At 64.0% G+C, this 110749-nt stretch carries 107 protein-coding genes, 5 tRNA genes and 1 pseudogene (2 of these 113 running past the window's edge); 50 read left to right on the forward strand and 63 right to left on the reverse strand.

The annotated features are described in order from the left end of the window. The 5 genes from ppdK to V6U71_RS07815 all read left to right on the forward strand — a co-directional run. Positions 1–1200: the 3' end of a pyruvate, phosphate dikinase gene (ppdK, locus tag V6U71_RS07795; RefSeq protein ID WP_411341716.1), read on the forward strand. 1461 nt of this gene lie to the left of the window's left edge; the window shows 1200 of its 2661 coding nt (coding positions 1462–2661); its start codon lies off the left edge, out of view; it ends in the stop codon at positions 1198–1200. Positions 1201–1216: 16 nt separating this feature from the next. Further along, positions 1217–1792 (forward strand): DUF1214 domain-containing protein, encoded by a 576-nt coding sequence (locus V6U71_RS07800; protein ID WP_411341717.1) that lies wholly within the window; start codon positions 1217–1219, stop codon positions 1790–1792. Position 1793: 1 nt separating this feature from the next. Further along, positions 1794–2321, forward strand: a complete 528-nt coding sequence (locus tag V6U71_RS07805) for a DUF1254 domain-containing protein (protein ID WP_411341718.1) — start codon at positions 1794–1796, stop codon at positions 2319–2321. Between the two features lie 44 nt (positions 2322–2365). Continuing rightward, positions 2366–2442: transfer RNA gene (locus tag V6U71_RS07810), tRNA-Arg, on the forward strand. Between the two features lie 88 nt (positions 2443–2530). Further along, positions 2531–3061, forward strand: a complete 531-nt coding sequence (locus tag V6U71_RS07815; protein ID WP_411341719.1) for a dihydrofolate reductase family protein — start codon at positions 2531–2533, stop codon at positions 3059–3061. 22 nt (positions 3062–3083) lie between these two features. Here the strand turns inward: V6U71_RS07815 and V6U71_RS07820 are convergent, their stop codons facing one another. Continuing rightward, on the reverse strand, positions 3084–3953 hold the full coding sequence (locus tag V6U71_RS07820; RefSeq protein ID WP_411341720.1) for an alpha/beta hydrolase: 870 nt from the start codon (positions 3951–3953) through the stop codon (positions 3084–3086). Between the two features lie 50 nt (positions 3954–4003). Further along, positions 4004–5197, reverse strand: coding sequence for a serine hydrolase domain-containing protein (locus V6U71_RS07825; protein WP_411341721.1), 1194 nt, complete (start codon positions 5195–5197; stop codon positions 4004–4006). A gap of 308 nt (positions 5198–5505) precedes the next feature. Here V6U71_RS07825 and V6U71_RS07830 point away from each other — a divergent pair, with 308 nt between their 5' ends. The 4 genes from V6U71_RS07830 to V6U71_RS07845 all read left to right on the forward strand — a co-directional run bounded on the left by V6U71_RS07830 (position 5506) and on the right by V6U71_RS07845 (position 11320). Continuing rightward, complete coding sequence (locus V6U71_RS07830; protein ID WP_411341722.1) at positions 5506–7734, forward strand: TonB-dependent receptor; 2229 nt, start codon at positions 5506–5508, stop codon at positions 7732–7734. 143 nt (positions 7735–7877) lie between these two features. Next, on the forward strand, positions 7878–8585 hold the full coding sequence (locus V6U71_RS07835) for a helix-turn-helix domain-containing protein (RefSeq protein WP_411341723.1): 708 nt from the start codon (positions 7878–7880) through the stop codon (positions 8583–8585). A gap of 49 nt (positions 8586–8634) precedes the next feature. After that, positions 8635–9810, forward strand: a complete 1176-nt coding sequence (locus V6U71_RS07840; protein ID WP_411341724.1) for an alpha-hydroxy acid oxidase — start codon at positions 8635–8637, stop codon at positions 9808–9810. A gap of 40 nt (positions 9811–9850) precedes the next feature. Next, positions 9851–11320 (forward strand): leucyl aminopeptidase family protein, encoded by a 1470-nt coding sequence (locus V6U71_RS07845; protein ID WP_411341725.1) that lies wholly within the window; start codon positions 9851–9853, stop codon positions 11318–11320. Here the strand turns inward: V6U71_RS07845 and V6U71_RS07850 are convergent. From V6U71_RS07850 to V6U71_RS07870, 5 genes are all read right to left on the reverse strand, one after another. Further along, positions 11317–12270 (reverse strand): cation transporter, encoded by a 954-nt coding sequence (locus tag V6U71_RS07850; protein WP_411341726.1) that lies wholly within the window; start codon positions 12268–12270, stop codon positions 11317–11319. The two genes, V6U71_RS07845 and V6U71_RS07850, sit on opposite strands and share 4 nt — an antisense overlap. Then, positions 12267–12716, reverse strand: coding sequence for a hypothetical protein (locus V6U71_RS07855; protein WP_411341727.1), 450 nt, complete (start codon positions 12714–12716; stop codon positions 12267–12269). Before V6U71_RS07855 ends, V6U71_RS07850 begins: the two co-directional genes overlap by 4 nt. A gap of 66 nt (positions 12717–12782) precedes the next feature. Further along, a complete protein-coding gene (locus V6U71_RS07860; RefSeq protein ID WP_411341728.1) occupies positions 12783–13577 on the reverse strand; it encodes an FkbM family methyltransferase in 795 nt (264 codons plus the stop codon). Between the two features lie 5 nt (positions 13578–13582). Continuing rightward, positions 13583–14743, reverse strand: coding sequence for a hypothetical protein (locus V6U71_RS07865; protein ID WP_411341729.1), 1161 nt, complete (start codon positions 14741–14743; stop codon positions 13583–13585). Positions 14744–14747: 4 nt separating this feature from the next. Next, positions 14748–15473 (reverse strand): HAD family hydrolase, encoded by a 726-nt coding sequence (locus V6U71_RS07870; protein WP_411341730.1) that lies wholly within the window; start codon positions 15471–15473, stop codon positions 14748–14750. A gap of 140 nt (positions 15474–15613) precedes the next feature. Here V6U71_RS07870 and V6U71_RS07875 point away from each other — a divergent pair, with 140 nt between their 5' ends. Then, the gene (locus V6U71_RS07875) at positions 15614–16291 is read left to right on the forward strand and encodes a response regulator transcription factor (RefSeq protein ID WP_411341731.1); all 678 of its coding nucleotides are present in this window, start codon (positions 15614–15616) and stop codon (positions 16289–16291) included. Then, positions 16288–17649 (forward strand): sensor histidine kinase, encoded by a 1362-nt coding sequence (locus tag V6U71_RS07880; RefSeq protein WP_411341732.1) that lies wholly within the window; start codon positions 16288–16290, stop codon positions 17647–17649. Before V6U71_RS07875 ends, V6U71_RS07880 begins: the two co-directional genes overlap by 4 nt. 40 nt (positions 17650–17689) lie before the next feature. On the opposite strand, the gene V6U71_RS07885 is transcribed toward V6U71_RS07880, so the two are convergent. The 4 genes from V6U71_RS07885 to V6U71_RS07900 all read right to left on the reverse strand — a co-directional run bounded on the left by V6U71_RS07885 (position 17690) and on the right by V6U71_RS07900 (position 22493). Then, complete coding sequence (locus tag V6U71_RS07885) at positions 17690–18223, reverse strand: hypothetical protein (protein WP_411341733.1); 534 nt, start codon at positions 18221–18223, stop codon at positions 17690–17692. Between the two features lie 70 nt (positions 18224–18293). Next, positions 18294–20444: a prolyl oligopeptidase family serine peptidase gene (locus tag V6U71_RS07890; protein ID WP_411341734.1), complete on the reverse strand. Its 2151-nt coding sequence runs from the start codon at positions 20442–20444 to the stop codon at positions 18294–18296. A gap of 90 nt (positions 20445–20534) precedes the next feature. After that, positions 20535–20957, reverse strand: a complete 423-nt coding sequence (locus V6U71_RS07895; protein WP_411341735.1) for a DUF4112 domain-containing protein — start codon at positions 20955–20957, stop codon at positions 20535–20537. 42 nt (positions 20958–20999) lie between these two features. Next, the gene (locus V6U71_RS07900) at positions 21000–22493 is read right to left on the reverse strand and encodes an ABC transporter substrate-binding protein (RefSeq protein WP_411341736.1); all 1494 of its coding nucleotides are present in this window, start codon (positions 22491–22493) and stop codon (positions 21000–21002) included. 160 nt (positions 22494–22653) lie between these two features. Between V6U71_RS07900 and V6U71_RS07905 the strand changes: the two genes are divergently transcribed. Further along, complete coding sequence (locus V6U71_RS07905; RefSeq protein ID WP_411341737.1) at positions 22654–23061, forward strand: GFA family protein; 408 nt, start codon at positions 22654–22656, stop codon at positions 23059–23061. A gap of 20 nt (positions 23062–23081) precedes the next feature. On the opposite strand, the gene V6U71_RS07910 is transcribed toward V6U71_RS07905, so the two are convergent. Next, positions 23082–24440 (reverse strand): alpha/beta hydrolase family protein, encoded by a 1359-nt coding sequence (locus V6U71_RS07910; protein WP_411341738.1) that lies wholly within the window; start codon positions 24438–24440, stop codon positions 23082–23084. A gap of 129 nt (positions 24441–24569) precedes the next feature. On the opposite strand from V6U71_RS07910, the gene alr reads away from it, so the two are divergent. The 3 genes from alr to V6U71_RS07925 all read left to right on the forward strand — a co-directional run bounded on the left by alr (position 24570) and on the right by V6U71_RS07925 (position 27775). Then, positions 24570–25691 carry an alanine racemase gene (gene alr, locus V6U71_RS07915; protein ID WP_411341739.1) on the forward strand — a complete coding sequence of 374 codons (1122 nt, stop codon included), beginning with the start codon at positions 24570–24572 and terminating at the stop codon, positions 25689–25691. A gap of 162 nt (positions 25692–25853) precedes the next feature. Further along, on the forward strand, positions 25854–26849 hold the full coding sequence (locus V6U71_RS07920; protein WP_411341740.1) for a sterol desaturase family protein: 996 nt from the start codon (positions 25854–25856) through the stop codon (positions 26847–26849). Then, complete coding sequence (locus V6U71_RS07925) at positions 26777–27775, forward strand: acyltransferase family protein (protein WP_411341741.1); 999 nt, start codon at positions 26777–26779, stop codon at positions 27773–27775. The genes V6U71_RS07920 and V6U71_RS07925 overlap by 73 nt, the downstream gene beginning before the upstream one ends. Positions 27776–27785: 10 nt before the next feature. On the opposite strand, the gene V6U71_RS07930 is transcribed toward V6U71_RS07925, so the two are convergent. After that, positions 27786–27871, reverse strand: a tRNA-Leu gene (locus V6U71_RS07930). A 91-nt stretch (positions 27872–27962) separates the two neighbouring features. On the opposite strand from V6U71_RS07930, the gene V6U71_RS07935 reads away from it, so the two are divergent. Together V6U71_RS07935 and V6U71_RS07940 are read left to right on the forward strand one after the other, a co-directional pair. Continuing rightward, positions 27963–28904: an ABC transporter ATP-binding protein gene (locus V6U71_RS07935; protein WP_054587429.1), complete on the forward strand. Its 942-nt coding sequence runs from the start codon at positions 27963–27965 to the stop codon at positions 28902–28904. Beyond that, positions 28901–29668 carry an ABC transporter permease gene (locus V6U71_RS07940; protein WP_054587430.1) on the forward strand — a complete coding sequence of 256 codons (768 nt, stop codon included), beginning with the start codon at positions 28901–28903 and terminating at the stop codon, positions 29666–29668. Before V6U71_RS07935 ends, V6U71_RS07940 begins: the two co-directional genes overlap by 4 nt. Positions 29669–29768: 100 nt before the next feature. On the opposite strand, the gene V6U71_RS07945 is transcribed toward V6U71_RS07940, so the two are convergent. From V6U71_RS07945 to aroA, 5 genes are all read right to left on the reverse strand, one after another. Continuing rightward, positions 29769–30047 (reverse strand): integration host factor subunit beta, encoded by a 279-nt coding sequence (locus tag V6U71_RS07945; protein ID WP_054587431.1) that lies wholly within the window; start codon positions 30045–30047, stop codon positions 29769–29771. Positions 30048–30243: 196 nt separating this feature from the next. Next, entirely contained in the window at positions 30244–31956 is a 1713-nt protein-coding gene (gene rpsA, locus V6U71_RS07950) for a 30S ribosomal protein S1 (RefSeq protein ID WP_054587432.1), read from the reverse strand. Between the two features lie 170 nt (positions 31957–32126). Continuing rightward, entirely contained in the window at positions 32127–32759 is a 633-nt protein-coding gene (locus V6U71_RS07955; RefSeq protein ID WP_411341742.1) for a (d)CMP kinase, read from the reverse strand. Further along, positions 32759–33286, reverse strand: a complete 528-nt coding sequence (locus tag V6U71_RS07960; RefSeq protein WP_411341743.1) for a hypothetical protein — start codon at positions 33284–33286, stop codon at positions 32759–32761. Before V6U71_RS07960 ends, V6U71_RS07955 begins: the two co-directional genes overlap by 1 nt. Positions 33287–33389: 103 nt before the next feature. After that, positions 33390–34733 (reverse strand): 3-phosphoshikimate 1-carboxyvinyltransferase, encoded by a 1344-nt coding sequence (gene aroA, locus V6U71_RS07965; RefSeq protein ID WP_411341744.1) that lies wholly within the window; start codon positions 34731–34733, stop codon positions 33390–33392. Between the two features lie 125 nt (positions 34734–34858). On the opposite strand from aroA, the gene V6U71_RS07970 reads away from it, so the two are divergent. The 3 genes from V6U71_RS07970 to V6U71_RS07980 all read left to right on the forward strand — a co-directional run bounded on the left by V6U71_RS07970 (position 34859) and on the right by V6U71_RS07980 (position 36061). Then, complete coding sequence (locus V6U71_RS07970; protein WP_054725994.1) at positions 34859–35182, forward strand: TIGR02300 family protein; 324 nt, start codon at positions 34859–34861, stop codon at positions 35180–35182. 119 nt (positions 35183–35301) lie between these two features. Further along, a tRNA-Ala gene (locus V6U71_RS07975) sits at positions 35302–35377 on the forward strand. A 444-nt stretch (positions 35378–35821) separates the two neighbouring features. Next, a complete protein-coding gene (locus tag V6U71_RS07980; protein WP_411341745.1) occupies positions 35822–36061 on the forward strand; it encodes a hypothetical protein in 240 nt (79 codons plus the stop codon). Positions 36062–36101: 40 nt separating this feature from the next. Here V6U71_RS07980 and V6U71_RS07985 read toward each other — a convergent pair whose 3' ends face one another. Continuing rightward, positions 36102–36548 carry an RrF2 family transcriptional regulator gene (locus V6U71_RS07985; protein ID WP_411341746.1) on the reverse strand — a complete coding sequence of 149 codons (447 nt, stop codon included), beginning with the start codon at positions 36546–36548 and terminating at the stop codon, positions 36102–36104. Positions 36549–36742: 194 nt separating this feature from the next. On the opposite strand from V6U71_RS07985, the gene V6U71_RS07990 reads away from it, so the two are divergent. The 3 genes from V6U71_RS07990 (at position 36743) to V6U71_RS08000 (ending at position 38626) form a co-directional block, all read left to right on the forward strand. Beyond that, positions 36743–37258: a hypothetical protein gene (locus V6U71_RS07990; RefSeq protein WP_411341747.1), complete on the forward strand. Its 516-nt coding sequence runs from the start codon at positions 36743–36745 to the stop codon at positions 37256–37258. Further along, the gene (locus tag V6U71_RS07995) at positions 37242–37952 is read left to right on the forward strand and encodes a hypothetical protein (RefSeq protein WP_411341748.1); all 711 of its coding nucleotides are present in this window, start codon (positions 37242–37244) and stop codon (positions 37950–37952) included. The genes V6U71_RS07990 and V6U71_RS07995 overlap by 17 nt, the downstream gene beginning before the upstream one ends. A 71-nt stretch (positions 37953–38023) precedes the next feature. Further along, on the forward strand, positions 38024–38626 hold the full coding sequence (locus V6U71_RS08000; RefSeq protein ID WP_411341749.1) for an HD domain-containing protein: 603 nt from the start codon (positions 38024–38026) through the stop codon (positions 38624–38626). A 119-nt stretch (positions 38627–38745) separates the two neighbouring features. Here V6U71_RS08000 and V6U71_RS08005 read toward each other — a convergent pair whose 3' ends face one another. From V6U71_RS08005 to V6U71_RS08015, 3 genes are all read right to left on the reverse strand, one after another. Further along, the gene (locus tag V6U71_RS08005) at positions 38746–39546 is read right to left on the reverse strand and encodes an enoyl-CoA hydratase-related protein (protein ID WP_411341750.1); all 801 of its coding nucleotides are present in this window, start codon (positions 39544–39546) and stop codon (positions 38746–38748) included. Positions 39547–39697: 151 nt separating this feature from the next. Continuing rightward, positions 39698–40402 (reverse strand): hypothetical protein, encoded by a 705-nt coding sequence (locus V6U71_RS08010; protein WP_411341751.1) that lies wholly within the window; start codon positions 40400–40402, stop codon positions 39698–39700. A 295-nt stretch (positions 40403–40697) separates the two neighbouring features. Continuing rightward, positions 40698–41351 (reverse strand): hypothetical protein, encoded by a 654-nt coding sequence (locus V6U71_RS08015; RefSeq protein ID WP_411341752.1) that lies wholly within the window; start codon positions 41349–41351, stop codon positions 40698–40700. 65 nt (positions 41352–41416) lie between these two features. Between V6U71_RS08015 and V6U71_RS08020 the strand changes: the two genes are divergently transcribed. Continuing rightward, a complete protein-coding gene (locus V6U71_RS08020; RefSeq protein ID WP_411341753.1) occupies positions 41417–43009 on the forward strand; it encodes a peptide chain release factor 3 in 1593 nt (530 codons plus the stop codon). 86 nt (positions 43010–43095) lie between these two features. Next, the gene (locus V6U71_RS08025; protein ID WP_411341754.1) at positions 43096–43527 is read left to right on the forward strand and encodes a hypothetical protein; all 432 of its coding nucleotides are present in this window, start codon (positions 43096–43098) and stop codon (positions 43525–43527) included. On the opposite strand, the gene dinB is transcribed toward V6U71_RS08025, so the two are convergent. Then, positions 43520–44581 carry a DNA polymerase IV gene (gene dinB / locus V6U71_RS08030; protein WP_411342324.1) on the reverse strand — a complete coding sequence of 354 codons (1062 nt, stop codon included), beginning with the start codon at positions 44579–44581 and terminating at the stop codon, positions 43520–43522. The genes V6U71_RS08025 and dinB overlap by 8 nt on opposite strands. A gap of 173 nt (positions 44582–44754) precedes the next feature. Between dinB and V6U71_RS08035 the strand changes: the two genes are divergently transcribed. The 7 genes and pseudogenes from V6U71_RS08035 to V6U71_RS08065 all read left to right on the forward strand — a co-directional run bounded on the left by V6U71_RS08035 (position 44755) and on the right by V6U71_RS08065 (position 54250). Next, positions 44755–44828, forward strand: a tRNA-Gly gene (locus V6U71_RS08035). A 196-nt stretch (positions 44829–45024) separates the two neighbouring features. Next, the gene (locus tag V6U71_RS08040; protein WP_411341755.1) at positions 45025–46257 is read left to right on the forward strand and encodes a tyrosine-type recombinase/integrase; all 1233 of its coding nucleotides are present in this window, start codon (positions 45025–45027) and stop codon (positions 46255–46257) included. A gap of 118 nt (positions 46258–46375) precedes the next feature. After that, complete coding sequence (locus V6U71_RS08045) at positions 46376–51283, forward strand: DEAD/DEAH box helicase (RefSeq protein ID WP_411341756.1); 4908 nt, start codon at positions 46376–46378, stop codon at positions 51281–51283. Next, complete coding sequence (locus V6U71_RS08050; RefSeq protein WP_411341757.1) at positions 51283–51747, forward strand: GIY-YIG nuclease family protein; 465 nt, start codon at positions 51283–51285, stop codon at positions 51745–51747. The genes V6U71_RS08045 and V6U71_RS08050 overlap by 1 nt, the downstream gene beginning before the upstream one ends. A gap of 397 nt (positions 51748–52144) precedes the next feature. Beyond that, positions 52145–52465: pseudogene (locus V6U71_RS08055) on the forward strand (ATP-binding protein); the annotation flags it as partial. 252 nt (positions 52466–52717) lie between these two features. After that, complete coding sequence (locus V6U71_RS08060) at positions 52718–53743, forward strand: IS110 family transposase (RefSeq protein ID WP_058537102.1); 1026 nt, start codon at positions 52718–52720, stop codon at positions 53741–53743. Between the two features lie 279 nt (positions 53744–54022). Continuing rightward, the gene (locus tag V6U71_RS08065; RefSeq protein WP_411342325.1) at positions 54023–54250 is read left to right on the forward strand and encodes an HGGxSTG domain-containing protein; all 228 of its coding nucleotides are present in this window, start codon (positions 54023–54025) and stop codon (positions 54248–54250) included. A 7-nt stretch (positions 54251–54257) separates the two neighbouring features. Here V6U71_RS08065 and V6U71_RS08070 read toward each other — a convergent pair whose 3' ends face one another. Further along, positions 54258–55223, reverse strand: coding sequence for an HIRAN domain-containing protein (locus V6U71_RS08070; protein ID WP_411341758.1), 966 nt, complete (start codon positions 55221–55223; stop codon positions 54258–54260). Positions 55224–55713: 490 nt separating this feature from the next. On the opposite strand from V6U71_RS08070, the gene V6U71_RS08075 reads away from it, so the two are divergent. From V6U71_RS08075 to V6U71_RS08095, 5 genes are all read left to right on the forward strand, one after another. Next, positions 55714–55887 carry a DUF1328 domain-containing protein gene (locus V6U71_RS08075; protein ID WP_411341759.1) on the forward strand — a complete coding sequence of 58 codons (174 nt, stop codon included), beginning with the start codon at positions 55714–55716 and terminating at the stop codon, positions 55885–55887. Positions 55888–56277: 390 nt separating this feature from the next. Further along, a complete protein-coding gene (locus V6U71_RS08080; RefSeq protein WP_411341760.1) occupies positions 56278–56907 on the forward strand; it encodes an EF-hand domain-containing protein in 630 nt (209 codons plus the stop codon). Between the two features lie 131 nt (positions 56908–57038). After that, positions 57039–57773 carry a response regulator gene (locus V6U71_RS08085; protein ID WP_411341761.1) on the forward strand — a complete coding sequence of 245 codons (735 nt, stop codon included), beginning with the start codon at positions 57039–57041 and terminating at the stop codon, positions 57771–57773. After that, positions 57770–59119, forward strand: a complete 1350-nt coding sequence (locus tag V6U71_RS08090; RefSeq protein ID WP_411341762.1) for a sensor histidine kinase — start codon at positions 57770–57772, stop codon at positions 59117–59119. Before V6U71_RS08085 ends, V6U71_RS08090 begins: the two co-directional genes overlap by 4 nt. Positions 59120–59402: 283 nt before the next feature. Beyond that, positions 59403–61202 (forward strand): CocE/NonD family hydrolase, encoded by a 1800-nt coding sequence (locus V6U71_RS08095; RefSeq protein WP_411341763.1) that lies wholly within the window; start codon positions 59403–59405, stop codon positions 61200–61202. Here V6U71_RS08095 and V6U71_RS08100 read toward each other — a convergent pair. From V6U71_RS08100 to V6U71_RS08140, 9 genes are all read right to left on the reverse strand, one after another. Beyond that, positions 61193–61993 (reverse strand): acyl-CoA thioesterase, encoded by an 801-nt coding sequence (locus V6U71_RS08100; RefSeq protein ID WP_411341764.1) that lies wholly within the window; start codon positions 61991–61993, stop codon positions 61193–61195. The two genes, V6U71_RS08095 and V6U71_RS08100, sit on opposite strands and share 10 nt — an antisense overlap. 7 nt (positions 61994–62000) lie before the next feature. Further along, the gene (locus V6U71_RS08105; protein ID WP_411341765.1) at positions 62001–63173 is read right to left on the reverse strand and encodes a saccharopine dehydrogenase family protein; all 1173 of its coding nucleotides are present in this window, start codon (positions 63171–63173) and stop codon (positions 62001–62003) included. 71 nt (positions 63174–63244) lie between these two features. Next, positions 63245–63757: a DoxX family protein gene (locus V6U71_RS08110; RefSeq protein WP_411341766.1), complete on the reverse strand. Its 513-nt coding sequence runs from the start codon at positions 63755–63757 to the stop codon at positions 63245–63247. Between the two features lie 67 nt (positions 63758–63824). Continuing rightward, complete coding sequence (locus V6U71_RS08115; RefSeq protein ID WP_411341767.1) at positions 63825–64343, reverse strand: hypothetical protein; 519 nt, start codon at positions 64341–64343, stop codon at positions 63825–63827. Further along, the gene (locus tag V6U71_RS08120; protein ID WP_411341768.1) at positions 64240–65544 is read right to left on the reverse strand and encodes a glycoside hydrolase family 5 protein; all 1305 of its coding nucleotides are present in this window, start codon (positions 65542–65544) and stop codon (positions 64240–64242) included. Before V6U71_RS08120 ends, V6U71_RS08115 begins: the two co-directional genes overlap by 104 nt. A gap of 78 nt (positions 65545–65622) precedes the next feature. Continuing rightward, positions 65623–66177 carry a dCTP deaminase gene (gene dcd / locus V6U71_RS08125; protein ID WP_411341769.1) on the reverse strand — a complete coding sequence of 185 codons (555 nt, stop codon included), beginning with the start codon at positions 66175–66177 and terminating at the stop codon, positions 65623–65625. Between the two features lie 39 nt (positions 66178–66216). Further along, positions 66217–66675, reverse strand: a complete 459-nt coding sequence (locus V6U71_RS08130; RefSeq protein WP_411341770.1) for a cytidine deaminase — start codon at positions 66673–66675, stop codon at positions 66217–66219. Then, positions 66672–67433, reverse strand: coding sequence for a glycoside hydrolase family 25 protein (locus tag V6U71_RS08135; protein WP_411341771.1), 762 nt, complete (start codon positions 67431–67433; stop codon positions 66672–66674). The genes V6U71_RS08130 and V6U71_RS08135 overlap by 4 nt, the downstream gene beginning before the upstream one ends. A 3-nt stretch (positions 67434–67436) precedes the next feature. Next, positions 67437–67934 carry a UPF0262 family protein gene (locus V6U71_RS08140; RefSeq protein ID WP_054587470.1) on the reverse strand — a complete coding sequence of 166 codons (498 nt, stop codon included), beginning with the start codon at positions 67932–67934 and terminating at the stop codon, positions 67437–67439. Between the two features lie 131 nt (positions 67935–68065). On the opposite strand from V6U71_RS08140, the gene V6U71_RS08145 reads away from it, so the two are divergent. Then, entirely contained in the window at positions 68066–69577 is a 1512-nt protein-coding gene (locus tag V6U71_RS08145; RefSeq protein WP_411341772.1) for a replicative DNA helicase, read from the forward strand. Positions 69578–69612: 35 nt separating this feature from the next. Here V6U71_RS08145 and V6U71_RS08150 read toward each other — a convergent pair whose 3' ends face one another. The 6 genes from V6U71_RS08150 to astD all read right to left on the reverse strand — a co-directional run bounded on the left by V6U71_RS08150 (position 69613) and on the right by astD (position 75042). After that, positions 69613–70398 (reverse strand): phosphoadenylyl-sulfate reductase, encoded by a 786-nt coding sequence (locus V6U71_RS08150; RefSeq protein ID WP_411341773.1) that lies wholly within the window; start codon positions 70396–70398, stop codon positions 69613–69615. Further along, entirely contained in the window at positions 70391–70804 is a 414-nt protein-coding gene (locus V6U71_RS08155) for a DUF934 domain-containing protein (protein WP_411341774.1), read from the reverse strand. The genes V6U71_RS08150 and V6U71_RS08155 overlap by 8 nt, the downstream gene beginning before the upstream one ends. Beyond that, positions 70797–72428, reverse strand: coding sequence for a nitrite/sulfite reductase (locus V6U71_RS08160; protein ID WP_411341775.1), 1632 nt, complete (start codon positions 72426–72428; stop codon positions 70797–70799). Before V6U71_RS08160 ends, V6U71_RS08155 begins: the two co-directional genes overlap by 8 nt. A gap of 1 nt (position 72429) precedes the next feature. Then, entirely contained in the window at positions 72430–72726 is a 297-nt protein-coding gene (locus tag V6U71_RS08165; protein ID WP_054587476.1) for a DUF2849 domain-containing protein, read from the reverse strand. Then, entirely contained in the window at positions 72723–73511 is a 789-nt protein-coding gene (gene cobA, locus V6U71_RS08170; protein ID WP_411341776.1) for a uroporphyrinogen-III C-methyltransferase, read from the reverse strand. Before cobA ends, V6U71_RS08165 begins: the two co-directional genes overlap by 4 nt. 79 nt (positions 73512–73590) lie before the next feature. Further along, positions 73591–75042, reverse strand: a complete 1452-nt coding sequence (astD, locus tag V6U71_RS08175) for a succinylglutamate-semialdehyde dehydrogenase (protein ID WP_411341777.1) — start codon at positions 75040–75042, stop codon at positions 73591–73593. Positions 75043–75165: 123 nt separating this feature from the next. Between astD and V6U71_RS08180 the strand changes: the two genes are divergently transcribed. The 3 genes from V6U71_RS08180 to V6U71_RS08190 all read left to right on the forward strand — a co-directional run bounded on the left by V6U71_RS08180 (position 75166) and on the right by V6U71_RS08190 (position 78704). Next, positions 75166–76059, forward strand: a complete 894-nt coding sequence (locus tag V6U71_RS08180; protein ID WP_411342326.1) for an alpha/beta fold hydrolase — start codon at positions 75166–75168, stop codon at positions 76057–76059. Then, a complete protein-coding gene (locus tag V6U71_RS08185; RefSeq protein WP_411341778.1) occupies positions 76056–77201 on the forward strand; it encodes a glycosyltransferase in 1146 nt (381 codons plus the stop codon). Before V6U71_RS08180 ends, V6U71_RS08185 begins: the two co-directional genes overlap by 4 nt. Positions 77202–77300: 99 nt before the next feature. Further along, the gene (locus tag V6U71_RS08190) at positions 77301–78704 is read left to right on the forward strand and encodes an NAD(P)H-dependent flavin oxidoreductase (protein ID WP_411341779.1); all 1404 of its coding nucleotides are present in this window, start codon (positions 77301–77303) and stop codon (positions 78702–78704) included. 4 nt (positions 78705–78708) lie between these two features. Here the strand turns inward: V6U71_RS08190 and V6U71_RS08195 are convergent, their stop codons facing one another. Then, complete coding sequence (locus tag V6U71_RS08195) at positions 78709–79707, reverse strand: 2-hydroxyacid dehydrogenase (protein ID WP_411341780.1); 999 nt, start codon at positions 79705–79707, stop codon at positions 78709–78711. 126 nt (positions 79708–79833) lie between these two features. Between V6U71_RS08195 and V6U71_RS08200 the strand changes: the two genes are divergently transcribed. Then, positions 79834–80292: an SH3 domain-containing protein gene (locus V6U71_RS08200; RefSeq protein WP_411341781.1), complete on the forward strand. Its 459-nt coding sequence runs from the start codon at positions 79834–79836 to the stop codon at positions 80290–80292. A gap of 22 nt (positions 80293–80314) precedes the next feature. Here V6U71_RS08200 and V6U71_RS08205 read toward each other — a convergent pair whose 3' ends face one another. From V6U71_RS08205 to V6U71_RS08215, 3 genes are all read right to left on the reverse strand, one after another. Then, positions 80315–80710 (reverse strand): hypothetical protein, encoded by a 396-nt coding sequence (locus V6U71_RS08205; RefSeq protein WP_411341782.1) that lies wholly within the window; start codon positions 80708–80710, stop codon positions 80315–80317. 129 nt (positions 80711–80839) lie between these two features. After that, positions 80840–81304 (reverse strand): hypothetical protein, encoded by a 465-nt coding sequence (locus V6U71_RS08210; protein WP_411341783.1) that lies wholly within the window; start codon positions 81302–81304, stop codon positions 80840–80842. Positions 81305–81475: 171 nt separating this feature from the next. Then, positions 81476–82663, reverse strand: coding sequence for an acetyl-CoA C-acyltransferase (locus tag V6U71_RS08215; RefSeq protein ID WP_411341784.1), 1188 nt, complete (start codon positions 82661–82663; stop codon positions 81476–81478). Positions 82664–82820: 157 nt separating this feature from the next. Here V6U71_RS08215 and V6U71_RS08220 point away from each other — a divergent pair, with 157 nt between their 5' ends. Next, entirely contained in the window at positions 82821–84275 is a 1455-nt protein-coding gene (locus V6U71_RS08220; RefSeq protein WP_411341785.1) for a coniferyl aldehyde dehydrogenase, read from the forward strand. A gap of 1 nt (position 84276) precedes the next feature. Here V6U71_RS08220 and V6U71_RS08225 read toward each other — a convergent pair whose 3' ends face one another. After that, complete coding sequence (locus tag V6U71_RS08225) at positions 84277–85374, reverse strand: AI-2E family transporter (protein WP_411341786.1); 1098 nt, start codon at positions 85372–85374, stop codon at positions 84277–84279. 115 nt (positions 85375–85489) lie between these two features. Between V6U71_RS08225 and V6U71_RS08230 the strand changes: the two genes are divergently transcribed. Beyond that, a tRNA-Leu gene (locus V6U71_RS08230) sits at positions 85490–85574 on the forward strand. Between the two features lie 25 nt (positions 85575–85599). Here the strand turns inward: V6U71_RS08230 and V6U71_RS08235 are convergent. Beyond that, positions 85600–86451, reverse strand: a complete 852-nt coding sequence (locus V6U71_RS08235) for a class I SAM-dependent methyltransferase (protein ID WP_411341787.1) — start codon at positions 86449–86451, stop codon at positions 85600–85602. A 144-nt stretch (positions 86452–86595) separates the two neighbouring features. On the opposite strand from V6U71_RS08235, the gene V6U71_RS08240 reads away from it, so the two are divergent. The 4 genes from V6U71_RS08240 (at position 86596) to V6U71_RS08255 (ending at position 90808) form a co-directional block, all read left to right on the forward strand. Continuing rightward, a complete protein-coding gene (locus V6U71_RS08240) occupies positions 86596–87567 on the forward strand; it encodes a glucokinase (RefSeq protein ID WP_411341788.1) in 972 nt (323 codons plus the stop codon). 65 nt (positions 87568–87632) lie between these two features. Beyond that, positions 87633–88373: a gamma-glutamyl-gamma-aminobutyrate hydrolase family protein gene (locus V6U71_RS08245; protein WP_054587523.1), complete on the forward strand. Its 741-nt coding sequence runs from the start codon at positions 87633–87635 to the stop codon at positions 88371–88373. 102 nt (positions 88374–88475) lie between these two features. Then, positions 88476–89849, forward strand: coding sequence for an aspartate aminotransferase family protein (locus tag V6U71_RS08250; protein ID WP_411341789.1), 1374 nt, complete (start codon positions 88476–88478; stop codon positions 89847–89849). Between the two features lie 20 nt (positions 89850–89869). Continuing rightward, on the forward strand, positions 89870–90808 hold the full coding sequence (locus V6U71_RS08255) for a DUF808 domain-containing protein (protein WP_411341790.1): 939 nt from the start codon (positions 89870–89872) through the stop codon (positions 90806–90808). Positions 90809–90902: 94 nt separating this feature from the next. Here the strand turns inward: V6U71_RS08255 and V6U71_RS08260 are convergent, their stop codons facing one another. The 12 genes from V6U71_RS08260 to V6U71_RS08315 all read right to left on the reverse strand — a co-directional run bounded on the left by V6U71_RS08260 (position 90903) and on the right by V6U71_RS08315 (position 103075). After that, positions 90903–92033, reverse strand: coding sequence for an ABC transporter ATP-binding protein (locus V6U71_RS08260; RefSeq protein WP_411341791.1), 1131 nt, complete (start codon positions 92031–92033; stop codon positions 90903–90905). 2 nt (positions 92034–92035) lie between these two features. Continuing rightward, complete coding sequence (locus V6U71_RS08265; protein WP_411341792.1) at positions 92036–92878, reverse strand: ABC transporter permease; 843 nt, start codon at positions 92876–92878, stop codon at positions 92036–92038. Then, a complete protein-coding gene (locus tag V6U71_RS08270) occupies positions 92878–93783 on the reverse strand; it encodes an ABC transporter permease (protein WP_054587528.1) in 906 nt (301 codons plus the stop codon). Before V6U71_RS08270 ends, V6U71_RS08265 begins: the two co-directional genes overlap by 1 nt. Before the next feature lie 23 nt (positions 93784–93806). After that, positions 93807–94913: an ABC transporter substrate-binding protein gene (locus V6U71_RS08275; protein ID WP_411341793.1), complete on the reverse strand. Its 1107-nt coding sequence runs from the start codon at positions 94911–94913 to the stop codon at positions 93807–93809. A 105-nt stretch (positions 94914–95018) separates the two neighbouring features. Next, positions 95019–96410, reverse strand: coding sequence for a glutamine synthetase family protein (locus V6U71_RS08280; protein ID WP_411341794.1), 1392 nt, complete (start codon positions 96408–96410; stop codon positions 95019–95021). A 7-nt stretch (positions 96411–96417) separates the two neighbouring features. Further along, positions 96418–97761, reverse strand: a complete 1344-nt coding sequence (locus V6U71_RS08285) for a transaminase (RefSeq protein ID WP_411341795.1) — start codon at positions 97759–97761, stop codon at positions 96418–96420. Continuing rightward, complete coding sequence (locus V6U71_RS08290; RefSeq protein WP_411341796.1) at positions 97758–99026, reverse strand: NAD(P)/FAD-dependent oxidoreductase; 1269 nt, start codon at positions 99024–99026, stop codon at positions 97758–97760. The genes V6U71_RS08285 and V6U71_RS08290 overlap by 4 nt, the downstream gene beginning before the upstream one ends. A gap of 115 nt (positions 99027–99141) precedes the next feature. After that, the gene (locus V6U71_RS08295; RefSeq protein WP_411341797.1) at positions 99142–100488 is read right to left on the reverse strand and encodes a glutamine synthetase family protein; all 1347 of its coding nucleotides are present in this window, start codon (positions 100486–100488) and stop codon (positions 99142–99144) included. A gap of 245 nt (positions 100489–100733) precedes the next feature. Further along, positions 100734–100946: a hypothetical protein gene (locus V6U71_RS08300; RefSeq protein ID WP_411341798.1), complete on the reverse strand. Its 213-nt coding sequence runs from the start codon at positions 100944–100946 to the stop codon at positions 100734–100736. 233 nt (positions 100947–101179) lie between these two features. Beyond that, positions 101180–101443, reverse strand: coding sequence for a translation initiation factor IF-1 (infA, locus tag V6U71_RS08305; RefSeq protein ID WP_054726426.1), 264 nt, complete (start codon positions 101441–101443; stop codon positions 101180–101182). Positions 101444–101446: 3 nt separating this feature from the next. Next, the gene (locus V6U71_RS08310) at positions 101447–101653 is read right to left on the reverse strand and encodes a cold-shock protein (RefSeq protein ID WP_054587536.1); all 207 of its coding nucleotides are present in this window, start codon (positions 101651–101653) and stop codon (positions 101447–101449) included. A 189-nt stretch (positions 101654–101842) separates the two neighbouring features. After that, positions 101843–103075, reverse strand: coding sequence for a sensor histidine kinase (locus tag V6U71_RS08315; RefSeq protein WP_411341799.1), 1233 nt, complete (start codon positions 103073–103075; stop codon positions 101843–101845). Positions 103076–103224: 149 nt separating this feature from the next. Here V6U71_RS08315 and V6U71_RS08320 point away from each other — a divergent pair, with 149 nt between their 5' ends. Together V6U71_RS08320 and V6U71_RS08325 are read left to right on the forward strand one after the other, a co-directional pair. Then, positions 103225–103641, forward strand: a complete 417-nt coding sequence (locus V6U71_RS08320; protein ID WP_054587538.1) for a hypothetical protein — start codon at positions 103225–103227, stop codon at positions 103639–103641. Between the two features lie 47 nt (positions 103642–103688). Next, positions 103689–104690 carry a fumarylacetoacetate hydrolase family protein gene (locus V6U71_RS08325; RefSeq protein ID WP_411341800.1) on the forward strand — a complete coding sequence of 334 codons (1002 nt, stop codon included), beginning with the start codon at positions 103689–103691 and terminating at the stop codon, positions 104688–104690. A gap of 51 nt (positions 104691–104741) precedes the next feature. Here V6U71_RS08325 and V6U71_RS08330 read toward each other — a convergent pair whose 3' ends face one another. The 6 genes from V6U71_RS08330 to cpaB form a co-directional block, all read right to left on the reverse strand. Further along, positions 104742–105788, reverse strand: coding sequence for a type II secretion system F family protein (locus V6U71_RS08330; RefSeq protein WP_411341801.1), 1047 nt, complete (start codon positions 105786–105788; stop codon positions 104742–104744). A gap of 13 nt (positions 105789–105801) precedes the next feature. After that, positions 105802–106773, reverse strand: coding sequence for a type II secretion system F family protein (locus V6U71_RS08335; RefSeq protein ID WP_411341802.1), 972 nt, complete (start codon positions 106771–106773; stop codon positions 105802–105804). 66 nt (positions 106774–106839) lie between these two features. Continuing rightward, the gene (locus V6U71_RS08340) at positions 106840–108114 is read right to left on the reverse strand and encodes a pilus assembly protein CpaE (protein WP_411341803.1); all 1275 of its coding nucleotides are present in this window, start codon (positions 108112–108114) and stop codon (positions 106840–106842) included. Further along, entirely contained in the window at positions 108111–108764 is a 654-nt protein-coding gene (locus V6U71_RS08345; protein WP_411341804.1) for a CpaD family pilus assembly protein, read from the reverse strand. The genes V6U71_RS08340 and V6U71_RS08345 overlap by 4 nt, the downstream gene beginning before the upstream one ends. 25 nt (positions 108765–108789) lie before the next feature. Then, positions 108790–110277 carry a type II and III secretion system protein family protein gene (locus V6U71_RS08350; RefSeq protein ID WP_411341805.1) on the reverse strand — a complete coding sequence of 496 codons (1488 nt, stop codon included), beginning with the start codon at positions 110275–110277 and terminating at the stop codon, positions 108790–108792. A gap of 1 nt (position 110278) precedes the next feature. After that, positions 110279–110749, reverse strand: the 3' portion of a protein-coding gene (cpaB, locus tag V6U71_RS08355) for a Flp pilus assembly protein CpaB (protein WP_054587545.1). It continues 570 nt past the right edge of the window; 471 of the gene's 1041 nt are visible here — the last part of the coding sequence; its start codon lies beyond the right edge, outside the window; the stop codon is at positions 110279–110281.

Consider the following 110749-nt stretch of genomic DNA (forward strand, 5'->3'; position numbering starts at 1 on the left):
ATCGACGGCAATGCCCGCGTTCTGCGGGTCGCCGGGCGCGAATTGCGCGAAGGCGATATCCTGACGCTCGACGGTTCGACCGGCGAAGTGATGGCTGGCGAGGTTCCGACCCTGCTCCCCGAACTCGTCGGCGATTTCGGCACGCTGATGGAATGGGCCGACAAGGTGCGGCGGATGAAGGTGCGTACCAACGCCGAAACCCCGGCCGATGCACAGGTCGCACGCGATTTCGGTGCCGAGGGCATCGGCCTCTGCCGCACCGAACATATGTTCTTCGACGCGGCGCGGATCACCGCGGTGCGCGAGATGATCCTCGCCGAAAGCGAGGACGGCCGCCGCGCCGCGCTCGCCAAGCTGCTCCCCGAACAGCGCGGCGACTTTGCCGCGATCTTCGGGGTGATGGCCGGCCTGCCGGTCACCATCCGTCTGCTCGACCCGCCGCTCCACGAATTCCTGCCGACGCGCGAGGAGGATTTCGCCGTCGTAGCCGAGGCCGCCGGCGTCGGGATCGAAGCGCTCAAGGCGCGCGCGAACGAGCTGCACGAGTTCAACCCGATGCTCGGCCATCGCGGGTGCCGTCTCGGCGTCACCTATCCCGAAATCTACGAAATGCAGGCGCGCGCGATCTTCGAGGCGGCGTGCGACGTCGCCGCCGAAACCGGCGCCGCGCCGATCCCCGAGGTGATGATTCCGCTCGTCGCAACGCGCCGCGAGTTCGACCTGATGAAGGCGGTCGTCGATGCGCAGGCCAAGGCGGTGTTCGCCGAGAAGGGCCGCGAGATCGCCTATCTGGTCGGCACGATGATCGAACTGCCGCGCGCCGCGCTGATGGCAGGCGAGATCGCCGAGACGGCGGAGTTCTTCAGCTTCGGCACCAACGACCTCACCCAGACGACGATCGGCATCAGCCGCGACGACGCGGGCCGCTTCCTGACGCAATATGTCGACAAGGGCATTTTCCTGACCGATCCGTTCGTCAGCCTCGACGTCGAGGGCGTGGGGCAACTCATCGAGATTGCCGCCGACCGCGGCCGTGCCACGCGGCCGGACGTCAAGCTCGGCATCTGCGGTGAGCATGGCGGCGACGCGCCGAGCATCCATTTCTGCGAAAAGACCGGCCTCGACTATGTCAGCGCCTCGCCCTACCGTGTGCCCATCGCACGTCTGGCGGCAGCCCAGGCGGCGCTGAAGGCGAAATAGCCGGGGAGGGCGCGTCATGAAGAGCTGGCACCGCTATGCGATCACCTTGGTGGGCGGATTGGCGGTGGGGCTCGGCGGCGCCTGGGGGCTGACCAATGGCGGGCTCGGCGACGGCGGAATCCGGAACGGGCCTTGGACGACCTCGCTCGGTTACGGGACCAAGGCGACCGATCCGCTGACGCGCGCGATGGTCGCGCGCTCGGGACTGCTCGCGCTACCCGCGAAGGAAACCGTCTACTGGATGGCAAAGGTCGATGCGGCGGGCGCGCCGCTCGACGGCAATTGCCGATACAGCCTATCGGGAACGCCGCTCGACGCGCGCTGGTGGAGCGTCACCGTCTATGACGACAAAGGCTATCTGGTGGATAATCCGGCGCGCACCTGGTCGGTCAACGGCGCGAATGTCGCGCTCGACGCGAAGGGCGAGTGGCGCGTCACGATTTCGCCCGACAAGCCAGCCGGCGCGGCCTGGTTGCCGGGGATCAAGGGACGGCCTTTTCAGCTAACCTTGCGCATGTACAATCCCGGCAAGACGTTCCGGGCCGATCCCGAAAAGGCGGTGCTGCCGCGCCTCGTGAAGGAGGGCTGCTGAGATGCGCGGCTGGTTCGGCCCGATCCTGTTCGGTCTGATCGTCGCCGCCGCGACAGCATGGGCCGCGATCCTCTATATCCCTTACGGGCTGATGAACGTCGCGATGGAGCGGCTGGGGCAGGAGGGCGTCAACACGATGTCCTATGGCAATCTCGCGACCCCCGAGCGCCAGCCGGTGGTGCGGCCGAGTCCCGATCTCGCCTATTCGAGCTGTCCCTATGACCTGTCGGCGGGGCCGGTGTCGATCGACGTGGCCCCGGTGGCGGGACGGTATAGTTCGCTCAGCGTCTTCGACGCGGCGACCGACGTGATCTTCGTCCGCAACGATGTCGAGGCGGGCGGCAAGCCCTATCGAATCATCGTTGCGCGGGCGGGGCAGGCGGTGCCCGCGGGGGCCGAGGTCGTGCGCACCGACCACGACCGCGGCATCGCGCTGATCCGCCTGCTGCTCAAGGATCCCGAGGAAATCGGCGGGCTCGACGCGGCGCGGCGCGAGTCGTCGTGCGCCACGGTCACAAATAAGAAATAGGGGGTTGCGCCCCCGCGCATCGGGTCTTAAAGGCGCCTCTCCACGCACCCGTAGCTCAGCTGGATAGAGCATCAGACTACGAATCTGAGGGTCGGACGTTCGAATCGTTCCGGGTGCGCCATTCCCTTCATATCGTCGTTATGCCGAAAGCCGATTGCGCTCCGCAGCCGGTTTCGCGAACATGGCCGTCCTGTCGAAAGGATGTGGATATGGCCAGGATCGTGTTCGGAATGAACCAGTCGCTCGACGGCTATGTCGACCATATGGAGTTCGCGCCGGACCGGGTGCTCTTCCGTCATTTCATCGCGGAAGCGGAAGGGCAGGCGGGCAGCATCTATGGCCGCACCATGTATGACATCATGCGCTATTGGGACGATGAGCATCCCGAATGGGGACCGGATGAACGCGCTTTCGCCGCGGCATGGCGCAAGCAGCACAAATGGGTCGCCTCGCGCACGCTGACGGAGGTCGGTCCCAACGCGACGCTGATCGGCAACGATCTGGAGGGGGCGATCCGGGCGCTCAAAGTCGATCGCGATGGGGAAATCGAAGTCGCCGGTCCGGGGATCGCGCAGAGCCTTACCGAACTCGGTCTCATCGACGAATACCGGATATATCTGCACCCGGTCGTGCTGGGGCGGGGCCGGCCCTATTTCGCGGGGCCCCGGCCGCCGCTCCGTCTCGTGACGCACGAGCGGATCGGCGGCGACGTGATCAGGCTGGCTTACGTCCCGGCCTGATCCACGCGGGATTTGTCGCTGCTCAGGCGGGATCGGGAACTGCGAAGCGCAGGCCGCGCATCATCGCGGCGGGAATGACGCTGCCATGGTCCTCGCCATCGAAAATATAGCTGTCCGCGTCGGCAAGGCCGGCCTCGCGCAGCGCCGCGACGAATTCGGGGACCGCATCGACCATCCGGCAGGCCGCGACCATCGCCTGCATCTGTTCGATCGTCATTTCCAGCCCGGCGGGAACCTTTGACGGCGCTTCCTGCTCCTGCCCGCCGACGCTGACCAGAACGCGCGGCTGGCGCTCGACCCCGGCCAGCCGTCCGGCGAAAGCAGGAAGGTGGCCCAGCACCGCGAAGCCGTCCCACCAGAGCGACGGACTGCCGGCAAGGAAGGTTGCGAATGCGTCGGGGCGGGTGAGCAGAGCATAGGCGGTGAACAGGCCGCCGAGCGAATGGCCGTAGAGGATGCGGTCGGTCGCCGACGCTTCGGGATAGCGACGCTCGATTTCGGGAGCGAGTGTGTCGACGAGGAAGGCCAGGAAGGCTTCGGCGCCGCCGTCCTTGTCACCGATCATGCCGGTCATGCCGCCCAGCGCGGCGCGGCCCGCCTCGCTCAGCGGCGGCGTCAGGTCGGCGGTGCGCAGCTTGGCGAATTCGGTATATTCGGCGCCATAGCCGACGCCGACGATCATCGCGGTCGGCAGCGTGCCGACGGTACCGCGAAGGCGGGCAACCTCGGCCGCGAGCGCGAAGCCGATGTCGGCGTCGAGGACGAACAATACCGGCACCTTGCCGTCCGCCGGCGGATTGGCGACGCGCGACACGCTGATCTTGAAGGTGCCGGTGCCGCCGGGGTGCGGCAGTTCGAACTGGTCGATCGGGGCCTGAATGGAGAAGCTCATCGCTGATTGCCTTTTTTTGCTGAGGTTGATGGTTTCGGGACGAAAGTCGGTCAGGCTTCGCGCAGCGCGCGATAGATGAGTTGCTGTGCGACCACTTCGGGCGGGCGCATGTCGGTCGCGATGCGCTGGCGATGCGTCATGCCGATGCACAGGATATCGTTCTCGGGATCGATCCAGAACCATGTGCCGAACGCGCCGCCCCACTCATAGGTGCCCTTGCCCACCGGCCGGCCGGCGCGGGCCGGATCGACGCAGACCATGCCGTTGAGGCCGTGGCCATTGCCCTGACCGATCACATAATGGAGGATCGGATAGCGATTTTCGAGCAGGTCTTCCGGCAGGTGGTTCGACAGCATCAGGTCGACGCTCTCGGGTTTCAGGATTTGTACCTCGCCCAGACTGCCGCGCTGGAGCAGCATGCGGGCGAAGCGGGCATAGTCGCCGGCGGTCGATTTGAACGACGTGCCACCCATCGGAAAGATCGATTCCATCCGCTCTTCGGAGGTGGCGGTGCGCAGCCGGCCGGTTTCGGGGTCGAAGACATGGCCGCACACCAGCCGGCGCGCCTGGTCGTAATCGAGCGTGAAGCCCGTATCGTACATGCCGAGCGGGTCGAAGACGCGCTTCTTGAGGAACAGGTCGTACCGCTCGCCGCTCAGCCGTTCGACGATCTCGGCCTGAAGGTCGGTGGCGACGCTATACTCCCACGCCGTGCCGGGCTCGTATCCGAGCGGCAAGGACGCATAGCGGCCGATTTGCTCGGTAAGCGAGCGGGCGTCATGCCATCTCAGCTTCGCCAGCTTTTCCTGCATCTCCTCGACGGTCTTGCCGAGGCTGAAACCGGCGCTGTGGGTGAACAGTTCGCGGATCGTCGGTGGACGGGTGGCGTTGCTGCCGGGAAGCGCTGCGATTTCGGCAAATTCGGGAAGATAATCGGCAACGCTGTCGTCGAACCGCCACTTGCCCTCCTCGTAAAGGAGCAGCATCGCGACGGCCGCCAGCGGCTTGCTCATCGAAAACAGCGTGAAGATCGAATCGGCGTGCAGCGGGCGACGGTCGCGGCAATCGGCGAAACCGGTGACATGGGCGTGAACGATCGTGTCGCCGCGGGCGAGCAGCATCACCTGTCCCGGCAATTCGCCGTTCGCGACCATCGTATCGAAATAGGTATCGAGTTCGGCGAGCACGCTCGCCGAAAAGCCTGCTTCGGCGGCGCTTGCCGTGCCGAAACGATATGCTGCCATCCTGTCTCTCCCGGTTTGCTCCGGCCTGTCCCCCGCCGCAATTGCGACTCGAAGATCCTTCGCCGGTTGCTTACGATATTTCCTATTAGGAAAGTATGGAAAGTCGTCTCGGTCAAGCGATTTGTCGAAGGGTGGCCAATAGTCGCGATAATTCAGCGAATTGAAGGGGCCTGAGGTTGATATGCCGATTGCCTTTCGTCGGTTTGAAGCGCGCTCTGGAAAAGATGGATTGACAGATTTGAGAAAATGAGTTTCCATTTAGGAAATTAGGAAAGCGCCGAGCGGCGGCGTCGGGATGGGGACGGATTATGAAAAATCGGATGATGGCGATGTTCCTCGTGGCGGCGGCGATGCCGACGAGCGTTTGGGCGCAGGAAGCGGCTCCTGCCGACAGCGCGAGCGATCAAAGCGGCGACATTATCGTCACCGCCAACAAGCGGCCCGAACGTCAGCTCGACGTGCCGAGCGCGATCACCGCTTTCCGCGGCAGCGACCTGCTCGACAGCGGCTACACCAGTCTCAAGGATTATCTGGCGCTGACCCCCGGCGTGCAGGTCAGCCAGACGGGTGGCGGCGGCGCGCCGGTCATCCGCGGCTTGACCACCGGCACCAATCTGGGCGCCATCGTCGGGATCGTCGTCGATGGTGCCCCGGTCGGCCCCAGCTCATCCTTCAATCTCGGCGGTGCCAATTCGACCGACCTCGATCCGATCGATCTCGAGCGCGTCGAAGTGCTGAAGGGCCCGCAGGGCACGCTTTACGGCGCGAACACCCTCGGCGGGCTTGTGTCCTATACCTTCGCCCGGCCGAACCTCGATCGGGTTACCGCGATTGCCCGCGGCGAACTCAGCGGTACCCAGCACGGCGGCACCAGCTATTCGTTCCGCGCCGCGGCGAGCGCACCGGTCGTCCAGGATATGCTCGGCCTGCGCGTATCGGGCTATATCGACCGCCCGTCGGGCTTCATCGACAACAGCGTCGCTGGGATCAACGACTTCAACCGCCAGCGCAACTGGGGGATCAACGGGTCGCTGCGCTTCGAGCCGACCCCCGAACTCAGCATCAACATCGTCGGCTTTCACCAGCAGGTGAACCAGCTCGGACAGGATTATGTCGTCTATGGTGCCGACCGGAAGCCGCTCACCGACCTTCACTATGACCAGCAACTTTACAGCAAATATCGCAAAAACTCCGACGTTCTCATCGGCACGATCGATTATGATCTGGGGTTCGCCAACCTGACATCGGTCAGCAGCTATCAGAAGATCGATACCTACATCGTCCTCAACGCGCTGACCTTCAACGCGCAGCTACCCGTTTTCACCGCGTTCGGAGGTGTTCCGGTTCCCGCGGGTACGGCCGCGGGCGCCGACGCCAAAGGACCGGTCAAGAAATTCTCGCAGGAATTGCGCCTTGCCTCGTCCGATGACGGTCCGCTGCAATATGTCCTCGGCGCTTTCTATACTTATGAAAAGGCACGGACCTCGACGAACGTCGTCGGTTTCGATCCGGATTTCCAGGAGGTGCCGACGCTGGCGCCGGCCATCGGTTTCGGCGTCAACGACACCTATAAGGAAATTGCCGGCTTCGGTAACCTGACCTACAAGTTCGGCGAAGCCTTCGACCTGACCGGTGGCCTCCGGATCGGCCGGATCAGCCAAGCCTATAACCAGACATTTTACGGCAGCGATGCAGCCGCGTTCAACAACTTCCTCGGCTTCCTGGGCCTCGATCCCGTTCCCGCCGATACCGGAACGACGCGCGGGTCGGAAACGGTCAAGACCTATCTGCTCACGGCGCGTTATCATTTCTCGCCCGACGGGATGCTCTATGCCCGCTATGCGACGGGTTTCCGCCCGGGTGGCCCGAATTTTGCGGTTCCCGGCCTGCCGCCGAGCTTCAAATCGGACTCGACCGAGAATTTCGAAGGCGGTCTGAAAACCAAATTCTGGGACGGCAAGGGCACGATCGACCTGTCGGCCTTCTACATGCGCTGGAAGGATATTCTCATCCAGGTCAGCAGCGGCGGCCTCAACGCCTATGCCAATGGCGGTAATGCGCGCGTCTACGGGGTCGAAGGATCGCTTTCGCTCCGCCCCGTCGATGGGCTGACGCTGGCGGGGACGATCGCTTACAACGACGGCAAGATCACCAGCGTCGATCCGCTTGCGGCGGCTTCGCTGGGGGTGGGCGATCCGTTGCCGAACAGCGCGAAATGGAGCGGCTCGCTGGCGCTCGATTATCGCACGCCGATCGGTGGCGACTGGCAGGCCGTAGTCGGCGGGACCGCGAAGTTCGTCGGCAAACGCTATACTTCCCTGCGGTCGAGCCTCATCAATCCCTTTTACCTGATGCCCGGTTATGCGCTGTTCGACGTCCGTGCCGGCGTCGAAAGCGAGCGTGTCGACATCAGCCTGTTCGTCCGTAACCTGACCGACAAGCGCGCTCAGCTCAGCGGTAGCGGCGCGAACGGGATCAACGAGATCATCGTCCAGCGCCCGCGGACAATGGGTGTCGCCGTCACGTTCAAATATTGATCGAAGGCGCGCGTCCGTGTCTTCGGGTATCGTCAGCGAGGTGGCAGACCGCCCTTTCTGCTTGCACAAAGAGGCCGTCCTTGGCCATGTCGGGTCGCCGCATCGCGGGACGATGCGCGCACGGAAAGGATTTTCGAGGGACGATGCGCGAGAAGACGGGACGCAAGGCGGAGTTGGCAAGCAGCCGGTTGCGGGTCGGGGCGGCGATCCGCGAACGGCGGCAGGCGGCCGGACTATCGCTGGCCGAACTCGCCGAACGGATCGGCGTTGCGCTTTCGACGATGTCGAAGATCGAGAATGGCAAGATTTCGACCAGTTTCGAACGGCTCGACAGCATCAGCCGCGCGTTGCAGGCGGATTTCGCCGAATTTCTCGGGACCGCGGCGCCGATGGCGATTTCTATGTCTCAGTCGCCGGCCTATGGCATGCGGCGCAGCATCACGCGGCCCGAGGACGGGACGATGGTCGACGCCGGGACCTATCTCGAATGGTTCCACGCCTCGGACATGCTGCAGAAGCGCTTCCAGCCGGTGGTCGCCGAACTGCTGATCGAGGATGTCGCCGACTATGGCCCCTTCACCCAGCACAGCGGCGAGGAATTCAATTACGTCCTCGAAGGCGAGATGGAGTTCCACACGGAGATATACGCACCGGTTCGCCTCACGGCAGGGTCGAGCATCTATTTCGATGCCGAGATGAAGCATGCGCATGTCCGGGTCGGCAGCGGCCCGTGCCGCCTGCTCGCCATCCTCTGCCCGCGCATGGAACCGCTCGCCGCCGGTACGGCGGACCGCCGGTCGATGCGGGTCGTCGATCCGCAGGGCAACGATATGGTCGCGGCCGCCAAATAGCCGGCGAACCGGCGCGTCGTTGCCGTTCGGGCGGGGAGCGCTGATCGCTATGGCGGGTCTTTCGAAAGCCTTTAACGTCGCCGATGTCCGGGCGCTGGCCGGCCGCGCCCTGCCGCGGCCGATCCGCGACTATCTGGAGGGCGGCGCCGACGACGAATGGACGCTGGCGCGCAATCGCGCGGCGTTCGGCGACTGGGTGCTGGCGCAGCGGACGCTCGTCGATGTCAGTGACATCGATCCGGGCACCGACATGCTCGGCTTCCGGGCCGCGATGCCGCTGATGCTGTCGCCGACCGGCATGTCGCAGCTCTTCCACGCGTCGGGCGAAACCGCGGTCGCGCGCGCGGCGGCTGCGGCGGGCGTGCCCTATGGCCTGTCGACGATGGCGACGACGTCGATCGAGACGATCGCGGCTACCGGCGCGAATCGCTATTTCCAGCTCTACCTGTTTCGCGACCGCGAGCTTACCCGCGCGCTCCTCGAACGCGCCGCGGCGCATGGCTATGGCGCGCTGTGCCTGACCGTCGACACGGCGATGGCGGGGAACCGCGAGCGCGACCTCAAGAGCGGGATGATCATGCCGCCGCGCTTCACGCTCGGCAGCCTGATGAGTTTCGCGGGGCATCCGCGCTGGTCGCTCGGCGCGCTCAAGAACCGGTCGTTCCAGCTCGCCAATGTCATCGACCATGTCGGCGATATCGGCAGCGCGGGCACCAGCGTCATCGATTATGTCAACGCGCAGTTCGACCGGACGGCGACGTGGAAAGATGTCGAATGGCTGCGCAGCCAATGGTCCGGCAAACTGGTGATCAAGGGCGCGATCATGCCCGGCGATTGTCTGGAAGCCGTCGACTGCGGCGTCGATGCGGTCATGGTGTCGAACCACGGCGGCCGTCAGCTCGACACCGCGGGCGCGCCGCTCGACTATCTGCCGGCGATCCGCGACCGGATCGGCGAAAGGGCCGAATTGATCGTCGATGGCGGGGTGCGCCGCGGCACCGATGTGCTGAAGGCGATTGCGCTCGGCGCCAACGGTTGTTCGATCGGGCGCCCCTATCTTTACGGGCTCGCGGCGGGCGGCGAGGCGGGGGTCGCGCGTATCCTGTCGATATTCCGCAGCGAGATCGAACGCGACCTGGGGTTGATGGGACGGACGCGGATCGCCGACATCACCGCCGCCGACGTCGATCATCTCTCGCAATTCCGGTCGAAGCCCGGCTGCTGAACGAATTTCCCTGATACTCAACCCGGAACAGGATTTTGCCATGACAAGCTGGACCAGCATCGAGATCAAATCCGGCGGCGACGATGCGCCGATGTTAGCCTTCGCGGCAGGAGAGGCACTATACGCGCCCGCCGCGGCGCAGGATCGCATCCGCGCGGTCGTCAAAGCGACCGGCTTCGATCCCAAGCCCGGCCGCTGGCTCGATATCGTCGGCGAGGGTGACGCGGGCAGCCGGATCGTCGTCATTGCGGCGGGCGCGAACGACAGCGAAGATCGCTGGCGCAATGCTGGCGGCCATGCCGTCGAGGCGATCCGCGCCTTGGCGCTCGTCGCGGCACGGCTGCCGTCGGCGGCGGAACTCGGGATCGGGGAAGCGTTTGCCGACCTCATCGAGGGCGTGCTGCTGCACGGCTTCCGCCTCGATCAGGGGCGCAGCAATCCGGTGCCCGGTCAATTCGCATCGACGCTGTCGATTGCGCAGGACGATGCCCCGCTCGCCGAGGAGGCGCGGCTGCGGGCCGACCCGGTCAACCGCGCCCGTGCGTGGGTCGAGCAGCCGGCGAACAGGCTGACGCCCGCAGTATTTGCCGACGAGGCCGAAGCCGCGCTTGTGCCGCTCGGTGTCCGGGTTCGCCAGCTCGATCTTGCCGAGCTCGAAGCGCTTGGCGCCGGTGGCATTCTTGCGGTCGCGGCGGGGAGCTCCAACGAGCCGCGCCTGACGATCGCCGAATGGCGTGGGGCGCCCGACCGCGAGGGCTGGGATGCGGCCTTCGTCGGCAAGGGGCTGACCTTCGACGCCGGCGGCCTCAATCTCAAGGCCCGGCCCGGCATCGCCAAGATGAAGTTCGACATGGCGGGCGGCGCGGCGGTGCTCGGCGCGATCGAGCGGCTGGCTTTGCGCAAGGCGCCGGTCAATATCGTCGCCGTGGTCCCGATGTGCGAGAATAATATCGACGGCAAATCCTATCGCCCCGGCGATGTCATCACCTCGCTGGCGGGCCTGACGATCGACGTCCAGGACACCGATGCCGAGGGGCGCATCGTGCTCGCCGACGGCGTGACCTATGCCATCCGCGAATATGACCCCGGGGTGATCGTCGACGTCGCGACGCTGACCGGCGCGATCATGGGCGTGCTGCACGAGGATTTTGCCGGGCTGTTCACCAGCGACGATGCGCTGGCCGCCAGCCTAACCGGGGCGGGTGCTGCGACGCACGAGTTGCTCTGGCGCCTGCCGCTGGTCGCGTCGATGGCCTATCTGGTCGAATCGCCGGTGGCCGACGTCTCGAACCTCGGTGCGCCGGGCTGGTTCGGTGTCGGCGGCGGATCGCCCGTCGCGGGCGCCAAGTTCATCGAGAAATTCGCCGACGGCCGCCGCTGGGCGCACCTCGACATCGCGGGCACCGGCTGGGCGACGCGGCGAAGCTCGCGGTGCGGCCCGGGCGCGACGGGCTTCGGCGTCGCGCTGCTCGACCGCTGGGCCGATCTCGCGGTAGCAGACAAGGGTTAAACGTCGCCGGCATCGGTTGCCGATGCCGGAACGAAGCTGATCTGCGCGAGGCGCCAGTTTCGTTCGGTCTTCCCCGGCCAATGACCGTTCACGTCGAAAGGTTCGTCGGGGAGGCAGCCGTGCACTTCGGCGCGGATCAGCCGTCCCGTCTCGCGCAGCCGGATCGTCGCATCGGGGTAGCGCTGTTTGAGCGCCGCTTCGAGCGCTTCGGCTTCCTTCGATATCTCGGCGCTCGCCAGCGCGCGCGGGGTGCCGTCGACCAGCTCGGCGGTCGACGAGCGGATCGCCTTCATCCCGTCGTGGAGGATGTCGAACGAGATGACCGCCGCCGCGACCGAGTCCGCCCACCACCAGCCGAGCCCGAGCCCGATGATCCCGGCGACGCCGGCAGCCCCGGTCATCCAGTTCGCCTTGTTCATCAGCGCGTCGGTGTGGAGCAATTTGTCCGCCAGTTCTTCCGCCAGCGGCAGTTCCTTGCGCCCGATGATCATCGGCGGGATCATCGCATAGACCTGCGCGCCGATCATCAACCAGCCGAGCCAGATGTCGCGGCCGAACAATTGCACCGATCCGACCGAGGCATGTTCGGCCTTGATCAGCGTCATCGTCGAATCCCACAGGAGCAGCGCTCCTGTCGCCGCGAGCGCGACCGCGGCGAGGAAAAAGCCGAGGCCGTTGACCCGTTCGAAGCCGAAGGGGAATTTGCGCGACCGCTTGCCCTTGCGCTCCATCCGCGCCGCGACGAGGAAGGCGATCGGCGGCACGAGGCCGAGCGTATCCTCGATCCACGCGGTCTTCATCGTCTGGCTCTGGCCGAGGACGAGCCCCATCACGATGACGATGGTGATCGTCCAGAAGATGTTCCAATATTCGAGCCGTTCGGCGCGCTTCAGCGTCTCGCGCAAATGCGGTGGCAGGTCGTCGGCGTGGGTGCCCGGATGGATGCTCATGGGGTCGCCTTGCCGCGCGCAACCTTTCGCGCGCTGGTCTCGACAAGCATGATCCAGCGGTTCTCGCCGCTGCGCATCGCGGCGCGCCATTCGACGGTCTGCTCGCCCTGTCGCTCGGTGCGGAAGGGCGGCGAAAGCGCGCTCATGGTCGCCCACGGCGTCTTCTTCGTGAACGGCGCGACGACGAGGTCGATTTCGCCGGTTTCAAGCTTGTCCAGCAATGGCTCGAGCGCGCCGCGCCGCAGTTCGGCCTTTGCCCCTGTCGCCGTTTCGACCTGTTCCACAAGCTTCCGCGCTTCGGGCGGCAAATCCTGTTCGGTGCCGACGCGGATGGTGCCGCTGGCGCGGATTTTATCGAGGCTGTTCGCGGGGTCGCGGGGGAAGCTGTCGCAGCCGCTGAGCAGCAGGGCGATTGCTATCGCAGCGGCCGCTTTACCACGGGACAAGGCCCTGTCTCCTCGCATGGGCCCCCACGCTGCCAATACGCCCCGGAAGAGAGGAGGGTTCCGTTCTCAGCGCCGGGCGAGGACGTCGTAATGGCGGCCGATGCCAAAGCGGTCGAAGCGGGTGAAGCCGATGCCTCGCAGCCGCGCCTCGATGGCGGCCGCATCGGTCCAGCGCTCGTCGATTTCATAGAAGACGGCGCTCAGGCGGTCGCGATGCGCCGACGCTGCCAGCGCCTCGACCACGGTTTCCTCATGCCCTTCGACGTCGATTTTGACGATCAGCGGCAGCTCGGTGGGAAGCAGCGTGTCGACCCCGGTAATACCGAGGATATGAATATCTTCGGTCCCGGGGCCGGTGCAGGCACCAGCATCGCGCAGGCTGGCGGTGCCGCTGTGCGTGCCGTTGGTGGCGATCGTCGCTATTCCCGAGTGGAGCGAGACTGCGGCGTGGACGGGCCTGATTCGTGCTTTCGCGTCGTTGAGGGCGATATTGTCCTGAAGCAGCGCGAAGGTTGCGGCGACCGGCTCGAACGCGATCGCGGTTGCGCAATGCGGGTTCTGCGCGGCCAGCAGGCTGTAGAGACCCTGATTGGCGCCGATGTCGGCGAAGGCAAAAGGCGCGTCCTGCGCGGCGAGATAGTCCGAAAGAACATGGCCATAGGTCCCATAACGGCAATATTGAAAGGTGCGATCCTGCCAGTTGGCGCGCATGCGGACGCCGTAGCGTGACGTCACGACGTCGTCGGGGCGTGGCAGCGGCAGCGCCGAAAGGCCTCGCGCGATCCATTTGTGGAGCGTCTTTTTCACGCCATAGTCGAGGAAGGCGCCGATGCGCGTGGGGGCCGACTGGCTGTACGGCATGGCGGTTACTGGCGCGCCATATAGGCAAGGATCGCCTCTGCCGCGCGTTCGGATGAGGGGCGGCCGTTGAGATCGAAGCTGTAGCGGAACATGTCCTCCTGTCGTTCGTGCATCGCTGCCGACAGGCGCGGCACCTCGGCCAGCGCGGCGGCGAGTTCGTCCATCGTTTCGACCACGGTACCCGCGCGCCAGTGCGCGAAATCGGGGTTTCCCTGCCACGCGATGCGGCGCGGATTGAGGAAGATGCAGGGTCGCGGCCGGCGGATGAATTCGTAAACCTGGCTGCTCGCGTCGCCGATGTAGACATCGGCGGCGTCGGTATAGGTCATGTCGAGGCTGGCGGCGCTGCCGGTGTCGATCAGCAGATGGTCATGTTCATAATGGTCGGGACGCGGGCCATAGTTCCAGCCCAGCGCAAAGGGCGACAGCGAGGCGGTCAGCCGTTTCTTGAACAGCATGATATGCGGCGCAAAAATAAGGTTATAGCGATCATCCTTGGCAAACCAGTCGAGGATTTGCGGGCCCATGGCATACCAGGATGAAAGCGCAGGCGAGGGGTGCGGATTATAGACCACCGTCGGCCGTTCCTTCGGGAACAGGCGTGGGCCGGCGGAGCGCGGCGGCAGGTCGAATTTCGGATAGCCGACGATCGCGTGGCCGTCCTCCTTGAGCAGTTCGGCCTGCGCGAGCCGGTCGCGGATCTTCTCGCCCGACAGCAGGACAAGATCGAACTTGCCGCTCGCCTTGTCGAAGCCGATCGCGCGGTCGCCTGCTCCGTGGCGCGTGTGGACGAGGCGCAGCGACTTGAGCCCAAACAGCGATTTGAGCAGCAGCGACGTCTTTTCTGGAACGACGAGCGCGTCGAGCGCACGAAAGCGGTCGAGATTGCGATGGAGGATCGAGACGATGTCGGCCGGAATCGCGCGCCCGGTCGCCCGGTTCGCCGCGCTGGCGAGCGCCGACGGTGGGCGGAGGCGGATGATGTCGGGAATGGCATTTCTGACCGCCTGCGCTGCGGCGAGGCGGCGGACTTCGACCTCGCAACCCTCGGACACGAGGATGCTGACCTCGGCCTCCGGATTCTGCCGCTGCAGCTCGAACGCGACGGGCAGGGCGTGCGCGACCTGATGGCCGCCATGGTGGTTGAAAAGGAAACCGATGCGCACCGGATCAGCCTTTCCGCCAGTCGAGGATCGGCCAGCCGCGTTCGGCGGCAACGGCGCGCAGCTTCGGCGACGGATTGACCGCGCACGGCTCGTCGCACAGTTCGAAAACCGGCAGGTCGGAGACGTGATCGGACCAGAAGCGGATATGTGCCGCGTCGCGAGCGATCCCGACGCTCGCCATAAAGGCCTCGAGCCGCTGGCGCTTCTCGGCGCCGTAGCAATTGGCGCCGTCGATCGCGGGGACGAGGCAGCCATCCTGCCAGCTCGACGCGCTCGCGATGACGTCGGCGATGCCGAGCCGGCGCGCGAGGGCAGCAGTGTAGAAATGCGGCGCCGCGGTCGCGAGGACGACGCGGCGTCCGGCCTGGCGCTCGGCCTCGATCAGCGCCAGCCCTTCGCCATAGAGACCGCGCTCGACCAGATGGCGGGCAAAGCGGTCGGCGATCCGCGCCGCGTCGCGCTCGGGCAGGGCGCTGCCGAGCGCGATCCAGTGCATCGCCTGCTTCATTGTCCGGCGCGGGACGAGCTTCAGCGCATAGAGGAGCGCGACGGGGAACAGCAACGGTACGAGTAGCAGGCGCCAGGGCGCGCGCGTCCGCGCGGCGAAGAAGAGGAACGGTGTATAGGTCGGCAGGATCGACAGCGTCCGGTCGAGGTCGAACACCGACAGCAACGCGCGTTGCGGCAGCGGCGCCTGCGCGACGACGCGCTTCCTTTGTACCTGTGCCACGACCCGCTCCTTTTCTGCGGCGGCGACAGTGGCAGCGGCACCTTCCGCGCCGATGGAAGAAAGATTTGATTTTCGACATGTTCGAACTGGCGCGCCGGAAGAGATGGCGGCGCCCGCGTTCCGGCGGTATCGGTCGGAAGATGCATATATTGGTGATCGAGGATGACGCGCGCGTCGCCGAGCATATCGGCAAGGGGCTGAAGGCGGCCGGGCATCTCGTCGACGTCGAGGGCGACGGGCGGGCGGGGCTGCTGCGCGCGGCGGCCGAGACCTATGACCTGATCGTTGTCGACCGCATGCTGCCGCATGTCGATGGACTGACGATCGTCCAGACGATCCGTGCCACGGGCGATACGACGCCGGTGCTGATCCTGAGCGCCCTCGCCGAAGTTGACGAGCGCGTCGCGGGCCTGCGCGCCGGCGGCGACGATTATCTGACCAAGCCCTTCGCCATGTCCGAACTGCTCGCGCGGATCGACGTGCTGAGCCGTCGCGGCCCTGCGATCGTAGCGGAAACAAAGCTGGTCATCGGCGACCTCGAGATCGACCTGCTCGGGCAAGCCGTGCGGCGCGGCGGCAAGCCGGTCGATTTGACCTCGCGCGAATTTCGCATCCTCGCCTATCTGGCGCGCAACGAGGGGCGCGTCGTCACCCGCTCGATGCTGCTCGAACATGTGTGGGATTATCATTTCGACCCGCAGACGAACATCATCGACCAGCACGTCAGCCGCTTGCGGCAAAAGGTCGACCGGGGCTTCGAGCGGCCGCTGATCTATACGGTGCGCGGCACCGGCTACATCATGCGGGCCGCGCCATGACCGCGCCGCGCCGCGGCCGTGTCTGGCGCAGCCTGACCTTGCGGCTGGGGCTGATCTACGTCGCGCTGTTCCTGACGTCGATTGCGGTGCTCTTTGGCGCTGTCTACTGGGTCGGAATATATCGCCCTTTTCTTCAGGAAGCGCGGAAAGTCCGGATCGAAGCTGGCGACTTCGCCGCAATTGATCGCGGGGGTGGCCGTGACGCGCTGGTTCGCGCACTTATCCTGCGTCGTGATACGGGTCCGCGACGGGCGCTCGACGCGTTGATTGACGCCGATGGCAAGACGGTGATGGCCAATCTGCCTAGCTGGCCCCGCGAAGAGATCGGTGATTGGGCTTTGCTCGACGCCGATCTTTCGGTTCATGGCCAAGAGGAGGATTATACCGCACTGGCCGTCGAGAAGCGGCTCGACGATGGCGCGCGGCTGATTATCGGGCGCGATGTCGAAGATATCGACGACCGTGACGAACTCTTCTCCTTAGGTTCGGCGTGGCTGATTGTTCTTGCCGCTCTGCTGGCGATAGGGGGCAGCCTCGCGATGAGCGCCGCGGTCGGGCGGCGCATCGACATGGTGACGCGTACCGCGCGGCGCGTAATGGCGGGCAGCCTGACCGAACGCATCCCGCTGCGCGGCACCGGCGACGATTTCGACGAATTGTCCGAAACGCTCAACCTGATGCTCGGGCGGATCGAGGAATCGGTGGAGTCGGTGCGCCGCGTGTCGGACAATGTCGCGCACGAATTGCGGACGCCGCTCGCGCGTCTCCATGCCGATCTCGATGAGCTGCGCATGGCGAATAGCGACGACGAAAGGCAGCGGCTGGCGGGGCAGGCGCTGACCGAAGCCGGGCGGCTGCAGGCGATTTTCGATGCCTTGCTGCGCATCGCGCGGATCGAGAGCGGGCGGCATCTCGCCGGGGTGAAACCCGTCGACCTGACGACGCTGCTGACCGACGCGGTCGAATTTCACTTGCCCGATGCAGAAGAGCGCGGCCAGCGGATCGAAAGCAATATCGCGCCCGGGCTGGCGATGGCGGCCGACCGCAACCTCCTGTTCCAGGCGGTGTCGAACCTGCTCGACAATGCGAGCAAATATGGCGCCGCCGGCGGGACGATCAGGGTACGAGCCGAGAAGCGCGACGGCATGGTGCGGATCGAGATCGGCGACACCGGCCCCGGCATCGCGCCCGAATATCGCGAGCGGGTGAAAGAGCGCTTTTTCCGGGTGCCCGACACGGCTGCGCAGCCAGGAACCGGTCTGGGCCTCGCCCTCGTCGCGGCGATCGTCGCGCTGCACAAGGGCAGGATGGAGATCGACGACGCGGGGCCGGGGACGAAGGTGGTTCTGACTTTCTGACTGCTTTGGGGTGGGAAGCGGACAAAGCGCCGGCTGCGGGTTAGCAGTTCACGTTAGTGGGGATGCGCATTTCATCGAGCATCTTCTTCACCGCCGGAAAATCAAAGCGCCACTCTTCGTCGGATTCAAGCGACTTCAGAGCAGGGGAAAACTCGATTCCCATGCAGCAGTAACAGACTGCCAGCTCACCAAGCTGCCGTCCTCGCGCATCATAGTAGCGGAAGAAATGGTGGGGGATAAAGCAACCCGCTACCGCGTTGTTCTCAAGCTCATTCGGCGTCATCCGATAAAGGTGCACGGACTTGTCCAAGATAGCGCGTTGTGTTGCACTCAGCAGGACGCCTTCTGGATTGGACATGTTTTTTCCGGTTCTCTCAAACTCGTCGTATGAGATATCCTTCACGAACACCCGGACGTGCGTGGCCTCAGGCCATGGTTTAACGTCAATCATTACGCCCTGAGACTCTTCGGGATGGCTTTGGAGAGCGGCCGTTCCAATCACGGCGGAAAGCGTGATGCCGATAGCTACCGTGAGAGCTGCAAAGACGGCATATAAGGGGTTGGCGCGTTTCACGTTTTCCTCCCGTCTCGTATCTCCCTAAGCAAATCCGGCAATGCCCGCAATCGGTCGCTACCCGACCTCCCTATTTCCCCTCCACCAGTTCCTTCAGCAAAAACCCGTGCAGCATCGCGGCACGCACCGCGTCCTCGGCATGGTCGGCGCCGACCGAATGGCCGCCTTCGGTATATTCGTGGTAATAGACGGGATTGCCATATTCCATCAGTTGCGCGGCGAACTTGCGGGCATGGCCGGGGTGGACGCGGTCGTCCTTGGTCGAGAGATAGAGGAAGATCGGCGGGTATTTCACGCCCTTGCGGATATTCTGGTACGGCGAATATTTGGAGATGAAGGCCCAGTCCGCGGCGTCGTCCGGGTCGCCATATTCGTCCATCCACGATGCGCCGGCGAGCAGCTTGTTGAAGCGGCGCATGTCCTTGAGGGGCGATCCCGATATGACAGCGCCATACAGGTCGGGACGCTGTTCCATGGCAGCGCCGACGAGGACGCCGCCGTTCGAGCGGCCCGAGATCGCGATCTTGCCCTTCGTGCTCACCCCGGTCGCGACGAGATCCTCGGCGACGGCGTGCAAGTCGTCGAAGCTGTTCTGGCGCTTCTCATACAACGCGGCCTGATGCCACAGCGGGCCATATTCGCCGCCGCCCCGGATATTGGCGAGGACATAGGCATTACCGTCCTCGACCCAGAACAGCCCGAGCGGGCCGGCGCGATAGGGCTGGCCGGTCAGGTAACCGGGGGTTTGTGCGGCCTTGAAACCGCCATAGGCATGGATCAGCGCCGGGACGGGCGCACCTTCGCTGCCCTTTTTGCGGACGAGGAAATAGGGGATTTTGGTGCCGTCCTTCGAGGTCGCAAAGCGCTTTTCGACCGTCATACCGGCAGCGTCGAACTGGGCGGGCAGGCTCTGGATCGTTTGCGGCGCGCCGGTTTCGCCGACGGCGTAGAGTGTCGGCGGCTGGAGCATCGTCTCGGCGGTGGCGAGGACGAGGTTGCGTTTGCCGACGGTGCCTGTGATCTGCACCGTCGCATTGGCGGCGAGCGGCACTTCCTTCTGGCTCCAGCGGCCATAGGGCTGGTCGCGGCGCAGCGCGAACAATTTGCCCTCGACGTCGTCGAGCGCTTTCACCCACAGCACGTCATCGCCCGCCGCGACATCCTCGATTGCCTGCGATGCGGTCGGCTGCATCACGGGGATGAAAGGCACCTGGTCGCCGCGCGACATCTCGTCGAGCGGCAGCGCGAGGAGCGAGCCCGCCGGATAGTCGAATTCCTTGTCGTTGAGGAAGATGATCGCCTGCCCGTCGATCACCGCGCGCAGCTCCGCGGTTTCGGGGATGATCGTGTCGATATATTCGCCGCCCTCATAGGGCTTGGGGATATAAAATTCGGTCGTGTAGAAGCTTTTCGCGCGGCTGATGATCGGCCAGCGCTTGTCGCCGTCCATCTCCGCGCCCACGGTCATCCCGACATCGGCGGCCTCGCCTTCGACCACCGTTTGCGCCGCGGAAACCGGCGTGCCGCGCTTCCAGCGCTTGACCATCCGCGGATAGCCCGAGGTGGTCATGCTGCCTTCGCCGAAATCGGTCGCGACGAGCAGGTTGTCGGCATCTTCCCAGGTGACGCTGCTCTTGGCGAGCGGCAGGCTGAAGCCGTCCTTGACGAACTTGCCCGTCGTGCGATCCCATTCGCGGACGATATCGGCGTCGGTGCCGCCGGGGCTCAGCGAGACGAGGCAGCGCGTGTAGGCGGGAGCGAGGCAGTCGGCGCCGTGCCAGACCCAGCTTTGTTTCTCGACCTTGCCGAGCGCATCGACATCGATCAGCGTCTGCCATACCGGCTTGCCGGCGAGATACGCGTCGAGCGGGCTTTGCCGCCACAGCCCGCGCGGGTTGGCGGCATCGCGCCAGAAATTGGTGATCATGTCGCCCATCATCTCGCCGGGCATCGCGATCTGGCGGTCGTCGTCGAGAATGGCGCGAGCGCGCTGACGGTCGGCCTCGAAGCCCGGGCGCGACCGGATCGCCTTGTCGGTCGCCTCATTCTGCTTGCGCACCCAGTCGAGCGGCTTCTTGCCCTCGATATCCTCAAGCCAGCGATAGGGATCGGCGGGCTCGGGCGCGGCGACCTTCGGCGCCTCTTCCTCGTCGTCCTGCGCTGCGGCGATTGCCGAAAACGAACAGCAAAGGGCCAGCCCGGCAAGCGCGGCGCGGATCATCGTCATCTCCCTGTTACCGGCATCCGCCGACCTGTCCCCGCGTGCTAGCACCGCGACGCGGGGGAAGGGAAGGGCTGCGCGATCCGGACCTTACTGGTCGATGATGATCGTGCCCGGATGGTGCTTGTCGAGGTGGCGCTTGATGATCTTGAGGTTGCGCGTGTTCGAACGGAACAGGAAGTCGAAGGCGTCGCCGACGAGCGGGATCGCGCCCAGCGCCGTATCGATGCCGAGATTGCCCGCCATGCGCCAGATCTGCCATTTGGACATGCCGAGGTTGCGCGCTTCCCAGATCAGATAGGCGCCCATGATCGCCGTGATCACATCGCCGACGACGGGGACAAGACCGACGATCGCGTCGAGCCCGACCGGGCGGTTGATGCCGGGGATGACGAAGCTGCGTTCGAGCAGCAGTTCCAGCGTCTCGACGCGCTTGCGGAGCGCCGCCGGATCGTTGCGGTTCTGGATCAGGGCATCGAAGATCGCGTCGGGATTGGGGGGCGAAGGGGCCATCCGGGTCCTTTCAGGAAGCGCACGAAACTGTGCGCCATGCATTTAGTTGGGTTTCGCGATCAGATGATTCAATGGGTGCTGTGCGCGGCCGTTGGCGCGGAGGCCCGTCAGCCGCTGCGACGCGACCGACCAGCGGAGCGGCGTCGCAAGCGGAATGAACGGCGTATAGCGGGCAAGGACGGCCTCGGCCTCGCCGACCTGCTGCGCGCGCTGGCCGAAATCGATGTTCGCGGTCGCCTGATCGATCAGGTCCTGCGCCTCGCGGTTGCACAGCGTGTCGCGGCGGCACGACAGGCGGCGGAGGCCCCACAGCGCATCGTCGTTGGGCATCACTTCGTCGATCAGCTTGAGATCGGCGGCGGCATCGAGACCGACGCGGCGGCTTTCGATCCCCAGCCGCGCAAAATCGGCGGCGATATAGGCAAAGAGGATTCGTCCGCCGGGCGAATCGGGAAGCGCGATGCGCAGCGGCGCAATTTCGCGTCCCGCACCGCGCCACGCATCGACGACCCGCTTCGCCTGAATGAGGCGCGAGGCGTCGTCATAGTCGTTCCAGCCGGGGACGAGCGGCGCCGGCCCGCCATCGCGGGCATAGAGCGCGGGGCGCAACGTCACCTGCGGTTGCCATTCGGCGAGGCCGAACGCTTCCACCAGCCGGTCGCGCCGGATCGCCCGCGACAGCGCTTCGCGGTTGACGTCGGTGGTCAGGAAGCCGTCCGCGTGGAGAAAGGTCAGGCCGAAAAGCCCGGGCACGGGGTCGACGACGAGGCGCGAGCGCCCGATGTTCGAGGCGACGAAATAGGGGAGGGTCGAAAAGCGGCCACCGACGACGCCGTCGGCATAGCCGTTTTTGAACCGCGCCAGCGCGCCCTCGGGCGAGGTGCCGACGAGTTCGATCGACGCGGCGGGATCGTTGGCGGCAGCTTCCGCTTCCTCCGGATCCTCGGCGAGCGGGTCGGGGACGGGCGAAAGCAGGACCGCGCGGCCGATCCGGTGCGGCCGCATCGGACCCCAGCCCTTGCCCTTGCTGACGATCGCCATCGACGGTTGGGCCAGCAGTTCGAGCATCGCCGGCTGGGGCACCTTCAGCCGGATTTCGATGACCGTGTCGGTCATCGCCCGGATCGTCTCGATCTCCGGGAAATCGTCCTTGAGCATGTGGCGGCTGCGCGCCGCGAGATAGGAACGCAGGATGGCCGCGACCTCTTCGGCGGCCACCTTGCGGCCGTCGGCCCATTTGGCTTCGCGGAGGCGGAAGATATAGCTGCGCCCGTCGCCGGTGACCGTCCAGCGATCGGCAAGACCGGTATCGATCTGCCCTTCGCCGTCATAGCTGACGAGGCCCTGCGATGTCGCATCGAGCAGCGCGGCATTGCCGGCGGACAATTCGCCGTTGACCGGATTGGCGGCCGCGCTCAGCGGCCCGATCGCGGCGATTTTCACCGGGCCGCGATCGCCGAAAAGGCCGCAACTGGTCAGCGTGAGAGCGAACAGGGTCGCGGCAGCGGTCAGGCGGCCGCGACGTCGTGCGATCATTGCTGCGGTGGGGTGACTGTCTCTTTCCGGCGGCATCGGCGCCATCATAATGATAAGCGGCAAAACCGGAAGGGACATCGCGGCCGCTCAAGGAATATCGTCCACCGCGACGTCTAACGGTCGAACCGTCGTTCGCTTTTTCGCCAGCAAAGGATCGCCGATGAAGACCTATCACGGAAGCTGCCACTGCGGCCGCGTCGCCTTCGAGGCCGACATGGATTTCGAAGGCAGCAGCAAATGCAATTGCACCTATTGCTGGAAACAGCGCAACTGGAACGTCGCGACGATGAAGCCGGACCAGTTTCGCCTGCTGAAGGGCGAGGAAGATCTGGGCGACTATGCGCGGAGCGGCGAAGGGTTCGAAACGCATCATCGCTTTTGCCGCCATTGCGGGACCGCAACGCACGGCCATGGCCGCATCGACGCGATGGGCGGCGATTATGTCGGGGTGCGCATTGCGGCGCTCGACGACCTGCCGGTCGAGGAGTTGCTCGCGGCGCCGGTGACCTATTGCGACGGGCTCCACGACAATTGGTGGAACCCGCCCGCCGAAATCCGGCATCTTTAATCCGGCACCTTTGATCCGCGCTATTGCGGGGCAAGCGGACGCGTGATTTCGGCATCGCCATAGGCCGCGGCGAGCTTGTCTCCCTTGGCATAGTCGATCAGCAGGCGGAAATAGCCCGGCGTATAGCGGGTCGACACGCGCGATCCGTCGTCTTTGGCCTCGAACTCGGTCATGCCATGTTCGGCCTTGGGAAAGACGGCGAGGGTGATCGGCTGGCCGTCGGCGATCAGCGTCTTGATGCGCCGGGCGGTTTCGCCGGCCGGGGCGTCGATGTCCATGCCGCCGATCGCCCAGAGCTGCGGTACGTTGACCGCGCGAAGCGTCGGCATCGGGTCGTAATGGAGCGGCGTTCCGAAGCGATAGGCTTGCCCCTTGGTCCGAATTTCCTCGGCGGTCATGCCGAGGATGATATGGGTGAAATTGCCGTAGACATCCTTGTACCACGGCTCGTTCCGGTAGCGGTCCCGGACGGCGTCGAGCTCCTCGATCCCCTCGCGCATGCCGCTGGCGAAAATGCGCGTCGTCGCGGCGCCGATTTCCTGCGCTTTCGCGATCACGTCGGGACCATAACCCTTCAGCCCCATCTGGAAGGCGATCGCCTCGCGATCCTCGTCGGCGACCGATACCGCCAGCCCGAAGCTGACGATCAGGAAATCGACATTCGTGCGCGTCGCCGCGAGCGGCGCGATCCAGCCGCCCTGGCTCGGGCCCTGAAAGCCGAAGCGTGTGCCGCGGGTGCCCGCCATGCGCCGCGCCTCGGCGAGCGCCGCGACGGCATCGTCGGCGAGCGTCGAAAAGACCTGCGTATATTTGTCGCCCGACGCTCCGGTGCCGCGCTTGTCGTAAACGAACGCGCCGACTCCGGCGGCGGGCAGCATCCGCTGCAGCGGATTCGTGTCGCGCGCGGAGGTGAATTCGGCGCCGTGAAGCAGGACGACGATCGGCACCGGGCCTTCGCCCGGCGGCAGGATAAGCCGCCCGACGAGGCGGGTATCGTGGCTGGTGAAGCTGGTTTCGCGCGTCTGGAGCGCAATGCGCTGCGCATCCTGTTCACCGAACGCCATGCGGTTCGCCGCGCAATCGAAGCGCACCTGGAACCCATCGGGCCGGCCGGTCCAGCCGGCGGTGCTCGTCCAGCGGTCGCCGTCGCGCTTCAACTCGCCGCTGCTGCCGTCGATGTTGCGCCAGCGCAGCGCATCTTCGTTCGCCGCTGCGATATCGACGATGCCGCCGTCCGCCAGCCGATACACGCCCGCGCCGCATTCGGCTTCGCCCGCTACAGCCGGGGTTGCGATCACCGAAGCCGGGAGCAGAAAGGCGCAAAGCCATTTGCCCGCAATCGTGCGGCGGGGACGTCCGGAACTTTCGAAAATCGGCATGGCGTTCCTTGCCTGAGAGATGCGGAGGGTAAGGCGAAGAAGATGTGATTCTGCATCCTAGCGACAAAGCTGGTACGGCCAAGGCCGAAGGCAATGCTTTTGTCCGCAACATTCTGGAAAGGCAGGACTATGACGGAATCCGTCCGCTCGGTGGCGATGGACGTCGACCTTTCGGCGCTCCGTCACAACCTCGCCGTTGTGCGCGAACTTTCGCAAGATCGCGAAGTGATCGCCTCGATCAAGGCCAATGCCTATGGCTTCGGCGCCGTGGGTGTGAGCCGGGCGCTGGTCGATGCCGGGGTGCGCAAGCTGTGGACCGGCAATGTCGACGAAGCGATTGCGCTGCGCGATGCCGGGATCGATGCGGAAATCCTGCTTTTCGGCGGCATCGAGCCGCAGCAGGTCGCCGACGTGCTGCGCCATGACTTCCAGCCGACGATCTTCGACGAGGTCGGGCTGGACATGCTGGCGGCGGCCGGAACAGCGGCGGGGCGCCGGGTACCGGTGTGGGTCAAGATCGACGCGGGGCTCGGACGCTTCGGGGTCGCGCTCGGCGAGGCCGCAGACTTCGTCGAGCAGGTCGCGCGGCGGGACGGCATCGACCTGCGCGGCGTCTATTCGCATCTTCCCTTCGGTTCGGCCGATGGCGCGAACTGGGCGAGCGAACGGAGCGCGCGGTTCAATGCCGTGATCGACGACCTCGGCGCGCGCGGCGTCGCGATTCCGATGACACAGCTCTGGGGCAGTTCGGGCGTCCTCGCGGGCCTTCCCGATGCATCGAGCGCCGTTTGCGTCGGCCATGCGCTCTTCGGGCTCAGCCCGCTGGAGGCAGGAGTAGGCGTGCATTCCGAACTCCGGCCGCTGATCCGGTCGCTGTCGGCGCCGATCCTGCAGGTCGGCGGCTCGGGGGCCGAAGGCGGCGGCTATGGCGCGGGCGGCAACGGCTTGGCCGCGACGCTCGGTATCGGGCTCGCCGACGGCATCGCGAAGGCGAAGCATGGCCAAGCCGAGGTGATCATCGGCGGACGCCGCGTTCCGGTCCGGGGCTTCACGCTGGAATATCTGATGGTCGACGCCAGCGATGTCGCGTCGGCCGAACCGTTCGATGCCGCGCTGATCATCGGCACGGCGGGTGACGCCAGTGTCACGCTCGACGACTGGGCCAAATGGACCGGCGTTTCGCCGCTCGAAGTGATGATGGCGCTCTCCGACCGAATGCCGGTTCGCTACGTCGACGCGCTGGAAGGCTAGGAGGCCGCGATTTCGCGCCTGACTGGTGCGGACGGCGGGACTGGAATCCGGGCCAAGGCAACCAGATTTTCATTTGTTGCTGCTTTAGCTGCGTCCGACTGGCTGGTGGTCGCGACTGCGAGCACCGCCATTCTCCGGATGGGGCAGGGAAGCAGAAATCACATGATTGCGAGGATCGAGGGGGTAGCGACAAAAATCGAGGCCTTCTTTTCGTCGAACGCCAATGTCTATTCGCCTGCCTATCTTGCGGGTGCCCTTGTGATTGCATCCTTGTTGTGGGTCGCAAGGCCGAAATCCGAGGGTTTGTTCACCTTCCTGTTCCCCGTGCACGCCTATCGTCACGCCTCGACCAAAGTCGATGCCAAGCTTCTGATCTTCAACATGTTGTTCCTCGGCCTGGGTTTCCTGCCGACGATCGCCTTGGCGCCCATCTTCGCTTATGGCCTGAGCGGGCTGTTTCCAGGTCCGGTTCACGAAACCGGGCTGCTATTGGGTGCGGTGGTCGCGGTGCTGCTGATCGCGGGCGAGGATTTTGGCCGCTACCTGTGTCACTATGCGCACCATAAGAGCGAGATCTTCTGGCCTTTTCACGCGGTCCATCATTCGGCGGAAACGCTGACTCCGCTGACCTATATGCGCGCGCATCCGGTTTATTATCTCGTGCAGCAGGTGCTCATGGCCGCACTCATCGGCGGCGTACAGGCGTTGGCGATTGTCGTCCTTGTCGGGAAGATTGAAGCGTGGGTGTATCTGGCCGGTTCATTGGTCTCGACCGCCTATTTTATCGCCGGCGCGCATCTTCGGCACAGCCACATCTGGCTCAGCTATGGGCCGCTGGTCGAACATGTCCTGATTTCGCCGGCGCAGCACCAGGTTCACCACTCCACCGCGCCGCAGCATCGTGACAGGAATTTTGGCGAGATTTTCGCGCTTTGGGATTGGGCATTCGGCACGCTGTACGTGACACGCGGGCGCGAGGAGTTGAATTTCGGCCTGTCGGATGAAGCCGGAACGCTGCTTGCGCAGCCCCATACGTCGTTACGCCTTGCGCTGCTGAAGCCATTTTGGGAATCGGGGAGTGTCCTATGTCGACGTCTGTCGCTGCTTCGCTTGCGATCGGCGAACGAACCTGTCCGGCCGATGATCGGGAACGACTGACCGAACTCGACGCGATGCGCGGTTGCGCGGCGCTGCTCGTTCTGGGTTATCATATCTGGACCGAGTTCGGCGTTATGCCGATTTTCGGGCGGGCGTATCTCGCGGTTGATTTCTTCTTCATGCTGTCGGGTTTCGTGATGGCGCGGACCTACGAGGCGCGGCTGCAGGACGGCCGGATCGGCGCACGGCTATTCCTTGCGGCGCGCTATCGACGGCTGTGGGCACCGATCGCCGCCGGTACGGTCGTCGGATGGCTGTTTCTCGTGCTCAGCGGCAATGCGCCGTCGATGCTCGCCGTTGTGGCGGGACTGACGATGATGCCCTTTCTCGGGCTTGAAAAACCCTATTTGCTGAACCGGCCGGCCTGGTCGATCTTTTTCGAACTCGCAGCGAACGCCGTCCATGCCGTGCTGCTGAGCAGGATCGGCGTTCGCGCCCTGCTCGCGATCGCGCTGATTTCCGCCATCGTGCTCGGTCTTTACTGCATGGATTTCGGCGCGATCACGGTCGGATTTCGATCAGTCGACTTCTGGGCCGGAATGCCGCGCGTTCTGATGGCCTATTGCCTGGGTGTCGCGCTGTGGCGCTTGCGGCTGTCTTCGCGGTTTCCTCCGGGGGCCGCGACCCTGCTTCTGGTCGCCGTGCTGTTATTCGTGCCGCGCGGATTGGGATGGGATATGGCCTTTGTGCTGCTGTTATGTCCGGTTCTGATCCTTGTCGGGGCGCAGCCCTTCGGGGGCCGCCCGGCGGCATTGCTCGGGGCGCTGTCCTTTCCGCTCTATGCTGTGCATTTTCCGGTGCTCCAGATGGCGATGCTCTATGGGTTCGGGCCCTTGGCAGCGGCGGGCGGGGCGATCGCGCTTGCACTGCTCGTCGGCGTCGTCGTCGACCGGCGGTTGATCCAGTCGGTGCAATCTGCACGATAAAGCCTTGATCTGGTGCGGACGGCGGGACTTGAACCCGCATGACACTAGGCCGGCAGATTTTAAGTCTGCTGCGTCTACCGATTTCGCCACGTCCGCATACCATCGCCCGTCAAGCGGATGGCCGTGAAGAGGTCAAGCGGTGTTTGGCGCTTCACCGCGCCGCTTCTGTCGGTTAGACACCGGCGCCATGGAAACAGTCCTCAGCATTTCCGGTCTCGGAAAGACATATAAGAGCGGCCATCAGGCGCTCGCGGGCGTCGATCTCGATATCGCGAAGGGAGAGATTTTCGCGCTGCTCGGCCCGAACGGGGCAGGCAAGACGACGCTGATCAGCATCGTTTGCGGGATCGTCACGCCCAGCGCCGGAACGGTGACCGTCGCCGGGCATGACCATGCCCGCGATTATCGCGCCGCGCGGACGATGATCGGGCTGGTGCCGCAGGAACTGCACACCGACGCGTTCGAGACGGTGATGGCGACGGTGACTTTCTCGCGCGGGCTGTTCGGCAAGCCGCGCGATCCCGCTTTCATCGAGCAGTTGCTGCGCGACCTGTCGCTGTGGGACAAGCGCGGGTCGAAGATCATGGAATTGTCGGGCGGGATGAAGCGCCGCGTGATGATTGCCAAGGCGCTCAGCCACGAGCCCGAAATCCTGTTCCTCGACGAGCCGACCGCCGGCGTCGACGTCGAACTGCGCCGCGACATGTGGAATATGGTCCGCGGGCTGCGCGAGCGCGGCGTCACGATCATCCTGACCACCCATTATATCGAGGAGGCCGAGGAAATGGCCGACCGCGTCGGGGTGATCAGCAAGGGGCGGCTGATCCTCGTCGAAGAGAAGAATGCGCTGATCAAGAAGCTTGGCCGCAAGACGCTGACGCTCAACCTCGCCGAGCCGCTGGATGCGGTTCCCGCCGACCTGGCGCAGTGGAACCTCGCGCTCGCGGGGGAGGGGCATGAGCTCGTCTATGAATTCGACAGCCAGGCCGAGGCGACGGGGGTTCCCTCGCTGCTGCGGCGGATGAGCGACCTTGGCATCCAGTTCAAGGACCTCAATACGAAGCAAAGCTCGCTCGAGGATATTTTCGTCGGGCTGGTGCACGAGACCAAAGCGGAGCAAGCGGCATGATTTCCAATTTTCGCGGCATCCGCGCGATCTATCAGTTCGAAATGGCGCGTTTCGGCCGGACCTTCTGGACCAGCCTGATGCTGCCGGTGATCACCACCGCGCTCTATTTCGTCGTCTTCGGCTCGGCGATCGGCAGCCGGATGACCGAGGTCAGCAATGTCCCCTATGGCGCGTTCATCGTGCCGGGCCTCATGATGCTCACGATGTTCACCGAAAGCATCAGCAACGCCAGCTTCGGGATCTATATGCCGAAATGGACCGGGACGATCTATGAGATGCTGTCGGCGCCGATGTCGCCGCTCGAATTGCTGGTCGCCTATGTCGGCGCCGCGGCGACGAAATCGGTGATCATCGGCGCGATCATCTTCGCGACCGCGCATCTCTTCGTCGATGTCCAGATCGCGCACCCGCTGCTGATGGCGGCGTTCATGGTCCTGATGGCGGTTACCTTCTGCCTGTTCGGCTTCATCATCGGCATCTGGGCGCAGAGCTTCGAGCAGCTTCAGGTGATCCCGATGCTCGTCATCTACCCGCTGACCTTTTTGGGCGGCGCTTTCTATTCGCTCGACATGCTGCCGGCGGCGTGGCGGACGATCACGCTGTTCAATCCGGTGGTCTATCTGATCAGCGGGTTTCGCTGGACCTTCTTCGGGCAGGGCGACGTCGGGATCGGCGTCAGCATGGGCGCGGTTTCGCTGTTCCTCGCGCTGTGCCTCGCGGTGATCTTCTGGATGTTCCGGACGGGATACCGGCTGAAGAACTGAGTTTTTCAATTGCCGTCATTGCGAGCGCAGCGAAGCAATCTCCAGTTCGACAGCTGGAGATTGCTTCGCTGCGCTCACAATGACGTTGGGGGCCGCGACCTCAGTCGTTCAGCCGCTCGCGCATTTCCTTGCCGGGCTTGAAATAGGGCACCGCCTTGGCCTTCACCGCGACGGGTGCGCCCGTGCGCGGGTTGCGGCCGGTGCGCGATTCGCGGCTGCGGGTCGAAAACGCCCCGAATCCGCGCAGTTCGACGCGACCGCCAGAGGCGAGTTGATCGACGATCGAGTCGAAAAAGGCATCGACGATGCGCTCGACCTCCTCAAGGCGCAGGTCGCTGTTTTCGCTTGCGATCTTTTGAACCAGTTCCGACCGGATCATGAGCTTCCCCTAATTATCACGCACCCCGCGGATGCAGGCTATCCGGTCGTTGCCGGCTTGCTTGCGTGAGACCCCTCCCAACGCGGTGCGGAGACTATCATGAATCATTATCCGGTCAAAATATATCGCGGCAGCAAAAAGGCCCGCAGAGGGACACTCTGCGGGCCTTTTGTTTCGCCTGACGGCGGCAGGAGGATCAGTCCTTCTTGCCGGCCTTCAGCGCCTCGCCGAGGATGTCGCCAAGCGACGCACCCGAGTCCGACGAACCGTACTGTGCAACGGCTTCCTTCTCTTCGGCGATCTGCATCGCCTTGACCGAGAAGTTCGGCTTTTTCGAGCGGTCGAAACCGATGACCATCGCATCGAACTTCTGGCCGACCTGATAGCGTTCGGCGCGCTGTTCGTCGCGGTCGCGGCCAAGGTCGGCGCGCTTGATGAAGCCGGTCGCACCGTCTTCGCCGGCCTGAACTTCGAGGCCGTTGTCGCGGACTTCGAGGACCGAGACGGTGACGATGTCGTTCTTCTTCAGCGAACCGGCTGCGGCAACGCCGCCGCCAACGGCCGGAGCACCCTTTTCAAGCTGCTTGATGCCGAGGCTGATGCGTTCCTTCTCGACGTCGACGTCGAGAATGACGACCTGCACATTCTCGCCCTTGCGGTGGAGGTGCAGCGCTTCTTCGCCCGAGATGCCCCACGCGATGTCCGACATGTGGACCATGCCGTCGACGTCGCCGGGCAGGCCGATGAACAGGCCGAATTCGGTCGCGTTCTTGACTTCGCCTTCGACGACCGAGCCAACCGGATGTTCTTCGGCGAACGCACCCCAGGGGTTCGACTGGGCCTGCTTGAGGCCGAGCGAGATGCGGCGCTTGTCGCTGTCGACTTCGAGGACGATGACGTCGACTTCCTGGCTGGTCGAAACGATCTTGCCGGGGTGGACGTTCTTCTTGACCCACGACATTTCGCTGACGTGGACCAGGCCTTCGATGCCGGGTTCGAGTTCGACGAACGCACCGTAATCGGTGATGTTCGTGACGGTGCCCGACAGCTTCGCACCGACGGGGTACTTGGCGGCGACGCCTTCCCACGGATCGCTTTCGAGCTGCTTCATGCCGAGGCTGATGCGCTGCGTGTCGCGGTTGATGCGGATGATCTGGACGCGGACGGTGTCACCGATGTTGATGACTTCGCTCGGGTGGTTGACGCGCTTGTAGCTCATGTCGGTGACATGGAGCAGGCCGTCGATGCCGCCGAGGTCGACGAACGCACCGTAATCGGTGATGTTCTTGACCGCGCCTTCGATGATCTGGCCTTCTTCGAGGTTCTGGATCAGGCCCGAACGCTGTTCGGCGCGCGTTTCCTCGAGGATGGCGCGGCGCGACACGACGATGTTGCCGCGGCGGCGATCCATCTTGAGGATCTGGAAGGGCTGCGGCAGGTCCATGAGCGGGCCGACGTCGCGCACGGGGCGGATATCGACTTGCGAACCCGGAAGGAACGCCACGGCGCCGCCGAGGTCGACGGTGAAGCCGCCCTTGACGCGGCCGAAGATGACGCCTTCGACGCGGGCTTCCTTGTTGAATTCTTCTTCCAGGCGGTCCCAGGCGGCTTCGCGGCGAGCACGGTCGCGCGACAGCATGGTTTCGCCATTGGCGTTTTCGACGCGGTCGACATAGACTTCGACTTCGTCGCCGACGTTGAGGTCGGCCTTCTGGCCCGGCATCGCGAATTCGCGAAGCGGCACGCGGCCTTCGCTCTTCAGGCCGATGTCGATCACTGCCAGGTCGTTTTCGATCGCGGTTACGGTGCCCTTGACGACGCGGCCTTCAAAGCCGCCGTCGGCACCACCAAGCGATTCATCGAGCATCGCGGCGAAATCGTCGCGCGTCGGGAAAGCCGTAGTGGCCATGGTTGTTCTTCCTTACTTCATTGTTCCGGCCAAGCGGTTGGGTCCGCTGGTCTTGTGGCCGATCCGTCCTGCCCGCCGGATGCGATGCAGAACATCCGCGAAGCGGCACGAAAGCGAAGCACGGGCAAAGCAAAATGGGCGCGACGGGTGAACCCCATCACGCCCGACGCTCAGGTGGAGCGGCGGCCTGTCCGTGCCTCAACCAGCGTTATCGCCCGTTGGACGGCGTCGCCTATAGTCAAATCGCCCGTATCGAGCAAGTCCGCATCGGCGGCACGCAGCAGCGGCGCATCGGCGCGCCCGGTATCGCGTGCGTCGCGCGCATGGATGTCGGCGAGCACGGCATCATAGGTTACGTTGACGCCGCGCTTCTGCATCTCGGCGAAGCGGCGCTGCGCGCGAACTTCGGGGCTTGCGGTAACGAACAGCTTGGCGTCGGCGTGCGGCGCGATGACGGTGCCGATATCGCGGCCGTCGAGCACGGCGCCGCCGGGCTGGTTCGCGAAATCGACCTGGCGCTGGAACAGCGCGGCGCGCACCGCCGGGTGCACCGATACCCGGCTGGCGAGGCCGCCGGTCGTTTCATAACGCAGCGCCGGATCGCCCAGCAGGCTGTCGGGAAAATCGCAGGCGGCGAGCGCGTCTGCGGCATCATCGGCGTCGCCATGATTGAGCTGCGTCTGATAGCCGACGGCCCGATAGAGCAATCCTGTGTCGAGCACGGGCACGCCGAAATGCTCGGCGAGCGCTTTGGTGATCGTGCCTTTTCCCGATGCGGTCGGGCCGTCGACGGCAATGATCATCAGTCGATCTGGAACGCGTCGATGCGCGCGCTCATCAGTCTGCTGTCCGGGCCGAACAGCAATTTGAACCAGCCGCCATTGGCGAACGAACCTTCGCATGAGGCGATGCCGTTGCCTTGCCCTGCCTTGCCGGGTTCGAGGCAGTCGACCGGAATCTCGGGCAGAAAGGCGCGCACCTTCGCCAGTACCGCGCTGCGGGTGCGGGCGGGGCCGATCCCGAGCGCCGGAATGTCGCGGGCGCCGAGCGCCTTCGCATCGACGATCTTGATCGCAAGGATGTCGCCGGCGAAGATATGGACGACGCCGTCGGGGTCTTCCCACTCGCAGGCGAGGCCGTCATCGTCGCAGGAATCGCCGTTGGTCAGCCGCCCGATCGCTTGCGGCGTGCTGGGCAGGTTGAGCGGATAGCGCGAGAAGCTCGCGTCGGCGCGATCGAACGGGTCGGCAAGGCGCTCGTCGGCATGCGCCGGGCTCGCAAAAGCGCTGGCGAACAGCGCGAGGGTGAGGGCGGCGGGCATGATCTTCATCGCATCGGGTTCCTTGGTCGTTGCATCCGGCCGCAGCTTGCCTCGTCATGGTGACGGTGTCGATGACATTGATCACACACGAGATTTTGTACGGAGCCGGCGCTCATGGTGCGCCGGCGGCCCCTTGCAATCCTGCGAGCAGCACCTCGAAATCGGGAAAGCTGGTTGCGACAGGGGCCATGTCGTCGACCGTTACCGGCGTGGTGCTGACCAGACCCGCGATGGCAAAGCTCATGCAAATGCGGTGATCGAGATGACCGGCGATGGTTGCGCCGCCGGGCAGCGGGTCGCCGCCGGTGCCGTCGATGATCAGCCCGTCCTCGCTTTCCTCGACGCGCGCGCCGATCGCCTTGAGACCCGTCGCCATTACCGCCAGCCGGTCGCTTTCCTTGACGCGCAATTCGTCGAGGCCGGTCGTGACGGTGCGTCCTTCGGCAAGAGCGGCGGCGACGAACAGGATCGGGAATTCGTCGATCATGCTGGGGGCTACGGCGGGATCGACGTCGATGCCCTTGAGTGCGCTGTGGCGGACGCGGAGATCGGCGACGGGTTCGCCGCCGACGTCGCGGGCATCGAGCAGTTCGATGTCCCCGCCCATCGCCTGCAGCACCTCGATCAGCCCGGCGCGCGTCGGGTTGAGGCCGACATTGGCGACGGTGATATCCGAACCGGGCACGATCAGCGCCGCGACGATGAAAAATGCCGCGGACGAGGGATCGCCGGGAACGACGATCGTCTGCGGTTTCAGTTCGGCCTCGCCAACGATGCGGATATGGCGCGTACCGTCGGCGTCGGTTTCGACTGCAAGGTCGGCGCCGAAGCCGCGCAGCATGCGCTCGCTATGGTCGCGCGTCGGCACCGGCTCGATCACCTCGGTGACGCCGGGGGTGTTGAGCCCGGCGAGCAGCACCGCGCTCTTCACCTGCGCCGACGCCATCGGCAGGCGGTAGGCGAGGGGAATGGCAGGCGCGAGGCCGCGCACCATCAGTGGCAGGCGGCCGCCCGGCGAGGCGTCGATGTCGGCGCCCATCTGCGAGAGCGGCTCGATGACGCGCCCCATCGGGCGCCCCGACAGGCTGGCGTCGCCGGTGAAGGTCGCGGTGATCGGGTGGCTGGCGACAAGCCCCATCAGCAGCCGCGTCGAGGTGCCGCTGTTCCCCATGTCGAGCGCCTCGCGCGGCTGGAGCAGCCCGCCGACGCCGACGCCATGGATACGCCATTCGCCATCGTCGCGGCGTTCGATGCCCGCTCCCATCGCGCGCATTGCGGCGGCGGTGGCGAGAACGTCATGCCCCTCCAGCAGACCGGTGACCCGGCTTTCGCCGATGGCCAGCGCCGACAACATCAGCGCGCGGTGCGAAATGCTCTTGTCGCCCGGAATCGCGATCCTGCCTTGGAGCGGAACGGAAGCGGAAAAGCTGCGCGGCGAGGCGTTTTGATCGGTCATGACGAGCGGCTTTTGACAGCGGCCTTGCAATCTGGCAAGGCGCACGCCGATTTGACGGATAGCTATTCAGCTAGCGTCGCTTTTCCGATATTTATATCCAGTTTCCAGAAGGTTATGAGGCGTTTATGGTGAAGGCTGAATGGGGCACGAAGCGTAGCTGCCCGAAATGCGCCACGCGATTCTATGATTTGACCAAGGATGATCCGGTAAGCTGCATCAACTGCGGCTATGCCTGGATCCCGGAATCGGTTCTGAAGTCGAAGCAGCCGATGCCGTTCGAAGAAGTCGAGAAGCCCGGCAAGGTCGTCAAGGAAGAAGGCGTCGACGAGGATCTGGATCTGGACGTCGATGTCGACGAGGACAGCGATTCGCCGGACAATGACGTCGACCTCGGCGGCGACGACGATCTGGGCGTCGCCACGGCTGACGACGACGACGACGAAAGCTGATTTTTTGGTGAGGGGCCAAAAAAGCATCGCAGGATGCATTTGGCCCCTTGCATAACGGACGTGCGCTGGTAAAGGCGGCGTCCCGGTCGCACCACCCAGGGCGACCCGCAAAATGGCACGGGGCCTTAGCTCAGCTGGGAGAGCGCTACAATGGCATTGTAGAGGTCAGCGGTTCGATCCCGCTAGGCTCCACCATTTTTAGATATCGGCGCCGGAGCGCCGTTTCTCCCATAATTATCCGGCCGTTGCCTCGCTGGTCTGCCGCCCGGCATTTCCCTCTTGCGCAACGCGCGCGCACTGCCCACATTCCTTCTATCGTCAACAAGCGAAAGGAGGTGGTCGAATGTCTCATTGTCCAGTGCCCGGTGCGGCAGGAATTACGAGCATGGCCTTCCTTGCGGGGGCCCGGCTGAGCTAAGCTGTCCGCGTCAGGCAAGACAATGGAAGGGTCGTCCGGGAGGGCGGCCCTTCATTGCATCGGGCGCAGGAAAGGGCGGTCGATCGCGGCGCACTGCTGTCATATTCCCCCAAGCCGTTCGAATTAGCCGCTGAACCGTTGCCCATCGGGTGGCCGGGCGGGATCGATCGGCGATGGCGTTCGTTGCTGTCCTTCACGGACCAGTTCCCCATGGAGGATATATGAACCTGCTCGGCAAGGCCGCGATTTCTGTCGCGGCAATTTCGATGATAGCGGCACCGGTGGCTGCGTCGGCCACAACCGCGATAGATGGCGCGCGCGCGACGTCGGCCGTGGACGGCCAGAACGAATTCGGCGGCAAGTCGAGCTGGCTGATCGGCCTCGCCGGTCTGATCGCCGGTATCATCGCGATCGGCTTCGTTGTCGACGACAACAAGAAAAACGATCCCGTCAGCCCCTGACAACGAAGATCGGGTAGCGATCCCGTAGAGGCGGCGTGGGTTACTGCGTCGCCTCTTCGGTTTCGAAAAGCGGCTCCAGCTTGATGGGATCCGCCAGCGAGATCCGGTCGAGGATCGACGCCGTATCGTCGCGTACTCTCAGCATCAGGCTGCGCAGGCGGCATTCCGCCTCGGGCAGGCAATTCTTGCAATGTTCGTGCGCATTGCGCGCGGCACAGGGAACAAGCGCGAGCGATCCGCGGGTGAGCCGCACAAGGTCGCCATAGCTGATATCGATCGGCGGCAAGGCGAGCTGATAGCCGCCGTCGCGGCCGCGCTGCGAAATCAGCAGCCCTTCGCGCGCCATTTCCGACAGGATCACCGTCAGGAATTTCGGCGGGATATTCTGCGCTTCCGCAATATCCGCAAGCTGGACCTGCCCCTTGCCCCAATGATCGGCAAGATGCTGAAAGGCACGGATCGTATAGCGGGTCTTCTGCGACAGCATGACCGTGGTACTGTGACATATTCAGCTTTAATTCAACCTGTCTGGATGAGATTTCGGCAAGAGTTGATGAAAATCACAGCGGGTGGCATCAGGGCGGAATAAGAGGGCCGCCTGTCGCCCGATCAGGGCAGCAATTTGGGGTGAAGCGGATGACACGCAAAATATTGGCAGTTCCGGCAGTTCTGGCAGCATGCATGCTCGCGGTCGCACCCGCGCAGGCACAGTTCGGCGGATTGCTCCGCAAGGTGACGACGCCGGCGCCGAAGCCGAGCGAAGACGATAATGGCGGTTGCCCCAAGGGCAAGAAGGGCAGCGGCATCGGCCGGAATATCCTCGGCAATGTCCTGAACGACGCCGTCGGCGACGTCGCGAGCAAAGCCGGTGTCTACAGCTATGTGCCGATCGCCGAGGTCAGCGGCACGCTGACCGATGCGATCGCCTGCCGGCTCGATCCGGGCGAACAGGTGCAAGCGGCCGCTGCGACCGAGGAGGTGACGCGCGGCGAAAAGGTTGGCGCAACCGCAAGCTGGACGAGCGAAACTCGCCCCGAAGTCAGCGGGTCATCGACGGTGGCGTCGATCAACACCGAGAAGGGCGGGCGCAAATGCATGAACGTCAATGATTTCGTCATCGTTGATGGCGAGGAGACGCAGGTCACCAAGCGCATGTGCAAGGGGCCGGACGATACGCGCTATGTCCTTGCGGCCTAAACTTTTCCGGCTGGCGCTGTCGGTCGTTGCGCTCGCGGGACTGACCGCCGCGACCGATATCGATCCCGCGAATCCGACCTGTCCGCTCAATCCGAACTGGTCGGCGAATCCGACCATGACGCTGAAGGTCGAGAAGCGCGGCCGCATGAAGGTGATGCTCGCCGAAGGCCGGATCGATTCCGGGCTGCCCGACCGGCTCTCCGCCGCGTTGAAGGCGAATCCCGACGTCGAGGAAATCTGGCTGCGTTCGCCGGGCGGCGATGCGCGCGCCGGAAATACGGCCGGCCGCATCATCCGCAGCAATCCGGGCATATTGACCCGGGTGCCGACCGGCTGGACCTGTTTCAGCGCGTGCAATTTCGTGTTCATGGGCGGCTTGCCGCGGGTCATCGATCCGGGCGGCGTTTTCATGGTCCATATGTTCACGCGCACCGGCGATCGGTCGACGATCGACATGAGCGTTGCGATGGGAACCGACGCGACGCGCGAACTGATCGGCGGCATCGAACAGGATTCGGCCCTGCTGGCGAGCGAGGACAATGATTTCCTGATCAAGATGGGGGTCTCGCGCAAATTGCTGACCGACGTCATGTATCAGCAGCAGGCGGTCGCGACCGCCGAAGACAAATCGACCCGCCGCTGTCTGACGCTCGACGAGGCCCTAAAATATGGCGTCACCTACGCACCCGAATGAGCAGGAATGCGGACAAGGTTGCATTCAGAAACGAATGACGTAGGCTGAGCCTCAAAATAGGAGAGGCTGCCATGAACGAGATGACGCACGACCACGCCAAATTCCGCTCGATGATCGACGGAACGCAGCAGGACTGGGACATCATCGCGCGCGAGCAAAAGGAATTCGCGCCGGGCAACGGCGCGCGCATCCTCGAGCATCTGAAGCTGCTCGGCGGCGATTATGGCGGCTTTCCGGTCGACCGGCTCGAGCATTGCCTGCAGACCGCGACGCGTGCCCACAGGGATGGCCGCGACGAGGAATATGTCGTGATGGCGCTGCTCCACGACATCGGCGACACGCTCGGCGCGTTCAACCACCCCGACGTCGCGGCGGCGATCCTCAAACCTTTCCTGTCAGAGGAAAATCTGTGGATCGTCCAGCACCATGGCATCTTCCAGGGCCATTATTTCTTCCACTATCTGGGGCTCGACCGCGACATGCGCGATCAGTTCCGCGATCATCCCTATTATGGCGCGTGCGCCGAATTCTGTGAAAAATATGACGCGCCGGCGTTCGATCCCGATTACGACAGCGAACCGCTGGAGTTTTTCGAACCGATGGTGAAGCGGCTCTGTTCCTATCCCAAGGCGAGCATCTACAAAAAGGTGATGGTCGAGGAAGCGGCGGAGTAAATCCCTCTGCACCTAACCAGATCGTCACCCCGGCGAAGGCCGGGGTCTCACCGTCGGCTTCATAAACCTGGGACGAGACCCCGGCCTTCGCCGGGGTGACGAGCATATCTAACCGAAGCTCACTTCCCCTTGAACGCGGTCTTGCGCTTTTCCTGGAAGGCCAGCACGCCTTCGACCGCGTCTTCGCTGTTGCCGGCGATAAACTGTCCCATCGCCTCGGCGTCGAGCGTTTCGGAGAAGCTCTGCGACAGCCCCGCGCGGAGGACTTTGCGCATCGTGCCGAGCGAGACCGTCGGTCCGGATGCGAGGCGCGCGGCAAGCGTCTTCGCTTCGGCGAGCAAGTCGGCGTCGTCGACGCATTTATAGACCATGCCCCAGTCGGCGGCCTGGTCGCCCGAAATCTTTTCGCCGAGCATCATCATCTGCAGCGCGCGCGGCACGCCGACGAGGCGCGGCAACAGCCACGACGAACCGCCGTCGGGGACGAGGCCGATGTTGACGAAGGCCTGGAGGAAATAGCCGCTCTTGCCGACGAGGGTGAAGTCGCCCGAGAGCGCAAAGCTGCAGCCGACGCCCGCCGCCGGACCGTTCACCGCGGTGACGACGGGAATGTCGAGATTGGCCAGCGCAAGCAGCATCGGGTTGTAATGGTTGCGGAGCGCCTTGCGGCTGTTCGCGCCGCCGCCGACCGCCGACGCCGTGCGGTCGCCGCCAAGGTCGGCGCCCGAGCAGAAGCCGCGCCCTTCACCGGTGATCAACAATGCGCGCGCGCCCAGCACCGGCAGATAATCGAGTGCTTCGCGGATTTCGTCTGCCATTGCGGGGGGCATCGAATTGAGGCGCTCGGGGCGGTTGAGCGTGAGCGTCGCGACATGGTCGGCGATATCGAGCTTGATCGTTTCGAAGGTCGGGGTGGTCATGGGGAAGAAATCCTCTCGGCTCTGCTTTGGTCTTTACCTTTACGTTCACGTAAAGTTGTGACCGATTTGCCGGACAAGCGCAAGAGGGATGGGGAGGGTATCGGCCGACGTTGACCGGTTGCGGACTCTTCCGTGGTGATCAATGCTAGGTCTATGGCAAGGAATTTGCCGAGACGCGGCGGCAGAATGTCTGATGCATGAACTGTGATTTGGAACTCCAACGGACGGGTAAGATTTCTTCGTTCCTAGATTTAGAGTCAATTTGAGGTCCTTGTCCCATCCCGTCAGCCCAATCACACCAAGACGGAATTGAGCGCTTGGCACAATAATATGCGCCGGGGTCGCCGGGCCGTTCTTTGGTGGGTCGTAGATGGGGTATTTTCACCCAGCGTTCGCACCAAGGGTGCTTTAGTTCTGCCAATCGGCGCCCGTTGAACGGGCGATCGGGTTGCCAATCGCAATATTCAAGACGCTCAGAATAAGATCCTGAAAATCCGTCAGGCACATTACAGAATCGCAAAAATGAAGCCTGCTCTAGCGCTGGGGCATCGCTGCGAGGTCCGCCAAGACCACCCTCATATTCCGCCGCACAAAACACCTTTGATGGGCGGATTTGGACCGCGGCTTTTTTGCAGTGCAGTTCACGATTTTTTCCAGTTCGCGAACAAACCTTTTGCCAGTTGGTCCAGATGGCGCACGAGGGATGCGATTGCGGGAATGAATCAAAATCCCGAACAGCTTCCGCTGAGCTATTGTAGAAAATCGAGGGAGTTCGGGTCGTTTCTGCCGACACGGTGAAGACCGTAAAGGTCATTGCAAGGATGGATACAAACGCTGTGCTGAATCGCCGCTGCATTTTATTTATCCCAACTGATGGGTTTCCCAATTCAGCCGCCTTATAGGATTTTAAATCTTAACGCCCCTTTCCACCCCAAAGCGGCTATCGGTGACTCGTCAAAAATCGTTGTCCTACAATGGTATGCCGTGCCAGCCTCGGGGCGGTTCTTTGATATCGCCGGCTGTCCGCGAACCGGGCTTGAAGCGACAAAGGAGACAGTTTCGACACGCCTGTGCGTATCCTTTGTCGCCTTAAAGCCGCAAAGGACACGGTTTCGATGCGTACGTGCGGGGCTTTTGAGGCTTCAAGCGCGCTATTCGGCCCCCAGCTTGCGAAAGCGCAGTTGGCCGTCGGTCCGGTGGAGGACCGTGCGGCCATCTTCGCCAGCTTTCAGGCACGCGCCGTCAAAGGCAACGACGCCCATATCATTGGGAATCAGGTTGACGTGCAGCTTGCCGCCGTCGGCATCGGTCAGCTCGTAGCGGGGGGCGGTAACGTCGTAGATCGGCTCGCGGACCTCGACCCAGCGCGGGATGCGCTTTTCGTCTTCGGGCAGCGTCCAGCCATAATCCTGCGTGTAATCCTCGACCGGATCGCCGCTGTCGAAGCCGATGGTGAAATCGACACCCGCGATGCCCCTGCCGTTCGGCCAACTGACGAACAGCGTCGGGATCGTACCGTCGACTTCGACCGGTTCGGCCTTTTCGAAAGCGGGCGGCACCGGCTTCGGCTCGGTAAACAGGCAGATGGCGTCGCCGCGCGCTTCCCACCGCCCCTCGGCGCGCTCGTCGAGCGCGCCCGCGGCGAGGATGTACTGGAAGCGGCCATCGTTCCGGATGAGCAGTCCACCGCCGACGTCGGGGCCTTCGGCGAGGCTGTATTCGCCGACGAAGGGCGAATCCTGCGCCGCGGCGGGCGCGGCGATCAGGGCGGCGGCGAGGAGCAGGGTGCGCATGGTGGCGATCATGCGGTCATTGGCGCAGGGACGCCAGCCCTTTCCACATCTCACGCCACCTGCTAACCGCCCGCGCCATGTCCAAGCACCCCGACCGCCGCACCTTTGCCATCATCTCGCACCCCGACGCGGGCAAGACGACGCTGACCGAGAAACTGCTCGTCGCGGGCGGCGCGATCCATATTGCGGGCGAGGTCAAGGCGCGTGGTGCGGCCCGCCGCGCGCGCTCCGACTGGATGAAGATCGAACAGCAGCGCGGGATTTCGGTCACCTCGTCGGTGATGACCTTCGAGCACGCTGGCCTCATCTTCAACCTGCTCGACACCCCGGGGCACGAGGATTTCAGCGAGGATACCTATCGTACGCTGACCGCGGTCGACAGCGCGGTGATGGTGATCGACGCCGCCAAGGGTATCGAGCCGCAGACGCTCAAGCTGTTCGAGGTGTGCCGTCTGCGCTCGGTGCCGATCATCACCTTCATCAACAAGGTCGACCGCGAGGGTCTGCCGCCGTTCGAGCTGCTCGACGAGGTCGCCGACCGGCTGGCGCTCGACGTTTGCCCGATGAACTGGCCTGCGGGCATGGGCGGACAGTTCGAAGGGATCTATGACCTCGCCGACCCGGCAATCATGCGACCGGGCGGCGACGCCTCGCGGATGTACGAGGGGCACCGCGCCAAAGTCTCGGGGCTTGATGACGCAGCGCTGGCGGCGGAGCTTTCGGAGCGCGCGCTCGCGCTGCTGAAGGAAGAAACCGAACTGGCGTCGGCCTGTTACGCGCCCTTCGATGCCGCCGCATACCGTAATGGCGACCTGACGCCCGTATATTTCGGGTCGGCGCTCAAGGAATTCGGCGTCGTCGACCTGCTTTCGGCGCTCGCCAACCACGCGCCGGGGCCGCAGCCGCAGCCCGCCGAACCTGAACCGGTGCGCCCGGACGACGACGCGGTGACCGGCTTCGTCTTCAAGGTTCAGGCGAACATGAACCCCGCGCACCGCGACCGCATCGCCTTCATGCGGCTCTGCTCGGGCAAGTTCGAGCGCGGCATGCGGCTGATGCAGGGCGGCACGGGCAAGGCGATCGCGATCAGCCGCCCGATGCTGTTCCTCGCGCAGGACCGCGAAATGGCCGAAGAGGCTTATCCCGGCGACATCATCGGAATCCCGAACCACGGCACGCTGCGCGTCGGCGATACGCTGTCCGAGCGCACCGACATCACGATCACCGGACTGCCGAACTTCGCGCCCGAAATCCTGCGCCGCGTCGCGCTCGTCGATCCGACGAAGACCAAGCAGCTCCGCAAGGCGCTCGACGACATGGCGGAGGAGGGGATCATCCAGGTCTTCTACCCCGAAATCGGCTCGAACATGATCGTCGGCGTCGTCGGCCAGTTGCAGCTCGAAGTGCTGATCAGCCGCCTCGACGCCGAATATAAGGTCGAGGCGAAGCTCGAGCAGTCGCCGTGGGACACCGCGCGCTGGATCGCTAGCGACGATGCCGCGGCGCTGAAGGCGTTTCAGGCCGACCATCGCGGCGCCAGCGCCACCGACCGCGATGGCGCGCCGGTGTTCATGGCGAAGGATGCGTGGGAGGTCGGCTATGTGACGCAGCGCCACCCTGCGATCCGCTTCACCGCGACAAAGGAACGCGTTTTCGCCGACGCGGGTTGATTGCCGCCCGCGTTTTCGCCACCATGACGCCGGTTTCGGCAAGGGTGGGGATATCGATGCGCGGATGGATTTTGGCGCTTGCCGCGATGGCAGGCACTATGCCGGGCGTGGCGGCGGCAGCGACGATCGAGTTGCCGATCGTCCCGGGCTTCTGGACCAACGACACCGAAAAATGCGCGAGCGTCCATCACGGCTATGTCTTCGACGGTTCGCGCTGGGGCGCGCTCTATTATTACGGGCCGGGCGGTACCATGGGCCCCGCGGCCGAGCTGGAGCCGATCACGCAGGCGCGCGCAGTGGCCGACGGGTTCACCCAGATGCAGTTCGGGGGCTATGACGGTGCCGGCTATTTCCGGATCAAGCCGGCCGGAATCGACCGGGCGCTTTATCGCGTCGGCGCGCCGTTCCGCGACGAAATCCAGGAGACCGACGAGACGCTGATGCGCTGCAGCCTGGCTTCGCTGTCGCCGAAGATGAAGGCCGCGATGCAGCGCTTCGCGCCCGCTGTCGTCAAATAAGGCTGAGCAGGTCGGCGGGCGCCGCGGCGGCGCCGTCCTCTTCGTCGTCGGTTTCACCCTCGAACTTGCTGAGCGTGACGCCGAGCAGGCGGATGCCCTGTTCGGTGGGCAGCATCGGCGCGAGGATCGCTTCGCCCGCAGCCAGCAGGCCCGCGCCGTCGAGGATGGGCGACGGGACCGATCTTGCCCGCGTGATCGTCCGGAAATCGGCGTAGCGCAGCTTCAGCGTCACCGTCCGCCCGCGCGCGCCCTTCTTCGCCGCGCGGTCCCAGACGACCGTGGAGACATGCGCGAGCGCCTCGCGAATTTCGGTGTCGGTGATCAGGTCGTTGAAGAAGGTGCGCTCGCCGCCCAGCGACTTCAAGGGCCGGTTCGACTTGACGCGGCGATGGTCGATCCCGCGCGCAAGACGATGGAGCCAGTCGGCGCTGTTGCCGAAATGCGCCGCGAGCCATTCCATATCCTTCGCCGCAAGGTCGGCGCCGGAGAAGACACCGAGCCCTTCCATCTTCGCTGCGGTCACCGGGCCGATGCCGTGGAAGCGGCGGATCGACAGAGTCTGGACGAAAGCGGCGCCCTTGCCGGGCGGGACAACTGTGAGGCCGTCCGGCTTGTTCTGGTCCGAGGCAAGTTTTGCGATGAACTTGTTGTACGAAACCCCGGCGGAGGCGGTAAGTCCGGTCTCCTCGCGAATCCGTCGGCGGATCAGCCGTGCGGCAGCGGTCGCGCTGCCAAGGCCTGCCTTGTCCCGACTGACGTCGAGATAGGCTTCGTCGAGCGAGAGCGGTTCGACCTCGTCGGCATAGTCGCGGAAGATAGCCCGGATCTGGTGCGAGATGTCGCGATAGACCTCGAAGCGCGGCGGCACGAAAATCAGGCCGGGGCACTGGCGCTTCGCGGTGATGCTGGGCATCGCCGACCGGACACCGAATTTGCGCGCCTCATAGCTCGCCGCCGCGACGACGCCGCGCCGCGAGGAGCCGCCGACAGCGACGGGCTTGCCGCGCAGCGCAGGATCGTCGCGCTGCTCGACCGATGCATAGAAGGCATCCATATCGACATGGATAATCTTGCGAACCGGAACGTCCGCACCGTCGTCCTCAGGCTGGTCTTCGCCATCTTTCACGAATGGAGTTTAGCATGTTGCCGAAATGTTCTCAAACGATATGCGATGCGCGCGCTTGACGGCGGGCGGGCAAAATGGCAATCGCCGCCGACCTTGGCGATGCGGGTATAGCATAGTGGTAATGCTCTAGCCTTCCAAGCTAGCTAGGCGGGTTCGATTCCCGCTACCCGCTCCAATTTCTCATGCATTGCTGTTCATTTGCGTCTGGAAATGTCGCGCAAGTTGGCGTATTTCTGCGCTTGTCCGACCGTTGCTGTTCGTTTCCGTCCAGTGTTAGCCGCCGATTGATGGGGGCCACATTGGGGGCCGGGGGCCACGGGATGAATGGGAGTGGCCCCATCTGGGGGCCACGGTGGGAAAGGCGCTGATTTATGGCCCTGACAGACGTGGCGATCCGTAATGCCAAGCCGAAGGCCAAGCCGTTCAAGCTGGGTGATTCGCTGGGCCTGTTCCTTTTGGTCCAGCCAAGCGGCGGGAAACTGTGGCGGCTCAAATATCGGATCGACGGGCGCGAAAAGAAGTTGGGGCTTGGCACCTATCCCGAGGTCAGCTTGAGCGAGGCGCGTCGCCGCCGGGACGATGCGCGCGAACTGATCGCGGCGGGCAAAGACCCTTCGCGCGAGAAACAGCGCGATATTCTCCAAGCGCGGGCGATGGCGGGCAACAGCTTTGCCGGAATTGCCGAAGAATATTGCGACAAGCGAAAGCGCGACGGCGACAATGGCTGGGCTCCCGCAACGGCGACGCGGAGTGAGTATCTGTTGAGCCAGTTGCGCGGATCAATTGGCCGGATGCCGATCAACGAGATTGAGCCCGCCGACGTGCTGGAGGCAGTCCGCAAGATCGAGCGGCGCGGCAATCTGGAAAGCGCGCGGCGGACATTGCAGCTTGCGAGCATGGTATTTCGATACGCTATCGCGACGGCACGGCTTCGGTCGGACCCGACGCGCGACCTTCGCGGTGCGCTGACTGCCCCGCGTGTCGTCCACTATGGCGCCATCACTGAGGCCAAGCGCGTCGGTGAACTGTTGCGCTCGATAGATGGCTATGAGGGTTATGGGCTGACCAAATTGGCAATGCAGCTGGCCCCTCACGTTTTCGTGCGGCCGGGGGAACTGCGACATGCCCTATGGGATGAAATTGACTTCGACGGGGCCCTGTGGACCATACCGGCCGCGAAAACGAAAATGCGGAAGGATCATCGCGTCCCTCTTTCCCGCCAAGCGGTCGCGTTGTTTCGCGAAATCCATAACATCACCGGGCCGGTCGGCTATGTGTTCCCGTCTATCCGAACGCGCCAGCGCCCAATGAGCGAAAACACGATCAATGCCGGATTGCGGCGGCTCGGATACTCTAGCGACGAAATGACCGCGCACGGATTCCGGGCAATGGCTTCAACATTGCTCAACGAGTCCGGAAAATGGCATCCGGATGCTATCGAGCGCGCACTTGCACACGGCGACAGCGACAAGGTGCGGGCAGCCTACCATCGGGGCGCGCACTGGCAGGAAAGAGTTGAAATGGCGCAATGGTGGAGCGACTATCTTGATCAAATGCGGAAGGGTGCGGATATCGTCCCGCTCCACGGTCGGGCAACCGTATAGCCCTGACTGGCCGCTATTTGATCCATCCCGGAAAACTGTTCCGAACTGGCGACGAAAATGTTGGCCAGAAAGCGGTTCCCGTTTAGGCACTGAGGCTTAGACGGGGAGCCTGCCACATATGACTACACCGCTTCGCCAGCTTTTGGCGCAATATCGTGCAGCCGCAAAGACCGAACGCGAGAAGGGCACCTATTTCGAGCGGCTCGCGCTGGCGTTCATCAAGCATGATCCGGGCATGGCCCAGGAATATGAGGACGTGTGGACCTTCACCGACTGGGCCAAGGCCCAGCGGCTCGACGGCAAGGATATCGGCATCGATCTGGTCGCCAAGATTCGCGGCGAGGACAGCTTCTGCGCGATCCAGTGCAAATTCTATGCGGAAGGCTATCGCATCCAGAAAGGCGATATCGACAGCTTCCTTGCCAGCGGCGCGACGCGGCATTTTTCGCGCGGGCTGGTGTTCGACACCACGGGGGCACCGTGGAGCAGCAATGCCGAGGCCTTGTTGGATGACCTGAACGTTACCCGCATCGGGCTGGACCGGCTGGAAGAAAGCCCGATTGATTGGGCGGCATGGTTCCAGCGCGAGGAAATCAAGGTCGCCGCGCCCAAGGCGCTCCGGCCGCACCAACAGGATGCGCTCGCTGCCGTGCAAGCCGGGCTGGCCGAGGCGGACCGGGGCAAGCTGATCATGGCGTGCGGCACCGGCAAGACCTTCACCGGGCTGAAAATTGCCGAAACGATGGCCGGGCCGGGGAAGACCGTGCTGGTGCTGGTGCCGTCGCTCGCCTTGATGAGCCAGACGATCCGCGAATGGACAATCGACAGCGCGACCCCGCTGCGGTCCTATGCGGTCTGTTCCGACGTGCAGGTGGGCAAGCGCCGCCGCGATGCCGACGATGTGGCCGAGGTCGAACTGCACGATCTGGATTATCCCGCGACGACCAATGCCGCGAAACTGGCCAGCCGCGCCCATGCGCTTGCCGCCGACCGGATGACCGTGGTGTTTTCCACCTATCAGTCGATTCAGGTTATCAGCGACGCGCAAAAGCGGCACGGCTTCCCCGAATTTGACCTGATCATCTGCGACGAGGCACACCGCACGACCGGCGCGACCTTGGCGGGCGAGGACGAAAGCAATTTCGTCAAAGTCCATAATCAGGATTTCATCGGCGGCCGGAAACGCCTCTATATGACCGCGACCCCGCGCGTGTTCGGCGAAGGGGTAAAGGCTAAGGCCAGCGAGGCATCGGCCGAACTGGCATCAATGGACGACCCGGCGCTTTACGGCGAAACGCTGTTCACGCGCGGCTTCGGATGGGCGGTCGAGAAAGGCCTGCTGACCGATTACAAAGTGCTGGTGCTAGCTGTGGACGAGGCCATGGTATCGGGCGGTGTGCAGCACCGGCTGGCCGACGGCGGCACCGAATTGAAGCTCGACGACGCGACCAAGATCATCGGCTGTTACAAGGCACTGACCAAGAACGGTCTGAAAGACGAGCTGCTGACCGACGCCCAGCCGATGCGCCGCGCGCTTGCCTTTTGTCGCGATATCGCCGCGTCCAAACTGGTTCGCAGCGAATTTGCGAAGGTTGTGGACGAGTATCTGGCGTCGGACGAGGGGCAGGACGCCATGGGCGACGCCGCCGTGCTGGAATGCCAGTTGCACCATGTAGACGGCACCATGGGCGCAAAAGAGCGCAATGTGCATCTGGACTGGCTGAAAGAGGATGCGGGCGAAGGCGTGGCGCGCATCCTGTCCAATGCCCGCTGCCTGTCCGAAGGCGTGGACGTGCCCGCGCTCGACGCCATCCTGTTTATGCACCCGCGCAAGAGCCAGATTGACGTGGTGCAGTCGGTCGGGCGCGTGATGCGCCGCGCGCCGGGTAAGCAGCTGGGCTATGTCATCCTGCCGATCGGTGTTCCCGCCGGTGTGACGCCCGAACAGGCGCTGGACGATAACGAGCGTTATCGCGTGGTGTGGCAAATCTTGAACGCGCTTCGCAGCCACGACGAGCGTTTCGACGCGCGGCTCAATCAGGCGGACCTTGGCGTCGATATCAGCGACCATATCGAGGTGGTCGCGGTCAGCAACAAGCTGCCTGCCGCAAAGGCGAAGCAAGGCGGCGGCGATCATATCGGCAGCGGGGGCTCGGGCGGCGATGATGGCGAACGCGGCGATGGCGACAGCGCCCCGCGCGGTGGCGGGGAAAGCCAGACCGAATTTGTGTTCGACGAATTTTCGCGCGCCATCATGGCGAAGATCGTCAAGAAATGCGGCCGCCGCGATTATTGGGAGGATTGGGCGGGCGATATCGCCAAGATTGCCCAGACGCATATCACGCGCATCACCTCACTGGTCGAAAAACCCGACACGCCCGAACGCGCCGCATTCGACGCTTTCCTTGCCGAGATTCAGGATGACCTGAATGACAGCATTACCACTGGCGAGGCCATAGAGATGCTGGCGCAGCATTTGATCACCCGGCCGGTATTCGACGCGCTGTTCGAGGGTTACAGCTTCGCCCGCAATAATCCTGTCTCTAAAGCGATGGAAGGGGTGCTGGAGGCGCTCGACGAGCATCGGCTGGATAAGGAGGTCGACAGTCTCCAGCGCTTCTATGACAGCGTGAAACGGCGCGCGGCGGGTATTGACGACGCCGGGGCCAAGCAAAAAATCGTTCTCGAACTATACGACAAATTCTTTGCGAAGGCTTTTCCGAAGCTCCGCGAAAAACTGGGCATCGTTTATACGCCCGTCGAGGTGGTGGATTTCATCATCCATTCGGTAAACGAGGTGCTGCAATCCGAATTTGGGCAGACCCTTGGCAGCAAGGGGGTGCATATCATGGACCCCTTCACCGGCACCGGCACCTTCATCACCCGCCTGTTGCAATCGGGATTGATCCGGCCGGACGAGTTGGCGCACAAATATGCCCATGAAATCCACGCCAACGAGATTGTGCTGTTGGCCTATTATATCGCGGCGATCAATATCGAGGCGGTCTATCACAGCTTGTCCGGCGGCGATTATCAGCCGTTCGGCGGCATCTGTCTGACCGATACATTCCAGCTTTACGAGCAGGAAAAGGACATGCTGGCCGAGCTGATGCCCGACAACAGCCATCGCCGTGCGCGGCAGAAGGAACTGGATATCCGGGTCATCATCGGCAACCCGCCCTATTCGGTGGGGCAAGGCAGCGCCAACGACAATGCGGCAAATGTCGAATATCCCCAGCTCGACGCTCGGATCGAAGAAACATACGCAAAGCGATCGACTGCGACTTTGGCTAAGGGGCTGTATGACAGCTATATCCGCGCGATCCGCTGGGCGAGTGACCGGATCGGCGATGCTGGCGTGGTGGCCTATGTTTCCAACGCCGGATGGCTTGACGCCAACACAGCTGACGGATTGCGCCAATGCCTGACCGATGAGTTTTCGAGCCTCTATGTGTTTCACTTGCGGGGGAATCAGCGCACCTCTGGCGAACTATCCCGCCGCGAGGGAGGTAAGATATTTGGGAGCGGTAGTCGCACGCCCGTTGCCATCGCCTTGCTAGTGAAGAATCCCGAAGCCGCCGACCACGGCCAAATCCGGTTCCACGACATCGGCGACTATCTGACGCGCGAGGACAAATTAGAGACCATAGCCCGGTTCGGCAGCATCGGCGGCATCACCGCCGCGAACGGCTGGCAGGCGATCACGCCGGACGAGCATGGCGACTGGCTGGGGCAGCGCGACAAGGCGTTTGATGCCTTCCTGTCATTAGGCGACAAGAAAGGTGACGGCGCAAAGCTGTTCGACAATTTCTCATTGGGCGTCAGCACAAACCGCGATGCGTGGTGCTTTAATTCCAGCCGCAACGCCGTGATGCAGAATATGAACGCGATGATTGATGTCTATAACGCGGAGCTCGCGAGGTTCGACGCCGCGCACCCCCAAGCCGACCGCAAGGCACGCGGCGCGGCAGTGGATGCCTTTATCGACACCGACCCGGAAAAAATCAGCTGGACTGTAAATCTGAAGGCTGATCTGGCGAAGGGTAAAGCATTTGCGTTGGACGCAAGCTGCATGACGCCCAGCCTTTATCGTCCTTTTACCCGCCAATGGCTCTACTACAGCCGCACCTTCAATGAGAGGGTGCTGCTAATGCCCCGCATCTTTCCAATGGGCGAGGCGGCGGCCAATCGAGTGATACAAGTCGCTGGAGTGGGTGCACGCGAGTTTTCGGTCCTTATGAACGCATCACTTCCTAGCCTCGACAATATCGAGAAGGGCCAATGCTTCCCTCGCTTTCTGTATGACGGTGAAGCTGAACCGGCGGACGATGCTCCACAAGGCGCGCTGTTCGCCGCCGCGCCAGTTGCATCGGGCGGGCGGCGAGACGCCATTACCGATGAAGGGCTGGCCCATTTCCAAACCGTCTACCCCGGCGAAGTCATCACCAAGGATGACCTGTTCCATTATGTGTATGGCCTGCTGCACAGCGAGGATTACCGCGCCCGCTTTGCCGACAATCTGTCCAAGCAATTGCCGCGCATCCCGGCCGTCAAAAAGGCAGCGGACTTTTGGTCTTTTGTCGAGGCCGGGCGGCGGCTAGGCGATCTGCATTGCGATTTCGACAGCGCCGAACCGTTCCCCGTCACCATCGCAGAGGGCGATCTGCGGCTGGCCAATATCCCCGACCCGGCGCAATTTTATCGCGTCGAGAAAATGAAATTCGGCGGCAAGCGCCCCAATCTCGACAAGACGGTGGTGCATTACAATCCGCGCATCACGATCACCGGCATTCCGGTGGAGGCCTATGACTATGTGGTCAACGGCAAGCCCGCGCTTGAATGGGTGATGGAACGCCAGTGCGTCAAGACGGACAAGGCAAGCGGTATTGTCAACGATGCGAACCGCTACGCCATCGAGACGGTGGGCGACCCTGCCTATCCGCTGTTGCTGTTCCAGCGGGTCATCACGGTTAGTCTGGAGACGATGAGGATCGTGCGCGGGCTGCCGAAGCTGGAGATCGATTGATGAGCGAGACGCGCTTCTATGAGGCCGTTGACCGGATGCCGCAGCTTTTCGGCCAGCTGATGCGCTGCGAGCCTTTGGAAATGAAGGCGAGAGCCGATTGGAAAGGGCTTCACGCGATCTACGTCTTTTACGACGCGGACGGAAACCCGTGCCATACCGGCCGGACGCGCAATCTACAGGGGCGCGTGAGGGCGCATACCGCCGACAGCCACCATTCCGCGTCTTTTGCCTTCAAGCGCGCTCGCCAGTCTCTAGAATTGAAAGCGACCTATCGCCCGGAAGGCTCCCGCGCGAACCTGATGCAAGATGCCGCGTTCAAAGCCGAGTTTGACCGCCAGCGGCACCAAATCGGGCAGATGCGCCTTCGCTATGTCGAAATCGAGTGCCCCTTAGAGCAGCACCTTTTCGAGCTTTATGCCGCGCTCCGATTGGGCACGTCACTTTCTGAATTTACGACGAGCTGACTTGGAGTCGATTGCGGCGCAGCATGACAGGCGAACAAAAGTGAACGGGCTTGACTGTTCACGAATTGTTCCTAAGGTGGCGGGATGCAAACACTCCCTTGCGTGCGGCCGGTTGGAGTCGAGCCGCATATCGAACCGGGGCGATGGATATCATCGCGAGAGGCGCTTCAGTTGGTCATGCAGGCCTATCTGAAACACGACCCGCTGGAATATTCCACCGAAGAAATCCAGCGATGTACAGCGAGGGATAACGCCAGTGAGGCAATACTGCGGCGGTTGGCGCGCGGTTCGCTTTTGGCCCAGCCTGCGGATTTCTCGTTCAGAACCAATCTGGAAGAATGGGACGACAAGACCTGGAGTCTGGATGAGCCGGCCGGGACCGTCCCAAAAGCCTTTTGTGGTGACACGCCTCGAAGAGGAGACCCGGATCGGCAAAGGCGGGACCCTGGCGGCGCAGCTGTCGCGGCTCGACCTGATCGTGCTCGACGAGCTCGGTTATCTGCCGTTCGCCCGCTCGGGAGGGCAGTTGCTGTTCCACCTCATCAGCAAGCTTTATGAGCGGACCAGCGTCATCATCACCACGAACCTCGCCTTCGGCGAATGGCCGACCGTGTTCGGCGATCCCAAGATGACCACGGCGCTGCTCGACCGCGTCACCCACCACTGCGATATCGTCGAGACGGGCAACGACAGCTGGCGCTTCAAAAACCGCAGCTGACAGCCACCTTCGGCGCCTTCAAAAATCTATCTTGCGCTGCGCGCGCCTCCGGTCGGGCTACGCCCGCCCTCCGCCGCACGCAGCGCAAGGCCATCTTCAACAAACCAGCATCATATTATCCGAAAAGGGGGTCCCTCTTCGACGCCGATCGGGGGTCCCTTTTGAACACGATGACGTAATTGCTGCCGTTGTTCCCATTGGGGCGCGACAGCTGCAGGGTACGAGAAATCATCGTAACGGAGGAGCATCGCCATGAAGCACTATGTCGGACTGGACGTGTCGCAAAAGGAAACGTCGATTTGCATCGTCGATGAGGCAGGACGGCCCATTCACCAGGGCCGGGTGAAATCCGATCCGGGCGTGCTGGCGGCGGTCATCTCCAGGAAAGCTCCCAATGCCGAACGCGTCGGTCTTGAAACTGGCGCCATGTCGAGCTGGCTCTGGCATGAACTCAAGCGCACCGGTTTGCCCGTGGTCTGCATCGATGCGCGTCACGCCCATGCGGCCCTGTCCGTTCGCATGAACAAGAGCGACGAGAATGATGCTCGAGGCCTGGCGGAACTCGTCCGAGTCGGCTGGTATCGAGAGGTTGCCGTCAAGAGCGAGGAAAGCCAGACTGCGCGATCCATCCTCGTGTGTCGATCCCGATTGGTGCGAGTCCGACGCGATCTGGAAAATCAGATGCGCTCTATGCTTAAGGAATGCGGCTTGCTCTTTCCACGCGCAGCCGGCGGGCAGTTCCAACGGCGGGTCAACGACCTCATCGCCGATGGCCATGCTCTCGGCTCCATTCTTCGCCCGCTGCTATCCGTGCACAAGCAAACCTGCGGCGAGCTGGAAAGGATCGATCGAACCATTCGCCAGCTTGCGCGTGAGGATGAAACGACGCGGCGGCTGATGACCGTGCCAGGCATTGGCGTCGTCACGGCCCTGACATATCGTCACACGATCGACGACCCGACGCGCTTCCAGAATGCGGCAAAGGTCGGCGCTTATCTCGGGCTCACGCCCCGCCGAAAGCAATCGGGTGAAATGGACGTAACGGGAAAAGTCTCGCGCTGGGGCGACCGGCTGTTGCGCACCTATTTGTTCGAGGCGGCCAGCGTGCTGCTTCATCGAACCAAGCGGTGGTGCTCGCTTAAGGCGTGGGGGCTGCGGCTTGCAAAGCGAAGTGGCATGAAGAAAGCGCAGGTCGCCGTTGCCCGAAAACTCGCTATCATCCTTCATTGCATCTGGGTGGATGGAACCGAGTTCGAATGGGGGAAACGGCCTGCCTGACCGTCATACCTACCCTGAAATTGCAGGACTGACGCCAGACCTGTGATGATCCACCGGGACGGTGGTTGCGGTGACCTCGTTCAAACGGCTGCGGACTTCCAGGACCGCGTTGCGCACGTTGAGGCACCCGACCCGGACATCATCATGAGGCCATGACCTCGAAAAGGACCATGACCCCGGTTCGGATCAATACACAGGCTTGACAGAAACCCGCAATTAAAGGGCCGTTTGACAATCATGGGGGGACCAAGGAAAATGGAAAATCAGGCAAACAATCCCATGCAACCGGAGCGGCTTGCCTACGCGCCGCGCTGCCTAGCCCAGACCCGTGCGGGAACGGCGTGCCAGTCTCCGGCGGTGAAGGGCAAGCGGCGCTGCCGAATGCACGGCGGGACAAACCCCGGCGCGCCCCAAGGAAATGAGAATGCGCGAAAGCATGGGGGCTATTCAGGCCGGACCAAGGCGGCAGCGCGGTATTTGCGCGAGCTAGCTAAGGTAATTCGATAGTATGCTGCTAAATCAGGAAAAGTCGCCTGCGAAGTCCGTACAGAATGTCATTCACTTTTTGCCTTTCAGCTTGGAGCATGGATATGTTTTCCAAGATTTCGGGGAGCTCATTTTGGGCAACCCGGGCTTTGTTCTTGATCTCGGAAGAGGCAAAAATGCCCCAAAAAACCGATGCCTCCTTTATCTGTCGCCGCGCAACATCTGCGCGATCACTAGCTTTAAGGATCGCTGCTAGAAGGCTCTCTGCCCTATCGTCTAGCGTCCTCAATTCCTGTTCATGATTGCGTCGTTCAATATCGAGCGACGATCTGGCATCGTGGTCCAGCACGATCTTAGGTTCTTCGACATTAATCGTCTTTTGTAGTCCGCCGAAGGCATCAATCCACGCGCGCTCACGTTCTACGAGCCAACGTGCAAGTTCAAGTCCATTAAGTCCACTAGGCGCCCTTTCCAGAACTTCGGCGAGAAAGTCTGCTGGGTTTCTGGAGCGCCATTCCCGGCGTAGCTCGGAGTTCAAATGAGTCCCGCGCCCGAGCTCGTCCCAATGCTGTCGGATACGGTTCCGAATATTTACCGACTGTCCGATGTAGCACCGGTCGGAATCCTTAATGAAAATCCTGTAAATACCGATCGCTTCGACTTCGCAAATCGTCGGAACTGTCGTGCTGCGGAGATGCCCGTCTATTCTCACTGTGACGGGTATCGATCCGCGAGACCTTTGTTTCAGCGTATCGATACTAACCTGCGAACTCGCACCGTCATCGATAAGAGGGGCAATGATCGCCGCTGACGCGCGGTCAATGTGGCCAAGAACTCTATCCTTATGGACCACCGCAATGGCATTCTTATCATGCATATTGTTTGGCTCGCGGCGCAGATTTGTTTGCCCCGTTAGGCAGCGTGCGGCTTCATCCAGCCCTACGCCATGATATTTCATTCCTACCAGCGATGCTTTGATCGTGGTGACGGGCAAGCTATATCTCAAACCGGTCTGTCATGGCCCGCTCGTATAAAAACGCATCATTGCGTGTGACGTCCGAGCCTCACGTATCAAGAAACACCTTCTTCCATGCAACCCCCGTCATTCATGTGGACGGCTATGGGGCGCCAATCCGCTACATACCTGCGGGAGGGGCCATCGGCGGACTTTGGGGGCCATTTTGGGGGCCATAATTGATTGATCGCGCTCTTGAGCGCACTTTTGCGGCATTTTTTTATACTTTGCGGTTCCCGCTACCGCTCCAGGTCCTCCTTTCGAACTTTCTCTTGCCGGGTCCATGTCACCCGGTGTTCGATCTGCGTGGCGCAGGAACTTTCGACGCCGCCCGACGTTACCCTAGCGCACTCAATATATGGGAAAACGAGGTCACCGGCCGCATTTCCTTCCGAAAGGGCGCAATCGCGCCGCTTCGGATGCCGGACTGTTGCGTCCCTCGCTCCCGCACGATGGAAGGATATCTGCAATGTTCAAATGGGCTTTGATCTTGGCCGTAATCGCACTGGTTGCTGCAGTGCTCGGCTTCGGCGGCGTTGCGGGCGCGGCGGCCGGGATTGCCAAGATCCTGTTCTTCGTCGGCCTTGCCCTTGTCGTGCTGTTCCTGATCCTCGGATCGGCAGCGGCGAAAAAAATCACATAAAGTTCGAGGCGCGATGGAACCAAACAGGCGTCCGCCGCGTTTCACATACCTATCCGATCGAAAGAGAAGGTAGAATTTGGTTCCTGTCTTCGGACGGAACCTAGGGAGCCCCGCCGCAGAAATGCGACGGGGCTTACTCGTTTTGGTCGCTTCGTCGTTTTTGCGCCTCTATGGTTCGGGGCATGTCGTGGGCGCTGCTGAACCTCGTCGTTTGGAAGCGATCAGGAAAGACTGACTCTCTCAGCGCGCTTGCGCCGACATGAACAGCAGAGCTTTTCTGCGACAATTTGCGACAATTTTTCGCTCATCCGGCAATGGACTGGGACAAATCGCCTCTAGAACCGTCTCATCGGGACGCCCGCCGTTCCTTCCGAATGAGGAGTTCGTTACGTGAAAAAGATCACTCTTTTTACCTTGGGTGCCGCGCTGATCGCCGTGCCCGCGCTCGCTGCCCCGGGCGGCAAGATGGGCGATGCCGATGGCAATGGCGTGCTGACCCGCGCCGAGGTGCAGGCCAATGCCGTGCAGCGGTTCGCCAACATGGATGCCAACAAGGACGGCAAGATCGACGCGACCGACCACGCCGCGCGGCGCGCCGAAATGCAGGCGAAGCGTTTTGCCGCGCTCGACGCCAATTCGGACGGCAGCGTCAGCAAGGCCGAATGGGACCAGCATGGTGCCGATCGCGCCGCGAAGCGCGCCGAGCGCAAGGAAAAGCGCGCGGCCGCCGGTGAAGCCGGCGAAGGCCAGCGCGACGGCATGCGCGGCCATCACGGCAAGCGCGGCGGTCACGGCATGCGTGGCGGTCGCGGCGGCTGGATGAAGGCCGATGCGAATGGCGACAAGGCGATCACGCAGGCCGAGTTCGAGACCGCGGCGCTCGCGCGCTTCGACCGCCTCGATGCGAACAAGGATGGTCAGGTGACCGCCGAGGAACGTCAGGCGCAGCGCGAAGCGTGGAAGGCCAAGGCTGCCGAATGGCGCGCGAAGCGCGGCGCGGCTGCCCCGACCAACGACTGAGCCATTTGGCAGGGGCGGGCGGTCGACGGACAGGCCATCCCCCTCCCGGCATTGCCTTTGCCGCCGGTCCCTGCCAGCTATCGCCCACCGGTCCCTGGCGACCGGTGGGCGAACTATTTTTTGGAAATGCGATGACCGACAGCGACACGCCGCGCATCCTGCTGATCGACGACGAACCGTCGATCCGCGAGCCGCTGGGCGAATATCTGGAAACGCAGGGCTTTGCGGTGACTGATGCGGCGAGCGCCGCCGAGGCGCGTTCGGTGCTCCGCGCGCAGTCGGTCGACCTTGTCGTCAGCGACATCATGATGCCGGGCGAGGACGGGCTGTCGCTGACCCGCCACCTTCGCGAGACGAGCAGCATTCCCGTCATCCTCCTGACCGCGCGCGCCGAGGATACCGAGCGCATCATCGGGCTGGAGATCGGCGCCGACGATTATGTGGTGAAACCCTTCAACCCGCGCGAGCTGGTTGCGCGCATCCGCACCGTGCTGCGCCGGACGCAGCAGGGCGGCCGCGCGCTCGACCCGGGCGGGACGAGCTTTGCCTTCGGGCCATGGGTGCTGCGCGAGGTCGAACGCGTGCTGATCGATAGCGACGGACAGGAGGTCGCGCTGTCGTCGGGCGAATATCATCTCCTCCACGCGCTGGTTCGCCATCCGCGACAGGTGATGAGCCGCGACCGGCTGCTCGACCTCGTGCGCGGGCGCGAAGCCGATATCTTCGACCGTGCCATCGACAATCTGATCAGCCGCCTGCGCAAGAAGATCGAGGAAAATCCCGCGCACCCGCAACTCGTCAAGACCGTCTGGGGCGGCGGCTACACGCTCGCCTGCGAGGTCAAGCGGCTGGGGCCGGCAGTATGAAACTCCGCCTGTGGCCGCGCAGCCTGATCGGGCAGCTCTTCGTCGCCGTCGCGCTGATGCTCTTCGTGGCGCAGGCGATCAACTTTACGCTGCTGGCGCGGGGACAGAAACAACAGGTTCTTGCGCACGGCGGCGGCATGGCGGTCGGACGGATACTCGATGCGATCGAGCGCGACCGGCGTGGCGATTTCGCGCCCGGTCGCAGCGGTAACGACGATAGGGAGCGGCGTGAACGCGTCCAGAAGCTGGTGATTTCGGACACGCTGCCGCCCGTGCCCATCGGCGCGCGTCGCATGCCGGCATTGGCCGACTATGTCACCGGTCTGCTGGACGAGGCCGACGTCAAGGCGGAGGCGGTCGACGCGTGGGTGCTGCCGCAGCGGCCGCGCGCGCAGCGGCCCGATTTCCCCGGCCGGACAGTCGTCGTCTCGGCCAAGGTCGGTGGCCGCTATTTCGCGGTGCGCAGCCGTATCCAGGCGGGCGGCGATCGCCTGCAAGGATTTCTGGTCTGGCAGACGCTGACGCTTTACCTGCTGCTGCTCGTCCCGATCATGCTGATCGCGTGGCGCGCTGCGCGGCCGCTGCGCGACCTGACGCGCGCGGCGCGCTCGAACCCGGCGCTCCGCGATACGACGCCGCTCGAGGAAGAGGGGCCGTCGGACGTGCGCGACCTGATCGGGGCGTTCAACGCCTATCGCGCGCGGATCGCGACGATGCTGTCCGACAAGGACCGGATGCTCGGCGCGGTCGGACATGACCTGCGCACTCCGCTCGCCAGCCTGCGCGTTCGCGTCGAACAGGTCGAGGACGAACGGCTGCGCGACAAGATGATCGCGTCGATCGAGGAAATGACCGCGATGCTCGCCGACATATTGGCGCTTGCGCGGTCGGGTGCGGGCACCGAGGTGCAGGAGCGCCTCGACGCGGCCGCCCTGGCCCGGGAACTCGCCGCCGACTATGGCGAACAGGGCAAGGATGTCGGCGTTGGCGAACTCGCGGAGGCCGCGGTCATGGCGCGTCCGATGCTGCTCCGGCGCGCGCTGCGCAACCTGATCGACAATGCGCTCGCCTATGGTGTGCGGGCGCGGCTGTCGGTCGCGGCGATCGACGGGCATGTGCGTCTGGTCGTATCGGACGATGGCCCCGGGTTGAGCGGGGAACAAATCCGGACGCTGGTCGAGCCATTCGCGCGCGGCGAGCAGTCGCGCAACCGCGCGACCGGCGGCGCGGGGCTGGGGCTGTCGATTGCCCGCGATATCGCCGAGGGCGAGGGCGGAACGCTGACGCTCGCCAATCGCGATGGCGGCGGGCTCGATGCGGTGATTGTGCTGCCGACAGCGGCCTAGCGGCTGGCTTCCGCGGCGCCTTCCAGCACCGGTTACGAATATCGACTTCGGGGCGGGCGGCGGACGTTGCTTACCCGCCTTCGTCATCCCGGACTTGATCCGGGATCCATAGCCGCGCCGTCGTCGTGGACCCCGGATCAAGTCCGGGGTGACGATGATTAGGTCCGCAACCGGTCGGGAGCAGCCCGAACCGTGTCACTTAGCGCGCGGATTTTGTGAACTCCCACTTTCCTTCCGACAAAAGCTCCTATAGGATATAGTATACGAAACTGAGAGGGCGGCCATGAATCGCAGGGAATATCTTCTATCCGCAACGTCGATCCTGACGCTGGCGGCCGCTCCCGGGGCAAAAGCGGCGCTGGCCGGCGGCGACGCGGCGGCGCAGCCGAGATTCTCGTCACAGATGAAATATGAAGTGCGCATTCCGATGCGTGACGGCGTTCATCTGGGCGCGACGCTCTATCTGCCGCGTGGCCTGAAGGCACCGCGTCCGACGATTTTTGCGCTCACGCCCTATACGGCCGACGGCTATCATGCCGAGGGCGTCGATTTCTCCCGGAACGGCTATCCGTTTCTGGCGGTCGACATGCGCGGGCGCGGCGATTCGGATGGCGAGTTTGCGCCCTTCGGCACCGAGCCGGAGGACGGCCACGACATCGTCGAATGGCTGATCCAGCAGCCCTTCTGCAACGGCAAGGTCGGCATGTGCGGCCTGTCGTGGGTCGGCTATACGCAATGGGCGACGGTGCGCGGCGATCCGAAGGGGCTCGCGACGATCATCCCGTCGGCCCCCGCCTTTGCCGGGTTCGATTTCCCGATCCGCTACAACATCTTCTTCAACTTCGCGGGCGGGCAGTGGATGACGTTCGTCAAGGGTAACACCCGGCGAAACAATGTCTTTGCCGATGAAGGCTGGGGCACCGAATATCTGCGCTTCCTCGAAGCGGGCCTGCCGTTCCGCAAGATGCCGGAGTTTTTCGGGTTTGAGTCCAAACCGTTCCAGCAGTGGGTGGATCATCCCCGGCAGGACGAATATTATGACCGGCTCAACCCGTCGCCCGAACAATTTGCCAAGCTGACGATGCCGGTGCTGTCGCTGTGCGGCATCTATGACGGCGATCAGCTCGGCACGCTCGAATTCCATCGCCAGCATCTTCGATATGCGGGGGCGAACGCCAATCATTATCTGGTGATCGGCCCGTGGGGGCACGACGAGGTGCGCAACCCGACCGCCGAATTCTATGGCATCAAGGTCGGCGAGGCGAGCGTGCTCGACATGAAGAAGCTGCATCGCGACTGGTACGCCTTTGCGATGGAAGACGGCCCGCGGCCGGAGTTTCTCAAGAAGAAATTCGCTTATTATGTGATGGTCGCGGACAAGTGGCGCTATGCCGACAGGATCGAGGACGCCACCGCGCGCTACGAAACGCTCCACCTGCATTCGTCGGGCAACCCCGATAATGTCTATGCTTCGGGGACGCTGAAGCCCACGCCCGCGACAAAGGCGCAGCCCGATCACTATATCTACGACCCGCGCGATCTCAGCAGCCTCCGGCTCGAGGCTTCGCTGACCGAATGGCACACAACCGGTCAGACGCTGGTCGCCGCCACCGCGGGCGGCAAGCTGATCTATCACAGCGAACCGTTCGAGAAGGATACGGAAGTAACCGGCTTCTTCAAGTTTAACGCCTCGATCGCGATCGATACGCCGGACACCGATTTCATGGTCTCGATCTATGAAATCGCGCCCGATGGATCGAGCCTGTTCCTGACCGAGCAGCACAAGCGCGCGCGCCATCGCGAAGGACTGCGCACCGAGAGGCTGATCGCAACGAAAGAGCCGCTACGCTACGACTTCGACGGCTTCTTCTTCATTTCGCGGTTGATCAAAAAGGGATGCCGCCTGCGGTTGGTCGTAAAGCCTAATCACGATCTGAAATGGCAAAAGAATTATAACAGCGGCAAGCCGGTGGCCGACGAAACGATGGCCGATGCGCGCACGGTCACCGTGCGCCTCTATCACGACGCCACGCGCCCGAGCACGCTCAGCATCCCGATCGGTCAACCCGAGGATCAGGCGTAGATCGCGATGCCCTGGCTGCCGCTCAGCACCGGTTCGCCGGCGCGGTTCCACAGCATCATGTCCTGCACCGAAAAGCCGCCGCGCGCATAACCGGTCTTCGCCGACAAGAGCCACCAGCCATCCTCGGTCTGCGGATTGCCGGTGAGCATGTTGACGGTCCAGTTCATCGAACTGATCGGCCCGAACTCGGTAAACAGCGCCATCGCCGCGGGGGGCAGGGCGTCGCCCATCGCGAGCAGTGCGACCGCAGGATGGCAGGCGGGTTCCTCGACGAAGCGCACCCAGGTCAGATATTCACCGACGTCCTGCTTCCAGTCGAAGCGCGGGCCGGTCGTCGGGCGCATGTCGAAATGGCGGGTGAAGCTGGGACGGACCTTGTGCTCGGGGACCGGCGCCAAGGTTTCGGGTGCGGGCACCTCGGGCATGGTCAGGCTATTGTGGTCGAGATGGCTGGCGCGATCGCCCGAAAAGGCGAAAACGGCGGCGGTGCCGAAGCCCGCGTCGCTCGACACTCCGGCGTCGACGAACAGGCTCGATTTCGATTGCCGCAGCACGCGCGTTGCGACGGTGCAGTCGCCGCCGACGGGCCCGACGAAGCTGATCTGCGCGTAACGTAGCGGCGTCTCGGTCGGATGGAGCGCCATCGCGCCCGCCAGCGCGACGGCAGAACTGATCCCGCCATAGGCGGTGCGGCCCTGCATCCATCCTTCGTCGATATGCGCCTTCGCCACGCCCTCTTCGGTACGCAGCGTCGAAAGCAGCGCGTCGAGCGCGCTGGGGGAGGTCGTCATTCTCGTCCTATTCCTCGATCTGGAAGGTCATTCCGGCATGCTCGGTCAGCCGTGCGATCAGTGCGTCGCCGAGCAGCGCGCCGGGGGTCCACACGCCGCCCTCGCCCTTGTTTGCGAGCAGCGCGATACCGGTTTCGGCCAGCATCTTCGACGTCGAGCCATAGCCGGGATCGCGGTCGCCCTGGACACTGGCACGGACCGCCCGGCCATCGGGATATTCGCCGATGAACAGCACGTCGTAGAACCCGTTCTCGCGCTCTTCCTTGCTCGGGCCTTCGCCCGGCTGGAGTTTCGATTCACCGAACGGGTTGGCCTTGGCGATCGCTTCGGCCATCGCCTTGCCGGCATCGCCGATCGTCGTCATCAGCATCTCGTCATAAACGAGGTCCGCGCCCCAGGGTTGGCCGAGCAGGAAATTGGTGCGGTGGACATTCTTCGTGTTGATCGGCGCCATCACGAAAGGTGCGGTCCATGTGCCCGTGGCGGCGTCATATTCGGGAATCAGCCCCGTCGGTTGCGACGGGCCCTCGAAGCCCGGGGTCAGCGCAAAGCTCGATTTGAGGAGCAGCGCGAGCGAGGGCTTTTTGGCGATCGCCTTCATCGTTTCGGTCAGGCTGGCGATCGTGCCGCCCGACGCACCGCCGGCCATCTTGCGGACGCGGCCCTTGACGCGCGGCGCCGGGCCGCCGTGGCGTTTGACTGCTTCGGCCTGCAGGAACAGCACGCCGAGGTCGAACGGGATACTGTCAAATCCACAACTGAAGGTGATGCGCGCACCCGACGCCTTGGCGGCATCCTGATACGCGTCGATCATCTCGCGCATCCAGCCGGGTTCGCCGCAGAGGTCGGCATAAGCGGTGCCCGCCTTGACGCACGCAGCGACGAGCGGCTCGCCATAGAGCTGATAGGGGCCGACGGTGGTCAGGACGACCTGCGTCCGCGCCGCCATGGCATCGAGGCTGGCAGGATCGCTCGCATCGGCGACGACGAGCGGAATATCCTTTGGCGCGCCGATCAGGTCGCGGACTTCGGCCAGCTTGTCGGCGCTGCGCCCCGCCATTGCCCATTTGGGGGCATCGGCGCGGCCCGCATAATGTTCGGAGAGATATTCGGCGACGAGGCGGCCGGTGAAACCGGTCGCGCCATAGACGATGATATCGAATTCACGCGAAGCGGCCATGGCACCCTCCCATTTACGTAAACGTCAAGCTGAGGCTAGCGCACGCAAGGGAGGATGCCAAGCGCGAAGCGTCAGCGCCGCCAGAAGGGACGCTTTTCGACCACGACCGGTGCATCGACCGCTTCGGCGCGGCCCTCGGCGCGGGCGGCACGGAGTTCTGCCTCGCGGGCGCGAAGTTCGGCGTCGTGCTGCGCAATCTCGCCGCGGCGCCGCGCGCGCAGCGCGTCGTAGCTCCAGCGCGTGTGGCCATAACCGAACAGGCAGAGCAGGCCGCCCGCGATCGCCAGATTCTTCATCGCCGCCATCGCCTGCATCGGATCGGTGAATTCGCGGTGGAAGAACAGGATGGTGAGCAGGACGAACCCGGCGAGCAGGATCGCCCACAGCCGCGTCGCGATGCCGAGAGCAAGGCAGACGCCGGCAATCAGCTCGAAGAGCCCAGTCGGGATGGCGAGCCCGGATGGCAGGCCGGCGGCAGAAATCATCGCATTGGTATCGGCGACGTGGATCAGCTTGTTGATCCCCGACACGATGAAAATCACGGCAATGAACAGGCGGCCGATGAAGACGGCGATCATGGACATGGGTCATCCTCCACTACTGCCCGCCCGCTTGTGCAGACAGGACGCGCGGAGAGGCGATGGGTTCCGGTCAGCGCGGGGTGAAGGTCAGTTCGGCGACCTCGCAATCGCTGCAATCGATCGCGCGCAGGGTCACCGCGCCGGGCCCCGCGGGCAGGTCGACGTCGGCAAGCTTGATCATCTGCCACGCGGTGCCGGCCGGAACGGCGACGCCGCGTTCGTCGATGCCGATGCGGCCGCCCTTTGCCGAGCGGACGCGCGCCGAGACGGTCCAGCGCCCGGCCTTCGCGACGTCGGCGCTGTAGCGCATGAACTCGCCGGTCACAAAGTCGCTGACATAGGGCGTGCCATCGGTTTCGCGTGCAATGTCGACGCCGTCGTTGCGATAGGTCGTCCCGTTGTTCCACGGCGTCCGCTCGCCGCCCGTGGCGACATGATAATTGGCGTCGACCGTGTCGTGGTAAGCGACGTCCGGCGGCCCGAGATCATAATCGACGGCAGCGATAGTCAGCGGCGCCCGGTCCAGCGTGTGGGCGACGAAGGGGTGATCGCCCGGATCGTGCGGCTGGCGCAGCATCGCGTCGATCACGTCGGGTTTGGGGATATTCCGGTCGAAGCGGCTGTTGTCGGCAAGTTGCATCATGGCAGCGAAGGCTGCGTCGGGCTCCGGCTTCGCGCCCTTGCCCGTCATCCATGCGACAATCGGCCCAGCCCGGACCCGGATCGATCTCCAGCGGCTGGTTGAAGCCGATCTTCTTGAGCGGCCAGAAATTCCAGCCGATGCCTTCGCCCTCGACGAGCGTGATCGCATCGCGGTACCAGCCGTTGCTGTTCTCGCCCGACTCGCCGAGCCAGATCGGGCGGCCATAGCTGCTGCGCAGCGCGGTGATGTCGGCGATGCTCGCTGCATCGTTGCGGTTCCAGTATTTGTGGAAGCTCAGCACCATATTGGCGTCCCATGCGGGCGGCAGGCCCTTGTAATTATTGCCCCAGCAATTGCCCTCGACGATCACGATATGCTTTTTGTCGACGGTGCGGATCGCGGCGGTAATCCGCTGTTGCAGGCTCCAGACCGTCTTGTTCTCGGTCTCGTCGCAGCCATTGCCCTTGCCGGGGGTGGCAAAGCTCCAGTTCGGCTCGTTGATCAGGTCGTAACCGCCGATCCACGGCTCGTTCGCATAGCGCGCGGCGAGTTTGGTCCACAGCGCGACGGTCTTGCGCTGGTTCTCCTCGCTTTGCCATAGCGACGGCTTGGCGGGATCGCGGTCGGAGATCGCGAGGTCGTTGCCTTGCCCCCCGGGCGCGGCATGGAGGTCGAGGATCAGGTAGATGCGGTGCGCCTTGCTCCACGCCAGCAGGCGGTCGATGCGCTCAAAACCTTCCGCGTGCCATGTGTCCTGCCCGGCCACGGGTTCCTTGTCGACGGGCAGGGTGAGCTGGTCGAAATGGATCGGCAGGCGCACCGAGTTGAAGCCCCATTTCGCCATCTGCGCGATATCGGCTTCGGTGGTGTGGTTATCGAGCCAGGCGCGGTAAAATGCGGCCGTCCGCTCCTCGCCGACAAGTTCGACCAGCCTGGCGCGGATCCTGTGCTGCTGCCCGATTTCGCCGAGTTTCAGCATATAACCTTCCTGCAACATCCAGCCGCCCAGTCCCATGCCGCGGAGGATGATGAGCTTGTTGCTGGCGTCGACGATCTGCGTCCCGCGGACCTTCAACATCCCTTCGGCGTGCGCGGCGGTCGGTAAAAGCAGCGCGGTGAGCATCAGCGCGACGATACGGAGTGTCATGACCTCATCCCCATTCGATTTATGGGAACGTTATCAAATTTCATCGCGACGGCAAGCGCCATGGCGGCGGCGGCGGCGTCAAAGCTTCGGCAGCGTCACGCCCTGTTGCCCCATATATTTGCCCGCACGGTCGGCGTAGCTCGTCTCGCACGGCTCGTTGCCCTGCAGGAACAGGAACTGGCAGGCGCCCTCATTGGCATAGATTTTGGCGGGCAGGGGGGTGGTGTTCGAGAATTCCAGCGTCACATGGCCTTCCCAGCCGGGTTCGAGCGGGGTGACGTTGACGATGATGCCGCAGCGGGCATAGGTCGACTTGCCGAGGCAGATCACCAGCACATCGCGCGGAATACGGAAATATTCGACGGTACGGGCGAGCGCGAAGCTGTTCGGCGGGATGATGCAGACGTCGGTTTCGCGGTCGACGAAATTTTTCGGGTCGAAATCCTTGGGGTCGACGATCGTGCTGTCGACGTTGGTGAAAATCTTGAACTCCGGCGCGACCCGCGCGTCATAACCATAGGAGGACAGGCCATAGCTGATGCACCCGTCGCGGCGCTGCGCCTCGACGAACGGTTCGATCATGCCCTGCGTCTGGGCGGCTTCGCGAATCCAGCGGTCGGAAAGAATGGCCATGCGTGTCTCTTGTAAGGGCGGCGCGCTTTGCGCAAGCGGTCAGTCGGGGATCAGCCCGAGGTCTTTTGGGCCGAAGGCGGCGGGAAGCAGTTCGCTGAGCCTGTAGCTCTGCACGACCTTGCCGTCGCCGGATGCGCAGTGGACGAGGATATCGGCCTTCGATTGCTCGGCTGCTTCGTTGAGAATCTGGCGACAGCGGCCACACGGATGGACGGCTTCGCTGCCCAGCAGCATATCTCCGTCGGGACGGCCGCCGATGAGCGCCATCTCCGTGAGTTCGCCAATCCAGCCTTCATTCGCGATCTTGGCGATCGCTGCGGTTTCGGCGCACAGCGTAAGGCCATAACTGGCATTTTCGACATTGGCGCCGGTGACGACGTCGCCATTTTTGAGCAGCAAGGCCGCGCCGACGTGAAATCCCGAATAGGGGGCATAAGCGCGGCTTGCCGCCTCGCGTGCCGCGGCAATCAGGGCGTCGCGGGTCGCATCTTCCGTCATGGCGCCTCTCCCTCGCTGCGCAGCACGTTCCAGCCGACGGTACCGTCGGCGCCCGACAGCCGCACATAGTTGTTGGCCTGCCACATCGCCCATGGATGCGCGCCATAATCGGGTTCGAAGAAATCACGGCGCAGCCAGGTTGTACGCGCGATGCCCTCGGTCACCTTGTAATCGGCTTCGAAAGCCGGGCCGGGGGCGATCAGGCTCCGCTTGCCCATATGCGCCTCGATCTGCGCGAGGAAGGTCGCGAGTTCGGAGAGCAGCAAGGCGCGCGTCGGCCGGTCGGGGCAGCGATCGTCATAGTCGAGCCACACCACCGCCGGCAGCGCGTCGGCGCGGCGAGGGACGTGGCGAATGAAATTCGCGGCCTGATCGGTGGCAAGCTGGCACAGGCTGTAGCGGTGGATCGCGCCGGTCTGGATCCCGGCCTCGCGCGCCGCGGTCATGTTGCGTGCGAACATAGGATCGAGGCCGGCGGTTCCGTCGGTCGCCATGACATAAGCGAAATCGGCGCCTGCGGCCTTGATCGAGCCCCAGTGGACCGCGCCGTTGGCGGCGTCGATCGTCACCCCCTGGATCGGATATTGTTCGCGCGGCGGCGTCCAGCGCGCCGCCCACCAGATCGCGAGCCCCACAGCGAGGATGAGCAGCAGCAGCACGCCGCCGATACGCCGCAACCAGCGCGCGAGCACGCCCCGCCAGTCCGCCGCAATCCGCGCCGGCTTTCTGTTCCTGCTGCTGGCTGCCCCCGTCGCCATTCGCTAACCCTTGATATGCAATACGCAAATCAGCGTGAAGAGGCGCCGCGCGGTGTCGAAATCGACCGCGATCTTGCCGTCGAGCCGGTCCATCAGCATCTCCGCTGCCTCGTTGTGCAGGCCGCGGCGCGCCATGTCGACGGTCTCGATCTGTTGCGCGGTCGCGGTCTTGATTGCCTGATAATAGCTGTCGCAGATCGCGAAATAATCGCGGATCGGACGGCGAAAGCGGCCGAGCCCGAGAATGATCGCCTCGAGCGGCGAACCGTCTTCGCGGCTGATTTCAAAGATCAGCCGGCCTTCCTCGACGCGCAGCATCAGGCGGTAGGGACCGGCGTAACCGTCGGCATGGCCGCGCTGCGGGACGAACTTGTTATCCTCGATCAAGTCGAAGATCGCGACGCGGCGTTCCTGCTCGACATCGGGGTTGCGCCAGACGATCGAGCCCTCGTCGAGCTCGACCGAGATGATGCGCTGTTTCGAGGGGTCTGCGTCGGCCATGCTGCAAGTGCTTCTACTTGGCCCGCCACGAAGGGCAAGGGGGCGACTTATGCCGGAACTATCCACAGGCACCGTGCGGGTGGGGCAATCGCTGTTGCAAGGCGTTTCGCACCGTAGCATGGTGCCGCATCATGGCTGAACTCGCTCTCTTTCCTGCCCCGGCGGCTGCCGGGGACGAACGCCAATTGCCGCGTAATATCGAGGCGGAAGCCGCGTTTCTGGGCGCGATCCTGATCGATAACCGAGTCGTCGAGGATCTTCCCGTCCATCTGACTCCCGATCATTTCTTCGAACCGCTGCACGGCCGCATCTTCCAGCAGGCGATGGCGCTGATCGAGCGCAACAGCATCGCGACCCCGGTGACGCTCAAACCCTATTTCGAAGCCGACGAGGCGATGAAGGCGGTCGGCGGCGTCGGTTATCTCGCGCAACTGACCGGCAGCGGCGCGGGTCTGATCGGCGCCCGCGACTTTGCGCGGCAGATATTCGACCTTGCGCTGCTGCGCGAGCTGGTCGGCGTCGGACGCACGCTCGTCGACAGCGCGCTCGACACCAGCGAAAGCGTCGATCCGCAATCGCAGATCGAAGAGGCCGAAACCGCGCTCTATCGCGTCGCGGGCGGCGAGGCCGAGATGGGGTCGGTCAAAAGCTTCAACGCCGCGAGCCTCGTCGCGCTACAAGCGGCGGAACGCGCCCTGAATTCGGGCGGCCATCTGTCGGGGATCACCACCGGGATCGCCAGCATGAATGCCAAGATCGGCGGCATGCACAATAGCGACCTGATGATCCTCGCGGGGCGTCCGGGCATGGGCAAGACCTCGCTCGCCACCAACATCGCCTACAACGCCGCCGAGCGTTTCCGCCGCGACGAAGAGGATGGCATCCCGCCCGAAAAGAACATGGGCGCGAAGGTTGCCTTCTTCAGCCTCGAAATGTCCGCCGACCAGCTCGCGACGCGCGTCCTCGCCGAACAGTCGGGGGTGTCGGGCGAAGCGCTGCGCATGGGCAAGATCAGCAAGGACCAGTTCCAGCAGCTTTCGCGCGCGGCGCAGGCGCTGCAGACGCTGCCGCTGTTCATCGACGATACGCCCGGCCTGACGATCGCCGGCCTGCGCACCCGCGCGCGGCGGCTGCAGCGCCGCCACGGTATCGGCTTCATCATCGTCGATTATCTCCAGCTCCTGCAGGGCTCGTCGAAGAGCGGCGACAACCGTGTGCAGGAAATTTCGGAGATTTCGCGCGGTCTCAAGACCCTGGCCAAGGAACTGAATGTGCCGGTGATGGCGCTGTCGCAGCTCAGCCGTCAGGTCGAAAGTCGCGAGGACAAGCGGCCGCAACTCTCCGACCTTCGCGAATCGGGCTCGATCGAACAGGACGCCGACATGGTGCTCTTCGTGTTCCGCGAGGATTATTATGTCGCCGCGCGCGAACCCAAGCGCCCGGTCGAAGGCGACGATGTCAAGATCCATGCGCAGCACGAGGAATGGGCGGCCGAAATGGAACGCGTCTTCGGTCTTGCCGAAGTGATCGTCGCCAAATCGCGTCACGGTTCGACCGGCAAGATCCGCATGCACTTCGAGGCGAAGACGACCAAGTTCAGCGACCTCGCCGACGACAGCATGGCGTATGACGATTATGAATGACGTCATTCCGGCTCTCGCCGGGACGACGGGCAGGATCAGAACGCCGGGTCGTTCGCCGGGTCGTCGCCGAGCGGCGTCACCGCTTCGTGGATGCCGCATTCGGTCTTGTCCCAGCCGCGCCAGCGGCCCGAGCGCGGGTCTTCGCCCGGCTTGACCTTCGATGTGCAGGGCGAGCAGCCGATCGACGGATAGCCATCGGCTTCCAGCGGGTGGCGCGGCAGATCGTGCTCGGCGAAATAGGCGTCGAGCATCTCGCGCGTCCAGTTGGCGAGCGGATTGAATTTCAGGCGGCCGCTATTGCCGTCGAGTTCGAAGCGGGCGAGGCCCTGCCGCGTCGCCGACTGGAAACCCTTCCGCCCGGTGATCGAGGTATCGAAGTCGGCGAGCGCCTTTTCGAGCGGCTTGACCTTGCGGATTTCGCAGCAGCCGTCGGGATCATACGACCAGCGCAGTTCGGTCGCGTCCTTTTTCGCCAGTTCTTCCGGATCGGGGGTCAGGTTGACGATGTTGAGCCCGAGCTTCGCCGCCAGTTCGTCGCGATAGGCGAGCGTTTCGGGAAAATGCTTGCCGGTATCGAGAAACAGCACCGGCATGTCGGGTGCGACGCGCGTGACAAGGTGCAGCAGCACCGCGCTTTCGGCGCCGAAGCTCGACACGATGCCGGTATCGCCGAGCAGGCCGGCCCCGATGACGCTCGCGACCGCTTCCGCGGCATCCTGGCCGCGGAACAGGTTGTTGAGGCGGATGACGTCGGCCTGCGTGAAACGCGGCGCCACGTCGATCCGGTCGCGGGAGCGGGGCTCGGCCTTCACGTCAGCCATGCCTCAACTTCCAGATCGGCACTGCGCCGTCGGCCGCGCCCTGATAATGTTCGGGCCAGCGGGTCAGCGCCGCTTCGACATCGGCGGGATTGAGCGCCTTCTCGGACGCAAAGCTGTCGAAACCGCAGCGCTTCATATAGGCGATCTGGTCGACCAGGACGTCGCCCTGCGCGCGCAATTCGCCGTTATAGCCTGCCTCGCGCAGGATGCGCGCCGACGAATAGCCGCGACCGTCGCGGAACTTGGGGAAAGCGACCTCGATCAGCGCCAGCCGGTCGAGGTGCGGGATCAGCGCGCGTGCATCCTCGTCGGGCTCGAGCCGCACGGCCGTCGCGTTCGACTGCTGCAGGAAGGCATCGAGCGTGACGCAGGGTTCCTCGCCGTCGCTATGCAGATGCTCAACCATAGATCGCCTCCTTGAACGGGGCCATGCCGACACGGCGGAAGGTATCGACAAAGCGTTCGCCATCGGTGCGTTCGGCAAGATATTTGTCGGTGACGCGTTCGATCGCGTCGACGATGCCGTCCTCGTTGAAACCCGGGCCGGTGATCGTGCCCAGCGAGACGTCCTCCGCGCCCGATCCGCCGAGCAACAACTGGTAGTTCTCGGTGCCCTTGCGATCGACCCCCAGGATGCCGATGTGGCCGGCGTGGTGGTGGCCGCAAGCGTTGATGCAGCCCGAAATCTTGAGCTTCAGTTCGCCCAGTTCCTTCTGGCGGCCAAGGTCCGAAAAGCGCGCCGCGATTTTCTGCGCGACCGGGATCGAGCGCGCATTGGCGAGGCTGCAATAGTCGAGCCCGGGGCAGGCGATGATATCGCTGATCAGGTCGAGGTTCGGCGTTGCTAGCCCCGCGCCGTCGAGCGCCTGCCATACCGCGTAAAGATCGGCCTTGCGGACGTGCGGCAAGACGATGTTCTGCGCATGCGTAACGCGCAGCTCGTCATGGCTGTATTGCTCGGCCAGGTCGGCCATCAGGTCGATCTGTGCCGAGCTGGCGTCGCCGGGGATGCCGCCGACGGGCTTCAGGCTGATGTTGACGATCGCATGGCCGGGTACCTTGTGGGCGGCGACATTCTGGTCGACCCAGACCGCGAAGTCGGGGTCGCTACGGTCGATGGCATCGGATGCCGAGGCGTCGAGCGCAGGCGGCGCGAACTGCGCGGCGATACGGTCGAACTCGGCCTTGGGCGGGTCGATGCCGAGCGACTTCACATGTGCATATTCTTCCTCGACCTGGCGGCGATATTCCTCGGCGCCGAGCTCGTGGATCAGGATCTTGATCCGCGCCTTGTAGATATTGTCGCGGCGGCCATAGCGGTTGTAGACGCGCAGGCACGCCTCGGCATAGCTCAGCATATCCTCGAGCGGCACGAAATCCTTGATCAGCGGCGCGATCATCGGGGTGCGGCCCATGCCGCCGCCGACGTAGAAGGCGGCGCCGTGGACGCCGTCCTTCTCGACGATCTGGATACCGATGTCGTGGAGGCGCATCGCGGCGCGATCCTCGTCGGCGGCGATCACCGCGATCTTGAACTTGCGCGGCAGATAGCTGAATTCGGGGTGGAAGCTCGACCATTGGCGCAGCAGTTCGGCCCACGGACGCGGATCGGTGATCTCGTCGGCGGCGGCACCGGCCCACTGGTCCGAGCTGATGTTGCGGATGCAATTGCCGCTGGTCTGGATCGCGTGCATCTCGACCGACGCGAGGTCTTCGAGGATGGCGGGCGCGTCCTCCAGCTTGATCCAGTTATACTGGATATTCTGGCGGGTGGTAAAATGGCCGTAATCGCGGTCGTACTTGCGCGCGATATGCGCGAGCATGCGCATCTGGCGGCTGTCGAGCGTGCCGTAAGGCACCGCGACGCGCAGCATATAGGCGTGGAGTTGGAGATAGAGGCCGTTCATCAGGCGTAGCGGCTTGAACTGGTCTTCGGTGATCTCGCCGGCAAGGCGGCGGCGCACCTGATCGCTGAACTCGGCGACACGCGTGGCAACCATCGCATGGTCATATTCGTCATATTTATACATGTCAGATCACCCAGTCGCCGGCCGCAGGATCGGCGGGTTTCAATGTCAGGTCGGGGCGCACCGTCGGGCCGAGCGCGCGGATGCGGTCCTTGATATGCGCGGGGCGCGGCCCCTCGGGCGTTTGCTCGCCGTCGATGATATAGGGGGCGTTGACGCGGCGGGCGCCTTCCTCGGCAGCCAGGACAGCTTCGCCTTGTTCGCCGACGTCGGCGGCGTCCTCGATGTGCAGCGACCAGTCGGCGCCGGTCCACCAGGTGACAAATCCTGTTTTCAGGTCGTTGCCCGTGAGCAGTTTCATGTGAAGTCCCTTATTCTTGCGGCGACGCCCGGCGCGCCGAGGCAGTCGAGCGCATCGGCGCGCGCCGCGACCTTGCCCACGATGATCAGCGCCGGACTCGCTACATTTTCACGCGCGACGAGGTCGCCGAGATCGGTGAGCAATGTGCGCAGGACGCGCGCATCGGCGGTCGTCCCGCGTTCGATCACAGCGACCGGCAGGTCCGGCGAAACGCCGTCGGCGATCAGCTTGTCGGCGATCGCCGAAGCCGTCGCGAGGCCCATGTAAATTACCAAGGTACGGCCATGACCCGCGAGCCCCGACCAGTCCTGATCGGTCAGATCCTTGCACTGACCCGCGACGAAGCTTACCGCGCTGGCGTCTTCGCGGTGGGTCAGGGGAAGCCCCGCCTGCGCCGCACAGCCCGCCGCCGCGGTGATGCCAGGGACGACCTCCACCGCGACGCCGGACTTGCGCGCTGCGTCGAGTTCCTCGCCGCCGCGACCGAAAATGAAGGGGTCGCCGCCTTTCAGGCGCACGACCTGCCTGCCCGCCAGCGTCTCGCGCACGAGCAGTTCATTGATCAATTCCTGCTTCATCGTATGGCGGCTGCGCTGCTTGGCGACGCTGATCCGCTCGACATGGTCCGGGATCAGCGCCAGCACGCCATCGCCGACCAGCCCGTCGTGAACGACGAGGTCGGCGCTGGCCAGCAACCGCGCCGCGCGCAGCGTCAGCAGGTCGGGATCACCCGGCCCGGCACCGACGAGCCACAGCTTGCCCGCAGAAATCGGAGTCTTTTCCATGCAGCGTAGATGGGCGGCGGCCGGCGATATGGCAAAGCAGGCTTTTTTGACGGCGATGAAGGTAAAATTGGGCCGCGGGTTAAAGGAAGCCCTTGCGGATCAATTTCGGCTTCCCATCGTCGGTTTCGCGCAGCCCGACGCCGATCGACGCGCGCATCGCGTCGCTTTCCGAACTGGCGACCGGATAGGCGCAATAATCGGCGGCGTAAAAGGCGCTCGGCCGGTGATTGCCCGACAAGCCGATGCCGCCGAAAGGTGCAGCCGACGAGGCGCCGTTGGTCGGCCGGTTCCAGTTGATCACCCCGGCGCGCGCATTGGCCCAGAACTGATCGTAAAGTTTCGGCGAGCCGCCGATCAGCGCCGCCGACAGGCCGAAGCTGGTGTTGTTCGCCTCGGCGATCGCGGCTTCGAAGCTTTCGACGCGGATGACCTGCAACAGCGGGCCGAACAGCTCGATATCGGGCCGCTCGGGCATCGCGGTGACGTCGATGATTCCCGGGGTCAGGAACGGCCGGCCGGGCACCGGGCGGGTCATGTGGCGAATGACCTGACCGCCGTTCGACATCAGGATCAGGAAGCTTTCGGTCAGTCCGTCGGCGGCGTCATTGTCGATCACCGGGCCCATATAGGGCGCCGGATCGGCGTGCGGATGGTCGACGATCAGCCGGTTCGCAAGGTCGCGAACCTGTTCGATCAGCCCGTCGGCGAGCGCTTCCTTGACGATCAGCCGCCGCGCATTGGTACAGCGCTGTCCGGCGCTGAGGAACGCCGACTGGACGACGAGGATCGCGGCGGTCCGGATGTCGGCGGTGTCCCAGACGACGATCGGGTTGTTACCGCCCATTTCGAGCGCGAGAATCTTGTCGGGACGGTTGGCGAACTGGCGGTTGAGCGTCAGGCCGGTGCGCGCCGAGCCGGTGAAGAGCAGGCCGTCGATGTCCGGATGGCCGGCCAGTGCCTTGCCCGTATCGGGGCCGCCGACGACAAGGCGGAGCACCTCCTTGGGGACACCGGCGCTGTGGAACAGATCGACCAGCATCGCGCCGACCGCCGGGGTTTTTTCCGACGGTTTGAAGATCACCGAATTGCCTGCGAGCAAAGCAGGGACGATGTGGCCGTTCGGCAGATGTGCGGGGAAGTTATAGGGGCCGAGCACCGCCAGCGCGCCGTGCGGCTTGTGGCGCACGGCGTTGCGTAACCCCATCGCCCCCTCGATGCGCCGGTTCGGCGTCCGTTCGGCATAGGCGGTGACCGAAATATCGACCTTGTTCGCGACGGATTCGACCTCGGTGCGCGCCTCCCACAGCGGCTTGCCGGTTTCGCGCGCGATCAGATCGGCCAGCTTTTCGCCTTCGGCTTTCACCCGATCGGCGAAGCGGCGGAGCGTTTCGCTCCGGAAGGTCAGCGGCTTTGCGGCCCATTCGGGCCATGCTGCCTTGGCGATGGCAACCTCTTGATCGACATTGCTGACGGGCGCGCGCCACAATTCTTCGCCGGAGGCGGGCTCGTACGAAAGCAACTCTTCGCTCATGCCGGATGCCTTATCGGCGAAAGGCGGCGGCGGCAACCGACGGATGGCTTGCACGCGGGCGCGGGGTTGGCGATAGACGCGGGCGGAGCAGCGAACGCAGGCAGGCGAAAAAGGGGACGCGTCATTTCGGTCAAACAGGACAGCCGCCGCGACTGGTCGGACCATTATTGGTGGTCGGGCGACGGGGTGCGGCTGCATGCGCGAATCTATGCCGCGCCGCCGGGACGCGAAAATGCGCCGCCGGTCCTGTGCCTGCCGGGGCTCGCGCGCAATGCCCGCGATTTCGAAGCGGTCGCGCCGCATGTGGCGCAGCAACGCAGGGTGATCGTCGTCGAGTTTCGCGGCCGCGGCGAGAGCGCCTATGCCAAGGATCCGATGACCTATGTACCCCTGACCTATGTTCAGGATGTTGTCGCGCTGCTCGATGAGCTGGCGATCGATCGTTTTGCGACGATCGGCACCTCGCTCGGCGGGCTCGTCTCGATGTTGATCGCGGCAAGTCTGCCCGGGCGCCTTGCCGGCGCGGTGCTCAACGATGTCGGTCCCGAGCTTGAAACTGCCGGCTTGGAACGTATTCGCGACTATATCGGCGTGGGCGGCAGCCAGCCGACATGGATGCATGCCGCGCGCGCCGTGGCCGAACTCAATGGCGCGGTCTATCCCGGTTATGAAATCCATGACTGGTTGCGCCTGACCAAGCGCACCCACCGCCTGACCCCCGAAGGGCGCATCGTGACCGATTATGACAAGCAGATCGCCGCCCCGCTGCGCGTCCCGAACAGCGACGGCGGGGTCGATCTGTGGCCGGCGTATCAGGCGCTGGGCGATGTACCGGTGTTGATCCTGCGCGGCCAGCATTCGGATATTCTGGCGGGGCCGGCGGCCGCGAAGATGGCGACAAAGCTGCCCCGCGCCCGGCTCGTCGAGGTGCCCGGCGTCGGCCACGCGCCGACGATGGACGAGCCCGAGGCGCGTACCGCCATCGATGCGTGGGTTGCGGAATTGCCGGCGGCGTGACGGGCTCGGTTCCCCCGGCACGGCTGCTCCATCTCCATTCGAGCTTCTCGCTCGGCGGCAAGGAGGCCCGCGCCGTCCGGTTGATGAACCTGATGGGCCCGCGCGCCAGCCATGTCATCCTGTCGGCGGTGCCCGATGCGCTGGGTGCGCGCGATGCGATTGATCCGGGGATCGACGTCCGCTTTCCCGCCGATGCGCCACCGCTTCACGGCAAGCCGGCGCCTGCGCGCTACCGCGCGCTTGCGCGGTACATGCAGCAGTTCGATCTCGTCCTCAGCTATAATTGGGGGTCGATGGACGGGGTGATGGCGCATCGGATATTCGCGCCCTTTCGCGCGCTGCCGCCACTGGTCCACCATGAGGACGGGTTCAACGAGGACGAGAGCGTCCGGCGTAACTGGAAACGCAATGCGTTCCGGCGGCTCGCACTGCCGACTGCCGAGGCGTTGGTGGTGCCTTCGGTTCTGCTCGAACGCATCGCGACCGAGGAATGGAGGGCAGGGCGCCGTACCCGGCTGATCCGCAACGGGATCGATATCGCCGCCTACGCTCGCGGTCCCGATCTCCCGATCGCTGGCCTGGATCGCCGCGACGGCGAAGTGGTGGTCGGCACCGTTGCCGGGCTTCGCAAGGTCAAGGATCTGCCGCGTCTGGTGCGGGCTGTGGCAGCGTTGCCGGAGAATGTCAGGCTGGTGATCGTCGGCGAGGGGCCCGAGCGCGATGCGATTGCCGCCGAAGCGGCGGCGTCCGGCATGGCGGATCGTCTCGTGATGCCGGGCTTCATGCGCGAGCCGGCGCGCTGGATCGGCCATTTCGACTTGCTCGCGCTATCGTCGCGCAGCGAACAGGCGCCGATCGCGGTGATCGAGGCGATGGCGGCCGGCCTGCCTGTCGTCAGCCCCGATGTCGGTGACGTCGCGGCGATGGTCGGGCGGGAAAACCGGCGCTTTGTCGCTGGCGACGACGATCGTTTTCGCGGCGCATTCGCGGAACTGGTGCGCGACGCGACGCTGCGGGCGCGGATCGGCGCCGCGAACCGGCGCGTCGCGACCGAATGCTTCGACGAATCAACCATGGTCGCCGCCTATGAAAATCTCTATGGTCAGGCACTTGCAGGACGCCGCCTGTTCACCGGGAAGTGAAGCGGCGCGCCATTGACTTTCATCGCCGGTTTCCGCTTACGGAAGCCGCATCGGGGGCCCGCCGGTACCAGCAAGCGGGTGGAGAGAAAGAGGTTTAACGTGTTCAAAGGTTTGAAGCCCATTCTTTACGGTGGACGTGAAGTTTGGCCGCTGGTCGAAGGCGGCAAGGGCGTTTCGGCGACCAACCATATGTCGAGCGGCGCGTGGGCCGCGGCAGGCGGCATCGGTACCGTTTCGGCGGTCAACGCCGACAGTTACGACGCCGAAGGCAAGATCATCCCCCAGGTCTATCACGCCCTGACCCGCAAGGAGCGCCATGAAGAGCTGATCCAATATGGCATCGAAGGCGCGGTTGCGCAGGTTGAGCGGGCTTATGAAGTATCGGGCGGCAAGGGCGCGATCAATATCAACGTGCTGTGGGAAATGGGCGGCGCGCAGCAGATCCTCGAGGGCGTACTCGCGCGCACCAAGGGGATGGTGACGGGTGTTACCTGCGGCGCCGGCATGCCTTACAAGCTCAGCGAAATAGCCGAGCGGCACAATGTCCTGTACCTGCCGATCATCAGCTCGGCGCGCGCCTTTCGCGCCCTGTGGAAACGTGCTTACAGCAAGGTTCCGCACCTGCTCGGCGCCGTGGTCTATGAAGACCCCTGGCTTGCGGGCGGCCACAACGGCTTGTCGAACGCCGAAGATCCGCTGGTTCCGCAGGATCCCTATCCGCGTGTCGCGGCTGTACGTGAAACGATGCGCGCAGAAGGGATTGCCGACAGCGTGCCGATCGTGATGGCGGGGGGCGTCTGGTATCTGCGCGACTGGGAAAACTGGATCGACAATCCCGAGCTCGGTCAGATCGTCTTCCAGTACGGCACGCGACCGCTGCTGACCGAAGAAAGCCCGATCCCGCAGGCATGGAAGGACCGGCTCCGCACGCTCGACGACGGCGACGTGTTGCTCCATCGTTTCTCGCCGACCGGCTTTTATTCGAGCGCGGTGCGCACACCGTTCCTGCGCGACCTCGAAGCGCGCTCGGAACGCCAGATTCCCTATTCGAAGCAGGAAGCGGGCGATCATATCGTCCAGCTCGACGTCGGGGTGAAGGGCAAGAATTTCTGGGTTACGCCGCACGATCGGGCAAGGGCGCGCGACTGGGTGGCGGAAGGTTATACGGAGGCGTTGAAGACCCCCGACAATACGGTGGTTTTCGTCACCGACAAGGACAAGGCGATCATCCGCAAGGACCAGACCGATTGCATGGGCTGCCTGTCGCACTGCGGTTTTTCGTCGTGGAAGGACCATGACGACTATACCACCGGTTATCTCGCCGATCCGCGCAGCTTCTGCATCCAGAAAACGTTGCAGGACATCGCGCACGGCGGTGACCCCGAACAAAATCTGATGTTCGCGGGCCACGCCGCGTTCAATTTCAAGACCGATCCCTTTTATTCGAACAATTTCACCCCGACGGTGAAGCAGCTCGTCGACCGGATCCTGACTGGGGATTAGGGCGTTAGGCCCAGCCCTCCAGCACCTGATCCGGCGGCCGGTGGCCGTCGCACCAGGCGCGGATGTTGGCGATGACCTTTTCGCCCGATGCCTCGCGACCCTCGATCGTTGCCGAGCCGAGGTGCGGGAGCAGCACGACATTGTCGAGCGCGAGCAGGGCGGGGTCGACCGCCGGTTCGTGCGTATAGACGTCGAGCCCCGCGCCCGCGATACGCCCGGCCTGAAGCGCCGCGACCAGCGCCTTTTCGTCGACGATCTCGCCGCGCGCGGTGTTGATGAGGTAAGCGGTCGGCTTCATCGCCGCGATCCGCTTGGCGCTCACCAGTTCGTGGGTTTCGCTGGTGTGCGGGCAGTGGATGGTCAGGATGTCGCTGATCCGCAGCAGCGTATCGATGCTCGCGTGATAGCTTGCGCCCAGTTCTTCCTCGATCGCCTCGGGCAGGCGTTTGCGGTTGTGATAATGGATCGACAGGCCGAAAGCGCGGGCGCGGCGCGCCACCGCCAGGCCGATGCGCCCCATGCCGACGATGCCGAGCAGCTTGCCGCCGACCCGGTGGCCCAGCATCGTGCTCGGCGCCCAGCCTTCCCATTTGCCCGAGCGCATCAGCTTTTCGCCCTCGGCAAGGCGACGCGGAACCGACAGGATCAGCGCCATCGTCATGTCGGCGGTATCTTCGGTGAACACGCCGGGCGTATTCGACACCATGATGCCCTTGGCGCGCGCCGCGGCAAGGTCGATATGATCAACCCCGGCGCCGAAATTGGCGATGAGCTTCAGTCGGTCGCCCGCCGCCGCGATAATCTCCGCATCGATATTGTCGGTCACCGTCGGCACGAAGACGTCGCAATCGGCGGCCGCCGCCTTCAGTTGCTCGATCGAAAAAGCCTCGTCATGCGCGGACAGCGCGACGTCGAACAATTCGGCCATGCGCCCCTCGACATGGGGCATCAACTGGCGGGTGACGATGACGCGCGGGCGTTTGGGGCGGGATGAATCGGTCATGGGCGCCGATAGAGCGCGCCGATGCGCGGGGGTCAAGGGGCAGGGAACGGGCCGATGTTGTGGAGATCGTTCGTTGCAGTGCAGCGACCGGTTGAAAAGACCCGCCGATTTTGACAAGGCTGACGCATGACCAGCCGCCGCCTAGCCGTAATTCTGCTGTCGCTTGCCGTCGTGGGACCGGCGAGCGCGCAATCCGACCCGCAGCTTCCCTATTGGGCATCGATCAGCGTCGACGAGGCGCGGATGCGCAAGGGGCCGTCGCCCGACGTGCCGGTGATCTGGGAATATCGCCGCAAGGATTTGCCGGTGAAAGTTGTCGCGCGTTTCGAAAACTGGCGGAAGATCGAAGATCCCGACGGGACGCAGGGCTGGATGGCGGCGCGGCTGCTCAGCCGGACGCGTACGGCCATCGTCACCGAAGAAATACGTCCGCTGCGCGAGGCGGCAAGCCTGTCGTCGGCGATCGCCTACCGCGCCGAGCCCGGCGTCGTCGGAAAGATCACCGACTGCGCGAACGGCTGGTGCCTGTTCGACGTCAAGGGCCGGCGCGGCTGGATCCAGACCGACCATATCTGGGGCGACTGACGCCCCGGACATGCGCAGATGATTATTTCGCCTTGGGCGTGACCGTCACGACAGTGCCGTCGTCGGCGGTCGCGGTGAAGCTGCCGTCGGCGCCGGGTTTGGTGACCGCCCAGCACATGCCCATTTCATCGCCATCGGGATCGAAGCAATCTTTGCCGTCGTGGGTCGCATATTGGCCCTTCACCTGCTTGCCCTTGGCGTCGGTGTCGACATAGGTGCCATCGGCGTTGATCGTCGTGGTCGCCATCGTGCCATCGGCCATTTTCACATCGTACGTCCCCGGCCGCGTTCCCGAGTCGGCAGCAGGTGCGGGCGCGGCCTCGGCGGCCGGCTCGGCGGCAACTTCCTTTTTCTCTTCAGCCTTTTGCGAACAGGCCGACAGCGCCGCGAACGCGGCCAGCAGAACCAGCTTTTTCATGTTCGTCTCTCCCCTCTTCGGAGCACGAAGGCTATGCCTTTCGTGAGGGAGCGGCAACGACAATCGCCATGACGAAAAGGGCCGATGGTTGCCCATCGACCCTTCACGGGATTCAAGCGATAGTATCGCTCAGCGCCAGCGGAAATGGTTGCGGTAAACCTGGATTACCTTGCCGCTGCGGACATTGACGAGCAGCAGGTCGTTGTAATGACGTACATAGGTCAGGTTGCGGTTCGCGCGCGGCACGCCCCAGCGGCTGTCCCATGCGGGGCGATAGGCCGGTGCGTAATAGCTCGAGCGCAACGTCGACCCGACGCGGAACGACTGGTAGCGGAACGGGGCGCGATAATTCTGGTAACGCGTGTCGCGGCGCCAGTCGCGCTGGCTTTCGCGCAAGTCCTTGCGTGCGTCCCGCACATCGTGGCGGGCATTGCGAACGTCGCCGCGGTCGCCGTAGCGCTGGGCGTGGCGGAGATCGCGCTTATCTTCGCGCAATTCCTTGCGGTCGTTGCGGATTTCACGGGTCTGGGCCTGCGCCATCGCCGGGACCATCATCGCGGCGATCAGGCCGGCGGTGAGAAATTTGCTCTTCATGGTGCCATTCCTTTCAGTCGGTCAGGGGGGAGGGATCTGCCCGATGACAAGGAATGAATAGGCGCGCCGGCTTGAACCGAACCGGAATGCCGCGTTTATTTTCAGGTCATTACTGTCGCAAAATGTCGCGCACCCCGGCCGGCCGTGCGGCCGGCCGGGGCATGCCGGCGATCAGACGATTTCGATCGCCACCGCGGTCGCTTCGCCGCCGCCGATGCAGAGGCTGGCGATGCCGCGCTTCTTGCCGTGGCGCTGCAGCGCCGCGATCAGCGTGGTGATGATGCGCGTGCCGCTGGCGCCGATCGGGTGGCCGAGCGCGGTCGCGCCGCCATGGACGTTGATCTTGTCGTGCGGGATGCCGAGGTCGTGCATCGCGAACATCGCGACGCAGGCAAAGGCTTCGTTGACCTCGAAGAGTTCGACGTCGCCGATCGTCCAGCCGGCCTTGGCGAGCACCTTGTTGATCGCGCCGACGGGCGCGATGGTGAAATCCTTGGGTTCCTGCGCATGCGCGGCGTGCGCAACGAGCCGCGCCACCGGCTTGGCGCCCTTGGCTTCGGCGACCGACTGGCGCGCCAGCACGACGGCGGCGGCGCCGTCGGAGATCGACGAACTGGTCGCCGCGGTAATCGTACCGTCCTTGGCGAATGCGGGCTTCAGCGTCGGAATCTTGTCGGGCATGCCCTTGCCGGGCGCTTCGTCGGTGTCGATGACGACATCGCCCTTGCGGCCCGAAATGGTGACGGGTGCGATTTCATTGGCGAAGGCGCCATCGGCAATCGCGGCCTTGGCGCGATTGAGCGACTCGATCGAATAATCGTCCTGCGCCTGACGGCTGAGCTGATAGGCGTCGGCGGTGTCCTGTGCGAAGGTGCCCATGGCGCGCCCGGCTTCATAGGCATCCTCGAGCCCGTCGAGGAACATATGGTCATAGGCAGTGTCGTGACCGATGCGGGCGCCCGAGCGGTGCTTCTTGAGCAGATAGGGCGCATTGGTCATCGATTCCATGCCGCCCGCGACGACGACGTCGACGCTGCCTGCGGCGAGCGCTTCGGCGCCCATGATCACGGTCTGCATGCCCGAACCGCAGACCTTGTTGACGGTCGTCGCCTGCACCGACTTGGGCAGGCCGGCCTTGATCGCGGCCTGCCGCGCCGGTGCCTGGCCAAGACCGGCAGGAAGCACGCAGCCCATATAAATGCGCTCGATGTCGTCGCCCGACACGCCGGCGCGCTCGACCGCTGCCTTGACCGCGGTCGCACCGAGATCGGTCGCGCTCGCGTCCGACAGGCTGCCCTGCATGCTGCCCATCGGAGTGCGGGCATAGGAGAGGAAGACGACGGGATCGGTGGCGGTCATGGGACAAGACTCCGTAAGGGAAAGATACGTCGGCGGGTCGCTTAGCGGAAATGCTGCACGTGCGAAAGGGGCGGGAAGGAGATGGGGAGCCGGTTTCATCTTGCAACCCGCCGCGCAGCGTGATCAAACGCAGCGAACAGATATGGGGAGACGGGTCATGGCCACCGCGATCAAGCAAGATCTAGCCGGCGAAACCGCGCGCATGCACGAAGTACTTGCGGCGCAGAAGGCGAGCTTCACCGCGGCGATGCCCGAAAGCCTTGCGGTCAGGCGCGACCGTATCGACCGCGCGATCGCGCTGCTCGTCGACAATGCCGAGGATTTCGCCAAGGCGGTGAGCGAGGATTTCGGCCATCGCAGCCGCGATCAGACGCTGATGACCGATATCATGCCGTCGGTCAGCGCGCTGAAGCATGCCAAAAAACATATGGCGGCCTGGTCGAAGGGGGAGAAGCGCAAGCCGACCTTTCCGCTCGGCCTGCTCGGCGCGAAGGCCGAGGTTGTCTATCAGCCCAAGGGGGTCGTCGGCGTCGTGGCGCCGTGGAATTTCCCCGTCGGCATGGTTTTCGTGCCGATGGCGGGCATCCTCGCCGCCGGTAATCGCGCGATGGTCAAGCCGAGCGAATTCACCGAAAATGTCTCGGCGTTGATGGCGCGGCTGGTTCCAGACTATTTCGACGAGAGCGAAATGGCGGTGTTCACCGGCGATGCCGACGTCGGCATCGCTTTCTCGAAGCTCGCCTTCGACCATATGATCTTCACCGGCGCGACCAGCGTCGGGCGCCATATCATGCGCGCCGCGGCCGATAACCTCGTGCCGGTGACGCTCGAACTGGGCGGCAAGTCGCCGACCTTTATCGGGCGCAGCGCGAACAAGGATCTCGTCGGCCAGCGCGTCGCGCTCGGCAAGATGATGAATGCCGGCCAGATCTGCCTGGCGCCCGACTATCTGCTTGTTGCCGAGGACCAGGAAGGCGCGGTGATCGACAGCGTGACGAAGGGCGCGGCCGCGCTCTATCCGACATTGCTCGCCAACGACGATTACACCTCGGTCGTCAACACGCGCAATTACGACCGCCTGCAATCCTATCTGACCGATGCGCGCGACAAGGGGGCCGAGGTGATCGAGGTCAATCCCGGCGGTGAGGATTTCGCGAGCTCGAACGGTCACAAGATGCCGCTGCATATCGTGCGCAACCCGACCGACGACATGAAGGTGATGCAGGAGGAAATCTTCGGTCCGATCCTGCCGGTGAAGACGTACAAGACGATCGACGATGCGATCGACTATGTGAATGCGAACGACCGCCCGCTCGGCCTTTATTATTTCGGGCAGGACAAGAGCGAGGAGGACCGCGTGCTGACGCGGACGATCTCCGGCGGGGTCACGGTCAACGACGTGCTGTTCCACAACGCCATGGAGGATCTGCCCTTCGGCGGCGTCGGGCCGTCGGGCATGGGCAATTACCACGGGGTCGACGGTTTCCGCACCTTCAGCCACGCGCGCGCCGTCTATCGTCAGCCCAAGCTCGATGTCGCGGGGCTCGCGGGCTTCAAGCCGCCCTACGGCAAGGCGACGGCGAAGACGCTGGCGAAGGAACTGAAGAAGTAGCTCAGTCTTTCCCGGCGATCTTGATGTCCTTGCCGAGCAGCGTTTTGACATAGACTCGCTGGACGAGGACATAGACGACGACGGTCAGCGGCGCGGCGAGCAATACGCCGAGGAAGCCGAACAATATGCCCGCGGCGACGACCGCGAACAACAGCACCGCGGGCGGCACGTCGACCGCCTGTTTCTGGATCATCGGTTGCAGGAAATTGCCCTGCAACTGCTGGATCGCGAGGAAGAGGATCAGTGTCCACAGCGCGGTCGCGGGCGAGACGGTGAAGGCGAGCAGCACGGCGGGGACGCCGGCGATGATCGGGCCGATCATCGGGATCACGTCGAGCAGCCCCGCGATCAGGCCGAGGCCGCCCGCCGCGGGGACGCCGAGCGCGGCGAGGCCCGCCCAGGTGAGCGCCGCGACCACGAGTGAGGATACTGCCTGACCGACCATCCAGCCCTTGAGGCCGCGGCCGGCATCATCGAGTGCGAGTGCCGCGGTTTCCTCGGCCTTTGCGGGCATCATCAGCAACAGCCCGCGCCGATATGTCGCAGGGTCGCTGGCGAGGAAGATCGCGGCGACGAGAACAAGGACGAAATCGGCGATCCCGCTGCCCGCGGCCAGCGCATAACCGCCCGCCTCGGACAGCAGCCGCGAGATATCGTCGCTGCCGACCGCGGCAAGTTCGCGCACCCGCTGGCCAAGCCCGTAGCGGTCGAGGAAGGCTTCGAGGCCCGCCAGCGCCTGCGGAATCCGGCGCTGGATCGTGTCGATCTCGTTTGCGAGCTGCGAACCGAACAGCATGAAGGCACCCGCGAAGATCGCGACGATCCCCGCGACCGAAAGCGCGAGGGCGATGCCGCGCCCGATCCGCGTCCGGCGGCACAGCCAGCTCGCGATCGCATCGAACACCGCGCCGAGCACGATGGCGGCGAAGACCAGCATGAAAAAGCGGGTCAACGTCACCGTAAGCCACGCCACCGCGACGATCGCGATGACAGTCACCGCCGCCCCGGCGATCCGCCCGGGGCCAAAGGGCGGCGCCGGTTCGGCCTTGGCGCGCGAGCGGGAAGGTGGGGCAGGCGAGGCCTTGGTCTTTTCGGTCATGCGCCCGTCTTATGCATGAAGCCGCTTATCCACTAGACTAAAACCACCTTTCTGTGGCAACGGCTGCGCGCATCGGCGTCGGCGGGAATCATTTTCCACCTTCGACCGTCCACGGGCCCCTGTGGTGAAATTGGTAGACGCGCTCGACTCAAAATCGAGTTCCGCAAGGAGTGCTGGTTCGAGTCCGGCCAGGGGCACCATCATCGGCTTTCAACGTCATTTCGTTCATACGCCGCGACTGCGTGCCGTCACGATCCATGCCGCACCGTCGATCAGCACCGAAGTTTCGCCGGGCTGCGCCGAAAATGCGGCGCGGACGGCGGCGGCAGCTTTCGCCCGGATGTCGTCGGGCTGACTGGCCAGCGCACGCGAAAGCGGACCGACGGCGAAGGCCAGCGCCAGCGCATCGTCGACCGCTTCGGCGCGCGTCTTGCCGTAGCCATAGGATATGGTGGTATCGAAGGGCGCAATCCCGATATCGTCGAATCCCGCGGTCGCGAGGATGTCCGATACTCGATTACGGTCGGCGAAGGCAAAGGGCCCGGGGGCAAGGGGGTCGGCGGGCGCCGGCGTAACAAGGTCGCTGATCGCCGCCATCGGGAGGCGGACCCAGTCGTTCTCCCGCGCGCTGCGCCAGCAAACGAATGCCACCCGACCGCCGGGCTTGAGCGCTGCGCGCATATGGGCGAAAGCGGCCACCGGATCGTCGAAGAACATCACGCCGAAGCGCGAGAAGAGAAGGTCGAATGCTTGCCCGGGCAAAGGCGCACGGGCGGCATCGGCGAGGTCGAACGTCACGGGCGCGCCATCCGGTTTCGCCGATCGCGCGCGGGCGATCAACTGTGACGAGATGTCGACGCCGAGCACATGGCCTGTCGAACCGACGCTTTCTGCCAGTGCAAGGCTGGTCGCGCCCGCTCCGCATCCTATGTCGAGAACATGCTCGCCCGGCTGCGCGTTGGCGGCAGCGATTGTCGCGGCGCCGAAATCTTCGAGCATAAGGTCGAGCCGGAGCTGGTGAACCACCCAATTTTCGCCGCTCGTTCCGTCCCAGTCGTGCGTTGGTGCGGTCGTCATGGCGTGGCTTTCATTATTGAGAATAATTCGCAATTACGCGTCGTCCGCGGGCGAAGCAAGCACGCATAGCTATGCCTTGTTGCATCGATGCGACCCATGCGACATGCCTTCGTCGATCCGGCGGCATGCTGGCAAGGGAGAGTCATGAGCGAAGCCATCGTCACGGTCGACATCGGGGGCACCCATGCGCGCTTTGCGATTGCCGGGGTCGAAAGTGGTCGGGTCGTCTCGCTTGGCGAGGAAACGACGTTACACACCAGCGATCATGCGAGTTTCCAGACAGCCTGGCAGGATTTTGCGCGGCAGCAGGGCGGAAGCCTGCCGCGTGCGGTCGCAATCGCGATCGCCGGACCGACGCGCGGCGAGATCATCCGCTTCACCAACAATCCGTGGATCATCCGTCCGGCACTGATCGGCGAAAAGCTGGGTGTCGACCGCCATATACTCGTCAATGATTTCGAGGCCGTGGGGCACGCCGTTGCACAGGCTGATGTCGGCTATTTCGAGCAGCTTTGCGGTCCTGACGAACCGCTGCCCGAAACCGGTACGATCAGCATCATCGGCCCCGGAACCGGGCTTGGCGTCGCGCACGTCTGGCGCGACGGCGGCGCCTATCGTGTCCAGGCGACGGAGGGTGGCCATATCGATTTCGCGCCGCTCGACAGCATCGAGGATGCGATCCTCGCGCGTTTGCGCAAACGGCACCGGCGCGTGTCGATCGAACGCATCGTATCGGGGCCCGGCATCGTCGATATTTACGAGACGCTCGCCGCGCTCGAAGGCCGCGCGGTGACGCCGCTCGACGACAAGGCGATCTGGACCAACGCGCTGGGCGGCGAAGACAGCCTCGCCGCGGCGGCAGTCGATCGCTTCTGCCTGTCGCTGGGCAGCGTGTCGGGCGACCTGGCGCTGGCGCAGGGGGCCAGCGGCGTTGTCATCGCGGGCGGCCTCGGCCTTCGCATCCGCGACAGCCTCGTACGGTCGGGCTTTCCCGAACGTTTTGTCGAGAAGGGGCGGTTCGAGGGCTTCATGTCGGCGCTGCCGGTGAAGCTGATCACCCATCCGCAGCCGGGCCTGTTCGGGGCGGCCGCGGCTTTCGCACGCCAATACGCCTGACGCAAATATCGCTGGCGTCGCGCCGCGAAAGACGGCAGCTATGAGGCGAAAGGAAAGCGCCTCCGATGTCCGCCCGTCCCGTCCTTGGCATCATCGCCTGCAACCGGCAGGTGGGAGCGGAATATGCGCAGGCGGTGATGAACCGCTATGCGACGGCGGCGATGCGCCACGCCGATTGCGCGGCGCTGCTGATCCCGTCGCTGCCCGAATATATGCGCGCCGACGAGATCGTCGGCCGTCTGGACGGCGTGCTGCTCACCGGGTCGCCGTCGAATGTCGAGCCGGCGCGTTATGGCGAAGACGACGCGGGCGAGGGACCGTTCGACCCCGACCGCGACCGGATGATGCGCGACCTTGTCGAGGCGGTGATCGCGGCGCAGCGCCCGCTGTTCGGCATCTGCCGGGGGTTTCAGGACATCAACGTCGCGCTCGGCGGGACGTTGCGGCGCGACACGGCGACAAATGGCGAGCTGCTGCGCCATCATACGCCCGACGGGACGCTGTTCGACGCAATGTTCGACCATCGCCATCATGTCGACCTTGCCGAGGGCGGGATGCTGGCATCGGCCTATGGCGCTTCGTCGCTCGACGTCAATTCGGTGCATTATCAAGGCATCGGCCGGCTCGGCGACGGCCTGTCGGTCGAAGCGCGCGCTCCCGACGGGCTGGTCGAGGCGTTCAGTGCGCGGCCGAACGGCGCGCCCCTGCTCGCGGTGCAGTGGCACCCCGAATGGGCGGTCGACGGCAACAGCGAAAGCCAGACCTATTTCCACCTGCTCGGACGCGGGTTAAGGGGGGAATTATGAACCGCCGCGTCACCCGCTACGATCGCTATCTCGCGCGGCTCTGCTTCTCGCCCTGATGTTCCGGAATCCGGTTTTCCGTTTCCAGACAATCAGGAGTTTCTTATGCCCCGCAATCACGACATCGCCGAACTGCGCCGCCTCGACGTCGCGCACCATCTTCCCGCGCAGGCCGATTGGGCCGAAATCGAAAGGCTCGGCGGCAGCCGGATCATCACCCATGCCGAGGGATGCTATATCCACGACGGCGACGGGCACCGCATCCTCGACGGCATGGCCGGCCTGTGGTGCGTCAATGTCGGTTATGGCCGCGAGGAACTGGTGGAGGCTGCAGCGGCGCAGATGCGCGAGCTGCCTTTCTACAACACCTTTTTCAAGACCGCGACGCCGCCGACGGTAACGCTCGCGGCGAAGATCGCTGGCCTGACCGGCAACCGCCTGCCGCATATCTTCTTCAACGCCTCGGGCAGCGAAGCGAACGACACGGTGTTCCGCATGGTCCGCCACTATTGGAAGCTGAAGGGCGAACCGAAGCGCACCGTGTTTATCAGCCGCTGGAACGCCTATCATGGCTCGACCGTCGCGGGTGTCTCGCTGGGCGGGATGAAGGCCATGCATGCGCAGGGCGACTTGCCGATCCCCGGTGTCGAACATGTCCGCCAGCCCTATGCCTATAACGAAGGGCAGGGGATGACCGAGGAGGAGTTCTGCGATGCCTGCGTCCAGGCGATCGAAGACAGGATCATCGAGGTCGGTCCCGAAAATTGCGCTGCGTTCATCGGCGAGCCGGTGCAGGGCGCCGGCGGGGTGATCATCCCGCCGAAAGGCTATTGGCCGAAGGTCGAGGCGGTGGCGCGCAAATATGGCCTGCTGATCGTCGCCGACGAAGTGATCTGCGGTTTCGGCCGCACCGGCAAGATGTGGGGCCACGAGACGATGGGCTTTACGCCCGACCTGATGCCGATGGCGAAGGGTCTGTCGTCGGGGTATCTGCCGATTTCGGCGACCGCAGTCGCGAGCCATGTCGTCGATGTGCTGAAGACCGGCGGCGATTTCGTGCACGGCTTCACCTATTCGGGCCATCCCGTCTGCGCCGCCGTCGCGCTCCGGAATATCGAGATTATCGAACGCGAAGGGCTTGCCGAGCGCACCGGCAGCGTCACCGGGCCGCATCTTGCCAAGGCGCTCGCGACGCTGAACGATCACCCGCTGGTCGGTGAAACACGCTCGATCGGTCTGCTCGGCGCGGTCGAGGTCGTGGCCGACAAGGAGAGCCGCGCGCGCTTCGGCGGGGCCGAGGGCACCGCCGGACCAATGGCGCGCGATGCGTGCATCGCCAATGGTTTGATGGTCCGCGGTATCCGCGACAGCCTGGTCATGTGCCCGCCGCTAATCATCACCACCGACCAGATCGACGAGATGGTTGCCATCATCCGCAAATCGCTGGATGAGGCGATGCCCAAACTCCGCGCGCTCTAAACAGGAAAGACCAAGCCCCTATGCCTTCCGGCCTTTTTGCCCTGCTCGACGATATTGCGACGATCGCCAAGGTCGCCGCGGCGAGCATCGACGATATCGGCGCCGCGGCGTCGAAGGCCGGGGTCAAGGCGGCGGGGGTGGTCGTCGACGATACGGCGGTGACGCCGCGTTATGTCACCGGCTTCACCCCCGACCGCGAGCTGCCGATCATCTGGCGGATTACCAAGGGGTCGATCTTCAACAAGCTGGTGCTGATCCTGCCGGCGTTGCTGTTGCTGTCGACCTTCGTGCCGTGGGCGATCACGCCGCTGTTGATGCTGGGCGGCGCCTATCTCTGCTTCGAGGGCGCCGAAAAGGTGATCCACTCGTTGCAGGCCGACAAGACGAGCCTTGCCGAGGATGCCGAGATCGTCGCCGACAAGGACCATGAAGAGGCGATGGTGAAGGGGGCGGTGCGCACTGACTTCATTCTGTCGGCCGAAATCATGGTCATCGCCCTCAACGAAGTGCTCGACGAGCATTTCGCGATGCGCGCGGCGACGCTGGCGGTCGTGGCGGTCGCGATCACCGTTGCGGTCTACGGCGTCGTCGGGCTGATCGTGAAGATGGACGATATCGGGCTGCACATGGCGAAGGAAGGCAATAGCGCGCGCCGGGCGATCGGCCGCGGGCTGGTGTCGTTCATGCCCAAGCTGCTGTCGGCACTGGCGGTGATCGGCACCGCGGCGATGCTGTGGGTCGGCGGGCAGATCGTCCTGCACGGCCTGCACGAATATCATATCGGCGGCATCGCCGAGGCGCTGGAATCGCTGGCGCATTCGATCGCCGGCGGCCTGCCGCTCGAGGGGCTGTGGACCTGGCTGATCAAGGCGACGGGCGATGGCATCTTCGGGCTGTTGCTCGGCGGTGTGATTGTTGGTGTGCTGCACCTGCTTCCGGGGAAGAAAGCCGCACACTAAAATTCGTCATCCCGGACTTGATCCGGGATCCATGCCTTCAACGCCGCGATGGATCCCGGATCAAGTCCGGGATGACGATGGTTTGACGGTCCAATTATCCCAGCAACACCACCGGACTGTCCGCCCGCCAGTGCATGCTGACCTTGTCGTCCCAGGTGAAATCTTCCTGGTCGTGGCGCGACAGGTTGGGGCGCGACACGCGGATGCGCGCGCCGGACTCCAGCTCGATCTCGAACAGGGTGATGTCGCCGAGGTAGCTCATGCCTTTGATCTTGCCGCGGGCGAAATTATAGCCGTCGGGCGCGTCCTGCGCCGCCGCCTTGACCGCTTTGCCTTCGCCGGGAACGTGCAGGTAAATCTTCTCGGGACGCAGCGCGACCCAGACATCGGCGCCGTGCGGGCCGGTGACGCCATGGTTCAGATAGACCTTCCCAAGCCCCGGGCAGTCGACCGCCGCCCGGTCGGGTTCGTCGAGCGTCAGCTTGCCCTCGAAGATGTTCACCGAGCCGACGAAATCGGCGACGAAGCGGTTCGCGGGATATTCATAGAGGTCCGACGGGGTCGCGAGCTGCGACACCTCGCCCTTGTTGATCACCGCGATGCGGCTGGCCATCGACAGCGCCTCATCCTGATCGTGGGTCACGGTAACGAACGTAATGCCGACCTGCTCCTGTAGGTCCGACAGTTCGAACTGCATCTGCGCGCGCAGCTTCGCGTCGAGCGCCGACAGCGGCTCGTCGAGCAACAGCACTTTGGGCCGCATGATCAGACTGCGCGCCAGCGCGACGCGCTGGCGCTGGCCGCCGGACATCTGGTCGGGCATGCGGTCCTCGAACCCGCCGAGCTTGACCAGTTCGAGGGCCTCTGCGACGCGATCTTTGACCTCGCCGCCCTTTACGCCAGCGATCTTTAGCCCATAAGCGACATTGTCGGTGACGCTCATGTGCGGGAAGACGGCATAGCTCTGGAACACCATGTTCACCGGCCGCTTGTTCGGCGGGATGCCGGCCATGTCCTGCCCGTCGATCAGCACCTTGCCCTCGGTCGGCAGCTCGAACCCCGCGATCATGCGCAGCAAGGTCGTCTTGCCGCAGCCCGACGGGCCGAGGAGGACGAAGAATTCGCCCGCCTGGATGTCGAGGCTGACATTGTCGACCGCGGTCACCTTGCCGAAGCGTTTCGAGACGTTCTGGATCTGGATGATCGGCGGTTTGGTATCGGTCATGGTCAGTGGGTTTCCGCTATCGCCTTCACGCCCTGAAGCTTCAGTGCGACGGCGGTCAAAACGATGGTCAGGATGATCAGGATGGTCGAGGCGGCGTTGACTTCGGGGGTCACCGAGAAACGCACCATCGAATAGACCTTCACCGGGAAGGTGATCGTGTCGGGGCCGCTGGTGAAATAGGTGATGACGAAATCGTCGAGGCTGAGCGTGAAGGACAGCAGCGCCCCCGCGACGAGCGCGGGTTTCATGTGCGGGATCAGCACGTCGCGGAACACCGCCCATTCGCCTGCGCCGAGGTCCTTCGCCGCTTCTTCCTGTTCGCGGTTGAAGGTCGCGAGGCGCGAGCGCACGACCATCGTCACGAATGGGAAGCAGAAGGTGATGTGCGCGATGGTGATCGCGCCGAGATTGAACGGCCAGACAAGATCGGTCGGCCAGCCGATCGCCGCGAAGAACATCAGGAAGGCGACGCCCATGCAGATTTCGGGGACGATGATCGGCAGCGAGATCGTTCCGTCGATCGCGCCCTTCAGCGGGAAACGAAAGCGCCAGAGCATGACCGCGGCGACCGCGCCGAGCATCAGGCTGACGATCGTCGCCAGCGCCGCGATGGTCAGCGAATTGACCAGCGCTTCGACAAGCTGGTCGTTGCCCAGCGCCTTTTCGTAATATTTGGTCGTGAAGCCGCGCCACACGACGTTGCGCTTGCTGTCGTTGAAGCTGAAGATCATCAGCACGAACAGCGGCGCATAGAGGAACAGCATGACCAGCCCGACCCACAGCCGCATCCACAGCGTGCGGCTATATTCGAGCGGGGCGATCGGGGTGCGGTTGAAGAGCGCCATCAGTGAACCTCCGGCACCTTCTTGCGCATCGCTTGCAGCGCGATGAGGATGAACATGGCGTAGATGAGCAGGAAGGAGAGGGCAGCGCCGAAGGGCCAGTCGTTTGCCTTCTTGAACTGGCGTTCGATCACATTGGCGATCATCTGGCTGTCGGTACCGCCCATCAGGTCGGGGGTGAGATAGGCGCCGAGCGCGGGGATCAGGGTGATCATCACCCCCGCAATGATCCCCGGCGCGGCGAGCGGAACGACGATGCGCATGATCGTGCGGAAATGCCCGGCGCCAAGGTCGAGGCTGGCCTCGATAAGGCTGCGGTCGAGCCGGTCGAGCGCGGCGTAAAGCGGCAGTACCATGAAGGGCAGGTGGACATAGACGAGCCCGAAGACCACCGCGAAATTATTGAAGAGGAGCTGCACCGGTTCCCACGTCGGCAGCGGCTGCATGCCGACGAGCGTGCGGAACCAGCTCGCGCCGCCCCACAGGGTTTCGAGCCCCTTGTTCGCATAGCCCTGCGTGCCGAGCAGCATCATCAGCGCATAGGTACGGATGAGGAGATTGGTCCAGAAGGGAAGCATGATGCCGAGGAGCAGCCACGGCCGCCATTTCTCGCTGGCAAAGGTGATCGCCATCGCGACCGGAAATCCGATGATCAGACAGATCAGCGTCACCAGCGCCGCGACCGCGAAGCTTTTGCCGAAGATGGTGACATAGAGCCATTCGGTCGCGCGCTTGTAATTTTCGAGGGTGCCCGAAAATTCGATGTCGGTCAGGCCCCGGTTCTCGCCGAAACTGTAGACCCAGACGATCGCCATCGGAATCAGGAAAAACAGCAGCACCCACAGGATCGTCGGCAGCGAAACCGCCGCGAAGACCCGTTTATTGGATTTCCAGTCCTGTTCGGCCACCCCCCGATGCCCCCTTCAGGCCGTCAGGCTGCCCGCACCTTGGTGAAGGCTTCCTCGTACAGCGGCTGCAGCTTCTCGTTGAACTTCGCATATTCGCATTTCGCGAGCACGTCCGCCGGCGGGAAAATGACCGGGTTGTTCCGGTAGCTCTCGGGCATCAGCGCCTTCGCCGCCGAGTTCGGGGTCGGGAAGAGGATCGTTTCGGTGATCTTCTTGTCGACCTCGCCATCGAGCAGATAGTTGATGAATGCGTGGGCGTTCTTCGGATGCGGGGCGCCCTTCGGGATGCAGAGCGTATCCGAATTGAGCTGGCTGCCTTCCTTGGGCACGATGAAGTCGAGGTCGTCGTCCTCGACCATCGCCTGTGCGATATCGCCATTATATTCGAGCACGACGTCGCAGTCGCCCTTGAGCAGCAGATCCTGCCCGTCGTCCTCGTGGAATTTCTTCACATAGGGCTTCTGCTTGATCATCATCGCCGAGATCGACTCGATATCCGCCGGGGTCAGCGCGTTGACCGACTTGCCGAGATATTTGCCATAGAGGCGGAACATATCGCCGGCCTCCGACAGCCAGGCGATGCGATCCTTATATTCGGGACTGTCGAACAGCACTTTCCAGCTGTCGGGCTTCGTCTTCACCTTCGACTTGCGATAGCCGATGCCGAGCACGAGCCAGGTATAGGGCAGCGAGAATTTGCGACCCGGATCATAATCGACGTTCATGAAGCTCGGTTCGATATTCTTGATGTTCGGGATCTGCGCATGGTCGAGCGGCTGGAGCATGTCGGCGCGCGCCATCCGCTCGACAAAGTCGTTCGACGGCACGATCACGTCATAGCCGGGGTTGCCCGCCTTGAACTTCGCGAACAGCGTGTCGTTGCTGTCGAAAAGGTCCATGGTGACATCGACGCCGCTGGTTTCCTTGAAATCGTCGAGTGTCGTCTCGCCGATATAGGTGTCCCAGTTGTAGAAGTTTAGCTTGGCTTCTTCGCCGTTCGCGAGCTTTTTGCCTTCGCCCTTGCTGCAGGCGGCCATGCCGCCGAAGCTGATCCCGACCGCTGCGACCCCCAGCGCCTGCAGCAGTGAGCGACGACCCCGAGTGGCTTTGAGCAGTTCGTTCAGATCCATGGCTGGCCTCCCTGTATGTTGCGTCAAGCTGACCCAATATCGGCGGCTTGAAAAGGGGGTATTTTGCGGTGCAGCGCCGAATCTCTCAAAGAAACCGGCATCAATTCATGCGTTGCGCAGATACCAGTCGTAATCGAGCGTCGGGACGACGCCGAAATAATTGTCCTGCTCGACGCGCTTGACGATGCTGAACATGTCGACGAACCGCTCGCCGAGATAGTCGCGCATCAATTTCGAGGCGTGGAAGCGGTCGACGGCGGCGAACCAGTTCGACGGCGGCTTGTCGTCGCCCGCGTTGTCGTGGTCATAGCCGTTGCCGACGACGGCGGCGCCGGGATCGGCCTTTGTCGCCATGCCGTGATGCATACCGGCGAGGACCGCCGCGACGGCGAGATAGGGGTTGGCGTCGGCACCGCAGGCGCGATGTTCGACGTGGCGGCTCGGCGGCGGACCGGCGGGAATGCGGAACGATACGGTGCGGTTGTTGACGCCCCAGGTCGGCGCGACGGGGGCGTAGCTGTTCGCCTTGAACCGCCGATAGCTGTTTGCGTGCGGCGCGAAGAGCGCGAAGCCGTCGCCGACGCTGCCGATCATGCCGCCGATGGCATGGCGGAGGGCGGGCGTGCCCTCGGGATCGTCGCTGGCGAAGATATTCGCGCCCTTGTCATCGTTGACCGAGACGTGGATATGCATGCCGCTGCCCGCCTGTCCGGCAAAGGGCTTGGCCATGAAGGTCGCTTCGAGGCCCTGTTGCTGGGCGATGGCTTTGACGAGCCTTTTGTACATGATCGCATCGTCGCAGGCGCGCAGCGCGTCGGGCTTGTGGCGCAGCGTCAGTTCGAACTGGCCGGGCGCGAATTCGGAGATCGCGCTTTCGAGCGGCAGGTCCTGAACGTCGGTCGCGGCATAAAGCGCGTCGAAGAAGGGCCGGAAGTCGTCGAGTTCGCGCAGGCCATAGACCTCGACATTGCGCGGCGTATCGCGGCTGTAGGCCGGGCGGGCGGGGCGAATGGCGCCGTCGCGGGCGCGGCGCGGATCGACGAGATAGAATTCGAGTTCGACCGCCAGCACCGGTGTCAGCCCGTCGGCGGTGAAACGGTCGATCACGCCGCCAAGCACATGGCGCGGATCGAGGTCGTGCGGCGTGCCGTCGAGCTCGTAAAAGTCGACGAGGAATTGCCCGGCATGATCGCCGCCCCAAGGGGTGCGGACGAGCGTGCCGGGGATCGGCTTCATCGACCGGTCGGCATCGCCGTCTTCCCAGACGAGACCGGTTTCGACCGTGTCCTGACCGGTGATGTCGACGACGGTGATCGAACCGGGAAACATGCGGCCGCTTTCATAAACGGCGAGCACTTCGTGCTGACGCAGCCGCTTGCCGCGCGGCACGCCGCCGAAGTCGGTGTAGATCATCTCGATCGAATCGACGTCGGGATTGGCCCTGAAGAAAGCCTCTGCTTCCGAACGCGGCGCGATCACGCCCGATGATTTCGACATGGCCCCTCTACTCCTTCAACGCTTTCGTGCAGTCGGCGAACGCGCCGACGAGCCGGTCGATCTGATCGTCGCCGGTAACCGGGCTCACCAACATCATATTGTGAAACGGCGCCAGCAAAATCCCGCGATTGGCGAGGAACAGGTGGATCGCGGACTCGAGTTCGGGATGCATCGCGGCCTTGGCTTCGCTGCCGTTCCGCGGCGGGACGGGGCAGGTCAGGAATTCGACCCGGGCGCCGACGCTCGTCACATGCCAGTCGAGGCCCGCAGCCGTAATTTCCCGTTCAAGCCCGGCCACAAGCCGCGCGGCGCCGCGGAGCATCGTGGCATAAGCGGCGGGGGTAATGACCTCGCCCAGCATCGTGTGCATCGCGGTGATCGCCAGCGCGTTGGCGGACAGCGTCGTGCCGATGCCGCTGTGTCCCGCGGACCGCGAGCGATTCAGCGCCGCCATCCGGTCGGCCACTGCGGCGCTGAAGCCGTAGACCGCGCACGGCACACCGCCGCCGATCGACTTGCCCACTACCATCAGGTCGGGCTTGGTTCCATGAACGACACCGTGACCGCCATAGCCGGACGAGATGGTGTGCGTTTCGTCGAACACCAGCAGCGTCCCGGTCTCGTCGCAAAGCGCGCGCAGCGCCGACAGGAAACCGGGCGCGTCCAGCACCATGCCGACGTTGGTCATCACCGGTTCGGCAAGGATGCAGGCGATGTCGCCGCCGCGCAGCGCCGCCGCGAGTGCCTCTTCATCGTTGAATTCGATGACGCTCGTCGTCCCGCGAAGGTCGTGGACCTGCCCGACGAGGCTGGCGCGCATCGCGGCGCGGTCGTCCTTCAGGTCGACAAACGCATCGTCGACCGCGCCGTGGTAGGCGCCGTTGAAGGTCAGGATCTTTGGCCGCCGGCTGATCCCGCGGCACCAGCGGATGACGGCGCGATTGGCCTCGCTGGCGGTGGTTGTGACCTGCCACTGTGGCAGGCCGAACATCGCGGCGAGCTTTTCCGACAGCGCCGCGCCCCGCTCGGTGGGCAGCATATAGCTGAGCCCCTCGTCCGCCTGTTTCGCCAGCGCGGCGGCGAGGGCGGGCGGCGAATGGCCGAACAGGCTGGCGGTGTCGCCAAGGCAGAAATCGTCGAAGGTCTGGCCATCGATGCTGGTCAGCGTCGCGCCCTTCGCCGAAGCGGCGACGATCGGAGCCGGGCTGGGCCAATCGTTCATCCAGTGGAAGGGGACGGACTGGAACCAGCCGGTCGCAGATGCCCGATTCGCGAAAGCGCGCGGATTGGCGGCGCGGAAACGCTCCGCCTCGCGCGCAGCGATACGCGCGATGGCCGCATCGGATATCACCCGAGCTTGTCCTTCATCGCATAATAGAGCAGTCCCAGCGTCGCGAGCGGCCGGCGAAGCCATTTGCCGCCGGGGAAGGGCCTGGACGACAGGTTTGCGAGCACATCGAAGCGCCCGGCGGTCCCCGCCATCGCCTCGGCAATCAATTCGCCCGCAAGCGTCGTGACCAGCGCGCCGTGCCCGGAGAAGCCATGCGCGAAAAAGACATTTCCGCGCCGCCCGACGTGCGGCAACCGGTTCATCGTCACCGCGACCGCGCCGCCCCAGCCATAATCGATCTTGGCGTCGGCGAGTTCGGGGAAAACCTCGACCATGAAGGGGCGGACGAACGCCGCGATGTCGCCCGGCGGCGTCTGCGAATAGCGTTCGCCGCCGCCGAAGATCAGGCGTTTGTCGGCCGAGAGGCGGAAATAGTTGAGGACGAAGCGGCTGTCGGCGACCGCGGCGTCGCTCGGCAGCAGCCCGTCGGCATTTTCCAGCGGCTCGGTCGCGATATTATAGTTCATGATCGGCACGGTGTAGCGGCCGAGGTCGGGTTCGACGTCGCCGATCCAGCTATCGGTCGCGTCGATGACATAGCGCGCGCCAACGTGCGCGCGGTCGGTCATCACGCCAAGCTCTCCGGCGGTGTCGGTGATGCGGCGAGCATTCTCCTTTTCCCAGATGCGAACGCCGGCGGCTTCGGCAGCCCGCGCCAGACCGCTCGCATAGTTCAGCGGATGGAAATGCCCGCCCTGCGGATCATAGGCGCCGCCGTGATAGAGCGGGCTGGCGATATGTTCGCCCATATCGCCTTTCGCGACGACGTCGGTCCGATAGCCGAAGCGGGCCCCAAGATAGTCGGCCTCGCGCGCGATCGCGTGGAAATCCTTTGGCGTCCACGCGGCCTCGAGATGCCCGGCTTTCAGATCGCAATCGATGCCATGCTTTTCGATCCGCGCCTTGACGCGGTTGTCGCGCCAGCACAGGTCGAACAGCGCGTCGGTGCGTTCGCGTCCGAAATCGGCCTCCAGTTCCGACGCCGTCCAGCGCAACCCCGGGATCAATTGCCCGCCGTTGCGTCCCGACGCACCGAAGCCGATATGCTCGCGTTCGATCAGAATGACCGAAAAACCGCGCTCGGCGCAGGCCAGCGCGGCACTCAGCCCGGTGAACCCGCCGCCGATCACGGCAACGTCGCAACTGCAATCGTCGCCCTCGAAAGGCCGCGGCGGCCGCGCGTGCGCGGTCGCCGCATAATAGCTGTGGTTCAGCGGGTCGGTCATTCCAACGCGAACCTCTAATTCCGCTCGTGTCGAGCGAAGTCGAGACATCCATCATGCCTGCACGGCGTCTCGACTTCGCTCGACGCGAACGGGGAGGGGCGGGGCATAATCACGGTCAGACCCGCATCAGCAGATGTTCACGCTCCCAGCTCGACACCACCGACTGATAGTTGAACAGTTCATAATCCTTCACGGCAAAGAAGATTTCGAAAAAGTCATCGCCGAGCAGGTTGCGGACCTTCTTGCACGAGGCGAAGCGGTCGAGTGCCGCTTCCAATGTCCGCGGCAGGGTGCGCGCGCGGTTGTACGCGCTGCCGGTGATCGGCTTCGGCGGCACCATCCGATCGACCATCCCGATATAGCCGCAGACGAGCGACGCCGCGATCGCCAGATAGGGATTGCTGTCGGCGCCGGGCAGGCGGTTCTCGACGCGGCGGTTATTCTTGTCGGACACCGGGATACGGAAACCGCACGAACGGTTGTCGACGCCCCACTGGACGTTGATCGGCGCCGCGCTGTCGGGCCGCATGCGCCGGAAACTGTTCACATTCGGCGCCCACATCGGCGAAATCTGCGGCATGAAGCGGATCAGGCCGGCGACATAGGAGCGGAAAGCGGCGCTGTCGCGGCCGTTGGCGGTCGCGAACAGGTTGCGCCCCGTTTCGGCGTCGACGACCGACTGGTGGATATGCATCGCGCTGCCCGGCTGGCCCGCCATCGGGTTCGCCATGAAGGTCGCATAGACGTCGTGCTGCTTCGCGACGTTGCGCACGACGCGCTTGAACAGGAAGACCTCGTCGGCGAGGCGCAGGGGGTCGCCATGCTCGAAATTCACCTCGAGCTGCGCCGCGCCCATTTCGTGGATCATCGTATCGATATCGAGCCCCATCAGCTCGCAATCGTCATAGATATGATCGATGATATCCTCATACTCGTTCATCGCCTCCAGTCCGTAAGGCTGGCTCGCGGACTCGCTGCGGCCCGAGCGGCCGGTCGGCGGAGTCAACGGAAAGTCGGGGTCGGCATTCTGCGAGACGAGGTAGAATTCGACCTCGGGCGCGATGATCGGTTTCCAGCCCTTTTCGGAATAGAGCGCGAGCACCTTTTTGAGGATGGTCCGCGGCGCGATGTCGACCTCGCTGCCGTCGCGGTTGTGGACGTCGGCGATCACGAACGCCGTGGGCGACGTGAAACCGGGGGCAACGCAGATCGTCGACGGGTCGGCGATCAGTATCTTGTCGGGATCCTTGTCCCAGATATCGTCGATATCCTCGGGATAATGGCCGTCGATCGTGCAGATGAAGACGCTGCCCGGAATGCGCAGCGACTTGTCCTTCACCGATGACAGGAACTTCTTCGCCGGCAACACCTTGCCGCGCTGGACCCCGTTGATGTCGGGGATGATACATTCGACTTCGTCGATCTTATGTTCGCTGATCCATTGTTCCAGATTGACTGACATGTGCCCCCGATTGGGCGCAGAGACACGCCCGCTTGTGCAGGTGCAGCCTATCGTGAAGTTCGGCGCAGCGCCAGAGGGGGGCGGCATCCGGGCATCGAGGGCATGATTTGATGCCGGATTCTTTGCTTTGCGCGACCGGCGATATCATAGCGCCGTCGCCACCGCTGACCGTCGACAAGGCGCGGATCGACACTGCTTTGATCGCGACGATCGACTGACCGGCGCGCGTCAGGCCAGGCTGGCAATCAGGCTGCGTCGGCCGCTGCCTGCGCCTTTGCGGCTGCGGCGGCGACTTGCCGCGCGCGCGTCGCTTCGGTCAGGATCAGCTTGTCGGCCATGGTCCGCCAAGCCTGCGCCGCGCGCAAATTTCGGTCGCGCACTTGCGTCAGCGCGGTCTCCGCGGCTTCCGCGGCGCATTTCTCGGCCTGGGCCAGATAGAAATCGCTGGTGGCGGACATGGCGGCTCTCCTTGATGGGATCGGATTAAGTCTGGGTCGTCAAGCGGGCGGTATCAGTCGACCATCTCGGCGATCAGGCGGCGTAATTCGTGCCGCGACAGGGTCGGCGATCGCCGAACCGCTTTGGATGCCCGGGGGCCCGTGAGGGCCGGTCGGCGAAGGGGAGAAGAAAACGCATTCAAATTGAAAATCATAATATCCTGAAGTCTAATTATACTGAATTATTTGCAAAATCAGCGCCGGGCGCCTTTGCGCGGACCGCTTCCGGCCGGGCCGGCGCCACGATCGCGATAGACGATCCGGCCCTTGGTCAGATCGTAGGGCGTCATTTCGACGCGTACGGTGTCGCCCACGACCGACCGGATGCGGAAACGCCGCATCCGGCCAGCCGTGTAAGCGATGATACGATGGTCATTCTCCAGAAGGACGCCGAAGCGTCCGTCGGGGAGGATCTCATCGATCTGGCCGTCGAGGGTTAACAGTTCCTCTTTGGCCAAGGATCAGGCCGACTGGAGATTGACAGCCGAGGTCTTGCCGCGGTTGTCGGTTTCCAGTTCATAGGAGACGCGCTGATCCTTGTTCAGCGTGCCCATCCCGGCGCGTTCGACGGCGGTGATGTGGACGAAGCTGTCGCCCGAACCATCCTCGTTGGCGATGAAGCCATAGCCTTTTTCGGTGTTGAAGAATTTTACGGTGCCGATCGGCATGGGGTCGTTCCTTTCACGGAATCGGAGTTACCGCCGGCTCATGCCGACGGCGCCAAGTAGCGTGAAGAAGGAAGTGTCCGCCGAAAGGCAAAAAAATCCGTCGCAGGCGACGATAGCGGTGGCAAGATGGGCCCTAATATCCGAAAAGTCAAGGATATGAGCGGAAACGGGCTTTTTGACCGACCGAATTCAACTTTGCGCAGTCAACGGAAATGTCACCGAAACCCGCGTCCCGCGGCCGACTTCGCTATGAATGTCGAGCTGTCCTTGATGTCGCTCGCTGATATGCTTGACGATGGCGAGGCCGAGGCCGGTACCGCCGACCGAGCGGCTGCGCGCTTCGTCGACGCGGTAGAAGCGCTCGGTGAGGCGGGGCAGGTGGTCGGGAGCGATGCCGTCGCCTTCGTCGCTGACCGACAAGCGGACGCGCCGTCCTTCGCGGACCAGTTCGACCGTCACCGGGGTCCCTGCGCGGCCATATTTCATCGCGTTGGAAATGATGTTGTGCGCGAGTTGCCCGAGCTGCGCCCCGTCGCCGAGCATCGGCTGGCTGTCATCCCCGACATTGGCGACGATATCCCTGGCGCGCGCCTGTTCGCTGTCGCGAAGCTGCGCGATCGTCGTTTTGACGATGGCGGCGAGATCGACCGGGGTCGTCGGCCGGCGAAAGCGGTCGGCTTCGACGCGCGATATCGACAGGAGGTCGATGACGAGCTGCTGCATCCGGCCCGCCTCGCGCTGGATGATCGACAGGAAACGGTCGCGGGTCGGCCGGTCGGCGTCGCCGTTCATGTCCTGCAGCGTTTCGACATAGCCGAGGATCGCGGCGAGCGGGGTGCGCAATTCGTGGCTCGCGTTGGCGACGAAGTCCGAGCGCATGCGATCGGCGGCGTCGATCGCCGTACGGTCGGCCAGAAAGATGATGCTTTCGTTCCCCGAGAGGGTGGCGATCCGCATCGTCCAGCGCTGGCCGGGGCGCGGGAAGTCGACGAGGTTGATCGTTTCAAGCGGGGCATCGCCGTCGATCCGCGACAGCCATTCGGTAGCCGCGGGGTGACGGATCGCGGTGCGGATATCGGCGCCCACGATATGCCGGCCGAGCAGCCGGACCGCGGCGTCGTTGGCGATGGTGACGATATTGTCGGCGATGCCCAGCAAGGGCTCCTTTTCCTGATCGATCCACAGCGCGAAATCGGGATGGCGCAGCAGCGACGGCGGCGGCAGGTCGGCCGGTGGCGTCGCGGTGCCCTGCGGATCAGGGAGAGGCGCGGGAACGGCCCCGTGGACGATGGCTGCGCCGACGAGGCCTGCGATGGTCAATATGGCGATGGCCAGCGCGTCGCCGCCCGCCAGCGCCGCAAAAATCGCCGCGACGGCAACCAGCGTCAACGCGATGATCAGGCTGGAAAGTCGGTCGAGCATCGTCGCTCGCCTCGCACGAAGCCGCCGGATAATGCAAGGCCGTTCGCGGCCGTTAACGCTTCGCGGGCGAATGTCCCAAAGCGGGATGCGCTGCTCCCGCATGCGGTCTTTTGCTTTTCCTTAGCAGATCGATGGTTTAAGCGACGGCCATGGAAAACAGCGATATCCCGGCCGAAAACACGCCTGCGGGCAGCGATGAAGCCGTGCCCTCGCGGCGCAGGATGCTGGCGCTCGGCGCGGTTGGCGTGTCGGCGGCGCTGACGATCCGCCCGGCCTTTGCCCAGACGGCGGTTTCGGTGATGAACTGCCAGATCCCGGTTCCGCCGCCGACGGCCGCCGGCCAGTATATAGACACCAACGGCAAGCTTGTTCCGCCGGGCACCAAGGGCGCATTCCCGGGGGCAGTGCGGCCGTTCACCGGCGAGGAAGTAAAGCGGGCGTTTCAGGGGCAAAATTTGCCCGGCACGACCTACAACCAGTCGCAGGCCTATCTGAAATATATCCGGCGCTTGCAGGCGGGCCAGAGCGGCTTTACCTGTTACGCATCGATCCAGATGCCGCGCTGATCATTCCCCTTCGGGCGATGACGGCATCGCCAGACGAAGGGACATGTGTGAAACTAGCTTCGCTCAAAGCCGGTCGCGACGGGCGGCTTGTCGTCGTGTCCGATGATCTCGCCTGGTACACCGACGCCGGCCAGATCGCCGCAACGATGCAATATGCGCTCGATAACTGGGCTTATGCGGCGCCCCGCCTCGCGGCGCTTGCCGAAGATCTCAACCATGACGCGATCCCGAAGGAGCGCTTTCACGAGCGCGACGCGGCATCGCCGCTTCCGCGCGCTTATCAATGGGCGGACGGCAGCGCCTATGTGAACCATGTCGCATTGGTGCGGCAGGCGCGGGGCGCCGAAATGCCCGACAGCTTCTGGCACGACCCGTTGATGTATCAGGGCGGCAGCGATGCCTTCCTTGCCCCGCGCGATCCGATCCCGCTTGGCGATCCGGCGTGGGGCTGCGACATGGAGGCCGAAGTGGTGGTCGTCACCGGTGACGTTCCGGCAGGGGTCGATCCCGAAACCGCCCGCCAGCATATCCTGCTCGTCGGATTGACCAACGATGTGTCGCTGCGCGGCTTGATCCCGGCGGAACTCGCCAAGGGGTTCGGCTTTTTCCAGTCGAAGCCGTCGAGCGCGATGTCGCCGGTGTTCGTGACTCCCGACGCGCTCGGCGAGCGCTGGAAGGACGGCAAGCTTCACGGGACGTTGTGCGTCGACCTCAACGGCGAGCCGCTCGGCCGTGCCGACGCGGGGGTCGATATGACGTTCGATTTCGGCGCGCTGATCGCGCATGCCGCAAAGACGCGCGATCTGGGCGCCGGCACGATCATCGGGTCGGGCACGGTGTCGAACCGCGGTGCCGACGGCGGTCCCGGCAAGTCGATTGGCGATGGCGGGCTAGGCTATAGCTGTCTTGCCGAAGTGCGGACGGTCGAGACGATCGTGCAGGGCGAGCCGCGGACGCCGTTCATGCAAAAGGGCGATACGGTCCGCATCTGGATGGACGACGACCGTCACCACAGCATCTTCGGCGCCATCGAACAGCAGGTCGGCTGAACGAAAAAGGGGCGGGATCGCTCCCGCCCCTCTCCGGTTGGTTTTGGTCGATCAGCCGCTGCCGCCGCCGAATTTCCCGCCCGACATCGCGTCGCTCAGCGAGCAGGCCGCCGGCCCGAGAATGACGACGAACAGCGTCGGCAGGATGAACAGGATCAGCGGAACGGTCATGATGGCCGGCAGACGCGCGGCCTTTTCCTCGGCGCGCATCATGCGTTCGTTGCGGAATTCCGCCGACAGGACGCGCAGGGCGCTGGCGAGCGGCGTACCATATTTCTCGGTCTGGATCATCGTCGTGACGACGCCCTTCACCGATTCGAGATTGACGCGATAGGCGAGATTCTCGAACGCCTGTCGACGCTCGGTCAGAAAGCCGAGTTCGATCGAGGTAAGCGCAAACTCCTCACCCAGTTCGGGATAAGCGCGTCCGAGTTCCTTCGATACGCGTGAAAAGGCGGAGTCGACGGTCAGACCGGCTTCGGCGCAGATGACGAGCAGGTCGAGCGCGTCGGGAAGGCCCTTGCGGATCGCGTCGGTGCGCTTGGTGCGCTTGTTATCGACGAACAGATCGGGTGCCTTGTAGCCGAGCAGCAATGCCCCCATCACGCCGGCGGCGCTTTTGAAGGGCGTCAGATCGGGCCACATTTCGACGCCATAGATCAGGAAGGCCGCAAGGCCGCCGAATACGATCGGCAGGACAAGGCGTCCGAAAATGACGGTGACTGCGAGGTCCTTCGACCGGATGCCGGCCTGCGCCAGCTTCTGCTGCACGTCCTTGATCTGCTCGTCCTGCAGCACCTGCAGCTTGCCGAGGAAGGTGCGCATCTTGTCCGCGGTCTGGTTCTTGCGAACCAGCCGCGCGCGGCGCTTCGTCGTCGATGCGGTGACGCCGGCCTTGAGCTGTTCGCGGCGATCGTTGAGCGCCTTGACGCGCTTCGCCATCGGATCGCGGACCGTCAGCGCGCCATAGATCGCGACGATCACGGCGAACACGCCGACCGCCGCCAGCAGGGTCGAGGCCCAGATGACGTCGACGCCGAGCAGGGTCGGGCCGCGCTGGGCGCCGGTAAAGGCGGTGAGGAGAAGGCTGCTGTTCATCTTGTATGCCTCCTCAGATTTCGAAGTTGATCATTTTGGCCATGATGAACACCCCGATGCTCATCCACACGAGCCCCCCGAGACCGGCGATCATCAGACGCGGTTCGAAAAAGAAGCCCTGGAGATATTCGGGGTTCATCATCCACACGATGCCAAAGACGAAGAAGGGCAGCGAACCGACGATATAGGCCGACGCTTTCGCTTCCGACGACATGGCGCGGATCTTCAGCTTCATCTGCGCGCGCTTGCGCAGAACGTCGGACAGATTGGCCAGCGTTTCGGCGAGATTGCCGCCCGTTTCGCGCTGGATCGCGATGGTGATGCAGAAGAACTGGAATTCAGGCGTTCCCAGCATGTTCGCCGATTCCTGCAGCGCGGCTTCCATGGTGTTACCGATACGGATGCGCTCGATCACGCCCTTGAATTCCTCGCCGACGGGACCCGGGAGCTCCTGGCTGACGACCTGGAAGGTTTCGGTGACCGGCAGGCCGGATTTCAGACCACGGACGAGCAGGTCGATCGCATCGGGAAAACGCGCGTTAAACTGTTTCAGGCGCTTGTTGATCAGCCGGCCGACGATCATATAGGGAAGGCCCAACCCCGCCAGCAGCCCGATCATGGCGGCCAGCAGCGGCGGCGAACGAAAAACAAGCAGCACGCCAGTCACGATCACGAACGCGGCCATCGAACCGAGCATATACTGGCTGACGGTCCAGCCCTTGCCGGTGCGGCGCAGCCGCAATTCCATCTGCTCGCGACGCGGCATCAGGCTGGAGATGTTTGCATTTCCTTGCCCGCCGGCCGCCTGAATGGTCTTGCGCATCTGCGCTGCGACGACCGCCTCGGTCGAGTTGGCGTGCCGGTCCTTGACCATCGACAGGCGCCGCGACTTCGCTTTGCCGACCGAAGGGCCGCCGAGCAGGATGACCAGCACGGCAAAGGCCAGGAAGGCGGCGGCGATGATGAGGATGACTGACAGGTTCATGTTCTGACTTTGTCCGCTTCGGTCAAAGGGGCAATGTCGGCCGGACAATGCCGGCCGGCATCATCCTTACTTCGCGCCCTTCTTGGCCATCATGCCACCGATGCCGCCCAGCTTGCCGAGCAGCGAGCCGCCCGCCTTTGCCTTTTTGGCGACGGGAGCTTCCTCGGCTTCCTCGTCGGCCGCATCGAGCGCCAATCGCATCAAATTCGTCCAGACCTGACCTGCCTTGGTGCCCTTGCAAATCTCGGCATAGGATTTGCCGAGCTTTGCCGACTGGCTCACCAGTTTCGGATCGAAAGGGATGACGATGTCGATCGGACGTTCGATCGACGATTCGAACTCCTTGCGCGACAGTTCGCCGATCGCGGTCTGGAACTTGTTCGCGACGAGCAGCACGCGCGCGCCCGGAACATTCTGCTTGAACCACGAGAGCAGACGGATCGTATCGCGCGCCGAGGCGAGCGTGACGTCGCTGACCAGCAGGATGGTTCCCACTTCCGACACGAGGTGCGGGAAGGGGATCAGTACCTGCCGCGGGATATCGACGATCGTCATCTCGAACGCGCCCCGCAGTTCCTCTTCGAGCTGGAAGAAGGCCGAGCCGTCGGTCATCACCGGCTGGTGGATCGGCGCTTCGGCCGACAGCAGGCTGAGCTTGTCCGACGCGCGCACCATCGCGCGTTCGATGAACAGTCCGTCGATACGGCTGGGGTTGTCGATCGCGTCGATCAAGCCGCGGCCCGGTTCGAGATCGAGCGTCAATGCGCCGGTCCCGAAATGGACGTCGAGGTCGAGCAGCGCAGTCTGGCGATCAGCCTGCGTGCTCATCGCCCAGGCGAGCGACGTCGCGACGAGCGATGCGCCGGCGCCGCCGCGAACGCCGACCACAGCCATCATGTGATGCGGTTTGGCATCGAGCATGTCGGCGTGCTTCGGCGCGCTGAGCATCGCCTGCGCGTTGGTCAGCGATTCGCGAACCTGGTCGAGCGACAGCGGTTTCAGGAGATAATCCTGAATGCCGCTGGACAGGAGGTCGCGGTAGAGGCGGACATCGTTGACCTGGCCGGCCGCGATCACGACCGTGCCGGGTTCGCACACTTCAGCGAGGGCGTTGATATCGTTGATCGGGTCACCCGATTCCGACATGTCGACGAACAGGATGTTCGGGCTCGCCGACACCGACAGCGACTGGACGGCATTGCGCAGGCCGCCCTTGTTGCACTTTTCGATCGACCAGCCCATGTCGCCGGCGGCAACGCGGATCAGCTCCAGCGTGTCGTCGTCGCAGACAAAGGCGTTGAACGGATCGCGAAGACCCGCGGCTTTGAACGGAGCGTTCACTGGCTGCCTCCCCCGTTGCTGTTGCTCGTCGACTGGCCGCGCAACTCGCCGGCGCCGGTCTGCGGCTTTTCGCGATAGGTCTTGATCGCACGCGTCGCGGCGGCGGGGTCATTCCGTTCCTCGCTGGTGCCCTTGATCAGATCGTTCGGATCGGCGACCATCGAAGCGAGGTTGCTGTTCGTGGCGCAGCCGTAGTTCGACGAGGTCGCGTTCTTGATGTTGACCGAATATTTGGTCGCCCAGTCGGGGCAACCCGCGACGCTGGCCGAAGCGCGGGTGATCACCACGCGCAGATAGCCGGGCGGCACGGCGCCGGTCGTGACGGGAACGTCGTTGCTCATCAGCAGGCCGCGCCGTTCGACCATCGAACGGATCACTGCCTGTGCGCCCGACGAACCATAGGCCGAGGGGTCTTCGATCGCGATCCGGTCGCCGTAGCGCGCGCCCATCGTGTCGAGCCAGCCCTGGAGGCGGCCCTGTTCGCTGGGCGGTAGTTCGCCGTTCGAAGCAGCGACGTCGAATTGATAGATGGCGTTGCGAACGACCGGCTGATGCACCGATTCGAGGCTGGTGTTGCTGCCCGCGCTGCCGGCACAGCCGGCGAGCGAGGTGGCCAGCGCCAGGACCGTCCAAGTTGCGATTTTTTTCATCACTTTGCTCCTGAAAACCAGCGCGTCACTTGATACTGAAGCCGGGCGACACTTCGTCGCTGCCGCGCAGGCGGTCGGCGTCACCCACCGAGGTGTCGAGGCGCGGTTTCGGCCGGTCGCCACCAGTCACACCGTTGCTTTCCTGTCCGAGCAGCAGCCGTCCAAGATCGTTCGGCGCCTGGAAGGCGTCGGTCGGCAGCTTGATCTCGTTCGCCGACACCGGATTGACCAGATAGGGCGTCACGACGATCACCAGCTCGGTTTCGCCGCGGCGGAAGCTGTCCGATTTGAACAGCATGCCGAGGACGGGCACGTCGCCGAGGCCGGGCAGCTTGTCGATCGCGCCGATCGAGCGGTTGTTCATCAGGCCGGCGATCATGAAGCTTTCGCCCGACCCGAGTTCGACCGTCGTTTCCGCACGGCGGATCGTCAGCGCCGGGATCTGGAAACCTTCCATCTCGATCGCGCCCTCGGTCGACAGTTCCGACACTTCGGGACGGACGCGCAGGCTGATGCGACCGTTCGACAGCACCGTCGGCGTATAGGCGAGGCTGACACCATATTTCCGATATTCGATCGTCGTGCCGGCGAAGTTGCCGGGGATCGGGATCGGGAATTCGCCGCCCGCGAGGAAGTCGGCGGTTTCGCCCGAAATCGCGGTGAGGTTCGGCTGCGCCAGCGTCGCGACCATGCCCGAACGTTCGCCAAGGTCGAGCGATGCGATCAGGTCCATCCCGAACAGGCGGCCGGCGCCGGCAAGGCTCCGCGTCCCGCTCGGCGTGTTGATGATATAGCGCTTGACCCCGGGCGGCACCACCGGATCGCCTTCGCCCGGATACAGGATCTGGCCGGGCGTGCGTCCGTTGAACACGCCGCCGAGGAAGCCGCCGGTCATGTCGCGGGTCAGCAGGTTGCCGCTGATTTCCTTGACGAGCGAACGGTTTACTTCGGCGATGCGGACCTGCAGGTTGACCTGCAGCGGCGTCGCGGTGCGAAGGCGCGAGACGACCTTGGTCTGTTCGCCGACGAAAGCCTGCACCAGCCGTTCGGCTTCGGCGGCGTCGTCGGGCGACTGGACCGTCCCGGTGAGCAGCACGAGGCCGTTCATCGTGTTCGCCGAAATCGATGCCTCGGGCATCGCGAGCGACAGCATCTGGTCGATCGTCTCGATATTGTTGCCGACGCGGGCGACGGTCGAATAGACGACCCGGCCGCTGGCGTCGGTAGCATAGACGCTCGTTTCGCCGGGCGTCTTGCCGAAGACATAGAGCTGGCGGCTCGAGCGGACCTGCACGTCGGCGACCTTGTCGTCGGCGACGAACACGTCGGTCATCGCGGCGGGGAGGCTGATCAGGCGGCCGCGGCCGACCGACAGGTCGATGCTGCTGCTCGCATTCTGGACCGCCTGTGCCGACGCCTGCTGGGCCGGAGCGGAGATCAGCGTGGCTGCAACGAGGCCGATGGCCAGGGTGCGCGCCAGCGCCGTGCCCAAGAAATTGGCTTTGCTGTTCATCTTACTTACCCCCCACCGGAACTTCGGTGACCTGGCCGCCGCGAGTCACGCGGACGACAGGGCCGCGGGGTGCCGCCGGTGCGGCAAATCCCGTTGCCGACGGCATGCCGCCGCCATATGACTGCTGCTGCTGGCGCGGCGGTGCCTGGACGCGGCCGCTGACAGGAACCCAGAAGCGCGAAACGTCGCCGCCGGTCGTTGCCGAGCCCCGGCCCGAGGTCGGGCGGGCGGCCGCTTCGGCCAGCATCTTCTTCTCGGCGGCGGTGCCGCCCTTTGCCGGGACGTTGATTTCGCCCGATGCAATCGCAGCGTCGAGGTCGCCGGCGCTTTCGGCCAGCGGGCGCAGCGCGAGCGACAATTTGCCCATATTCTGCGCGACGGCGATTTTTTCGGCGATCTCCGGCGTCGCCTCGAGCGTCACCGAGCCGAAGGTGTTGACCGGGGTCTTGCCCGTCTCGTCCTCGGCATTGTA

Source organism: Sphingopyxis sp. J-6, assembly GCF_046603995.1.
GTDB lineage: Bacteria > Pseudomonadota > Alphaproteobacteria > Sphingomonadales > Sphingomonadaceae > Sphingopyxis.

What these genes read in the sequence shown, in the direction of transcription:
- V6U71_RS08060 (WP_058537102.1), top strand. Translation starts at nt 52,718, where the DNA reads ATGAAGCACTATGTCGGACTGGACGTGTCGCAAAAGGAAACGTCGATT.
- V6U71_RS08245 (WP_054587523.1), top strand. Translation starts at nt 87,633, where the DNA reads ATGTCCGCCCGTCCCGTCCTTGGCATCATCGCCTGCAACCGGCAGGTG.
- V6U71_RS08090 (WP_411341762.1), top strand. Translation starts at nt 57,770, where the DNA reads ATGAAACTCCGCCTGTGGCCGCGCAGCCTGATCGGGCAGCTCTTCGTC.
- V6U71_RS07990 (WP_411341747.1), top strand. Translation starts at nt 36,743, where the DNA reads ATGCTCGCGGTCGCACCCGCGCAGGCACAGTTCGGCGGATTGCTCCGC.
- V6U71_RS08140 (WP_054587470.1), bottom strand. Translation starts at nt 67,934, where the DNA reads ATGGCCGACGCAGACCCCTCGAAACAGCGCATCATCTCGGTCGAGCTC.
- V6U71_RS08280 (WP_411341794.1), bottom strand. Translation starts at nt 96,410, where the DNA reads ATGTCGAAATCATCGGGCGTGATCGCGCCGCGTTCGGAAGCAGAGGCT.
- V6U71_RS08250 (WP_411341789.1), top strand. Translation starts at nt 88,476, where the DNA reads ATGCCCCGCAATCACGACATCGCCGAACTGCGCCGCCTCGACGTCGCG.
- V6U71_RS08110 (WP_411341766.1), bottom strand. Translation starts at nt 63,757, where the DNA reads ATGTCCATGATCGCCGTCTTCATCGGCCGCCTGTTCATTGCCGTGATT.
- V6U71_RS07910 (WP_411341738.1), bottom strand. Translation starts at nt 24,440, where the DNA reads ATGCCGATTTTCGAAAGTTCCGGACGTCCCCGCCGCACGATTGCGGGC.
- V6U71_RS07980 (WP_411341745.1), top strand. Translation starts at nt 35,822, where the DNA reads ATGAACCTGCTCGGCAAGGCCGCGATTTCTGTCGCGGCAATTTCGATG.
- V6U71_RS07860 (WP_411341728.1), bottom strand. Translation starts at nt 13,577, where the DNA reads ATGCCGTACAGCCAGTCGGCCCCCACGCGCATCGGCGCCTTCCTCGAC.
- V6U71_RS07895 (WP_411341735.1), bottom strand. Translation starts at nt 20,957, where the DNA reads ATGGCCCCTTCGCCCCCCAATCCCGACGCGATCTTCGATGCCCTGATC.
- V6U71_RS07845 (WP_411341725.1), top strand. Translation starts at nt 9,851, where the DNA reads ATGACAAGCTGGACCAGCATCGAGATCAAATCCGGCGGCGACGATGCG.
- V6U71_RS08005 (WP_411341750.1), bottom strand. Translation starts at nt 39,546, where the DNA reads ATGACCACCCCGACCTTCGAAACGATCAAGCTCGATATCGCCGACCAT.
- V6U71_RS07840 (WP_411341724.1), top strand. Translation starts at nt 8,635, where the DNA reads ATGGCGGGTCTTTCGAAAGCCTTTAACGTCGCCGATGTCCGGGCGCTG.
- V6U71_RS07955 (WP_411341742.1), bottom strand. Translation starts at nt 32,759, where the DNA reads ATGATCATTGCCGTCGACGGCCCGACCGCATCGGGAAAAGGCACGATC.
- V6U71_RS08150 (WP_411341773.1), bottom strand. Translation starts at nt 70,398, where the DNA reads ATGGCTGACGTGAAGGCCGAGCCCCGCTCCCGCGACCGGATCGACGTG.
- V6U71_RS07800 (WP_411341717.1), top strand. Translation starts at nt 1,217, where the DNA reads ATGAAGAGCTGGCACCGCTATGCGATCACCTTGGTGGGCGGATTGGCG.
- V6U71_RS07880 (WP_411341732.1), top strand. Translation starts at nt 16,288, where the DNA reads ATGACCGCGCCGCGCCGCGGCCGTGTCTGGCGCAGCCTGACCTTGCGG.
- V6U71_RS08205 (WP_411341782.1), bottom strand. Translation starts at nt 80,710, where the DNA reads ATGAAAAAGCTGGTTCTGCTGGCCGCGTTCGCGGCGCTGTCGGCCTGT.
- V6U71_RS08255 (WP_411341790.1), top strand. Translation starts at nt 89,870, where the DNA reads ATGCCTTCCGGCCTTTTTGCCCTGCTCGACGATATTGCGACGATCGCC.
- V6U71_RS08105 (WP_411341765.1), bottom strand. Translation starts at nt 63,173, where the DNA reads ATGGCCGCTTCGCGTGAATTCGATATCATCGTCTATGGCGCGACCGGT.
- dcd (WP_411341769.1), bottom strand. Translation starts at nt 66,177, where the DNA reads ATGGCCATTCTTTCCGACCGCTGGATTCGCGAAGCCGCCCAGACGCAG.
- V6U71_RS08165 (WP_054587476.1), bottom strand. Translation starts at nt 72,726, where the DNA reads ATGAAACTGCTCACGGGCAACGACCTGAAAACAGGATTTGTCACCTGG.
- V6U71_RS08315 (WP_411341799.1), bottom strand. Translation starts at nt 103,075, where the DNA reads ATGCTCGACCGACTTTCCAGCCTGATCATCGCGTTGACGCTGGTTGCC.
- alr (WP_411341739.1), top strand. Translation starts at nt 24,570, where the DNA reads ATGACGGAATCCGTCCGCTCGGTGGCGATGGACGTCGACCTTTCGGCG.
- V6U71_RS08045 (WP_411341756.1), top strand. Translation starts at nt 46,376, where the DNA reads ATGACTACACCGCTTCGCCAGCTTTTGGCGCAATATCGTGCAGCCGCA.
- V6U71_RS08300 (WP_411341798.1), bottom strand. Translation starts at nt 100,946, where the DNA reads ATGTCCGCCACCAGCGATTTCTATCTGGCCCAGGCCGAGAAATGCGCC.
- V6U71_RS07900 (WP_411341736.1), bottom strand. Translation starts at nt 22,493, where the DNA reads ATGATCGCACGACGTCGCGGCCGCCTGACCGCTGCCGCGACCCTGTTC.
- V6U71_RS08345 (WP_411341804.1), bottom strand. Translation starts at nt 108,764, where the DNA reads ATGAAAAAAATCGCAACTTGGACGGTCCTGGCGCTGGCCACCTCGCTC.
- V6U71_RS07820 (WP_411341720.1), bottom strand. Translation starts at nt 3,953, where the DNA reads ATGAGCTTCTCCATTCAGGCCCCGATCGACCAGTTCGAACTGCCGCAC.
- V6U71_RS07850 (WP_411341726.1), bottom strand. Translation starts at nt 12,270, where the DNA reads ATGAGCATCCATCCGGGCACCCACGCCGACGACCTGCCACCGCATTTG.
- V6U71_RS07940 (WP_054587430.1), top strand. Translation starts at nt 28,901, where the DNA reads ATGATTTCCAATTTTCGCGGCATCCGCGCGATCTATCAGTTCGAAATG.
- V6U71_RS07995 (WP_411341748.1), top strand. Translation starts at nt 37,242, where the DNA reads ATGTCCTTGCGGCCTAAACTTTTCCGGCTGGCGCTGTCGGTCGTTGCG.
- V6U71_RS08275 (WP_411341793.1), bottom strand. Translation starts at nt 94,913, where the DNA reads ATGGATCTGAACGAACTGCTCAAAGCCACTCGGGGTCGTCGCTCACTG.
- V6U71_RS08295 (WP_411341797.1), bottom strand. Translation starts at nt 100,488, where the DNA reads ATGTCAGTCAATCTGGAACAATGGATCAGCGAACATAAGATCGACGAA.
- V6U71_RS08000 (WP_411341749.1), top strand. Translation starts at nt 38,024, where the DNA reads ATGAACGAGATGACGCACGACCACGCCAAATTCCGCTCGATGATCGAC.
- aroA (WP_411341744.1), bottom strand. Translation starts at nt 34,733, where the DNA reads ATGACCGATCAAAACGCCTCGCCGCGCAGCTTTTCCGCTTCCGTTCCG.
- V6U71_RS07945 (WP_054587431.1), bottom strand. Translation starts at nt 30,047, where the DNA reads ATGATCCGGTCGGAACTGGTTCAAAAGATCGCAAGCGAAAACAGCGAC.
- V6U71_RS08350 (WP_411341805.1), bottom strand. Translation starts at nt 110,277, where the DNA reads ATGAACAGCAAAGCCAATTTCTTGGGCACGGCGCTGGCGCGCACCCTG.
- V6U71_RS08020 (WP_411341753.1), top strand. Translation starts at nt 41,417, where the DNA reads ATGTCCAAGCACCCCGACCGCCGCACCTTTGCCATCATCTCGCACCCC.
- V6U71_RS08025 (WP_411341754.1), top strand. Translation starts at nt 43,096, where the DNA reads ATGGCAGGCACTATGCCGGGCGTGGCGGCGGCAGCGACGATCGAGTTG.
- dinB (WP_411342324.1), bottom strand. Translation starts at nt 44,581, where the DNA reads ATGGATGCCTTCTATGCATCGGTCGAGCAGCGCGACGATCCTGCGCTG.
- V6U71_RS07835 (WP_411341723.1), top strand. Translation starts at nt 7,878, where the DNA reads ATGCGCGAGAAGACGGGACGCAAGGCGGAGTTGGCAAGCAGCCGGTTG.
- V6U71_RS07815 (WP_411341719.1), top strand. Translation starts at nt 2,531, where the DNA reads ATGGCCAGGATCGTGTTCGGAATGAACCAGTCGCTCGACGGCTATGTC.
- V6U71_RS07905 (WP_411341737.1), top strand. Translation starts at nt 22,654, where the DNA reads ATGAAGACCTATCACGGAAGCTGCCACTGCGGCCGCGTCGCCTTCGAG.
- V6U71_RS08290 (WP_411341796.1), bottom strand. Translation starts at nt 99,026, where the DNA reads ATGACCGACCCGCTGAACCACAGCTATTATGCGGCGACCGCGCACGCG.
- V6U71_RS08065 (WP_411342325.1), top strand. Translation starts at nt 54,023, where the DNA reads ATGCAACCGGAGCGGCTTGCCTACGCGCCGCGCTGCCTAGCCCAGACC.
- V6U71_RS07825 (WP_411341721.1), bottom strand. Translation starts at nt 5,197, where the DNA reads ATGGCAGCATATCGTTTCGGCACGGCAAGCGCCGCCGAAGCAGGCTTT.
- V6U71_RS07970 (WP_054725994.1), top strand. Translation starts at nt 34,859, where the DNA reads ATGGTGAAGGCTGAATGGGGCACGAAGCGTAGCTGCCCGAAATGCGCC.
- V6U71_RS08310 (WP_054587536.1), bottom strand. Translation starts at nt 101,653, where the DNA reads ATGCCGATCGGCACCGTAAAATTCTTCAACACCGAAAAAGGCTATGGC.
- V6U71_RS08320 (WP_054587538.1), top strand. Translation starts at nt 103,225, where the DNA reads ATGGAAAACAGCGATATCCCGGCCGAAAACACGCCTGCGGGCAGCGAT.
- V6U71_RS08040 (WP_411341755.1), top strand. Translation starts at nt 45,025, where the DNA reads ATGGCCCTGACAGACGTGGCGATCCGTAATGCCAAGCCGAAGGCCAAG.
- V6U71_RS08050 (WP_411341757.1), top strand. Translation starts at nt 51,283, where the DNA reads ATGAGCGAGACGCGCTTCTATGAGGCCGTTGACCGGATGCCGCAGCTT.
- V6U71_RS08155 (WP_411341774.1), bottom strand. Translation starts at nt 70,804, where the DNA reads ATGGTTGAGCATCTGCATAGCGACGGCGAGGAACCCTGCGTCACGCTC.
- V6U71_RS08220 (WP_411341785.1), top strand. Translation starts at nt 82,821, where the DNA reads ATGGCCACCGCGATCAAGCAAGATCTAGCCGGCGAAACCGCGCGCATG.
- V6U71_RS07925 (WP_411341741.1), top strand. Translation starts at nt 26,777, where the DNA reads ATGTCGACGTCTGTCGCTGCTTCGCTTGCGATCGGCGAACGAACCTGT.
- cobA (WP_411341776.1), bottom strand. Translation starts at nt 73,511, where the DNA reads ATGGAAAAGACTCCGATTTCTGCGGGCAAGCTGTGGCTCGTCGGTGCC.
- V6U71_RS07960 (WP_411341743.1), bottom strand. Translation starts at nt 33,286, where the DNA reads ATGAAGATCATGCCCGCCGCCCTCACCCTCGCGCTGTTCGCCAGCGCT.
- V6U71_RS08120 (WP_411341768.1), bottom strand. Translation starts at nt 65,544, where the DNA reads ATGACACTCCGTATCGTCGCGCTGATGCTCACCGCGCTGCTTTTACCG.
- V6U71_RS08075 (WP_411341759.1), top strand. Translation starts at nt 55,714, where the DNA reads ATGTTCAAATGGGCTTTGATCTTGGCCGTAATCGCACTGGTTGCTGCA.
- V6U71_RS07830 (WP_411341722.1), top strand. Translation starts at nt 5,506, where the DNA reads ATGAAAAATCGGATGATGGCGATGTTCCTCGTGGCGGCGGCGATGCCG.
- V6U71_RS08135 (WP_411341771.1), bottom strand. Translation starts at nt 67,433, where the DNA reads ATGGCGACGGGGGCAGCCAGCAGCAGGAACAGAAAGCCGGCGCGGATT.
- V6U71_RS08210 (WP_411341783.1), bottom strand. Translation starts at nt 81,304, where the DNA reads ATGAAGAGCAAATTTCTCACCGCCGGCCTGATCGCCGCGATGATGGTC.
- V6U71_RS08100 (WP_411341764.1), bottom strand. Translation starts at nt 61,993, where the DNA reads ATGACGACCTCCCCCAGCGCGCTCGACGCGCTGCTTTCGACGCTGCGT.
- V6U71_RS07920 (WP_411341740.1), top strand. Translation starts at nt 25,854, where the DNA reads ATGATTGCGAGGATCGAGGGGGTAGCGACAAAAATCGAGGCCTTCTTT.
- V6U71_RS07935 (WP_054587429.1), top strand. Translation starts at nt 27,963, where the DNA reads ATGGAAACAGTCCTCAGCATTTCCGGTCTCGGAAAGACATATAAGAGC.
- V6U71_RS07985 (WP_411341746.1), bottom strand. Translation starts at nt 36,548, where the DNA reads ATGCTGTCGCAGAAGACCCGCTATACGATCCGTGCCTTTCAGCATCTT.
- V6U71_RS08240 (WP_411341788.1), top strand. Translation starts at nt 86,596, where the DNA reads ATGAGCGAAGCCATCGTCACGGTCGACATCGGGGGCACCCATGCGCGC.
- V6U71_RS08335 (WP_411341802.1), bottom strand. Translation starts at nt 106,773, where the DNA reads ATGAACCTGTCAGTCATCCTCATCATCGCCGCCGCCTTCCTGGCCTTT.
- V6U71_RS08215 (WP_411341784.1), bottom strand. Translation starts at nt 82,663, where the DNA reads ATGACCGCCACCGATCCCGTCGTCTTCCTCTCCTATGCCCGCACTCCG.
- V6U71_RS08160 (WP_411341775.1), bottom strand. Translation starts at nt 72,428, where the DNA reads ATGTATAAATATGACGAATATGACCATGCGATGGTTGCCACGCGTGTC.
- V6U71_RS08330 (WP_411341801.1), bottom strand. Translation starts at nt 105,788, where the DNA reads ATGAACAGCAGCCTTCTCCTCACCGCCTTTACCGGCGCCCAGCGCGGC.
- V6U71_RS07805 (WP_411341718.1), top strand. Translation starts at nt 1,794, where the DNA reads ATGCGCGGCTGGTTCGGCCCGATCCTGTTCGGTCTGATCGTCGCCGCC.
- V6U71_RS08095 (WP_411341763.1), top strand. Translation starts at nt 59,403, where the DNA reads ATGAATCGCAGGGAATATCTTCTATCCGCAACGTCGATCCTGACGCTG.
- V6U71_RS08265 (WP_411341792.1), bottom strand. Translation starts at nt 92,878, where the DNA reads ATGGCGCTCTTCAACCGCACCCCGATCGCCCCGCTCGAATATAGCCGC.
- V6U71_RS08010 (WP_411341751.1), bottom strand. Translation starts at nt 40,402, where the DNA reads ATGCAGCGGCGATTCAGCACAGCGTTTGTATCCATCCTTGCAATGACC.
- V6U71_RS08225 (WP_411341786.1), bottom strand. Translation starts at nt 85,374, where the DNA reads ATGACCGAAAAGACCAAGGCCTCGCCTGCCCCACCTTCCCGCTCGCGC.
- V6U71_RS08235 (WP_411341787.1), bottom strand. Translation starts at nt 86,451, where the DNA reads ATGACGACCGCACCAACGCACGACTGGGACGGAACGAGCGGCGAAAAT.
- V6U71_RS08145 (WP_411341772.1), top strand. Translation starts at nt 68,066, where the DNA reads ATGGCTGAACTCGCTCTCTTTCCTGCCCCGGCGGCTGCCGGGGACGAA.
- V6U71_RS08015 (WP_411341752.1), bottom strand. Translation starts at nt 41,351, where the DNA reads ATGATCGCCACCATGCGCACCCTGCTCCTCGCCGCCGCCCTGATCGCC.
- V6U71_RS08195 (WP_411341780.1), bottom strand. Translation starts at nt 79,707, where the DNA reads ATGACCGATTCATCCCGCCCCAAACGCCCGCGCGTCATCGTCACCCGC.
- astD (WP_411341777.1), bottom strand. Translation starts at nt 75,042, where the DNA reads ATGAGCGAAGAGTTGCTTTCGTACGAGCCCGCCTCCGGCGAAGAATTG.
- V6U71_RS08085 (WP_411341761.1), top strand. Translation starts at nt 57,039, where the DNA reads ATGACCGACAGCGACACGCCGCGCATCCTGCTGATCGACGACGAACCG.
- V6U71_RS08260 (WP_411341791.1), bottom strand. Translation starts at nt 92,033, where the DNA reads ATGACCGATACCAAACCGCCGATCATCCAGATCCAGAACGTCTCGAAA.
- V6U71_RS07875 (WP_411341731.1), top strand. Translation starts at nt 15,614, where the DNA reads ATGCATATATTGGTGATCGAGGATGACGCGCGCGTCGCCGAGCATATC.
- V6U71_RS08130 (WP_411341770.1), bottom strand. Translation starts at nt 66,675, where the DNA reads ATGACGGAAGATGCGACCCGCGACGCCCTGATTGCCGCGGCACGCGAG.
- V6U71_RS08200 (WP_411341781.1), top strand. Translation starts at nt 79,834, where the DNA reads ATGACCAGCCGCCGCCTAGCCGTAATTCTGCTGTCGCTTGCCGTCGTG.
- V6U71_RS07890 (WP_411341734.1), bottom strand. Translation starts at nt 20,444, where the DNA reads ATGATCCGCGCCGCGCTTGCCGGGCTGGCCCTTTGCTGTTCGTTTTCG.
- rpsA (WP_054587432.1), bottom strand. Translation starts at nt 31,956, where the DNA reads ATGGCCACTACGGCTTTCCCGACGCGCGACGATTTCGCCGCGATGCTC.